Source organism: Chromatiales bacterium 21-64-14 (genome assembly GCA_002255365.1).
Classification (GTDB): Bacteria; Pseudomonadota; Gammaproteobacteria; order 21-64-14; family 21-64-14; genus 21-64-14.
The window spans coordinates 57,672-141,731 of record NCBI01000003.1; the positions used below are offsets into that span (position 1 = coordinate 57,672).

Annotated in this window: 79 protein-coding genes (1 of these 79 cut by a window edge); 50 read left to right on the forward strand and 29 right to left on the reverse strand. The window is 65.8% G+C overall.

The window, feature by feature from the left end; translation table 11 throughout:
- From B7Z66_03095 to B7Z66_03115, 5 genes are all read left to right on the forward strand, one after another.
- Positions 1-268 carry the final stretch of a rod shape-determining protein MreD gene (locus tag B7Z66_03095; GenBank protein ID OYV77713.1) on the forward strand. It extends 413 nt beyond the left edge of the window, so 268 of the gene's 681 nt are visible here — the last part of the coding sequence; its start codon lies off the left edge, out of view; it ends in the stop codon at positions 266-268.
- Positions 268-2,118 (forward strand): penicillin-binding protein 2, encoded by a 1,851-nt coding sequence (locus B7Z66_03100; protein OYV77714.1) that lies wholly within the window; start codon positions 268-270, stop codon positions 2,116-2,118. Before B7Z66_03095 ends, B7Z66_03100 begins: the two co-directional genes overlap by 1 nt.
- A gap of 105 nt (positions 2,119-2,223) precedes the next feature.
- Entirely contained in the window at positions 2,224-2,454 is a 231-nt protein-coding gene (locus B7Z66_03105) for a hypothetical protein (GenBank protein OYV77715.1), read from the forward strand.
- A gap of 202 nt (positions 2,455-2,656) precedes the next feature.
- Positions 2,657-4,000 carry a hypothetical protein gene (locus B7Z66_03110; protein OYV77716.1) on the forward strand — a complete coding sequence of 448 codons (1,344 nt, stop codon included), beginning with the start codon at positions 2,657-2,659 and terminating at the stop codon, positions 3,998-4,000.
- 2 nt (positions 4,001-4,002) lie between these two features.
- A complete protein-coding gene (locus B7Z66_03115) occupies positions 4,003-4,980 on the forward strand; it encodes a hypothetical protein (protein ID OYV77717.1) in 978 nt (325 codons plus the stop codon).
- Here the strand turns inward: B7Z66_03115 and B7Z66_03120 are convergent.
- From B7Z66_03120 to B7Z66_03130, 3 genes are all read right to left on the reverse strand, one after another.
- Entirely contained in the window at positions 4,958-7,105 is a 2,148-nt protein-coding gene (locus tag B7Z66_03120; protein OYV77718.1) for a 23S rRNA (guanine(2445)-N(2))/(guanine(2069)-N(7))-methyltransferase, read from the reverse strand. The genes B7Z66_03115 and B7Z66_03120 overlap by 23 nt on opposite strands.
- A gap of 65 nt (positions 7,106-7,170) precedes the next feature.
- Complete coding sequence (locus tag B7Z66_03125; GenBank protein ID OYV77719.1) at positions 7,171-8,667, reverse strand: glycerol kinase; 1,497 nt, start codon at positions 8,665-8,667, stop codon at positions 7,171-7,173.
- Between the two features lie 117 nt (positions 8,668-8,784).
- A complete protein-coding gene (locus B7Z66_03130) occupies positions 8,785-9,324 on the reverse strand; it encodes a hypothetical protein (protein ID OYV77720.1) in 540 nt (179 codons plus the stop codon).
- 177 nt (positions 9,325-9,501) lie between these two features.
- Between B7Z66_03130 and B7Z66_03135 the strand changes: the two genes are divergently transcribed.
- Positions 9,502-9,984 (forward strand): GNAT family N-acetyltransferase, encoded by a 483-nt coding sequence (locus B7Z66_03135; GenBank protein OYV77721.1) that lies wholly within the window; start codon positions 9,502-9,504, stop codon positions 9,982-9,984.
- A gap of 331 nt (positions 9,985-10,315) precedes the next feature.
- Here the strand turns inward: B7Z66_03135 and B7Z66_03140 are convergent, their stop codons facing one another.
- Positions 10,316-11,011 carry a hypothetical protein gene (locus B7Z66_03140; GenBank protein OYV77722.1) on the reverse strand — a complete coding sequence of 232 codons (696 nt, stop codon included), beginning with the start codon at positions 11,009-11,011 and terminating at the stop codon, positions 10,316-10,318.
- Between the two features lie 257 nt (positions 11,012-11,268).
- On the opposite strand from B7Z66_03140, the gene B7Z66_03145 reads away from it, so the two are divergent.
- Positions 11,269-11,634, forward strand: a complete 366-nt coding sequence (locus B7Z66_03145) for a hypothetical protein (GenBank protein ID OYV77723.1) — start codon at positions 11,269-11,271, stop codon at positions 11,632-11,634.
- Complete coding sequence (locus B7Z66_03150) at positions 11,631-12,149, forward strand: hypothetical protein (protein ID OYV77724.1); 519 nt, start codon at positions 11,631-11,633, stop codon at positions 12,147-12,149. Before B7Z66_03145 ends, B7Z66_03150 begins: the two co-directional genes overlap by 4 nt.
- Positions 12,150-12,733: 584 nt before the next feature.
- On the opposite strand, the gene B7Z66_03155 is transcribed toward B7Z66_03150, so the two are convergent.
- Both B7Z66_03155 and B7Z66_03160 read right to left on the reverse strand, forming a co-directional pair.
- A complete protein-coding gene (locus tag B7Z66_03155) occupies positions 12,734-13,024 on the reverse strand; it encodes a plasmid stabilization protein (protein ID OYV77725.1) in 291 nt (96 codons plus the stop codon).
- Positions 13,024-13,233: an addiction module protein gene (locus B7Z66_03160; GenBank protein OYV77726.1), complete on the reverse strand. Its 210-nt coding sequence runs from the start codon at positions 13,231-13,233 to the stop codon at positions 13,024-13,026. The genes B7Z66_03155 and B7Z66_03160 overlap by 1 nt, the downstream gene beginning before the upstream one ends.
- Before the next feature lie 1,027 nt (positions 13,234-14,260).
- On the opposite strand from B7Z66_03160, the gene B7Z66_03165 reads away from it, so the two are divergent.
- From B7Z66_03165 to B7Z66_03185, 5 genes are all read left to right on the forward strand, one after another.
- Positions 14,261-14,923, forward strand: coding sequence for a hypothetical protein (locus B7Z66_03165; protein OYV77727.1), 663 nt, complete (start codon positions 14,261-14,263; stop codon positions 14,921-14,923).
- A gap of 594 nt (positions 14,924-15,517) precedes the next feature.
- Positions 15,518-16,258 carry a hypothetical protein gene (locus B7Z66_03170; protein ID OYV77728.1) on the forward strand — a complete coding sequence of 247 codons (741 nt, stop codon included), beginning with the start codon at positions 15,518-15,520 and terminating at the stop codon, positions 16,256-16,258.
- A 31-nt stretch (positions 16,259-16,289) separates the two neighbouring features.
- Positions 16,290-16,598: a hypothetical protein gene (locus B7Z66_03175; protein OYV77729.1), complete on the forward strand. Its 309-nt coding sequence runs from the start codon at positions 16,290-16,292 to the stop codon at positions 16,596-16,598.
- Positions 16,599-16,961: 363 nt separating this feature from the next.
- Positions 16,962-17,645 carry a DNA-binding response regulator gene (locus tag B7Z66_03180; GenBank protein OYV77730.1) on the forward strand — a complete coding sequence of 228 codons (684 nt, stop codon included), beginning with the start codon at positions 16,962-16,964 and terminating at the stop codon, positions 17,643-17,645.
- Entirely contained in the window at positions 17,642-19,006 is a 1,365-nt protein-coding gene (locus tag B7Z66_03185) for a hypothetical protein (protein ID OYV77731.1), read from the forward strand. Before B7Z66_03180 ends, B7Z66_03185 begins: the two co-directional genes overlap by 4 nt.
- A 9-nt stretch (positions 19,007-19,015) precedes the next feature.
- Here B7Z66_03185 and B7Z66_03190 read toward each other — a convergent pair whose 3' ends face one another.
- The 3 genes from B7Z66_03190 to B7Z66_03200 form a co-directional block, all read right to left on the reverse strand.
- The gene (locus B7Z66_03190) at positions 19,016-19,642 is read right to left on the reverse strand and encodes a hypothetical protein (GenBank protein ID OYV77732.1); all 627 of its coding nucleotides are present in this window, start codon (positions 19,640-19,642) and stop codon (positions 19,016-19,018) included.
- A gap of 208 nt (positions 19,643-19,850) precedes the next feature.
- Positions 19,851-20,930 (reverse strand): radical SAM protein, encoded by a 1,080-nt coding sequence (locus B7Z66_03195; protein OYV77733.1) that lies wholly within the window; start codon positions 20,928-20,930, stop codon positions 19,851-19,853.
- A gap of 98 nt (positions 20,931-21,028) precedes the next feature.
- Positions 21,029-23,233 carry a GTP diphosphokinase gene (locus B7Z66_03200; GenBank protein ID OYV77734.1) on the reverse strand — a complete coding sequence of 735 codons (2,205 nt, stop codon included), beginning with the start codon at positions 23,231-23,233 and terminating at the stop codon, positions 21,029-21,031.
- Positions 23,234-23,348: 115 nt separating this feature from the next.
- Here B7Z66_03200 and B7Z66_03205 point away from each other — a divergent pair, with 115 nt between their 5' ends.
- Positions 23,349-24,008, forward strand: a complete 660-nt coding sequence (locus tag B7Z66_03205; protein OYV77735.1) for a tRNA (guanosine(18)-2'-O)-methyltransferase TrmH — start codon at positions 23,349-23,351, stop codon at positions 24,006-24,008.
- Positions 24,009-24,102: 94 nt separating this feature from the next.
- Positions 24,103-25,260, forward strand: coding sequence for a hypothetical protein (locus B7Z66_03210; GenBank protein ID OYV77736.1), 1,158 nt, complete (start codon positions 24,103-24,105; stop codon positions 25,258-25,260).
- A 53-nt stretch (positions 25,261-25,313) separates the two neighbouring features.
- Here B7Z66_03210 and B7Z66_03215 read toward each other — a convergent pair whose 3' ends face one another.
- Together B7Z66_03215 and B7Z66_03220 are read right to left on the reverse strand one after the other, a co-directional pair.
- Positions 25,314-27,263, reverse strand: a complete 1,950-nt coding sequence (locus B7Z66_03215; GenBank protein OYV77788.1) for a hypothetical protein — start codon at positions 27,261-27,263, stop codon at positions 25,314-25,316.
- Positions 27,264-27,402: 139 nt separating this feature from the next.
- Positions 27,403-28,059, reverse strand: a complete 657-nt coding sequence (locus B7Z66_03220; protein ID OYV77737.1) for a thiopurine S-methyltransferase — start codon at positions 28,057-28,059, stop codon at positions 27,403-27,405.
- Positions 28,060-28,587: 528 nt separating this feature from the next.
- On the opposite strand from B7Z66_03220, the gene B7Z66_03225 reads away from it, so the two are divergent.
- The 3 genes from B7Z66_03225 to B7Z66_03235 are packed head-to-tail and all read left to right on the forward strand — an operon-like array spanning position 28,588 to position 33,793.
- Positions 28,588-29,664 (forward strand): magnesium and cobalt transport protein CorA, encoded by a 1,077-nt coding sequence (locus tag B7Z66_03225; protein ID OYV77789.1) that lies wholly within the window; start codon positions 28,588-28,590, stop codon positions 29,662-29,664.
- A 15-nt stretch (positions 29,665-29,679) separates the two neighbouring features.
- Positions 29,680-32,343 (forward strand): hypothetical protein, encoded by a 2,664-nt coding sequence (locus B7Z66_03230; GenBank protein ID OYV77738.1) that lies wholly within the window; start codon positions 29,680-29,682, stop codon positions 32,341-32,343.
- Between the two features lie 10 nt (positions 32,344-32,353).
- A complete protein-coding gene (locus B7Z66_03235; GenBank protein OYV77739.1) occupies positions 32,354-33,793 on the forward strand; it encodes a hypothetical protein in 1,440 nt (479 codons plus the stop codon).
- Between the two features lie 22 nt (positions 33,794-33,815).
- Here B7Z66_03235 and B7Z66_03240 read toward each other — a convergent pair whose 3' ends face one another.
- The 3 genes from B7Z66_03240 to B7Z66_03250 all read right to left on the reverse strand — a co-directional run bounded on the left by B7Z66_03240 (position 33,816) and on the right by B7Z66_03250 (position 35,997).
- Positions 33,816-34,367: a hypothetical protein gene (locus B7Z66_03240; protein ID OYV77740.1), complete on the reverse strand. Its 552-nt coding sequence runs from the start codon at positions 34,365-34,367 to the stop codon at positions 33,816-33,818.
- 118 nt (positions 34,368-34,485) lie between these two features.
- Entirely contained in the window at positions 34,486-35,121 is a 636-nt protein-coding gene (locus B7Z66_03245; GenBank protein ID OYV77741.1) for a DNA-binding response regulator, read from the reverse strand.
- 24 nt (positions 35,122-35,145) lie between these two features.
- The gene (locus tag B7Z66_03250) at positions 35,146-35,997 is read right to left on the reverse strand and encodes a hypothetical protein (GenBank protein ID OYV77742.1); all 852 of its coding nucleotides are present in this window, start codon (positions 35,995-35,997) and stop codon (positions 35,146-35,148) included.
- A 441-nt stretch (positions 35,998-36,438) separates the two neighbouring features.
- Between B7Z66_03250 and B7Z66_03255 the strand changes: the two genes are divergently transcribed.
- The 4 genes from B7Z66_03255 to B7Z66_03270 all read left to right on the forward strand — a co-directional run bounded on the left by B7Z66_03255 (position 36,439) and on the right by B7Z66_03270 (position 41,973).
- Positions 36,439-37,038, forward strand: coding sequence for a hypothetical protein (locus B7Z66_03255; GenBank protein ID OYV77743.1), 600 nt, complete (start codon positions 36,439-36,441; stop codon positions 37,036-37,038).
- Between the two features lie 259 nt (positions 37,039-37,297).
- Positions 37,298-37,693, forward strand: a complete 396-nt coding sequence (locus B7Z66_03260; GenBank protein ID OYV77744.1) for a hypothetical protein — start codon at positions 37,298-37,300, stop codon at positions 37,691-37,693.
- Between the two features lie 639 nt (positions 37,694-38,332).
- Positions 38,333-41,002, forward strand: a complete 2,670-nt coding sequence (locus B7Z66_03265; protein OYV77790.1) for a peptidase M16 — start codon at positions 38,333-38,335, stop codon at positions 41,000-41,002.
- Positions 41,003-41,208: 206 nt separating this feature from the next.
- Positions 41,209-41,973: a hypothetical protein gene (locus tag B7Z66_03270; GenBank protein OYV77745.1), complete on the forward strand. Its 765-nt coding sequence runs from the start codon at positions 41,209-41,211 to the stop codon at positions 41,971-41,973.
- A gap of 41 nt (positions 41,974-42,014) precedes the next feature.
- Here the strand turns inward: B7Z66_03270 and B7Z66_03275 are convergent, their stop codons facing one another.
- On the reverse strand, positions 42,015-42,473 hold the full coding sequence (locus B7Z66_03275; GenBank protein ID OYV77746.1) for a hypothetical protein: 459 nt from the start codon (positions 42,471-42,473) through the stop codon (positions 42,015-42,017).
- 162 nt (positions 42,474-42,635) lie between these two features.
- Between B7Z66_03275 and B7Z66_03280 the strand changes: the two genes are divergently transcribed.
- Positions 42,636-42,944 (forward strand): antibiotic biosynthesis monooxygenase, encoded by a 309-nt coding sequence (locus B7Z66_03280; protein OYV77747.1) that lies wholly within the window; start codon positions 42,636-42,638, stop codon positions 42,942-42,944.
- 17 nt (positions 42,945-42,961) lie between these two features.
- Here B7Z66_03280 and B7Z66_03285 read toward each other — a convergent pair whose 3' ends face one another.
- Positions 42,962-43,165, reverse strand: a complete 204-nt coding sequence (locus B7Z66_03285) for a hypothetical protein (protein OYV77748.1) — start codon at positions 43,163-43,165, stop codon at positions 42,962-42,964.
- Positions 43,166-43,255: 90 nt separating this feature from the next.
- Between B7Z66_03285 and B7Z66_03290 the strand changes: the two genes are divergently transcribed.
- Complete coding sequence (locus B7Z66_03290; protein OYV77749.1) at positions 43,256-43,462, forward strand: hypothetical protein; 207 nt, start codon at positions 43,256-43,258, stop codon at positions 43,460-43,462.
- 157 nt (positions 43,463-43,619) lie between these two features.
- Here B7Z66_03290 and B7Z66_03295 read toward each other — a convergent pair whose 3' ends face one another.
- The gene (locus tag B7Z66_03295; GenBank protein ID OYV77791.1) at positions 43,620-44,042 is read right to left on the reverse strand and encodes an aminoacyl-tRNA hydrolase; all 423 of its coding nucleotides are present in this window, start codon (positions 44,040-44,042) and stop codon (positions 43,620-43,622) included.
- Between the two features lie 119 nt (positions 44,043-44,161).
- Between B7Z66_03295 and B7Z66_03300 the strand changes: the two genes are divergently transcribed.
- Positions 44,162-44,461, forward strand: a complete 300-nt coding sequence (locus B7Z66_03300) for a hypothetical protein (GenBank protein OYV77750.1) — start codon at positions 44,162-44,164, stop codon at positions 44,459-44,461.
- A gap of 12 nt (positions 44,462-44,473) precedes the next feature.
- On the opposite strand, the gene B7Z66_03305 is transcribed toward B7Z66_03300, so the two are convergent.
- The 3 genes from B7Z66_03305 to B7Z66_03315 all read right to left on the reverse strand — a co-directional run bounded on the left by B7Z66_03305 (position 44,474) and on the right by B7Z66_03315 (position 46,767).
- The gene (locus tag B7Z66_03305) at positions 44,474-45,097 is read right to left on the reverse strand and encodes a hypothetical protein (protein OYV77751.1); all 624 of its coding nucleotides are present in this window, start codon (positions 45,095-45,097) and stop codon (positions 44,474-44,476) included.
- 267 nt (positions 45,098-45,364) lie between these two features.
- On the reverse strand, positions 45,365-46,360 hold the full coding sequence (locus B7Z66_03310; GenBank protein ID OYV77752.1) for a stress response serine/threonine protein kinase YihE: 996 nt from the start codon (positions 46,358-46,360) through the stop codon (positions 45,365-45,367).
- Positions 46,357-46,767, reverse strand: coding sequence for a hypothetical protein (locus B7Z66_03315; protein OYV77753.1), 411 nt, complete (start codon positions 46,765-46,767; stop codon positions 46,357-46,359). Before B7Z66_03315 ends, B7Z66_03310 begins: the two co-directional genes overlap by 4 nt.
- A 246-nt stretch (positions 46,768-47,013) precedes the next feature.
- Between B7Z66_03315 and B7Z66_03320 the strand changes: the two genes are divergently transcribed.
- Entirely contained in the window at positions 47,014-47,727 is a 714-nt protein-coding gene (locus tag B7Z66_03320; protein ID OYV77754.1) for a single-stranded DNA-binding protein, read from the forward strand.
- Between the two features lie 32 nt (positions 47,728-47,759).
- On the opposite strand, the gene B7Z66_03325 is transcribed toward B7Z66_03320, so the two are convergent.
- Positions 47,760-48,347, reverse strand: coding sequence for a hypothetical protein (locus tag B7Z66_03325; GenBank protein ID OYV77755.1), 588 nt, complete (start codon positions 48,345-48,347; stop codon positions 47,760-47,762).
- Positions 48,348-48,500: 153 nt separating this feature from the next.
- Between B7Z66_03325 and B7Z66_03330 the strand changes: the two genes are divergently transcribed.
- On the forward strand, positions 48,501-49,331 hold the full coding sequence (locus tag B7Z66_03330; GenBank protein OYV77792.1) for an undecaprenyl-diphosphatase: 831 nt from the start codon (positions 48,501-48,503) through the stop codon (positions 49,329-49,331).
- 168 nt (positions 49,332-49,499) lie between these two features.
- Here the strand turns inward: B7Z66_03330 and B7Z66_03335 are convergent, their stop codons facing one another.
- Positions 49,500-49,898: a hypothetical protein gene (locus tag B7Z66_03335; protein ID OYV77756.1), complete on the reverse strand. Its 399-nt coding sequence runs from the start codon at positions 49,896-49,898 to the stop codon at positions 49,500-49,502.
- A 236-nt stretch (positions 49,899-50,134) separates the two neighbouring features.
- On the opposite strand from B7Z66_03335, the gene B7Z66_03340 reads away from it, so the two are divergent.
- The 7 genes from B7Z66_03340 to B7Z66_03370 all read left to right on the forward strand — a co-directional run bounded on the left by B7Z66_03340 (position 50,135) and on the right by B7Z66_03370 (position 58,170).
- A complete protein-coding gene (locus B7Z66_03340; protein OYV77757.1) occupies positions 50,135-53,029 on the forward strand; it encodes a formate dehydrogenase in 2,895 nt (964 codons plus the stop codon).
- Between the two features lie 16 nt (positions 53,030-53,045).
- Positions 53,046-53,777, forward strand: coding sequence for a ferredoxin (locus B7Z66_03345; protein ID OYV77758.1), 732 nt, complete (start codon positions 53,046-53,048; stop codon positions 53,775-53,777).
- A 139-nt stretch (positions 53,778-53,916) separates the two neighbouring features.
- Positions 53,917-54,894: a DMSO reductase gene (locus B7Z66_03350; protein OYV77759.1), complete on the forward strand. Its 978-nt coding sequence runs from the start codon at positions 53,917-53,919 to the stop codon at positions 54,892-54,894.
- Between the two features lie 287 nt (positions 54,895-55,181).
- Positions 55,182-55,886, forward strand: a complete 705-nt coding sequence (locus B7Z66_03355; GenBank protein ID OYV77760.1) for a short-chain dehydrogenase — start codon at positions 55,182-55,184, stop codon at positions 55,884-55,886.
- Positions 55,887-56,039: 153 nt separating this feature from the next.
- Positions 56,040-57,056 (forward strand): alcohol dehydrogenase, encoded by a 1,017-nt coding sequence (locus B7Z66_03360; protein ID OYV77761.1) that lies wholly within the window; start codon positions 56,040-56,042, stop codon positions 57,054-57,056.
- Between the two features lie 25 nt (positions 57,057-57,081).
- The gene (locus B7Z66_03365) at positions 57,082-57,813 is read left to right on the forward strand and encodes a carboxymethylenebutenolidase (protein ID OYV77762.1); all 732 of its coding nucleotides are present in this window, start codon (positions 57,082-57,084) and stop codon (positions 57,811-57,813) included.
- 9 nt (positions 57,814-57,822) lie between these two features.
- Positions 57,823-58,170 (forward strand): hypothetical protein, encoded by a 348-nt coding sequence (locus tag B7Z66_03370; protein ID OYV77763.1) that lies wholly within the window; start codon positions 57,823-57,825, stop codon positions 58,168-58,170.
- A 35-nt stretch (positions 58,171-58,205) separates the two neighbouring features.
- Here the strand turns inward: B7Z66_03370 and B7Z66_03375 are convergent, their stop codons facing one another.
- Positions 58,206-58,553, reverse strand: coding sequence for a hypothetical protein (locus tag B7Z66_03375; protein OYV77764.1), 348 nt, complete (start codon positions 58,551-58,553; stop codon positions 58,206-58,208).
- Between the two features lie 282 nt (positions 58,554-58,835).
- Between B7Z66_03375 and B7Z66_03380 the strand changes: the two genes are divergently transcribed.
- The 10 genes from B7Z66_03380 to B7Z66_03425 all read left to right on the forward strand — a co-directional run bounded on the left by B7Z66_03380 (position 58,836) and on the right by B7Z66_03425 (position 69,475).
- Positions 58,836-59,678, forward strand: a complete 843-nt coding sequence (locus B7Z66_03380) for a thiol:disulfide interchange protein DsbG (protein ID OYV77765.1) — start codon at positions 58,836-58,838, stop codon at positions 59,676-59,678.
- Between the two features lie 149 nt (positions 59,679-59,827).
- Positions 59,828-60,523 carry a hypothetical protein gene (locus B7Z66_03385; protein ID OYV77766.1) on the forward strand — a complete coding sequence of 232 codons (696 nt, stop codon included), beginning with the start codon at positions 59,828-59,830 and terminating at the stop codon, positions 60,521-60,523.
- On the forward strand, positions 60,517-61,569 hold the full coding sequence (locus tag B7Z66_03390) for a hemolysin D (protein OYV77767.1): 1,053 nt from the start codon (positions 60,517-60,519) through the stop codon (positions 61,567-61,569). Before B7Z66_03385 ends, B7Z66_03390 begins: the two co-directional genes overlap by 7 nt.
- Complete coding sequence (locus tag B7Z66_03395) at positions 61,566-63,368, forward strand: ABC transporter ATP-binding protein (GenBank protein ID OYV77768.1); 1,803 nt, start codon at positions 61,566-61,568, stop codon at positions 63,366-63,368. The genes B7Z66_03390 and B7Z66_03395 overlap by 4 nt, the downstream gene beginning before the upstream one ends.
- A complete protein-coding gene (locus tag B7Z66_03400) occupies positions 63,365-64,522 on the forward strand; it encodes a hypothetical protein (GenBank protein OYV77769.1) in 1,158 nt (385 codons plus the stop codon). The genes B7Z66_03395 and B7Z66_03400 overlap by 4 nt, the downstream gene beginning before the upstream one ends.
- 23 nt (positions 64,523-64,545) lie before the next feature.
- Positions 64,546-65,655 carry an antibiotic ABC transporter permease gene (locus B7Z66_03405; protein ID OYV77770.1) on the forward strand — a complete coding sequence of 370 codons (1,110 nt, stop codon included), beginning with the start codon at positions 64,546-64,548 and terminating at the stop codon, positions 65,653-65,655.
- A 68-nt stretch (positions 65,656-65,723) separates the two neighbouring features.
- Positions 65,724-66,167 (forward strand): hypothetical protein, encoded by a 444-nt coding sequence (locus B7Z66_03410; protein ID OYV77771.1) that lies wholly within the window; start codon positions 65,724-65,726, stop codon positions 66,165-66,167.
- Positions 66,168-66,227: 60 nt separating this feature from the next.
- Positions 66,228-67,232 (forward strand): hypothetical protein, encoded by a 1,005-nt coding sequence (locus B7Z66_03415; protein OYV77772.1) that lies wholly within the window; start codon positions 66,228-66,230, stop codon positions 67,230-67,232.
- 155 nt (positions 67,233-67,387) lie between these two features.
- Positions 67,388-68,905 carry an MFS transporter gene (locus B7Z66_03420; GenBank protein OYV77773.1) on the forward strand — a complete coding sequence of 506 codons (1,518 nt, stop codon included), beginning with the start codon at positions 67,388-67,390 and terminating at the stop codon, positions 68,903-68,905.
- 96 nt (positions 68,906-69,001) lie between these two features.
- Positions 69,002-69,475 carry a hypothetical protein gene (locus tag B7Z66_03425; GenBank protein ID OYV77774.1) on the forward strand — a complete coding sequence of 158 codons (474 nt, stop codon included), beginning with the start codon at positions 69,002-69,004 and terminating at the stop codon, positions 69,473-69,475.
- Between the two features lie 152 nt (positions 69,476-69,627).
- Here the strand turns inward: B7Z66_03425 and B7Z66_03430 are convergent, their stop codons facing one another.
- Positions 69,628-70,041 carry a hypothetical protein gene (locus B7Z66_03430; GenBank protein ID OYV77775.1) on the reverse strand — a complete coding sequence of 138 codons (414 nt, stop codon included), beginning with the start codon at positions 70,039-70,041 and terminating at the stop codon, positions 69,628-69,630.
- Between the two features lie 133 nt (positions 70,042-70,174).
- Here B7Z66_03430 and B7Z66_03435 point away from each other — a divergent pair, with 133 nt between their 5' ends.
- From B7Z66_03435 to B7Z66_03445, 3 genes are all read left to right on the forward strand, one after another.
- Complete coding sequence (locus B7Z66_03435; protein OYV77776.1) at positions 70,175-70,558, forward strand: hypothetical protein; 384 nt, start codon at positions 70,175-70,177, stop codon at positions 70,556-70,558.
- Between the two features lie 17 nt (positions 70,559-70,575).
- Complete coding sequence (locus tag B7Z66_03440) at positions 70,576-72,273, forward strand: potassium transporter TrkA (protein ID OYV77777.1); 1,698 nt, start codon at positions 70,576-70,578, stop codon at positions 72,271-72,273.
- A gap of 112 nt (positions 72,274-72,385) precedes the next feature.
- Positions 72,386-73,261, forward strand: coding sequence for a hypothetical protein (locus tag B7Z66_03445; GenBank protein ID OYV77778.1), 876 nt, complete (start codon positions 72,386-72,388; stop codon positions 73,259-73,261).
- A gap of 13 nt (positions 73,262-73,274) precedes the next feature.
- On the opposite strand, the gene B7Z66_03450 is transcribed toward B7Z66_03445, so the two are convergent.
- A complete protein-coding gene (locus B7Z66_03450; GenBank protein ID OYV77793.1) occupies positions 73,275-73,805 on the reverse strand; it encodes a hypothetical protein in 531 nt (176 codons plus the stop codon).
- Between the two features lie 130 nt (positions 73,806-73,935).
- The gene (locus B7Z66_03455; GenBank protein ID OYV77779.1) at positions 73,936-74,271 is read right to left on the reverse strand and encodes a hypothetical protein; all 336 of its coding nucleotides are present in this window, start codon (positions 74,269-74,271) and stop codon (positions 73,936-73,938) included.
- 431 nt (positions 74,272-74,702) lie between these two features.
- Here B7Z66_03455 and B7Z66_03460 point away from each other — a divergent pair, with 431 nt between their 5' ends.
- From B7Z66_03460 to B7Z66_03470, 3 genes are all read left to right on the forward strand, one after another.
- Positions 74,703-75,035: a hypothetical protein gene (locus tag B7Z66_03460; GenBank protein OYV77794.1), complete on the forward strand. Its 333-nt coding sequence runs from the start codon at positions 74,703-74,705 to the stop codon at positions 75,033-75,035.
- Complete coding sequence (locus B7Z66_03465; protein OYV77780.1) at positions 75,035-75,886, forward strand: hypothetical protein; 852 nt, start codon at positions 75,035-75,037, stop codon at positions 75,884-75,886. Before B7Z66_03460 ends, B7Z66_03465 begins: the two co-directional genes overlap by 1 nt.
- 166 nt (positions 75,887-76,052) lie before the next feature.
- Positions 76,053-76,844 carry a hypothetical protein gene (locus B7Z66_03470; protein ID OYV77781.1) on the forward strand — a complete coding sequence of 264 codons (792 nt, stop codon included), beginning with the start codon at positions 76,053-76,055 and terminating at the stop codon, positions 76,842-76,844.
- A 33-nt stretch (positions 76,845-76,877) separates the two neighbouring features.
- Here the strand turns inward: B7Z66_03470 and B7Z66_03475 are convergent, their stop codons facing one another.
- From B7Z66_03475 to B7Z66_03485, 3 genes are all read right to left on the reverse strand, one after another.
- Complete coding sequence (locus tag B7Z66_03475; GenBank protein OYV77795.1) at positions 76,878-78,572, reverse strand: gamma-glutamyltransferase; 1,695 nt, start codon at positions 78,570-78,572, stop codon at positions 76,878-76,880.
- A 372-nt stretch (positions 78,573-78,944) separates the two neighbouring features.
- Positions 78,945-81,680, reverse strand: coding sequence for a glucosidase (locus tag B7Z66_03480; GenBank protein OYV77782.1), 2,736 nt, complete (start codon positions 81,678-81,680; stop codon positions 78,945-78,947).
- Positions 81,677-83,719, reverse strand: a complete 2,043-nt coding sequence (locus tag B7Z66_03485) for a glycogen debranching protein (GenBank protein ID OYV77796.1) — start codon at positions 83,717-83,719, stop codon at positions 81,677-81,679. Before B7Z66_03485 ends, B7Z66_03480 begins: the two co-directional genes overlap by 4 nt.
- Between the last annotated feature and the right edge of the window lie 341 nt (positions 83,720-84,060).

Below are 84,060 nucleotides of genomic sequence, written 5' to 3' on the forward strand. Positions count from 1 at the left end.
GAAACTACGTCGGCGAATTCGGGTCTATCCGATGTGGCAGCAGGCTGCTGAGGGTCCTTCTGCCGCTCGCATTCTATCAGATGGTAACACTGTGGATAAACGACATCATCGGGCACCCAGCCCGCACGTGGTTGTATTGCGCGCCGTCGCTCACCGGCGTCATACCGTGGCCGCCGCCCTACGTCGCCCTGCGGGACCTGCGGCGCCGCGTCCGGGTCCGTTGAATCACCGCACGCCGCCCGAACCGGAGAAGGCCGGGTTCCGCTGATGGCCCATCGCCTGACACTCAAGGACTATCTGGCCGAGAGCCAGCTCACCATCGCCCGCGCCACCTGGGCGGTGATCCTGATCGGTCTGCTGACGAGCGGGCTGATAGCGCGCCTGGTCTACCTACAGGTGGTCTCCTACAAACACTACGCGATGCTGTCCAAAGAGAATTGGGTCAAGCTCCTGCCCGTTCCGCCCACGCGCGGACTGATCTATGACCGCAACGGCGTACTCCTCGCCGAGAACGTCCCCACCTACAATCTCGAGATCACCCCCGATCAGGTGCCGAACCTGAAGTCCACATTGGTACGGCTGCGGCGGCTGATCCCGATCAGCAACGACGACGTCGAAGCCTTCCAGCAGCTAATGGCGCAGAAACCGCGCTTCGAGAGCATCCCACTGCGCTTCCAGCTGACATCGAAGGAGGTTGCCCGTTTCGCCGTCAACCGCTGGCGATTTTCCGGGGTGGACGTCACCGCGCGGCTCAGACGTTACTACCCGCTCGGGCCACTCGCGGTACACGATATCGGCTACGTCGGGCGCATCGACGTGGCGGACCTGAAGCGGGTGAACACCAGCGAATACGCCAGCACCTCCTATATCGGAAAGACCGGTATCGAACGGTATTACGAGGCACTCCTGCACGGCAACGTCGGCGTCAAGCAGGTCGAGGTCAACGCCCAGGGCCGCACCCTGCGTGTACTCAAGCGCGACGCCCCGCAGCCCGGGGACAATCTCTACCTGACTCTGGATGCGCGGTTGCAGGCCACGGCCCAGAAGGCCCTGGGAAAATATGCCGGCGCGGTCGTGGCACTGGACCCGGTCAACGGGGACATCCTCGCGATGGTGAGCACCCCGACCTACAATCCGAATCCCTTCGTCGACGGCATCGATACCAAGGCCTACAACGCCCTCCGGGACAACCCCGGGCACCCGCTGTTCAATCGCGCGATCCGAGGCCGGTACTCACCGGGGTCAATGATCAAGCCGTTTGTGGCGCTTGCCGGTCTGCAGTACGGCGCAATCATTCCGTCGAGCACCGTCTATTGCCCCGGATACTATCAGCTGCCCGGCAGCAGTCGGAAATACTGGGGGTGGAAACGCGGGGGCCACGGGACCGTCGACTTAAAAGACGCTATTACGGAATCGTGCGACATCTATTTCTACGCGCTTGCGCATAAGCTCGGAATCGACCGGATACACGCCTTCCTCAGCCGGTTCGGCTTCCAAAAACGCACGGGAGTGGACCTACCCGGGGAGAGGGCTGGCCTGCTCCCATCCCCGCAGTGGAAAGAGGCGACCCGGCACGAGCCATGGTATCCCGGGGAGACCCTGATCAACGGTATTGGGCAGGGATACACGCTGGTGACCCCGTTGGGGCTTGCGGTTGCGACCGCGGCTCTCGCGATGCACGGCCAGCGGGTCATTCCTCATCTCCTCTATGCCACCCAGGACCCGAGCACCGGTGATCTCAAGATCGTTCCCACGCGGCGCCTGCCCACGATCACCCTCTCCAACCCGGCCTACTGGAAGGATGTCATCACTTCGATGACGGATGTCGTCAACAGCATTCACGGCACCGCGCATTCCATAGCCCGGGGACTGCGCTACACCATCGCCGGGAAGACCGGAACCGCCCAGCTGTTTGGAACGGGGAAGGGCGGCTATGCGCACGAGGCGGAAATCCCATTCAAACTAAGAGATAACGCCTTATTTATCGGGTTCGCTCCGGCGTACGATCCGAAAATCGTGGTAGCTGTGATCGTCGAGCACGGAGGTTACGGCGGGGTTACCGCTGCGCCTATAGCCCGGAAGGTGATGGACGAGTACCTGTTGAAGGAAAAGCAGTGAGTTCGGGGCTCATTCTCAAGAGCGCCGGACCGACGCGCCGCCACGACCCTGGTTAGCCCTGGCGCGGCCGGCGAGACCGCTGAATTTCGTCTCGGCATGAGCGCGATGGTACAGGACATGGACCGGCAGATCCCGCACATGCCGCACATGCCGGCGGGCACGCGTGAGCTCGGGATGGCGATGCACCAGCGCGCCGGCCGGTTCGCGGTCGCAGCCCAGGACGCCGCGGTCAGCGGCCAAGTCCACTCGGCCTACACCGCGTTGCACGCACTAGCCCAGGCAGGCGTGCGTGGCCTGTCACGCGACCTATCGCGTGCGCTGAGGCGGTCCGCCTAGCCGAGGGCGCGACTCAAACCGGCGTAGACGCCGAGCGTTTCATCCGCCTGTGCAAGAAGCTGCTGCTGGAGCGCGAACGCAACCGGTCAACCCATGCCATCGTCTGATCCACCCCGCCCCGGGGGGACGAAGCTGAACCGTTCCCCCTGTCACAAACCGCCTGGCTGCCTCGTCTTGATGGGCAGACCAGGAGGATCGACCGATGGGACCTGTTGAGGGACCGCAGAACGCCGACGTCGCGATCGTCGGTGGCGGGCTCGCCGGGCTGATCCTGGCGCGGGCCGGGCGACGCGTCGCGCTGTTCGAGCAGGGGGACACCCTGGGAGGACGCGCGCGCACGGAAGTGCGCGGCGCCTTTCACTTCAATCTGGGTCCGCACGCCCTGTATCTCGGCGGCGAGCATGCCCGGATGTTGCGCGAACTCGGGATCCGCTACCCCGGCGGCCCGCCGCGCGCGCCCGGTAGCGCCCTGCACGCCGGTACGCGCTTCCGGCTTCCGCGCACCCCGCGGCAGTTGCTCACCAGCCGGCTGCTGAGTTGGCGCGGCCGGCTGGAAATCGCGCGTCTGTTCCAGACCCTCCCGGCGATGGATACGGCCATCCTCGCCCGGGTCAGTCTGGGCGAGTGGCTGGACACGCGGTTTCATCATCCCACCACACGCCAGCTCGCCGCCGCGTATGCGCGGCTCTCCACCTACTCGAACGACCCCTGCGGACTCAGCGCCGGCGCGGCCCTGGACCAGATGCGGCTCAGCCAGGCGGCCGGCGTCCACTACGTCGATGGCGGTTGGCGCACGCTGGTGGCGTCCTTGGCCGCTGCGGCGCGCGCCGCGGGGGCGTCCATCATCACCGGCGCGCGGATCCTCCGGGTGGAACGCGATGAGCGGGGCGTGCGTGCCGTGCGCGGTGTGGAGGGGTGGCGTTGCGCAGCCCCCTCGGTCATCCTTGCCGCCGGCCCGCGGGCCGCCAGCGAATGGGTGGAAGACAGCGCCGCGACCCCGCTACCGGGCTGGGCCGATGCTGCGCGCCCGGTGTACGCGGCCTGCCTGGACGTGGGCCTGCGGCGCCTGCCCGCACCCACGAACACCTTCGCACTGGGCATCGATCAACCGCTATACTATTCCGTGAATTCCACCGCGGCGCGCCTCGCCCCGGACGGCGCCGCGCTCATCCATGTGGCGAAATACGGCTCGAGCGCCCCGGATGCCGGACTCGATGGGGCGGAGGCGGAACTTGAAGGCGTCCTGGATCTCCTGCAACCCGGCTGGCGGGAGCTGCTCGTGGACCGGCGTTACCGCCGGCGCATGACCGTAACCCACGCCCTGGTCACCGCCCACCAGGGCGGGCGGGGCGGCCGGCCCGGTCCCGCGGTCCCCGGGGTCGCCGGACTCTATGTCTGCGGTGACTGGGTCGGACCCCGCGGCATGCTCTCCGACGCCAGCGTCGCGAGCGCCCGGGACGCCGCTGCCCTGATCCTCGCCGGGCGGCGTCCAACCGATGCGGGCCGCACCGCCCGGCATCCTGATGCACGAGCGGGTTCACCATGACGATGGCCGGCGATCCCGATTCCTACCTCCAGCACCGGCGTCTGTTGTTCTCCCTCGCCTACCGCATGTTGGGCAGTGTGCAGGATGCCGAGGACATCGTGCAGGACGCATACCTGCGCTGGCAGACCGCGGCCCGGGATGCGGTGGAAACCCCCAGGGCCTATCTGTCCACCGTGGTCACGCGCCTGTGCATCGATCACCTGCGCGCGGCCCGGACCCGGCGCGAGCAGTACGTGGGCACGTGGCTGCCGGAACCACTCATCACACCGGACGACGGCGACGCGACCCCCGCATTCACGGAATCACTCTCCATGGCGTTCCTGCTGCTGCTCGAACGGCTCACCCCGGCGGAGCGGGCGGTGTATCTGCTGCGCGAGGTCTTCGAGCGCGACTACCGCGAGGTGGCGGCGATCGTGGGTAAGCGCGAGGCGGCGTGCCGGCAGATCGCGGCCCGTGCGCGGCGCCACATGACAAACCGTCCCGCGCGCTACCCGGTAACCACCGCGCAACGAGACGCGCTGATGGCGGGCTTCCTGGAGGCCTCCCGCACCGGGGACGCCAGCGGCCTGATCCGCCTGCTCCGCGCGGAGGTCACGCTCTGGTCCGACGGCGGCGGCAAGGTCGCCTCCGCCCGCAAACCGGTCCATGGCCTGCGCGCGGTCTCGCGCCTGCTCGCCGGGGTCGCCCGGCGCTATTTCGAACCGGCGTCGTTCCACGCCACCACCGTCAACGGCGCGCCCGGCTCTATCCGCCATGTGGCCGGGCGGATCCAACGCGTGTTCGTCGTGGAGATGGCGCCGGACGGCATCCACAGCATCTATATCGTGGCGAACCCGGACAAGTTGCGCGGACTCGGCGGGGACCTCGGCCCGGCGTGCGTGGACCCGCAGGTGATCCGTACCACCAGCCTGGCAGACGCCACGCGCGAGGGCGCGGACCGCGCGCGCGGCGTTCCGGTCAACCGCCCGGCGGCCGGGTGATCCGCCAGCACTGGTGGATGCGCGGGCTGCGCACGTAGTCGCGCGGCAGGGTATCCCGGCTGATGTCCTCGATCTCCAAGCCCGGCAAGGCCGCGGCATCCAGGCGGAACCGGCGGAAGTTGGTCGAGAACAGCAGCACGCCGCCGGGGGCCAGCCAGCGCAGCGCGTCCTGGATTAGCGCGGCATGGTCGCGCTGCACGTCGAAGGTTCCGCTCATGCGCTTGGAGGTGGAGAAGGTCGGCGGGTCCAGGAAGATCAGATCGAAGGCACCGGGCCGCGATGGCGCCCGCAGCCACTCCAGGCAATCCGCCTGCACCAGGGTATGGTCCGCGCCGGCAAGGCCATTCAGCGCCAGGTTGCGCTGCGCCCAATCGAGATAGGTGCGCGACAGATCCACGGTGGTGGTGGCGACCGCACCGCCTGCCGCCGCGCACACCGTCGCGCTGCCGGTGTACCCGAACAGATTGAGAAACCGCCGCCCCGGCGCCAACTGCCGGATCAGGGCACGGATCGGGCGGTGATCCAGGAACAAGCCGGTATCCAGGTAATCGGTGAAGTTCACCAGGAAGCGCAGCCCGCCCGCGCGCACTTCCCGGAAGCGCCCGGCGGCGGACAGCTTCCCATATTGGTCGCGGCCTTTCTGGCGGCGGCGCACCTTGAAGAACACGTGGTCGGTGGGCAGCTCCAGCACCTTCGGAATCACGCCCAGCGCGTCCTGCAAGCGGATGCCCGCCTTCGCCGGGTCCACCGAGGACGGCGCCTCGTATTCCTGCACGTGCGCCCAACGCTCGGCCCCGTCGCCATAGAGATCGATGGCCAGCGCATACTCCGGCAGGTCCGCGTCATACAACCGGTAGCAATCGATCCCCTCGCGCCGTGCCCAACGTCCGGTGGTATTGAGGTTCTTGCGCAAACGATTGGCGAACATCTCCGCGCCCGCGGACAACTCCGCCACCGGCGCGGGTTCGTCCAGAACGAAGTGGAGCAGACGGCACTCCATCGCGCCGTTGTACAGGGTATGGGTGCGCCGCGCCCGCAGTCCGATGCGCCGGCCCAGCTCCGGGTTCGCGGTAAACACCGCCGCCTTCCAGCCCGCAAAGCGGCGGCGCAGCAGCGCACCCAGCTCCGCATACAGGGACGCCAGCAGCGCGGGTGTTCCCAGGCGTTCTCCGTAGGGCGGGTTGGCGACCACCAGTCCCGGCGCCCGGACCTTGGGCGGGGGTTCGCAGTCGCCCAACGCGCGCCGCTCGATGTGCACCCGGCCGCGCAGCCCGGCCTGCGCCACGTTCGCCAGGGCCGCACGCACCGCCGCGGCGTCTGCGTCGTAACCGATCACCGGCGCCGGCCGCGCGCTCCCGGCCGCGCGCCGCGCCTGCGCCTCCGCGAGCAGGTCCGCCCACAGGGCGGGGTCATGGCCGCGCCAGCCGAGAAAACCGAAATAGTCGCGCAACAGCCCCGGTGCGATGTCTCCGGCGATCATGGCCGCCTCGATGGGCAGCGTGCCGGAACCGCACAGGGGATCCACCAGCGCCCCGCCCGCCTCGGCCACTTCCGCCCAGCCGGCGCGCAGCAGGATCGCTGCCGCGAGATTTTCCTTGAGGGGCGCCGCCACGCCGGCGGTGCGGTAACCGCGCAGATGCAGGCTCGCGCCGGACAGATCGACCGATACCGTGGCGCGCTCCCCGCGCACGTAGAGATTGATGCGCAGGTCGGGGCGTTGCACGTCGACCGACGGACGCGCGCCGCACGCGTCCCGGAACCGGTCCACCACCGCATCCTTCACGCGCAGCGCCGCGAACTGGCTGTGGGTGATGGCGGCACGGGCCAGGCTGCAATCCACCGCCAGGGTGCCGTCCACGCCCAGATGGTCCTCCCACGCGATCGCCTTCACGGCCTCATACAGGGCATCCGGGGTCGGCGCGGGAAACTCCGCCAGCGGCAACAGCACCCGGTTGGCGGTGCGCGACCACAGGCACGCGCGGTAGGCCAGCTCCAGGTCGCCCGTGAACGGCACTCCGGCCGCGCGCTCCGCCGCGTCGGGGGCCCCCATGGCGCTCAGTTCCTCCACCAGCAGGGGCGCAATCCCCTTGGGCGCAGTGGCGAAGAAGCGGTAGGAATCGGTCATCGGAAGATGGGGGCGAGTCGCGGGGCGGCGTACCGCAAGCCGGGCATTCTACCCTACGGGACGGATCACGGCGCGGGTGTCTCCCAGCCCTTGGCCCGCTCCAGGGCCCGGCGCCAGCCGGCGTGGCGCGCCGCGGCCTCGTCCCGGGACATGGCGGGCTCGAACACCCGCTGCGCCTGCCACTGGGCCTCGATCTCCCCGGTGTCCTTCCAGACGCCGGCGGCCAGACCCGCCAGGTAGGCGGCCCCGAGCGCCGTGGTCTCCGCGACGCGCGGGCGGACCACGGGCACCCCCAACAGGTCTGCCTGGAACTGCATCAACAGGTCGTTGGCGGTGGCGCCGCCGTCCACCCGCAGCTGCGCGAGCCGCGTACCCGCGTCCGCCTCCATGGCGTGCAACACATCCGCGGACTGGAACACGATGGACTCCAGCGCGGCACGGGCCAGGTGCGCCGCGCTCGTGCCGCGGGTGATACCGACCACGGCCCCGCGCGCGTAGGGATCCCAATGCGGCGCCCCCAGGCCGCTGAACGCGGGCACCAGGTACACGCCACCCGCGTCGGGCACCGACGCGGCCAGGGCCTCCACATCCGCGGAGCGCTCGATCAGCCCCAACCCGTCGCGCAGCCACTGCACCACCGCGCCGGCGTTGAACACGCTGCCCTCCAGGGCGTAGCGCGTATCCGCGCCGATACGCCACGCGAGCGTCGTCAACAGCCGATTGCCCGAGACCAGGGCCTCGGTGCCGGTGTTCATGACCATGAAACAGCCGGTCCCGTAGGTATTCTTCACCATGCCCGGTGTCAGGCACGCCTGGCCGAAGAGCGCGGCGTGCTGGTCGCCCGCCATGCCGGTGACCGGCATCTTGAGCCCCGCCGGTCCCGCGCCCGCTTCCACCAGCACCTCACTGCAACCGCGCACCTCGGGCAGCAGCGCGCGTGGGATCGCCAGCAGCTCCAGCAATCCGTCGTCCCAATCGCCGGTGTGCAGATCGTAGAGCAGCGTGCGCGATGCGTTGGTGCAGTCGGTGAGATGGCGCGCGCCGCCGGTGAAGTTCCAGATCAGCCACGCATCCACCGTGCCGAACGCGAGCTGGCCGCGCTCCGCCTGGTCGCGCGCGCCGGGGACATGATCCAGGATCCAGCGCAGCTTGGTCCCCGCGAAATACGGGTCGATCACCAGTCCGGTCTGGTCGCGGAACCGGTCCGCGAGTCCGCGCCGCGCGAGATCCGCGCACAGATCCGCGGTGCGCCGGTCCTGCCACACGATGGCGTTGTAGAGCGGGCGTCCCGTGGCCCGGTCCCAGACGATCGTGGTCTCGCGTTGATTCGCGATCCCGATGGCGGCGATGTCGCCGGCGCTGAGGCCCGCCCGGCGCACCGCCTCCACCGCCACCGCCGACTGCGACTCCCAGATCTCGCGCGGATCCTGCTCGACCCAGCCCGGGCGCGGGAACACCGGCGTCAGCTCCCGTTGCGCCACGGCCCGCACCGTCCCCGCCGCGTCGAAGACGATGGCGCGGGAACTGGTGGTTCCCTGATCGAGCGCGAGTATGTGACTCATCCCGGGCACCCCGCCGTTGATAGACCGATCTCCGCAGTGTCCCGTGGGCGCGCTGCGAACCCGTCGCAACTGGAATCCCAAACCTGCCGTGCGGTGCGCACGCCCCTGCGGGCCGCGCTAGAAACCGGCCGGCGTCGTGCGCGTCTCACCCGCGGCGTGCTGGATTCCGGGCATGCCGATCAGATCCGTCACGCCGATATCCACCCCCAGCTGGGAGATCAGGGTCGTGATCTGTCCGCGATGATGGACCTGATGCAGAAAGAAGTGCAGCAGGCAGTCCTGCAGGCGAAACGTCCGCCGCTGTGCGTCGACGACACTCGTGTACGTGATCGGCGCCATCAGCACAGCCTCGGACAAGGTACCGACATAGGCCTCGATCTCCGCGTCCGTCGCACGCCGTTCGGACTTCAGCGTCTCGTAGTCGCGATACAGTTCGTCATCCAGCGCCTGGACCGGAAACGGGCAGTCGAGAAAACGCCCGAGCCAGAGCCGGTCCGCCAGCAGGATATGATTCAGGGTGCCGTGTATCGAGCGGAAGAACGCCCCCCGGTCCTGCTTGCGGTCGTGGTCCGGGATGCCGTCGCACAGATCGAACAGGTGCTCGTTCATCCAGCGGTTGTAGCGGGCGTGAATCTGGAACGGATCGAGGCTGTCCATCTTGCCATGCCTGTAGTGATTCGCGGTCCACCCGGCGCGGCGGGCACGTTCCCGCCTCGATGGTGCGACCTGATCCAGGTAAACTACGCGACATCGCGTCCCGATGGCAAGGCGCGCCGGCACACGCAGCGCCGGGCGCCGGCGTACCCGTCGGACGCGCGGCAGGAGTAGCAAGAGATGACGTCGAAGATCGTGATCCGGGAAGCCCGGCCGGAGGATATGCCGACGATCGCGCAGATGGCGGGCGCGCTGATGACCGAGATCATGGACGCGATCGGGACCCGCGCCTTCCACTTCGACCTCGACGAGACCCGGGAACGGCTCACGGCATTGGTCGCACAGGGAAAGTATCAGGTGTTCGTGGCGCACCGGGCTGAGGGCGGCGGCGCGATCGGATTCGTGGCGCTATGCGAGACCTGGTCGCTATACGCGGAGGGCGCGTTCGGCATCATCCCGGAGTTCTATGTGCATCCGCAGCACCGCGGCCTGGGCGCGGGCTCGCGGCTTGCGGACGCGGCCCGCGCGTATGGCAGCGCGCGGGGTTGGACGCGTCTCGAGGTGACGACGCCGCCGCTGCCCCCGTTCGAGGCCACGCTGCGTTTCTATGAGCGGATGGGCTTTGCGATTACCGGCGGACGCAAGCTGAAGCTCGGGCTCTGAGCGCGCAGCAGTCGTCAAACACGCGGATCCACCCGCGGCAGAGGTGGTCCCGCAGTTGCCAGCAGCAATCCATGCAGTCTATGGTCGTAACGCGACTCCTCGTTGCGCGCGATCTCCTGCTGAATCGCGAGTCGCATCACTTCGGCATCCTCGATCTGCAGCTTGTGCATCGCCTTTCTCCCAAGAAAAGAACGAGGCAAGGGTATCGCACTGCTGTATTATTTATGGCGTCGTGTTTAGCGCTAAAGGCCGAAAACATGCACCGTAATGGTGCACATTGTGTCGAGCAGGCAGCGATTCATTGCCTGCCGACGTTAAGTCCGACAGGCTGCTAGGTCTTCCTCCCCCGCCGTACCGAGAACCCCATCAGTCCCAGGAGCCCGGAGCCGAACAGCCACGCCGCAGCGGGCAAAGGGACCACTGTGGCTGTGGCGTAACCCGTGACCGCTGCAGGGATGCCCGGGCTGCACGCGCCGGCGCTGGTATTGCAGACGAAGATATGCGCCGCCACGCTGTACCCGCTTGCATTCGGCGTGAGCACGCCCGCCGCGTCGGCCCAGGTGCCGCTCGTGTTCGTGAGCGTGAAGCCGACCGAGCTGGCGGCGTCATTGTAACCACCAGAGTTCTTGGTCGTCTGGTTAAACACGCCGAAGCCGTCGACGGTGCCGGAACCGGAATCGGCTGGAACCGCAGAGCCGAATCCAGCGGGATTCGTTTCGGTGAAGGAACCGATCGTCCACGAGCCGGCGTTCACGTTGGCGTCGGCCATGCCGCTGTCACCGAACAGATAAGTGTACTGACCGCTGCTGCCTCCCTTATAGGTGAGGTTCGCGGTCGTGGAACTCGTGAGGTCCACCGTCACGGTCCCGTAGGGGCTGGGATACCCTGTCAAAGCCGAATTGCCCGCGTTCAGGGTAAAGATGGTGGACGACGGAACGAACGAGGCCACTGCGGGGAACGCGGTCAGTCCCATCGCCAGCGCCGCGGTCCCGAGGATTACCGATCGTACTGCATTGAGCGTGCGCATTGCGTATCGACATCCTTCCGGACTCGACCGAGATCGCGGCAATATTCGGACCAGATCGCCTAACTCATTGATATACAATGAGTCCATGAAAAGCAGTAGCCGTTTGGCGCCGTCCCGGAAGCGAAGTTGTAAAATTCACCGACGCTTTTTTGCGTCCGGAAATCGGGTGAACCGTGATGCGAATCACCGAGTTGGCCTTGGAACTAATTTAATTTCAATCGGTTGAATCCGTCTCGCGACGACCCGGCCGTGTAAGAATTTCCGACAGCGGATCTTCGCGGAGGGCCATCGTCCCTTGCGGCTGTCGGGGATTCTCTGCCGGCCGGGTCTACGAGACCGACGCCGCCGTGGTCGGCGACGACGGTGCCAAGTGGCTCAAGGAGCAGAGCACCTGCACGCTGACCTGTGGAACCGACGCCCCGCTCAGGGTGACGCCCCCGAACTTCGTGGTCCTGCGCGTGACCGAGACCGACCGCGGCGTGCGCGGGGACACCTCCGGCGGCGGCAAGCCCGCCACGCTCGAGACCGGTACCGTGGCACGCGTGCCGCTGTTCATCGATGTCGGTGAGCTGATCAGGGTTGACACGCGCTCCGACGAATACGTCGCGCGCGCCAAGGAATGACCGTCGCGGTCCTGCGACTGCGCGCCGAACTGCTCGTGCGCATCCGCACTTGGCTCGCCGCGCGCGGGGTGCTGGAGGTGGAGTCCCCGCTGCTCTCCGCCGCCGGGACGACCGATCCGCAAATCGAGAGCTTCACCACGCGCTATCTCGGGCCGGGCACCCCGCAGGGACGGACCGGTTATCTGCACACCTCCCCCGAGTTCCCGATGAAGCGGCTGCTCGCCGCCGGTTCGGGGTCCACCTTCCAGATCTGCCGGGTGCTGCGGCAGGATGAACTCGGCCCGCGCCACAATCCGGAATTCACCCTGGTAGTGGTATCGGGTCGGCGCCGCCCACCACGCCCTGATGGACGAGGCGCAGAACCTGGTGTCCGCTGCGCTCGGCGGGCACCGCCCGCTCGCGGCCCCCGAACGGGTGAGCTATCGCGACGCCTTCGAGGAAAAAAGGGGTCGGTGACAAATGATTCTCATTTGTCACCGACCCCTTTTTTTTTGTTGCACACCCTCCACGCGTAGACAAGAACGCCGGCGGGTTACCGGTTACACAACGAAATCGTGGGTCGGATCCACGGCTTCCTAATGCTTTACCCAACCGAAAAGTCGTTCCGGGCAGTCCTTCCTGCGTTGAGCCAGTACGGGGCCGATCGTTTCTGTGCCGCCTATGAGCCCTATCTGTCAGTCGCCCAAGTTGAAATGTCACAAGCTCTTGTCTGGAGCGGCGTAAAAGCAGAATGGTCCGTCGAACAGCTAATTGAGGCCGGCGTTATTTCCTGAGCCAGCACCTTGTGGGCAAACGTCTACTCGCGGGCGGACCGGCGCGACCGGCGCGACCCGGCGGTAACGGCCCCGTATAGGTCGCGCCTACAGGAGTCCAAGGGCAGGTATTTGATGCGGAGCAGTCACTCGGCGACGTCTTTCTAGGTCCGCACCTCGGCCAAAGCAGCCGGTCGCATAGGTTCAGGAGAATGACCAGTGTCGCGTGGTTACCTGCCGTTCGAATTTCCTTGAAGTGGACGTTCATCGCCCACCATGCGGCGCGAGTCGCCCATGTCGTGTCCTCTCATACGAGATGACTCGTATCGACAAACCAACGAGCCCGTTTATCGGTTTTTCCAGCGGCGCGGATTTCGGCTTCCATGCATAATCGCGATCACGATTATCGACGGGCTGTCTGCGTGGAAATAGGCACTGAACGGAAACCGGTGGATAACAGCGCGCCTTGTGTTCCGATGCACACTTGGGAACATCAACGGGGTTTCTGCAATACTTGATAACGTCGCCTCGACTTCGTCCAGGAATTCATGACCCAGTCCGGGCCGCTGTTCTTCGTACCATGCGGCCGCATCGGCCAAGTCCTGCTCGGCTTCCGGCCGGAGCCGGATCTCAAGCATCACAGCTTGCGGCGAATATCAGAGATCGATTCGCCCGCCAAACGGCCCTGGTTACCGTCGGCCTCATAGGCATCGAGACGTCTGTCGAGCTCGGCTTTTTGTTCGTTCGTCAGGGGCAGTGCCTTCTGATCCGCGGCGATGCTATCCCATAATTCCTCCACGAGCTTGATACGCTCCTCGATCGGAAGTCTGCTTAGCCTCGTATTCATCGCGATGCCCTCGAATTTCTGTTCCCTTAGTTTAGCCGAGAGAGCTGAACTCTGTACACAACCGTGGACCGTGCACGGTTAACGGAACAAACCGAACCCACTGAGAAAATTGACCGAAGGCCCCGGCAAGCTTCTATGACCAAACCCCGCGGCTCCAAGACCTATTCCGACCCGATCCAGCCGCCGGTAACCTGTTTTCCAGAGTAGCCCTTTGAAAGGCCGCCTCATTCCGAAACCGGCCTCATGGCCTACGCGAGCAATTCGGCCGGAACGGCCATTGAGCGCTTGGCGCCTGAGTGGCCGGTCCATTTCGCATTGCTGCCGCTCGAGCAGTTCCAACGAAAAATCTGGGCTGGTGCATTCAAGCGGCAGCTTCTCGATAACCGCTACTCACCCTTCCGACCCATTCCCGACGGTGGCGAACGGCTGCTTTCGGGACGGCCAGTGTGTGTCTGAATCGGGATTCGCTGAAGCACCAAGCGCGTGGGTTACTGAGGCGGCAGCCAACAACAAGGCGCCGTTCGTGCTAGACCCTGCGACAAGCTCAAAACGGGCTGACCCAGCGTAGCGAACGAAGTCGAAATACGCGCTTCAGCTTCTCTGGCGCATCTTCTTGCTGGTTGAGATCGTCGTTGTGTTCGTCTGCGTACAGACTACGGGCGAGCCTCGGCGCATGGTGTGGCTGTCGTAATTGCAGAGGCGCAAGGGGCTTTCTCAACAGCCTGTTGACACCATCTCCCCCGCGGACAACAGCTCACCCATTCGCGGTCGCGCACTCCGTGCAGCATCGACTCCCAACACATACCGGCGGGACGACGACGGCCATGGCAGAAACCCCAAGCGTCCCCCAGTGGCAACCGCGCCGCTCGTTGTGGTGACGCGACTCCTGCACCTCGGTCTCGCGGTGTTCGGCGTCTGGGTGTGACTCATCGGCTCGGGCTGGATCGGGGTAGGTGCGGCCGAGACACAGATCGTGCTTAGCACCAAACCGATACGGCTTAACCATCAATAAAACGGGACGTGCAAGATGCTTAGAGACATCGCCATCGCCAATATCACCCTGTCCGTCGTGTTGGCCTTTTGGGCCTTAATCGACGTCAATCGGCGGCCCCCGCCGATGAAGGTCATGCGGTGGGTCTGGCCGCTGACTTTCCTGTGGGGCGGCGTGTTTGCCTTGGCGGTGTATCTAGGGTTCGGACGCGCACCGGTAGGCGGCTCCCATGAGCACGGTGAACATCCGTTCTGGCAAAGCGTGGCGCTCGGAGTTACCCATTGCGGTGCGGGTTGCTCGCTGGCGGACATGCTGGTGGAAGCAGGCATGTTCGTCTTCGGCCTGGGGTTTGTCGTGCTCGGGCATGAGGTGTTCGGCAACTGGATTGTCGACTACGGTTTCGCGCTCGCCTTCGGCGTGATTTTTCAATTTGCTGCCAAAGTGGCGATGTCCGACGATCCTAAACTCAAGATCTGGTGGCAGGCGTTCAAGTCCGACTTCTGGTCGCTTACGTCCTGGCAGATCGGTATGTACGGCTGGATGGCGATCAGTATCTTCGTCCTGTTCGACACCCAGAGCATGAAGCCCGATCACTGGGCCTTCTGGTTGATGATGCAAGTGGCCATGTTGGCCGGTTTTATTACCGCCTATCCTACCAACTGGGTGTTGATCAGAAAAGGCATCAAGGAACGGATGTAGATTGCCAGGAGTTCGTGTTCGTATGAGCGCGGCTCAGGCAGGACTAGGCAGCTCGTGATCCTACTGCTAGGTCGCGAAATTCCGCATCGACGCTGACCAGGTTTCCGCCCGTCGCGGGCGGGCGTTCTTATTACTGGATTCCCGCCATCGGCTCTGTACTCGCGGTGAGTGCTTCTAACCCATCGTGGTGTTCGATGCTTTTGAATGACTACCATGCAGCGTGCATTTGCAGTAACCGAACGGCTGCAGTTGGCCGGTAGCGGAAGCTAATTGTGATCGACGCATGAGCACGTACGCGCGCTGACCGGCGTTTCGTTCAGCGATCTCAAGGGTAATACTTGCCGCACGAATGCGGTCAGATCCCTCCATGGCTACAACACGACCTTAGCGAACAGCCAGCCCGACCAGTCAGCGCTCACCCGCCTAGCGCGCCCCCAAGCCATCGGAAACGCTGAACGCACGACGCCCGATTCCTGGCAATAAATAGGCCCAATCGGTCTGCTCGACCAAGCGCCGACGCGGATTCCGTGTGCAATTTATTGCACACGGATCCGTTTTGTGGCGGGTCGATTAACTATAACATTTTGTTTTATAATGGTTTACATGGGCGGAATCCAACCACCGACACGGGGATTTTCAGGCCCCTGTCGGACGCCCCACCATTCAGCCCGGGTTCAGTTAGGCCCCGCTATTCTGTGGGCGAAGGCTGGGAACCCAGGGGTGGAGCAAGGCAGCGCACGACCCCGGACCCGGCGGCTGAAAACGGAAATGAGGAGAATCGCCATGAAGACGCGTGTTGCAACTCTGAGCCTGGTGGCCGCCGCCCTGGTGGCGGTCCAAGCGTCGCCGGTCCACGCGGATGATGACGGCTACGGCGCTGCGGTCCGCTACGGGTATGCTAAAGTGATCCGGGTGGAGCCGCAGGTCCGCGTGGTGGATGTCGCCTACCCACAGCGGCGCTGCTGGAACGAGCAGGTCACCCGCTACGAATCCGGCCGCGGCTACGCGTCCGCCACGCCCACCATCCTGGGTGGTATTGTCGGTGGCGTGCTGGGGCACCAGGTGGGGCGCGGCAACGGACGCACCGTGGGGGCCATTGCCGGGACGCTGCTGGGCGCCTCGGTGGCGCGGGACATGTACCAGAATGACCGCGAGCCGGTGGCCTATACCGACACGGTACAACGTTGTCAGGTGCGCCAGGTCTACCGCCAGGAGCAGCAGGTGGACGGCTATCGCGTCATCTACCGCTTCCGGGGAGAAAACTACGTGACCCACATGGACCATGACCCGGGTGAGCGCATCCGCGTACAGGTCGCGATAAACCCGGCCGACTGAGCCGCGATTTTACGGAATCGATCCCGCAATCATGAACCGCTCTTTCCGCAACGCGTTGCTGGTGACCGCCGTCCTCGTGACGGCCCTCGCCAGCCCCGTCGCGAGCGCGCGTCCCGGCCTTCAATGGTACGCCGAGTCCGTCCCGCAACTGGCGGACGCCGGGGGCATCAGTCTGGGGCAGGCGGTGTCGCGGGTGCGGCGCGCGACCGGCGGGCGGGTGCTGTCCGCGGAGGTGCGCGAGCGCGACGGCAACGCGGTGTACCGGATCAAGATCCTCACCCCGCGCGGGCAGGTGCGGGTGGTGCTGGTGGACCCGCGCACCGGCGAGATCCTCAACTAGGCGCCGGTCCGGACCGTCATTGCGCGAGCGCGGCGATGCCAACCGGTGCTCGATTGTTCGCCCACCCCGCCGCGCGCAGCTGACCCGGAACGGCGCCTGGCGCGTCAACGGGATCGGCGGCCACGCGTTTCCAACCGAATCGGACCGGACGAAGGAGAATAGTCAGGTGGCGCCCAATGATCGACCGGCAAGCCCCCCGCTCACTCCTTGGATCGCGCCACGCAGGGTCGGCCGCGTTGCGCCGCGGTGGCGCGTGTGCCGCAGACCGATTCCGGAACCCACGGCGGGCGCGTCCGGGCGGGCGCCTAAGGCGCCTGCGCCGCCACCGTCCCGCCCCGATCGACGCACGCCAGGTACCGCGGCATGCGCCTGCTGGTAGTCGAAGACGAGACTGCACTGCGTACCCAACTCGTCAGCCGCCTCAAGGAGGAAGGCTACGCGGTGGACGCGGCCGCGGACGGTGAGGAGGGCCTGTATCTGGGCTCCGAGTATCCCGTCGACGCCGGTATCGTGGATCTCGGCCTGCCCGGGATCAGCGGCATGGAACTCATCCGCAAGCTGCGCACCGCGGAACGCACCTTTCCCATTTTGATCCTCACCGCCCGCGGGCGCTGGCAGGACAAGGTGGAAGGCCTGGAGGCCGGCGCCGACGACTACCTGGTCAAACCCTTCGAGATGGAGGAGTTGCTGGCACGGGTCAAGGCGCTGCTGCGGCGCGCCTCCGGTTGGAGTCAATCGGTGTTGCGCTGCGACCCGGTCACCCTGGACACCGCCTCCCATGAGGTGCGGGTCGCCGGTCAGGCGATCGAACTCACCGCGTTCGAATACCGCGTGTTGGAATACCTCATGCTCAACGCCGGGCGCGTGGTCTCCAAGACCGAGCTCACCGAGCATCTCTACGACCAGGACTTCGACCGCGACAGCAACGTGATCGAGGTGTTCGTGGGCCGGCTGCGCCGCAAACTGGACCCGGACAACACCCTGCACCCGATCGAGACCCAGCGCGGACGGGGCTACCGCCTGACCCTGGAGCGCACCGGGTCGTGACCCTCTCGTTGCACAGCCGCCTGCTGGTGGCCGCAAGCCTGGTACTGACCGCATTCCTGGGACTCACTGGGCTGACGCTGGACCGGGCGTTGCGCGCCAGCGCGGAGGCCGGCGTGCACGACCGGCTCCAGGGTTACGTCTATGCCCTGCTGGCGGCGGCGGACCTGGGCCCGAACGGCGTGCTGCACCTGCCCGACAGCCTGCCCGAGGCGCGCTTCTCGACCCCCGCCTCCGGCCTGTACGCGGAAGTCGGCGCGAACCGGGGCAACATGCGCTGGCGTTCACCCTCTGCCCTGGGGCTGGACGCATCGTTTCCGGCCGATCTGCCCGCCGGCGCGTGGCGCTTCCAACAGGTACGCACCCGCGACGGGACCCCGCTGTTCGCGCTGAGCTTCGGCGTGAGTTGGGAGGGCAGCAGCAACGCCGCGCGCAGTTACACCTTCACGGTCGCCGAGGACCTGGGCGGCTTCAACGCCCAGGTGAGCCGGTTCCGCCGCAGCCTGTGGGGCTGGCTCGCGGCGGCGGCGGCGGTCCTGCTGGCGGTCCAGGGCACCATCCTGCGCTGGAGCCTCAGTCCCCTGCGCCGCGTGGCGCTGGACCTGACCGCGATGGAGAGCGGCCTCCGGAACCGCCTGGAAGGGGACTATCCGCGCGAACTGCGCGGTCTCACCGAAAACCTCAACTCCCTGATCCACAGCGAGCGCGCGCAACGCGCGCGCTACCGGGACGCCCTCGCGGATCTGGCCCACAGCCTCAAGACGCCGCTCGCGGTGCTGCGCGGCAGCCTCGGCGCAAGCGCCACCGCGGAGGAGTTGCGCAACACGATGCAGGAGCAGCTCGGGCGCATGAATCAGATCGTGGACTATCAACTGCAACGCGCCTCCGCCTCCGGGCACAGCACCCTGGTGGCACCCGTATCGGTCGCGCAGGCGGCGGAACGGGTGGCGGCGACGCTCTCCAAGGTATACCGGGACAAGGGCGTGATCTGTTCCCTGAAGGTGGAGGACGGGGCCTGCTTCTACGGCGACGAGGGGGATCTTCTGGAGCTGCTGGGCAACCTGGCGGACAACGCCTTCAAGTGGAGCCGTGGCCGGGTGGAGATCCGCGCCACCGCGCTGCGCGAGCCGCCCGCGGCGCGCGCGGGCCTGCGCCTGGCGATCGACGACGACGGGCCCGGTATCCCCGAAGACCAGGCGGAACGGGTATTGGAACGCGGTGCCCGCGCCGGCGCCGGAACCGAGGGTCAGGGGATCGGCCTAGCGGTGGTGCGCGACATCGTGCAGGCCTATCGCGGCACCCTCACGATCCGGCGCGGTCCCCTCGGCGGCGCCCAGGTGGAGGTACGTCTGCCCGCGGCCTGACGCGCGCGATCAGTTCGGGCGTTCCGGCCCGGTGTCGTCGGCCGCCGCCCGTTGCTCCTGCATGCTCTCGAAGAACTCCAGGGCCTTGTTCACCGCGAACAGCGGCGCCTCCACCATGCTCACCGGCTCGGTGTGGGCACGCCCGTCGGTATAGTACTTGCGGAATGCCAGCACGTGCAGCGCCACTTCGCGGCGGAACAGCTTGTTCTTGAGGAAAAAGTATTCCGCCAGTGCGATCACGCTGTAGGCCTTGCGCTGCGCGGCGCCCGGCTCCGGACCCTGGGTATGGATCAGCGGCCATTCACCCTCCGGCCGTGCCACCTCGACGCGGTAGACCTCGCCATCCAGGGCGGGCGCGGTCGTCACCGTCAGGTCCGGGTGGAGACGATGCAAGCCCGCCTGCTCGATCTTGCGCATGGGCAGGAACGCCTTGCTGGCCATCTGCACCGCCCAACCGTCCAGGCTCTCGCGCAGATCCATCGCAACCGCGCTGTCTCCGAGTTCGTAGAGGGTCTTGGCATAGTAGAGATCCCAGACCCAGACCTGCTCGAATTCCGCGAGCTCGTCCTGCTCGGTGACCGACACGACTTCCGGCTCCTGAGCCTGCCGGGAAAACCCGATCGAGAACACCGTCACGGAGGACGCTCCCGTGCCATTGGAGAAGACGCCCGGTCGATGGCGTCGGGTGGATGCGGACGCCCAGCTTACCGCCGCGGCCGGCGGGCGGCAACCGTGCGCCGCAGGGTGCGCTTGCCGCGGGGATCGCGGCGCAGATGCCCAGCCCCGTGGGGCCGCGCCAGAGTGAGCAGCGGGCCCTGCGCGCTGCGGCGGGTTCGCCGTTCCTTCAGAACAGGGCCAGTTGATCCCCCGGGCCCACGGGGATCTGAAATTTCGAGGTATCCAGCACCGGCTCGCGGGCGTTGAGCCCGAGACGGGCACACGCAAGCTCGAAGCGGCGCCGGATCAATCCCGCGTACTCCCCCACCCCGCTCATCCGGATGCCGAAGCGCGGATCGTAGGTCCGCCCGCCCCGGGTGTCGCGCACCCGGCTCATTACGCGCTGCGCCTTCAGGGGTTCGTGCTGTTCCAGCCACTCCTCAAACAACGCCTTCACCTCCAGCGGCAGGCGCAGCAACACGTAGCCCGCACGGCGCGCGCCCGCCGCCGCGCACGCCTCCAGCACCGCTTCCAGTTCCGCGTCGGTGAGCATCGGGATCACCGGCGCCACCAGCACCCCGGCGGGGATACCGGCGGCATTCAACCGGCGCAGCGTCTCCACCCGGCGCTGGGGCGCGGCCGCGCGCGGTTCCAGGCGCCGCGCCAGGTTCCGGTCCAGGGTGGTCACCGACACCATCACCTCCGCCAGCCCGTCACGCGCCAAGTCCGCCAACAGGTCCAGATCGCGTTCCACCCGCGAGGACTTGGTGACGATACTCACCGGGTGACGGTGCTCGCGCAGCACCTCCAGGATCTGGCGTGTCACCTGCCAATGGCGCTCGATCGGCTGGTAGGGATCGGTATTGGTCCCCATGGCGATGGGGCGGCAGACATAGCCGGGCCGGCGCAGTTCCGCGCGCAGCAGCTCCGCGGCCTGCGGCTTGACCAGCAACCGGCTTTCGAAATCCAATCCCGGCGACAGGCCCAGATAGGCGTGGGTGGGGCGCGCGAAACAATACACGCAGCCATGCTCGCAACCCCGGTAGGGATTGATGGACTGCTCGAAGGGCACGTCCGGCGAATCGTTCCGGCTGAGGATGGTGCGGGTGGCATCCACCGCCACCCGGGTCACCAACGGGGGCGGCTCCGGATCCTGCGGCTCCCAGCCGTCGTCCACCGCCACGCTGCGCGTCGCATCGTAGCGGCAAGGCGGGTTGCCAATGGCGCCGCGGCCCTTGCGGGCGCGCGGGGAGCGGGCAAGATCCATGGCGGTTCCGGTTCCAGATTACGCCCATCACACCACGACCGTACGTACGCCGCAAGCCCCACCCGCGACCACCACGGGCGCGCGGTGTCAATCGCCGGTCACACCTTGCGGTGCACTTCCAGGACGTTGCGCAGCTGGCCGATACGGCCGAGGGCGCGGCTGAGTTGGGCCATATCGGAGATCTCCAGGGTCAGGTCCATGCGCGCGTGGCGATCCGCGGCGCTGGTGCGGGTATTGGCCGCGAGCACGTTGATGTTCTCACCGGCGAGAATCGTGGTGATATCGCGCAGCAACCCGGAACGGTCGTGGGCATCCAGCGCGACCTCCACCGTATAACGGGCACCCGCGCGCGCGCCCCAGTCCACCTCGATCAGCCGCTCGCGCTTCTCCTCGGGCATGCGCAGGATGTTGGGACAGTCGCGGCGGTGGATCGTGACACCGCGGCCGCGGGTGATGAAACCGATGATCTCGTCCCCGGGCACCGCCTGGCAGCAGCGTGCCATGTAGGTCAGCAGATTGCCCACGCCCTCGATGGTCACCGCGCCCGCCTCCTGAGGCGCGGGAGGCTTGCGGATCTCCGGGCCCGGCAGCGGCGGCGCGGGAGGCGCGAGCAGGCCGTGAGCGGCAGCGGCGATCTGCGCGGTGTTGAGATCGCCGCCTCCCACCGCGGCCAGGAAGTCCTCCGCCGCGCTGAACCGGAACTGCTGCGCGAGTTTCTCCAGACTGACATCGGACAGGCCGGTGCGGTGCAGTTCCCGGTCCACCAGGCTCCGGCCCGCGGTGATGTTCTTGTCGCGGTCCTGCTGTTTGAACCAGTGGCGCACCTTGGCGAGCGCGCGCGAGGTCTTGAGATAGCCCAGATGCGGGTTGAGCCAATCGCGGCTCGGGCCGCCCTGGCGGGTGGTGAGGACCTCCACCTGTTCACCGCTCTTCAGTTCGTAGGTCAGGGGCACGATGCGCCCGTTCACTTTGGCCCCGCGGCAGCGGTGGCCCACGTCGGTGTGGATGTGATAGGCGAAATCCAGGGGCGTGGCGCCGTTCGCCAGCGACACGACCTTGCCCTGAGGTGTCAGCACATAGACCCGGTCCTCAAAGATCTCCGACTTGAAGCGGTCGATGAAATCCCCCGCCTCCGGATTTTCCTCCTTCCATTCGAAGAGCTGGCGCAGCCAGGCAATACGCCGCGCCATGGCGTCGTCCGGCGCCACCCCCTCCTTGTAGGTCCAATGCGCCGCGATGCCGAGTTCGGACTGCTGATGCATCTCGTGGGTGCGGATCTGAACCTCCAGCACCTTGCCTTCCGGGCCCACCACCGCGGTGTGCAGGGAACGGTACTGGTTCTCCTTGGGGTTCGCGATGTAGTCGTCGAATTCCCGGGAGATGTGGTGCCACAGGCCGTGCACCACCCCCAAGGCCGCGTAGCAATCGGCCACCTCGTCCACCAGGACGCGGATCGCCCGCACGTCGAAGATCTGCTGGAAGTCGACGCGCTTGCGCTGCATCTTGCGCCAGATGCTGTAGATGTGTTTCGGTCGTCCGCTGACCTGCGCCGCAACCCCGGCCCGCGCAAGCGCCTTGCCGATGCGTTCTACCTGGCGCTCGATATAGCGCTCGCGGTCGGCGCGGCTCTCGTCCAGCAGGCGCGCGACCTCGCGGTAGGTATCCGGCTCCAGGTAGCGAAACGCCAGATCCTCCAATTCCCACTTGAGTTGCCAGATCCCGAGCCGGTTGGCAAGCGGTGCGTAGATGTCCAGGGTCTCGCGCGCGATGCGCTGCTGGCGCTCCGCAGACAGATGCTGCAGGGTGCGCATGTTGTGCAACCGGTCGGCGAGCTTGATGAGGACCACCCGCACATCCGCAGCCATGGCGAGCAGCATCTTGCGCAGGCTCTCGGCCTGATCGCGCTCGCGCCGGCCCTTCTCCCGTATACCGTGGACCTCCCGAATGACCGCCATCTTGGTGACCCCGTCCACCAGACGTGCCACGGACGGCCCGAACTCGTGCTCCAGCGTCTCCACGGTGAGAGGGGTGTCCTCCAGCACGTCGTGCAGGATCGCCGCCGCGATGGTATCCGGATCCATGTGCAGCGCGGCGAGGATCTCCGCTACCGCCATCGAATGGCGCACGTAGGGCTCGCCGGAGGCGCGCACCTGGCCGCCGTGGGCCGGCGCCGCGCGCGCCAGGGCGCGGCGGATCAGTTGTGCCTGATCCGCCGTCATTCCCGCTGTCACCGCGGCCAGCCAGGCCTCGGGGAGCGCGGGTTCCGGTGCCGGGGTGACCGGCGTGTCGGCGGCGTTCTCCATGTACGAATTAGCATACCCCGGCCCCTGTCCGGGCACCATGACGGACCCGGCTTGACGGGCATCCGCGCGGATCCTATCGTCAGGCCGGCCAATCACGCATCAAGGACCCGCAGTCATGACACCGGAACGCTATGAACGACTGCGCGCCGTGCTCGACCGGCGTCAGCCGGACCTGACGGTGCTGCTGGACCGGGTGCATAAACCCCACAACCTCTCGGCGGTGCTGCGCACCTGCGACGCGGTAGGGATCTGGGAGGCGCACGGTGTTCATGCCGGCGGCGGCATCACCGCCCACGACGCCACTTCGGCCAGCAGCGGCAAGTGGGTGCGGTTGCGGATCCATTCGAGCCTGGCGGATGCCTACGCGGTGTTGCGCACCCAGGGCGTCCAGGTGCTCGCCGCGCACCTCTCGGGGCGTGCGCGGGACTTCCGCACCGTGGACTACACGGCACCCACCGCGATCGTGCTCGGCGCCGAGAAATACGGCGTGAGTCCGGAGGGCGCGGAACACGCGGACGCGCACATCGTGATCCCGATGCTCGGCATGGTGCCGTCGCTGAACGTTTCGGTGGCGGCCGCCGTGATCCTGTTCGAGGCCCAGCGCCAACGGGCCGCAGCGGGTCTGTACGACACGCCACGACTGGACCCGGGGCTCTACGCCCGCACCCTGTTCGAATGGGGCTACCCCGAGATCGCCGAACACTGCCGGCAGCGCGGTGCCGAGTACCCACCGCTCGGCGCGGACGGCGCCATTCTCGGACCGCTGCCGCGCTGAAGCGCACCGGCCACTGTCGCCGCCACGCCGCACACGCGCTACACTCGCGCGCTCCGGGGCACCGCGTCCAACCTGCAGGGCACCCGCATCACCGATGAAACTCCCCGTCACCGTCCTGCTGCTCGGTACCGTCAGCTTCCTGAACGATGTCGCCAGCGACATGATCATGCCGCTGCTGCCGGTGTTCCTGTCCGTCACCCTGGGCGCCGGGCCCGCCGCCATCGGCCTGATCGAGGGTCTGTCCGAGGCCGCGGTCAGCCTGCTCAAGTTGTGGTCGGGGCGGCTCGGGGACCAGGGCGTGGGACACAAGCGCCTCGCGGTGCTGGGTTATTCCATCTCCAACGCGCTGCGCCCCCTGTTGGGCCTGGTGGCGAGTTGGGAAGCGGCGCTGTTGCTGCGCGTGGGGGACCGGGTCGGCAAGGGGATTCGCACCGCACCCCGCGATGCCCTGCTCTCCGCATCGGTCCCCGGCCCGCTGCGTGGCCGGGCCTTCGGGCTGCACCGCTCCATGGACCACGGCGGCGCGATGCTGGGTCCGTTGCTGGCGAGCGCGCTGCTGGCGCTGGGGCTCGGCATGCGCGACGTGTTCCTGGCCTCAGTGGTCCCCGGCGTCCTGGCGGTGCTGTTGCTGGCCTTCGGCCTGCGCGCGGATCAACCGGCGCCGCGCCGCGCGCTACCGGCACTGCGCTGGGCGCAGCTGCAACCGCGCCTGCGCGCCCTGGTCGTGGGCGCCGGGGCGCTGGCCCTGGTAGCGGTACCCGATGCGTTCCTGATCCTGTGGTTGAGCCACGCCGGCGTCACGCTGTTCTGGATCCCGCTGATGTGGTCCCTGGCCCATGGCGTGCGCGCCGCGGTGGCCCTGCCGGCAGGCCGCTGGTCGGACCGCGCGGGACGGATCCCGGTGTTGGTCACCGGCTGGAGCGCCCGCGCGCTGATCCTGTTCACGGTACCGTGGGTCACGCATCAGGCGGCGGTGCTGCTGCTGTTTCTGGCCTATGCCGGCGCCACCGCCGCCACCGAGGGCGCCGAGCGAGCGCTGATCGGCGATGAGGCGGACCCGCAGAGCAAGGGCAGCGCGTTCGGGCTCTATTACATGACCGTGGGGATCCTGGCGCTGCCCGGCGCGCTGTGGTTCGGCCTGCTCTGGCAGTACCGCGGGATGGGCGCCGCGTTCACCGTCTCCGGGGGGCTCACCCTGGTAGCGGCGGGGATCCTGGCGTACCTGGCGCGGCGGGTACGGACCCCGGACTGAGCGGGCGTTCGGAATCCGCGCAACGGGGGAATGGGCGGCCGGGGGAGCCCGGGTCAGGCGCCGCTGTCCCCCAGTGCGCGGGCGGCGCCGCGGCGCTGGTAGAGGAACACCCCGATCCCCAACGCCAACAGCAGCGCCTGGGCCGCCAGGGTCTGGGCGGTGGGATAGATCCCGAGCACGCTGATCCTGGGGAACGCCACCGGATACGCGGGCAGCTTGCCCGCCTCCTGCAAGGCGGCGATCCCATGGCCCACGAAGACCACCGCCAGGACGTAGAGCAGCACCGCGTTGACGTTGAAGAACAGGCGCAGCGGCAGACGCACGCTGTAGCGGAAGATCAGCCACCCGAGCACCGCCAGTGCCACGGCGCCGCTCGCCACGCCCGCCCACAGCGGACCGGCGGTACCAGGACCGGCCTGCAACCACAGCGCTTCGTAGAACAGCACCGTCTCGAACACCTCCCGGTAGACCGCAAGGAACGCGATGAACCCCAGGGCCCACAGGGTGCGCCCCCGCAGCGCGCTGTGGATGCGCTCCTCCACAAACTGGCGCCAGCGCTGGGCATGGGTCTTGCCGTGCAGCCAGAAGCCCACGTACAGCAACACCGCGGCGGCGATCAGGGCGGTCACCCCTTCGGTGAGTTCGCGGCTCGCGCCGCTGATACCGATCACATAGGACGACACCCCCCAAGTGGCGAAGCCCAGCGCCAGGGCCAGGATCCAGCCCAGATGGAAGTAACGCAACGCGTCGCGGCGCTCGGTGCGGATCAGGGTGGCGGCGATCGCCGCCAGCACCAGGATCGCCTCCAGGCCTTCCCGCAGCAGAATAATCAGGGCGCTCGCAAAGGCCATAGCCGGGGATAGCTCGGTGGATTGCATGCGCGCGCGGGCCTCGGAAAGCAGGCCGGTGAGACGCCGATACTGCGCCTCCACCTGCTCCAAGGGCGCCCGGGACTGCAGCAGATGGCGGTACGCCATCATCTGGCCCTCGATGCGGGTGACCAGGGCCGGATCCACCGCCCGCAGCCCCGATTCCACCAGTTCGAAGCCGTCCAGATAGGCGGACAACGCCCGGTCGTAGGCCCCCTGCGCATCCCCCGCCCGGTAGCGTGCCACGCTCTCGGCCAGGCGTTGACCGGCAAGGTCGAAGGGCGAGCCGCGCGTGGCCAGCACTTGGGGCGCGTTGCGCAGATAACTCAACAGGGCGCTCCCATCGGCCCCGTAGTGCTGGCGGGCCTGTGTCGGCGTGAGTTGGGTCACGGCCTTCAGTTCGGAGATCATCCGCGTCGCCGGGTCCTGCCACAGGACCGCGCCGCGCGCCCGCTCGGCGTCGCTGGCAAGGAAATCACTGACGTAGAACGCCAGGTCCCAGCGCTGCGCATCGGTCAAACGGTCGAAGCCGGTCATCGCGGTGCCGGTCACGCCCAGGCCGATAGTGCCATAGAGGCCATAGACGCTGCGCTGGTCCTGCCGGAGCGGATCATGAAAGTTCGTGGGCGGGGGCGTCAACCCGGCGGCGGCAGGCCCATCGCCACGGCCTTCGGCCCCGTGACAAGCCGCGCAGTTCGCGCGATAGAGCACCGCGCCGGCCGCCGGGTCCGGGGTACGCCGCGGGGCCACCACCACTGCGTAATGCTCGATGAGCGCCGCGCGCATCCGCACCGTCATGGCCTGTACCGCGCGGCCCGGGGCACGGGCCGCGATCAACCGCTGCAGGGCCTGGGCATCGCGCACCAGGGCGGCACGCGCCGGGCGTTCGGGCAGCAAGGCGGTCTGGCGCACCACCTGCTGGGCAAACTCCTGCTGCTCGGCGTACTCCGATGGATCGACCACCGCGCCATCGCGCACCGTGGCGCCGTAGTCGACGCCCAGATAATCCAGGGCATGGAGGATCGCCTCGGGCTCCTGCCCGCCCAGGGCCGGAAGCGCCCAGACCCACAGGCACAACAGCCCCAGCAGCGGCCCAGCCCCCCGCCGCGCGCCACACCCCCCGGTATTTTCCATCCCCATACGCCCCCTAAACGTAAATAATAATCATTCTCAATTATATACGGATCAGGGAGGGACTCAAGCAGTATTGATCCCCGCAAGGCCGCCGCCGGGCCGCGCCGCGGCCCAAACCGCGAGCCAGCCGGCGGCGGCCTCAGTCCTCCGACAGGAGGTAGACGCGTTCTTCCATGCGGCTCAGGCCACGCTCGCGGAACCGCGGGTTGTCCGCAAGAGCGTCCCGGGCATCCAGTTGCCGCACGGTGAACCGGTCCCGGTACAGCGCGTGCACCTCGGCGTCGCGGACCGGAAACGGCGGGCCGTCGAGTTCCGCGGGGTTGTAGTCCAGCGTGATCAACAGCCCCCGGGCGGGCGCGGGCAATAACCGGGTAAGGTGCGCGCCGTAGCGCTCGCGCATCGCCGGCGGCAGTGCGATCAGAGACGCCCGGTCGTAGAACGCCGATACGCCGTTCAGGTCGCCGGGCTCCAGATCGAAGAAGTCGCCGCACAGGATGCGGATCGGCGGGTGTTCCCACAGCTCGAAGCGGCCCTGTACCCGGCGCACCGGGCGCAACCCGCGCTCATCGAAGAACGTCTCCACCGCCAGCGGGCTCAGTTCCACGCCCAGTGCCGCATGGCCCTGCTGAGCGAACCATTGCACGTCCAGGCTCTTGCCGCACAGGGGCACGAACACCGTCGCGCCCGGTGCCAACGCGAGTTCCGGCGCGTAGCGCACCAATTGAGGATTCACCTGATCGAGGTGAAACCCGGTCTGCTGATCACGCCAACGCTGGCGCCAGAATTCCGGTTCCATGCCGTCTCCTTCCCAAACAGAAAACCCAACACGCAGACTACACTATGCGGATCTTACGTGGGTCAATTCTCTATTGCGCGATTGCACGACCCGTGCCCCAGTCCACCGCTCTTCCCAGCAGGGTGGCATGCGGCGTTGCAGACCCGGCTGCGGTGCTCATGATACTGCGTGTAAACCGCGCTCCTCGCGGGGTCCGCGCCGTGCCTGAACACCCGATTCGCGATCTTGAGATAGGTTCGCCGTAATTTTCTTATGCTGCGGTCCTTGGAGCAGGAAGCAAAAACCGAAGGCCCAGATCACGACCGCCCCCCGAGGCGCAGGTCTCAGTCCGTTACTGGAGAACACCGGTCCCAAGCATCCCGCTGCGCCACACCACACCAGCCCCGGCGCGTGTTGCGCACCGCCGAGGAAGCCAGTATCTTCGTTTCAGTTCCTTCCAGCATGGGCGTAACGCGTAGCGCAGTGCGGGCCGCAACCCGCACGCACCGCTCAACGGCCGGGCGCACCGGGATGTTTCGGGACCAGACCATGCCCTATTTCACCCAACGCTACCATCCCCCCGGCACGCCTCCGGGAACCTTGGGACCAGACACCCCCAGCGCGACCGCGCGGTGCGTGATACGGGTGGTCCACTACAACACATCAGAGCTCAGCGACGAATCCCTCACAACCGCGGACCAACGGATCCGCGAGCATCCGCAGGACATGATTACCTGGATCCACGTGCAAGGGCCGGCGGACACCACCACCCTGCAGCAATTGCGCGACGCCTACGACCTGCACCCACTGGCCATCGAGGATGTATTCAACTCCGAACAGCGCCCGAAACTGGATGCCTATGACCACCAGCTGTTCATCGTGATGAACCTACCCATGCTGCGCGAAGGCGTGGTGGTAACCGAGCAGGTCAGCCTGTTCCTCGGACGTGACTACGTCCTCAGCTTCAACAGCGGGGCCGAAGATCCGTTCGAACCGGTCCGCAAGCGGCTCCAGGGCGGCGCCAGCGCCCTGCGTACCCACCCGGCGGACTACCTGCTGTACGCACTGTTGGACACTACCATCGACCATGGGTTTCCGTCGTTGGAAGCACTCGGGGAGAAACTCGAGCGGGTGGAGGAGGAACTGCTGCTCAAGCCGGACCAGAGCACCCTGCGGGACATCCATCGGATCAAGCACGAGCTACTACTGCTGCGCCGGATGCTGTGGCCGCAACGCGAAGTCCTGAACACGCTGCTGCGCGATTCCCATCCGCTGATACGGACTGAGACCAAGCTGTACTTGCGTGACTGCTATGACCACACTATCCAGATCATGGACCTGCTCGAAACCTACCGTGACATGGCCAGCGGAATGATCGACGTATACCTCTCCACCGTGAGCAATCGCCTCAACGACGTCATGCGCGTACTGACGATCATTGCCACGATCTTCATACCACTGACATTCATTACGGGCGTATACGGCATGAATTTCGGTAACAATACCAAAAGTCCATGGGCGATGCCGGAACTCAATTGGTATTACGGGTATCCACTGATCTGGCTGGTGCTGATCACGGTCGCCGTATTGCTGCTGGTCATCTTCAAACGCAAGCGCTGGTTCTGAGCCGCCGGCATCCCCATGCAAAACCCACAGTCATCCACGCCGGCCGGGCAGAAGAGCGAAGAACCCGGACACGAATCGGTGCCCGGCACCCTCCAATGGGTACGGCGCATCCTGCCTGCCGTTTTTCTGCTGCTGATGGTGACCCTCAGCTGGCGGGAGCTGCGTACCATCAATATCCACGCGCTGCGCGCCAGCGTGCATGCGGTGCCGTTCTCGACCCTGCTGGCGCTCCAACTGTTCGGCATCGTCGGCGTACTGGCCATGACCCTCTACGACTGGCGGCTGTGCCATTGGATGGCGATCCCACTCCCGTTCCGCCGCCTGCTGCGCTACACATGGGTCGCCAACACCTTTAACAACCTGCTGGGGGTCTCCGGGCTCGCGGGATCGGGCATCCGCTTCCTGCTGCTGTCGCGCGAAGGCGTGGAACCGAAAATCGCGGCGGTCTATTCCGGGACCCTGCTGCTGTCGGTGGCGGTGGGCTTGTCGGTATTGGTATGGCCGGTCCTGCTCTTCGGAGGCAGCGCGGTGGCGGCGATCCCGGCACCGCAGTGGCTGATCCACCTGATCCTGCTGCTGATCGCCGCTTTTCTGCCCCTGTATCTGCTGCTCACGGGCAACAGCTTCCTGCACCAGCGCCTGTTCCGCATGCCGCCGACTCTGGGACCGGCGCGCCAAGCGCAGCTCATCGCCATTTCCACGGTCGATTGGCTGCTGGCCATGACCGTGGCCTGGAGTTGCCTGTGGGTAGGCGGCGCCCAGGTTGAGCTCCTAGCCTTCGTAGTACCATTCTGTCTGGCGGCGACCCTTGGCGTATTCAGCCTGATCCCGGGGGGCCTGGGGGTCTTTGACGCCACGTTGTTACTGACCCTGAGCAGCCTGCAACTCCCGAGCGAAGCGGTGCTGACCGGGATTTTACTGTTCCGGCTGGTGTATTACGTGGTGCCCTGGATCATCGCTCTCTATGTGGGAGCGGGCCTGCTGGTCACTCGCGACAATGCCCTGCTGGCCAGGCTCGCGCGCACCTGGCAGGAGAATATACTGCTCAGCCTTATCCGCCTGCCGCTCTCCCTGCTGTCCGCGCTGGGGGTGCGCGTCATGGGCTACCTGACCTTCGGCGCCGGCACTATCCTGCTGGTATCGGCCGCCTTCCCCACCCTTAAGGACCGGCTCGCCGTGCTGCACCGCTACGTGCCGCTGCCCGCCATCGAGGCCTCCCATCTCTTGTCGGTGGGCATGGGGGTACTACTGATCGCCCTCTCGCGCGGCATCGCCGATCAGGTGCGGGGCGCGTACCGGCTTGCGATGGTACTGCTGCTCGGCGGCGCGCTGCTCAGCCTGGCAAAGGGATTCGACTTCGAAGAGACCGTAGCGCTCGGCGTGATCGCCGGGTTGCTGTGGATACGCAGACGCGATTTCTACCGTACCAGCTACCCATTGCTCAGCGTGCACAGCATCTACTGGTTGGCTGCTCTTTTGGTCGCCATTACCGGCTACGCGCTGCTCGGTGCATGGGTCCACGGTGACCAGTTGTTCCACGAGTCCTTGTGGCTGCGTTTTGCACCTGGACTCGAAGCCCCGAGGTTTTTGCGCTCGGTTTTGTTCGCGGCATTGGTAGCACTGGCATTCATGGCCTGGACGCTGTTCCGGATGCCGGGCCCACGCCTGGCGCTGCCAGACCGCGAAGGCCTCCAACGGGCTCGGGAGTTTCTAGAGCGCCACGGCGGGAACAACTTTGCCCATCTTATATTCATGGGTGACAAATATCTGTTTCCCTCCAGCGATCAGCGCACGTTGATCCAATTCGGGCGTATCCGCGATCGCCTGGTAGCACTCGGTGATCCAAACGGCGATGCGGATTCGATGGACAAAGCGATCATGGAATTCCGTATCTTCGCCGACCGACATGATCTGGCACCGGTGTTCTATGAGGTCGGCGAGCAGCATATGCACCGCTACCACGACAACGGATTCTCCCTGTTCAAGATCGGGGAGATGGCCTACGTGGCCACGTCGACGTTCACGTTGACCGGAAAACGCGGCGAGAACCTGCGTCACAGCGTGAAGCGCGCACAGCGCGACGGCGCCACCTTCGAACTGCTCGAACACCCTCAAAGCGAGGAGACCTGGCAGGAACTGAAGGGCATCTCCGACGCGTGGCTGAATACCCGGGGAGCGGCGGAGAAGCACTTCTCCATCGGCAACTTCAGCCGCGACTATCTGTCCTGGACCCCACTGGCAGCAGTACGATGCGGTGAGCGCCTGGTTGCCTTCGCCAACCTCGCACCGAACTACGGGCCGCCCGAGGAGATCACCGTCGACCTGATGCGCCACCTTCCCGACGCACCACCGGGAACCATGGACCTGCTGTTCAGCAGCCTGATCGGTTACGCCCGGGATCGCGGCTACGGCTACTTCAACCTGGGCATCGCGCCCCTCAGCGGCGTCGGGCAAACCCGCTATGCGCGCCCCGATGAGAGGGTCGCCCGCCTCGCCTATGAGTACGGCAACCGCTACTACAACTATAAGGGGCTGCGCAGCTTCAAGGACAAGTTCAATCCGGAGTGGCGCAGCGTCTATATCGCGTACCCCGTGTTTAAACCCCTCCCGGGCCTGTTGGTGGACATCGCGGCCCTGATCGCGGGAGGATACCGGCGTATCCTTTTCAAGAGCATATGAGAGGCGCGATGTGAAATCCTATACCGCAGTCCTGCTCGCGCTTGTCCTTGCATCGGTCTCAACTGCAGGCCGGGCCGCGGGGCATCCCGCCATCGCGGTGTCAAGCCTGGAGTTCGGCCCGTTCGGGACCGTAACACTCTATCAGACCGCGCCGCATCCACGCCGCATCGTGCTCTTCGCATCCGGCGACGGTGGTTGGAAACTCGGCGTAGTGGACATGGCCCGCGCGTTGGCGACACAAGATGCCCTGGTGGCGGGATTCAACACGGTGCACTACCTGCACGCCCTGGAGCATGGTGCGGGACCGTGCGCCTACGCGGCGGCGGATCTCGAGAACCTCAGCCAATATCTTCAGAAACGCGCTGGGCGCGCCCACTATACACAACCGGTGCTGGCCGGCTACTCATCGGGAGCAACCCTGGTCTACGTGGCCCTCGCACAAGCACCGCCGAACACCTTCCGGGGTGGGCTCAGCCTCGGCTTCGGCCCGGAACTCCCAGTGACGAAGCCCTTCTGCCGGGGCGCCGGGCTGCGGTCGACACCGGGGTCGAAGCACAAGGGATACCGGTTCATCCCGGGCCGGGCTCTGGCGGCGCCATGGGCAGTGCTGCAGGGCACCATCGATAAAGTGGCGAGCCCCGCGGCGACCGAATCCTTCGTTGCCAAGGTCCCGGGCGCCCGGTTGATCGTGCTGCAGAAAGTGGGACACGGTTACTCCGTGCCACGGCATTGGATACCCCAGTTCTACGCGGCGTTCCAGTCCGTGGCGCAGGTCCCGGTCGCCCCGCGCACAGCCACAGACGCCGACCTCAAGGGTCTGCCTCTGGTGGAGGTCCCCGCGGCCAAGGACACCGGCGATACGCTCGGCGTGGTCATTTCGGGAGACGGGGGATGGGCCGGAATCGACCGCCAGCTGGCGGAACAACTCGCCGCGGAGGGAATCCCGGTGGTGGGCCTGGACTCACTTCAGTATTTCTGGAACCGGCGTACACCAGACGGCGCGGCGCTCGACCTGGCGCGCATCCTGAACCACTATCTGACCCGCTGGCATCGTCAAAAGGTGATTCTGATCGGCTATTCCCGCGGCGCGGATGTATTGCCCTTCATGACCGACCGCTTGCCGCCGGAGTTACTGCGCCGTATCACGGTGGTCGCTTTGCTGGGGCCGTCCCCCACCGTGGATTTCGAATTTCATCTCACGGACTGGCTGCACAACGGTTCCGACACGGCACACTATGCGGTGTTGCCTCAGGTCGAGAAGCTACACGGACCACGGGTACTGTGCTTCTATGGCGTGGCGGAACGTGACAGCCTCTGCCGGAAGCTCGACCCCGCCCGCTACGGTATCGTCGAGATGCCCGGCGGGCATCACTTCGACGGGCGCTACCGCGCAATCGCCGACCGCATACTCGCCACGGCCCAGGCAACGCCCGTGCGCAGTGCCGACTGAGCGGATACGCCGCGCCGTCGTGCTACAACTGATTGAGGATACGCTGGCGGACCGCCTGGTATTCCTTCTTGGTAATCAACCCCTGCCTGTAGAGTGCATCCACGCGCCGCAAGCGATCGGCCACCGATTCCGCAGGAACGGTATTCTCGGCGGCGGGTGACGACTGACCCGGAGCCGCTGGCACCGCTACGACTGCCGGTGCGGCCGGTACCGGCGTTTGGTTCTGGGCGACCGGGCTGCAATCCAGATGCACCGCGACATTCTTGGACAAGACCGCGTCGTTGACGTGTACACTATAAGGTTTGCAGCCCACCTTGCGCACCGTCAGCACACCCATGGCACGGTATTCCAGATTCTGCCAGTCCACCCCCGGCGGAAAAACCTTGTCGGGGACGATGGCCAGAGGCGTCACGCCGATTTCCTCGCCGTTGGCCAGTATCGTGGCTCCCGACGGCTCCGAACTGATCGTGATCCTGCGCAGGTCTGGGATCGACAGGGTGCTTGCGCAGCCGCCCAAGGCGAGCGTGGAACCCAACACCAACATGGTCAGGCCGCGTGCGTCGGTTCGTCTCATCGGAATCGGTCCTCCCCTAGGATATTTGGAATGGTCTGCCTGTCGGCCGCCGCAGTATAAACGGGTTTGACGTCACTCAGAAGGAAGGACGGGCAGCAGGGGCTAACTCGGAGCAGTCCTACTCAGCGCCGGCGAGGCCGTGCTGAACCGCATACTGCATCAGCTCGCCGTTGTGACGCAAGTTGAGCTTCTTCAGCACCCGAACCCGGTAGGTACTCACGGTATTCACGCTCAGCGACAACTTCGACGCGATATCCGAGACCCGGGAACCACCCGCGATCATCCGCAGGATCTGAAACTCCCGATCCGAGAGCATCTCGTGTGCCGGCTTGTCCGGGCGCGCCATGGCCGTAGCGAGGTGCTCCGCGACCGTAGGCCCAAGATATCGGCCGCCGGAGATAACCTTGCGCACCGCATCCACCAACTCACCCGCCGCGCTGCGCTTGTTGAGATACCCGGATGCCCCGGCTTTCAAAACGCGGACCGCGTACTGTTCTTCGGGATACATGGTCAAAATCAACACCGGCAGCTTGGGCCAATCCCTGCGGATCTCTTTGAGCAGTTCCACGCCGCTCCTGCCTGGCAAGGAAACGTCGAGTATCACGACGTCCGGATCCGCATCTGCGATCAGGCTCAGGCAGGCCTCAGCATCGCCCGCCTCTACGACGTCCATCCGGCTCTCCGCACCCTCTAGGATCTGCCGCAATCCCTGACGTACTACCGGATGATCATCGACAATCAATGCCCTGGTCATATCGCTGCATCCTCTGCGCAGAAATCACACCGTCGGGATGGTCACCCGCACCCGCGTACCACGACCCGGCGTGCCATGAATTTGGAAAGTTCCGTCCAACAACTCAATCCGCTCACGCATCCCAAGTATGCCGAAGGAAGTCGGACCGGCAATGGCCTCCGGGCTGATCCCACACCCGTCGTCCCTGATCTCCAACAACACCCGGTGATGTGTGTGCCGCAGGCTGAGCTCGACATGGGACGCCTGCGCGTGGCGCGCCACGTTGGTAAGGGACTCCTGGACGACACGGAACAAGGCGGTGATCCGCGGCGTATCCAAGACGATGTCGTCCTCGGGAACCTCCACTTGGCAGGCAACACCGGTGCGCTGCTGAAACTCCCGTGCGCCGCACTCGATCGCCGCCACCAACCCGATATCATCCAGGGCTTGGGGACGCAGGCCGCTGACCAGACGTGTCATGCTGTCCATGGCCTGATCGATCAGGCCGTTCATTTCCACCAGTCGCTCGCGCACCGTGGATTCGGACGCGGGCAGCGCCCCCAGGGCTTGTGTGCAATCGAGGCTGAGGGCGGTCAACACGCTGCCGAGCTCATCATGGAGCTCGCGCGCCAGCGCGGCACGTTCCTGCTCGGTCGAACACTGGACATGGACCGCGAGTCTGCGCAGACGGTCATCCTGAGTCCGGTCCGCGACGTCGCCGGCGCCCGCCGGGAGACCCGCCTGGGATGCGGTGAGAAACCATGCCATCGCAACCCGGAGCAACCTGCGGAAAGACATCGGCGCTATGACTTTTTCCTGCATTGGCAATTCAACCGGCATAGTTGGATCCCTACTGGGCGCTACCACGCCATGCCCCTGCGCTCCCGCGTTCGCCATTCCAGGGGCGCCCCTCTGCTGCGGGCTTAGGCCGCGCCATGGGCGTCACCATCAGGTATTGCGGAACTTTCGCGTAAAAGTCAACTCCCGGAATTATGGATGGGTTCCGGTTTTTCCGGTTGTTTTCACCCAATCCTGAAATTGGACCGTATTCTCCCCCAAGAGTTGCGTCGAAATTCACGACCGGCCACCCGCGGTAGCCCGGGGACCGGTCCTTGAGGTCATCCTACTCCCCTAAGCCGCGCCACGACAGTTGGTTACCTCAGACCTCGGAGGGGTACGCCGGCCCGGATCCGCCACAGCGGGTCGATACCGCGCGCACGACTGTGATATACAGGGGCAACTTCCCGAGGCGGGAGTGCCAGAGGGCGACGCCGGTCGCGCCCGACGCCCGCATACCACCACCCCGCCCGCTGGCGGCGCTCCTGGAGAATCATATCGATGCCCCCCTCGCGTTGGGCCCGATCCACCCGCCTGCTGCATTTTGGCCTCGCGATCACGGTCACGTTGCAGCTCCTTCTGAGCCTCGGCATGGAGGCGCCCCATAAAGGGCATACCGCCACTGGCCTGCCGGCGGGATTGTTCGAGGCCCACGAGTACATCGGGCTGATGGCGCTGACGATCGTCCTGATCCACTGGGCCTGGAGCCTGCGCGCCCGGGACGCCGGGGGGCTGCGCCACCTCTTCCCCTGGACCCGGACAGGGCGGGGGCAGGTCGCCGCGGAGCTCCGTGACCTCCTGCGTCGCCGTCTCCCGCCCGGGGGGCCGGACGGGGGCTTGGCGGGACTCGTCCACGGGCTTGGGTTCCTGGCGGTCACTGGGATGGCGCTCACCGGCGGGGCCCTGTTCGTCCTGCTGCCGGAACATGGCGATCCGGGGCCGCTGACCCACGACCTGATGGAAGTGCACTCCTTCGTCGCAACCTTTGTATGGGTGTACTGGTTTGGCCACTTGGGACTGGCCCTGGTCCATCACTACGCCGGCCACGACACCCTACGCGCCATGTTCCGGCTGTCCGACTCCCCGCCGGACCCAAACTAGGCGGCTTGACCCGGGGTCGGCCGGTCCGGCCCCAGGCCAAGCCGGGCAGATGGCACCGCGCACTTCCTGGTAGGCCATTCCGCCGTTGCCCGCCGTTGCCTTGGCCCAACGAAAGTCGTATATAGTGGCTGCGCGCAACCACTGTGGGCCTGGAACCGCGAAGGGATCGCTGGTCACCCGGCCCGCACGTCTGCCGTAATGCTTTACACTACAACGTATCCACGCGTACGCACCCCGTACGCAAGCGAGGAGCACACAGATGAAAAGGTTTACTCGTCAGGTTGCCATAGTTGGTGCCGCGGCATTGTTCGGTTTGGCGACCGTACTTCCGGCGATGGCCGCCGACACGACCACTGGCGCACCGGCGAACCCAAGCGCCGCGGCGGAAGCACCAGCAGTCAAACACACGCCGACGGCGGTACATCACAAGGCTTCCCACGTTCACGCCCATAAGGCGATGCACAAGCACCCGATGGTCAATGCGCGGGTAAAGGAAGCACAGGAAGCCCTCAACAAGGACGGCTACAAGATGAAGGCCGATGGCATCATGGGCAAGAAGACCCGTGCGGCACTGAAGGAGTTTCAGGCCAAGCACGGACTGAAGGCCACTGGGCAGTTGAACAGCGCGACTCTGAAGAAACTCCACGGGGGCTGATACCGTAAGCAACGCCACGCAACTGCATGGCGCGGCCATATACGTCGCCCGCGGGTATTTGCCCGCGGGCGACGGTTTTTATAGATTCGACCGACGACCGAAACCGCGCTTTCCAGCTCCGATATCATAATCAGCCATATCTAGTCCACGGACGTCTCGTCCGGACGCAGCAGACCGCGTTTGCTCCCCGCCCAGTGGCTCTAACGAAACGGCACGGGTCCACACGTCCGGCCCGCATTCACGCAAGATGCCCACGGCGCCGACGCGAGACGAGGACTGTCCCCTGCACGAATCCGTAAACAACGCTTCATCTTCGCACCACGTCCCCGTCGAAACAAAGGAAAACGTGGCCAAGACCAGGAACTCCAGGCTACCATCCAAGGTCGTAGAAGGACGCACGACGACTTGAGAACCTATGTGAAACACCCCCTAGCCTCCATCCCTGCCCAGTCTCCTGCGGTAGCCACCGATGCACTCGCCAGGCCCAGGCGTACTCCGTGCGCCCCATCGCGCTGGCGCTACGGGGCGGGTGCGGCGAACACCGTTGCGAGAGGCGGACTAATCCCGAAATCGCCTGGCCACTTCTACCACTGCGGCCAATCTGGCTCTGGCAGGCAGGGGCGGCGTACGGCGCGCCCGCTGACCGGATACCTCGTATTCGGCCTGCTTTGCGTAGCCCTCGCAGCGGGCCGCGCCGCCGGAGCGGCCACCAAACATCCGGACGGGGCCGTCCGCGCCACGCTCCGCAATGGACTGCAAGTAGTGGTTGTGCCCGACCCGCTGGCGCCGGTAGTCACCACGCAGTTGAATTATCTGGCCGGGTCCAATGAGGCACCGGCCGGCTTCCCGGGCATGGCGCACGCACAGGAACACATGATGTTCCGGGGCAGCCCGGGGCTGTCCGCGGACCAGCTCGCCTATATCGGCGCCGGCATGGGGGGCGATTTCGATGCCGACACCCAACAGACCGTCACCCAATACACGTTCACCGTGCCCGCGCAGGACCTGGACGTGGTCCTGCATATCGAGGCGGTCCGCATGCGCGGCGTATTGGACACCGAGGCCTTGTGGCGTCAGGAACGGGACGCCATCGAACAGGAGGTCGCGCAGGATCTCTCCAGCCCCGAGTACCGCCTCTACACCCACATGCTGGCAACCCTCTTCCGCGGCACGCCCTACGCCCACGATGCGCTGGGCACCCGCGCCTCCTTCCAACGCACCACCGGCGCGATGCTGCGAAAATTTCATCGCGCTTGGTACGCGCCCAACAACGCGATCCTGGTAATTGCCGGGGACGTGCAACCCCAGCATGCGATCGAGGCGGTACGCCGGCTGTTCGGGTCCATACCCCGACGTGCCCTGCCCCACCGGCCGGCGATCCGTCTCATGCCGATCCGGTCGGGGACACTGCACCTGCGCACCGACCAAGCATACGGGATGGACGTGATCGGCTTTCGCATGCCGGGGACCGACAGCCCGGACTATGCCGCCGCCCAGATCCTGGCGGACGTCCTCAACAGCCCCCGTGGCAGCCTGTATGCCCTGGTGCCGGCGGGCAAGGCCCTGATGGCCGGCTTCACGGCCGATGCCTGGCCAGGCGCCGGGATGAGTCTAGCGGTGGCGGCCTTCCCCCGGGGCGCCGATGCCAGCGCCCTGATGAAACAGTTGCGCCGGACACTGGAGCAGGTGGCAAGCCACGGCGTACCGCCGGAGTTGGTGGAGGCGGCGAAGCGCCGTGAAGAGGTGTCGGCCGCATTCTGGGGAAACTCGGTATCGGACCTGGCCAATGCCTGGTCCCAGGCGTTGGCCGTGGAAGGACGCCGCGCGCCGCAGGACGACGTTGAGGCCATCCGGCGTGTCACGCCTCAGGACGTGGCGCGTGTTGCGCGCCGTTACCTGGACCTGAACCACACCGTAACCGCTATCCTCACACCCGAGTCCTCGGGCAAGCCGGCCGCCTCCAAGGGTTTCGGCGGCAAGGAATCCTTTACCCCGCGCGAGACCCGGGCGGCCGCGCTGCCCGAATGGGCGCGTCAGGCCATGGGGCGTCTCACGGTACCGGTTTCTACGGTTCATCCGGTCACCACACTGCTGCCCAACGGCCTGCGTCTGATCGTGCAGCAGGAGACCGTCACCCGCACCGTCAGCGTCTATGGACGCGTGCGTACCAATTCGGATCTCGAGACACCCAAGGGACAAGACGGCGTCGCCGGTATCCTCGGAGACCTGTTCTCCTATGGCAGTACGCACCTCGACCGCCTTGCATTCCAGAAGGCCCTGGACGCGATCGGCGCCAGCGAGTCCGCAGGCTCGGATTTTTCCCTGGCGGTACTGGCCGGTGATTTCGACCGCGGCGTACAGCTCCTCGCGGACAATCTGCTGGACCCGGCGCTGCCGGCCCACGCCTTCGGCATCATCCGCCGGCAACAAGCCGCGACGACCGCCGGCAACCTGCGCAGCCCCGATTACCTGGCCGGGCGGGCCCTGGGCCGCGCCCTGTTCCCGGCCCGCGACCCCACCCAGCGCGAGGCCACTCCCGCCACCATCGACGCCTTGACCCTGAAAGATGTGGCGAACTACTACCGGGCGACGTTCCGGCCGGACCTGACCACGATCGTGGTCATCGGCGACGTGAGCCCGCGACAAGCCCGCTCGGTGATCATGAAATACTTCGGCGACTGGAAGGCATCGGGGCCCAAGCCCAACACTTGGCTGCCACCGGTCCCGCCCAGCGGACCTTCCATCACCCGCGTGCCCGACCAGAGCCGCGTGCAGGACCAAGTAACCCTGGCGGAGACCCTGGGCCTGACCCGGTCCAACCCCGATTACTACGCGCTGCAATTGGGCAACCACGTACTGGACGGCGGCTTCTATGCCACCCGCCTGTATCGCGACCTGCGTCAGGATCGCGGCTTGGTCTATTACGTGTCGTCGGGCTTCCAAGTGGGGCGGACCCGCGGGATATACATGGTCAACTACGGGTGCGATCCACCCAATGTCGCCCGCGCGCGCGCGATCATCGTGCGGGATCTGAGCAGCATGCAGACGACACCCGTGAGCCCGGCCGAACTGCACCAGGCGAAGGCCCTGGCGCTGCGTGAGATTCCGCTCGCGGAGGCCAGCGTCGGCCGGATTGCTGGGGGCCTGCTCGGCCGCGCGGTTGAGGGCCTGCCGTTGGACGAACCTACCCGCGCCGCTCAGCACTACATGAAGCTCACTGCTACCCAGGTCCAACAGGCCTTCGCCCACTGGATACGCCCCGACGAGCTGGCGGAAGTATCGCTGGGACCGGCGCCCCGAAGCCCTTGACCCGGGGATAGACTCGCCCCCTGTGACTCCGGCGCAATACCCTTGCACCGTGCCCCGGTTCTGATAGGCTGTGCGCGGTTCCGGTTCCCGGCGCCGGGTGTTCGCCGTCCGTTTGCGCCCGCGGTGTAATTGCGTCATGTCCGCCGCGGCCTAGACGTCGCTGCACGGACCCGGCCAGGATCCACCACCGCGGGTCAGGCCCATCTATGTCAACGCATCCGGCGCTCGACGCCGCGTTTCTCCTCGGCCATCCCCTCAGCTTTGCGGCCGCGCTCCTGGTGGTGTTCGCCGCCTTCTACGTGCGTGCAACCATCGGCTTCGGATCCGGTCTGATCTCGGTATCGCTGCTCACCCTGCTGTTCCCGATCAAGGCAGTGGTCCCGGTAGTTCTGCTGCTGGACCTGTTAGGCGCGCTGGCGCTGGGCGCCTACGACCTGCGTCAGATGCGACCCCGAGAGCTCGGCTGGCTGCTTCCGGGAAGTCTGCTCGGAGTCCTGGCCGGCGCCCAGGTGCTACGCGACAGCGCCGCCCAGCAGCTCACCCTGTTCCTGGGACTGTTCATCATCGCGTATGTCCTCTACGCGGTGCTGATCAAACCGGAACGACTGCCGCGGATTGGCCCGGCCTGGGCCCTGCCCCTCGGGTTGCTCGGTGGCGTGATCGGAAGCCTTTACGGCGGCGGTGGCCCCCCCATTGTGGCCTACCTGCAGATGCGTCACTTGGACAAGCGGGCCTTCCGCGCCACGTTTCAGGCCATCGCATTGGTCGACAACGGGGCCCGCGGCTTCGTGTATGCGGCCTTCGGACTGATGTACCTCCCGCAGGTCGAGGCATTCATGGTACTCGCCCCGGCAGTACTGGCAGGCCTGCTACTGGGCAACCGCCTCCACTTCCGGATCCGCCATGAAACCTTCCTGCGCGCCACCCTGGCAGTGCTGTTTGCGGTGGGGATGAAGTATCTGCTGTATTAACGGAGCGTCGGCGCAGCGCCGGTGGCCACCGCCCGTCGCGCTCAGCGGACCAGACGGGCCTGCCCGGGGCGCTGGCGTACCTCCATGGCCCGCGGTCCCTTGGCGGCCGCGCGGCGCACCATTGGATCCCCGTCTACCATCAGACGCTGGCGTTGGGCGTCGGTCAGGAGTGGATTGCGCGCGATGAAATAGCGGACGTTCGGATCCACGTCCTCCACACAGCACGCGACCTGCGCGGAAGTGAGGTCGTGACGCTTGGCAATGCACAGGCGGATTACATGGTCTGCATCCCCCAGCAGGGCCTCTACCTCCTGCGGACGCAGATCCACGCGGCGCGCGAAATAAACCCGCACGTGCATCCACTGCTCCTTGCGCAGGATCAACTCCCGGTAGCCATCGGGAAGATCTTCGCACAACGCGAGCCGCATACGTTCTTCTAGAGACAATGCCCGGTAGTGCCGCTCCAGTTCGGTTTTGGGTCGCTCGCGGGGATGGGTCATGTGGGAAAGTGGCCAGGGCGGATTCCAGGACTGGGAAGTCTGCCCCCACGCGGCGCCGAATTCAAACCACTAGCCCCGCCTCGCAGGGCGCGGGTTCATGGTAGTGTGGAAACGCATGCGGTCCCGGGCCGGGGACCGCTCCAATGATTCCGGAGACTGCCGATGTTCGTGGTAACCAATCGTGTGCCGGTGGCCAAGGAATGGTGGGAACGGTTCGAAGAGCGGTTTCGCAATCGCGCTGGACAGGTGGAAAAGCAGGTGGGATTCCTGAGCATGGAGATTCTCCGCCCGGTGAGCCCGGACACGCCCTATGTAGTACGCACTGTGTGGGAAGACCACGCGGCGTTCGAGGCCTGGATCCGCAGCGACGACTTCCAGGCCGCGCACCGCAACCCGCTGCCGAAGGAGGCCTACGCGGGCCAGGGCGGCCTGGAACAGCACGAGATCGTGATCCAGGCCAGGAGGCCTTGAGTCGCACCCGTACGCCCTCAGTAATGAGGTGGCGGCGGCTCCTCCGATGCAGGGGTCACTGGAGACGGCGCCAATTCCCGCACCAGCTCCATGAGCCGACCGTGTTGCGCCCGCAGCTGGTCGATCGCCTGCTGCTGCTCCACCACGACCCGGTTCAAAGTCTCCAGAACCGCCTCCTGGTGAGTCACACGGATCTCCAGGTCAATGACGCGTTTTTCCATACTGAACTCCCGGGCTGGCCCGCCACGCCGAAGGGCGCGGCAAACAGGGTGGTTATGGTATTCTGAACAGATCCCAGTCGGATTCCCTCCATGCTCGATGACGAGAACGAAGACCTGCGACGCAAGCTGAGCGAATTGCAGACAGAACACCGTGACCTGGACGACGCCATCGCCCGTCTTTCGGGCGATCCGCTGGTGGATCAGCTACAGATGCGCCGCCTGAAGAAGCGCAAGCTGCTACTGAAGGATCTGATCGCCAAACTGCAGAGCAAACTGATCCCGGACCTGGATGCCTAGCCCGCGTTTCTCACCGGTGTTCCTTGCGAGGGCGCCGCGGCGCCACCCAAATCGAACGCACCACGCGCCAAGCGCCGGCGGCGTAACCGGTACGCCCTCGCTGCGCATGGACCGGACGTGCTTCCCGGGACGCCGCTGGAAAATACCGGCCAGACCTCTACTCGTCCCGCGGTACGCCGGCGCGAAGCCGCTTAGCGACACCGCGCCGGCGCTTTTCGTCCAACTGGCGACGCTTCGACCCGAGACTCTGCCGGGTGGCGATACGTGGTGTCGGGCGCTCCGCGGCCCTGCGAATCCAGCTTACCAGCCGCTCCACGGCGTCCCGGCGGTTGCGCTCCTGGGTCCGGAACCGCCGCGCATCGATCACCAGGATTCCATCGTTATTGATGCGTTTGCCCGCAAGGCGGATGAGGCGTTCCCGCACCGGATCCGGCAGGGAGGCCGAGCGGGCCACGTCGAAACGCAGTTGGACGGCGGTGGCGACCTTGTTGACGTTCTGCCCCCCGGGACCCGAGGCGCGGATAAACCGCGCCCTGATCTCGCGCTCGTCCAACTGCAGGTCGTCGGTAACGAAGATCATGGCGGAAGGGTACGCGCCGTTCAGCATCACCTCAAGCCCAAACCCGCGCCGCGATACGCCGGGTACCGGAGCGGCGGCTGCGCCACCGCTAACCCACGGGCTGCCCGTCCAGGCTTGGCATGACCGGGCAGCCGGCCCCCTGGTACGTCTATATCGTGCAGTGCCGGGACGGTACCCTATACACGGGTATTACTACGGATGTGACGCGACGGGTGGCGGAACACAACCACGGCGCACTCGGCGCCCGATACACTCGGGCGCGGCGTCCGGTGCATCTGATCTACCAGGAGCGCAGCGCATCCCGCGCGATGGCGGCGCGCCGCGAACATGCCATCCGGCGCCTGCCGGCCGCAGCAAAGCGGGCCCTGGGCGGCGAACCCGGCACCGCGGCGGGCCCGCTCCGACCCGGCGAGTCCTGAAACCTTGCCCCATCAACAGGCGGCCGCGGCAACCTCTTGGGCGGCGCCGACAAGACGCTCCTTGGACACTGCGCCCGCCACGATCCGATCCCCGAACAGGTAGGTCGGTGTGTTCACGATGCCGAGCTGCAATGCCAGCCGACGGTTGCGTTGCAGCCGTTCCTCGTAGCGCGGGTCGGTCCAGGCGCGCCGCACCGTATCCGCCCCGACTTCGCAGGACGCCGCCAACTCCCGCAATTCCTCCTCGGCCCCGATATTGCGGCCCTCTGCGAAATAGGCCTCATAGAGCCGTCGATGTAACCGGTAGAAGACCGCACGGTCATCCTCCTTCGCCGCCTCCGACAGGAGCAGGGCCCGGTGGGAGTTGGTGGACACGGTCAGGTCCGCAAACCGCAGGCCCTCCTCCGCGGCCATGCGCGCGAGGCGCGTCATCTTGCGTTTCAGGAGTTCCGGCTCATAGGGCAAGGCCTCTGCCGGTATGGTAGCCGGGGAGTTCTCCGGGTGCACCTCCAGAAGACACCAGTTCACCCGCAGGTCGTAGGTCTCGCGCAGGGCGTCCAGACGGGTCACGCCTACATAGCAGAACGGACAGATGTAGTCCACGAACACCGTCACCAGCAACGTCGGTTTGTCCATGCCACGGCCCTTCCGCGAACGCCAGTCGCGCCCAAAGTATAGTCCGGATCGCCGACCACGGCCGCCACGCTCAGTAGCAGTCAGCAGGCCAGATAAAGAAGCGCGGAACTCCGGATCACGGCGGTGGCGGCGTGGAAACAGCGTTCCCCGGGCGGGACCGGCGCGGCTGCTTACTTGCCAGTCCAAGTCGCACGCCGTGATCTGTGGCCGCAAGCCATTCCCAGGCGCGGTGGTACGAGGGATCCCCGGGCAGCGGATCCGGCGCCGTCACGACCAGACCGGCGGTGGCTCGTCCATGAGCGCGGCCTGCTCACGCAGGGACAGGATGTGCTCTTCCCAGTAGCGGCCACCGGCGAACCACGGGAACGCGCGGGGAAACGCCGGATCGTCCCAGCGCCGTCCAATCCAGGCCGCATAGTGGAGCATCCGCAGGGTGCGCAGGGCCTCGATCAGGTGGAGTTCCCTGGGATCAAACGAATGAAATTCGGTGTAGCCCTCCATCAGGTCCGCGAGCCGCGCGGTCATGAACGCGCGATCCCCGGACAGGAACATCCACAGGTCCTGCACCGCGGGTCCGGTACGCGCGTCGTCGAAATCCACGATATGGGGGCCATCATCGGTCCACAGGATATTGCCCGGGTGGCAATCGCCATGCAGGCGGATCCGCGCCACCGCGCCGGCGCGCGCATAGCAGGCCCGGATCCGGACGATCAGGTCCTCCGCGAGGCTGCGGTAGGCCAACTCCAGGTCGTGCGGGATAAATCCACTCTCCAACAGGTATTGGTAGGACTCGACGCCGAAGTTCTCCACGTCCACCGACGGCCGGTGGCGATAGGGTTGCACGGCCCCAAGGCCGTGGATCCGGGCCACGAAGCGGCCGAGCTGCTCCAGCTGCCCCGGGTCTTCCAAGTCCGGGGCCCGGCCCCCGCGCCGCGGATAGAGGGCAAAGCGGAACGGCCCGTGACGGTGCAGCGTAACGCCCTCCGGATCCACGATGGGAGCGACTACCGGGATCTCCAACTCCGCCAGCTCCAGCGTAAAGCGGTGTTCCTCCAGGATCGCATCGTCGCTCCAGCGGCCGGGGCGGTAGAACTTCACCACCACCGGCACCGCGCCGTCGAGACCCACCTGGTAGACCCGGTTTTCGTAGCTGTTGAGGGCGAGGAGGTGTCCGTCACAGGGATAGCCAGCCCCCTCCACCGCATCCAGGATCTGGTCCGGGCCGAGCTGGGCGTAGGGGGTCTTCTCATCGTCCTCGGTCATGGCATTCCCGCGGCAGCCGTGGCGTAGCGCCCGGCCTCCCCCGCATTGTGGGCCATGGGCACCCGGTTAGCGATCCCCGCGGGCGCGGATGCCGGTCCCGCCGACGTTCCTCGACGCGCTCCCGTCGCGGCCGCTGACGCGCCGTCGTCGAGGAACGTCGGCGGAAAATTCGGGCCGGAGCCTGTCCAAGTAGCACGTGCGAACGCGACGCACGGCAGATCAAACCCGACTCCGATCCTTTGCGGCGCATAGGGGCACGGCGCGATACCGATCAGGGCACTGATCGGCGCCACGATCCGGTCCCCTTCCGTCGCCGCCAGCGCACCGCCGGGCATGAGATCGGGCTGGACCTCCACCAGGAGCAGCACCGCGCGATCACGGTCGACTCGCACGTTCTCCATACCCATGGTCCTGCCTCCCGGCCGCCACGGGCCACCGGTCCACGCTGCCGCAACCGCGGCCCGACCTGATCCTACCATCGTAACGCCACCCCGGCGCGGGTCTCAACCCGTGCCCACGGCAGGCCACCGGATTGCCCCCCGATCCGCGGCTCCGTACACTATCGTGGAAATTGCCGCGGGAACTTCACAGGGACACGGCCGGACACCGGCGGGATACGGCGGCCACCACCACCCCAACGCAGAGGCGCACGATTGGATCTGGTCATCGTTGCACGCCGGCTAGGCACCGAAGTGGCGAAACTGCGGTTCGCGGCACCGGTGACCCACGTATACAATCCGCTGGAATACGCTTGGCGTCCGCACCAGGAGTACCTGCGCCGCTACGGCAGCGGGAGCCGTGAGGTGGTGCTGGTCGGGATGAATCCGGGACCCTGGGGCATGGCCCAGACCGGTGTCCCGTTCGGGGACGTGGAACTGGTGCGCGGATGGCTCGGCATCGAGGCCCCGGTGACCCAGCCGCGCAAATCGCACCCCAAGCGCCCGGTGACCGGCTTTGCCTGTCCGCGCGGCGAGGTGAGCGGGCGGCGCCTGTGGGGTTGGGCGCGTGACACCTTCGATACACCACGCCGGTTCTTCGCGCGATTCCTGGTAATCAACTACTGCCCGCTGTGCTTCATGGAAGACACCGGTCGCAACCGCACCCCGGACAAGTTGTCGGCCGCGGAGCGCGAACGGCTGTTCGCGGCCTGCGACGCCGCGCTGGTGGCAACCGTGCGTTGCCTGCGGCCGCGCCACGTCCTGGGGATCGGCCGCTTCGCGGAGGGCCGGATCCGCGCCGCCTTGGCGGATGCGGACATCCGGATCGGTGCGGTCCCCCACCCCAGCCCGGCCAGTCCCAGCGCCAACCGGGGCTGGGCGCGCCAGATGGACGCCGCGCTGCAGCGGCTGGGCATCCAGCTGCCCTGACGGTCCCAGCACGCCCGGATGGGCGCTCCCCGTCAGTGCGCCACGGGCCCCGTGGGCAATGACACGAACGCGCCAGCGAGCAGCCCAATCAATAAGTAAACCACCACCACCGCCATCACCACCACCACGGTATAGCCCAACGCCCGCTCGCGGGGCGCCCCCATCACCACCGGCAGTCCTAGGTACAGCAGGTACAAGCCGTACAGGCCGGCGGCGAGGGCGAGCACCGTCAGCACCGGCACCAATACGAACACGCTGGCCAACCAGCCCGGGGTGCTGACGTAGGCAGCCACCTTCAGCGCCTGAATGGGATCTTTGCGGCCGCCGAAGGTGGGCGCAAGGACATCCACCACCAGGGCGACCACGAATACCGCCGCCATGTTGAGCGCGAATGCCAGGACCGCTTGACCCACAGCCGACGGCAGCGGATAGCGCCCGCCCGCGTGCAGGTCGATGCCGAACATGGCAAGGCGAATCAGCAATGCCACCGGACCAATGGCGGCCAGGGGAACGATATATTCCCGGTACAACCCCCGGATCGTGGCGGGTTCCTCCGCAATAACCTGCCACTCCTGGCGCGGTTGCAGCAGGATATTCCGGGCTCGGTCGGCGATCTTCATGCATACCCCCCTGTTGCGCAACGCACCGGCCGCGGCCGGACCGGTTCATCTCCCGGCCGGCTTAGAGTACCATCGAAGCGCGCCGCGGACACACCGCCGCCGCGTGCCGATCCGCGCGCTCCGATCCACCTCACTGCCAGGGTAATCTCCTTGATCGACTCCGCCCATATCCTGCTCTTCGCCGTCATGCAGGGCGTCACCGAACTCTTTCCCATCAGCAGCCTCGGACATGGCGTACTGCTCACCACCCTCCTGCACTGGAATCTGAACCGGCACAACCCGGACTTCCTGCCGTTCCTTGTAGTGCTGCATCTGGGGACCGCCGGCGCCTTGTTCCTGTTCTTCTGGCGCGACTGGATGCGGCTGTTCTCGGGGCTCGCGGACGCCCGGGGCCGGGCCACCAACCCCGAGGCGCGGCTGTTCTGGCTGCTGGTGGTAGCCACGATCCCCGCGGGCCTGTTGGGACTTGCGCTGGAAAAGAAGCTCCGGCTGTTGTTCTCCAACGTCACCGTGGTCGCGGTATTTCTCGCGCTGAATGGCTTGGTCCTGTTGGCCGGTGACCGACTCAAGCGCCGCGAGACCACCCAACGGCTGGACCACCTGTCCTGGGGCCAGGCACTGTTGATCGGCTGCGCCCAGTCCCTGGCGCTGATCCCGGGAATGTCGCGTTCCGGAGTCACCCTGGTGGCGGGGCTCGCCAATGGCCTGGACTACGGCGGATCCGCGCGCTTCTCGTTCCTGATGGCCACACCGATCATTGGGGCCGCGGGCCTGCTGGAGGTGCCGAAGCTGTTCGCGGCACGCGCCCATATGGACATCGGGCTGGTGTTCCTCGCCGGGCTGGTAGCCGGCGGGTTCGCCTACGCCAGCACCTGGGTACTGATGCGTTACTTCAACCGCAACGAGGTGCAGGCATTGCGCCCGTTCGCCTATTACTGCATGGCGGCGGGAGCCGGCGCGCTGTTCTGGCATCTGGGGCTCTGAATGGAAGTCACGCCAGCCGCGGACTACACAGACGCTGCGATACGGAATCTGGGGCAGGCCCTCCGATGCTCAGATTCCACTGCCCCAAAACGACATTGGCCCACCGCAAGGCCGCACTGCACAGGCCACCACACAGGTCGACCTGTGCAGGGACCCGGGGGAACACCGTCAGAACATATTGAACAGATCGCCGACCACATCGCTCGCCACGGCGAACCCGGCTCCCATGCCCAACCCACTGGTAACATTGCCCCAGAAACCGCCGCCGGACATCGGAGACTGGCTCGCCCAGCCGCGTGGCTGCACCGTGGGATTCGGGTGAGACTGGAGTTGGCCCTCCAGTGTGCGGATGTACTCGGCCATCTGGTTCACCATCGTCACCACCGCCTGGTTCTGCTGCTGAACCGACATGGCGATCTCCCGCAGATCCATGGCCCATTCGCGCCCGGTGGTCTCATCGGGGGCCGCGGCACGCAACTTCTGGGCAAGGGTCTGCATGTTCTGGAGCGCGGTCTGGGACTGCTGCTCCACCTGCACGATCTGATTCTCTGCACTGGCGTAATCCACGGGATCTCCTCCTCCATCCGGCCCGAACGCCGGTTTCGCACTACTGAGACCATGGTCCCGGCGCCGGGTTCCCGGCACGGTGCCGGGGCGATCCAGGGTACGCCGGGATCGAGCTTGCTTCGGCCTCTCGATTATTCTCGGATCGAATTTCTTAATTGGCCTTCGGCCCGGGGTCGGCTTAGAGTATTGTTTGTGCCCGTCCCCGCCACCGCGCCCCACCCCCCGGACCCGTGCCTATGAGCAAGCCATCCCCTGCTCCAAAGACCGAAGACAAGAACACCACCTGTTATATGTGCGCCTGCCGCTGCGGTATCCGGGTGACGCTGCGCGACGGCGAGATCCGCTATATCCAGGGCAATCCCGATCACCCAATCAATCAGGGCGTGATCTGCGCGAAGGGCGCCTCCGGCATCATGAAGCAATATTCGCCCGCGCGGCTGACCAAGCCCCTGCTGCGCAAACCCGGCGCGGCGCGCGGCGCGGGGGAATTCACCGAGATCTCCTGGGACCAGGCGTTCACACTCCTGGAAGAACGCCTGCGGCGCATTCGCGCCACCGACCCGAAGAAGTTCGCGCTGTTCACCGGCCGCGATCAGATGCAGGCCCTGACTGGTTTGTTCGCAAGGCAGTTCGGTACCCCCAACTATGCCGCCCACGGCGGTTTCTGTTCCGTCAATATGGCGGCCGGGATGATCTATACCATCGGCGGCTCGTTCTGGGAGTTCGGCGGGCCGGACCTGGAGCGCGCGCGGCTGTTCATCATGATCGGCACCGCCGAGGACCACCACTCCAACCCGCTCAAGATCGCGATCTCCAAATTCAAGCGCAACGGCGGGAAATTCATCTCCGTCAATCCGGTGCGCAGCGGCTATTCCGCCATCGCCGACGAGTGGGTCCCGATCCGCCCCGGCACCGACGCCGCCCTGCTGCTGGCCCTGATCCACGAGATCGTCCAGCAGGGGCTCTACGACCGGGACTTTCTCACCCGCTACACCAACGCCGCGGAACTGGTATCGCAAGACGAGGCCAGCGATGAGTACGGCCTGTTCGTGCGCACCGACAAACCGGTGGACGAGGGTTGCTTCGATCCCCAGAACAAGCTGTGGTGGGACCGGATACTCGACCGGCCGGTGGAACCTCATCAGGAGGACGCCGATCCGTTCCTGCTGGGCGCGTTCACGCTCCCCGACGGCAGCCCGGTCAAGCCGGCGTTCCAACTCCTGGTGGAGCGGGTAAAGGACTACACGCCGGAGTGGGCCGCGGGCATCACCGGGATCCCCGTGGAGACCATCCGGCGGCTGGCCCGCGAGATGGGCGTCACCGCGCGCGATCAGAAGATCGAACTGCCGATCGCCTGGACCGACACCTGGGGACGGGATCACGAGACGGTCACGGGAAACCCGGTGGCGTTCCATGCCATGCGCGGCTTGGCGGCGCACTCCAACGGTTTCCAAACCATCCGCGCCCTGTCGATCCTGATGACGGTGCTCGGCACCATCGACCGGCCCGGGGGCTTCCGGCACAAGGCCCCGTTCCCGCGCCCGATCCCCCCGTGCGCGAAGACTCCCCGTCACCCCGACGCGGTGCAACCCGACACACCGCTGGCCGGCATGCCGCTCGGCTGGCCCGCGAACCCCGATGATCTGTTCGTGGACGACGCGGGCAAGCCGGTGCGGATCGACAAGGCGTTCTCCTGGGAATACCCGCTGGCGGTGCACGGGCTCATGCACAACGTCATCACCAACGCTTGGCGGGGTGATCCCTATTCCATCGACACTCTGCTGATCTTCATGTCCAACATGGCATGGAACTCCACCATGAACACCGTGGAAGTCCGCCACATGCTCAACGACCGGGACACGGATGGGGAATTCAAGATCCCGTTCCTGGTGGTGTGCGACACATTCCAGTCGGAGATGGTCGCCTACGCCGACCTGGTGCTGCCGGACACCACCTATCTCGAACGCCACGACGTCATGTCGATGCTGGACCGGCCGATCTCCGAATTCGACGGCCCGGTGGACGCGGTGCGCATCCCGGTGGTCCCTCCCACCGGCGAATGCAAGCCGTTCCAGGAGGTATTGGTTGAACTGGCAGGCCGCCTGAAATTCCCGGCATTCGTCAACCCGGACGGCTCGCGCAAGTTCCGGGACTACCCGGATTTCATTATTCATCATGAAACCGAGCCCGGATCCGGCATCGGTTTCCTGGCCGGTTGGCGCGGCAAGGGTGGCGAGAAATTCATGAAGGGCGAGCCCAACCCCAATCAGTGGGAGATGTACGCCAAGAACAACTGCGTGTTCCAGTACAAGTTGCCGCCTTCCTATCAATACATGCGCAACTGGAACCAGGGCTATCTGGAATGGGCGCAGCGCCACCGTCTGACGCGCTATGCCGAACCCATCCTGATCCATCTCTATTCCGAGGTGTTGCAGAAATTCCGGCTCGCGGCCCAGGGCAAACGCCCCGGACGCCAACCGCCCGACCGGCTCCGTAAACGCATCGAGACCTACTTCGATCCGCTGCCGTTCTACTACGAACCGTTGGAGGCGCAAATCACGGATCGCACGCGCTACCCGCTCAACGCGGTCACCCAGCGGCCGATGGCCATGTACCACTCCTGGGACTCCCAGAACGCTTGGCTGCGCCAGATCCATGCGCACAACCATCTGTTCCTCCACCCAAGCGTGGCGCGCGCCAACGGATGCGCGGACGGCGATTGGGTCTGGGTGGAATCCCAATGGGGCCGGGTACGCGCCCTGTGCCGCTACTCGGAGGCGGTGGAACCCGGAACGGTGTGGACCTGGAACGCGATCGGCAAGGCCCCCGGGGCCTGGGGACTGGACCCTGCGGCCAACGAGGTCCGCAAGGGCTTCCTGCTGAACCATCTGATCACCGAGGAACTGCCGACCCTGACGGACGGGGAACACCTGTCCAACTCGGACCCGGTCACCGGGCAGGCCGGCTGGTACGACGTAAGGGTGCGTATCTACCCGGCCGGGCCCGACGAGCCGCAGCTGACATCCCCGGAGTTCGCCACGGTGCCGCGAGCACCCGGCACCGCACCGCAGAGCCCAAAGCGCCTCGCCTACCGGGCGGGCGCCGGCCTCATGAAAAAACTGTTTAGATAACGGACGCCAGACACCCATGACCCAGCTCGCCCTCATCATTGACCTGAACGTCTGTGTCGGGTGCAGCGCATGCGTGACCAGCTGCAAGGAATGGAACACCTCCGGCAGCGCCGGCCCCCTGGTAGACCTCAATCCCTACGGGCCGGACCCCAGCGGCACGTTTTTCAACCGGGTACAGACCTTCGAGGTGGGCACCTATCCCAATACCCAGACGGTCCACTTCCCCAAGTCCTGCTTGCACTGCGAGGATCCGCCCTGCGTGCCGGTGTGCCCCACTGGCGCCAGCTACAAGCGGCCCGAGGACGGCATCGTACTGGTGGATTACGACAAGTGCATCGGCTGCAAATATTGCTCATGGGCTTGCCCCTACGGCGTACGCGAGGTGGACGCGCAGCGTCGCGTGATGACAAAATGTACACTGTGCGTCGACCGGATCTACGACGAATCGCTTCCGGAGCGGGAGCGCAAGCCGGCGTGCGTGCTGGCCTGCCCCACCAACGCGCGTCTGTTCGGAGACGTGCACGACCCGGAGTCCGAGGTCTCGCTGATGATCCGCGAACAGGGCGGCTATCAACTTATGCCAGAATGGGGCACGCGGCCCGCGAACCACTACCTACCACTGCGCAAGACCTCGATCCGCATCCATGACGACCAGTTGGTGCGCGCAGACAACCCACTGAAAAAGGAATCACGGCTGCCAAAACCGGGTCTCGAAGAGCCGTCTCTGGACGATGTGACGAGCTGGTAGACCGTGCCTGAACGTGGATCGATGTCCGTCGGCCCTATTATGCGCCGCCGCGAACACCGGGACGGGACATTTCCAACATCATCTGTCGTGTAAAACCACACCCGAGCGACCACCAGTACTGACTCAGGAACCGCCACCCATGCGTCCCGCCTTTTCCGTAATCTATCTGACCACTCTGATCGGCGCCGGGCAGGGCCTGTTTCTCGCCCTCTACACCAGTGAACTCTACTCGGTCCTCGCGGTGCTTCCGGCCCAGAGCGGGCGCGCGTTCTACGCCCTGGGCAGCGCGCTGGCGCTGTTGCTATTGGTGGCGGGTCTGATCGCGTCGTTCTTCCACCTGGGGCGCCCGGAGCGGGCTTGGCGTTCCGCTGCGCGCTGGCGCACCTCCTGGTTGTCCCGGGAAGTCATCGCGCTACCCGTGTTCATGGCCGCGGTGTTTACCTACGGTGCCCTGCACTTCATGGGTTGGAACCCGGTGCTGCTCACGGTGGGTCCCGGCATCGCGTTGCGCGTTACGCTGGTGGCGGGAACGGTCGGGGTGGTCCTGTGCCTCACACTTTTTGTTTGCACCGGAATGATCTATGCGTGCCTGCGTTTCCTGCAGGAATGGGCCACTCCGCTCACGGTGGTGAACTTCACCCTGCTGGGGTGCGCCTCCGGATTTACCCTGGCCACGGCCTATGCGGCCTACGCCGGTCATGGCCTAGTCCACTTCTTCGGGGGATGGGCGTTGATCCTGACCGCATTGAGTTTCGCGGGCCGGTCCGCGGCCCTGATCCGCAACGCGCGCCTGCGTCACAAGTCCAGCCTGCAGACCGCCATCGGCGTACGGCATACCCACATCCGCCAGATCTCCCAGGGGGCCATGGGCGGCTCCTTCAATACCCGCGAATTCTTCCATGGGCGTTCCGCGGCCCTGCTGCGCACCATAAAGTGGGGCTCTACGATCCTCGTGTTCGCGGTCCCCGCCGCGTTGCTGGCCACCGCCATGAGCGGCCAGCGGCCAGCGCTCCTCGTCGCGGCCTTTGTTCTCCAATACCTGGGTTTACTCGGGGAACGTTGGCTCTTCTTCGCGCAGGCGGAACACCCCCAGAATCTTTATTACCAGGCGGCGTAGGAAACTGTCCAAGTAATCCGCGCGCAGCGAAGCGCGGGGGAATCGGGGCAGATTTCTGATCTCTCGAGGAACGTCATGGACGCTATACGACGAAAGAGATCAGAACTACGGACCGATTTGACACCGCCGCGCAACATCATGATAACTTGGACCGTCGGTCGGTCCCTTACCCCGCCAGTAGCCAGAGCCACCGGGCGGTCTCTGACCGGCGCGCGCGGGGTGTAGTACACTAATCGAACGGGTAACGGCACGACACAGGGACCCCGGAACCGGCAAGGAGCATCGGCATGCCAACCGTGTTCATCACCGGCGCAAACCGCGGCCTCGGACTGGAATTCGCCCGGCAGTTCGCCGTCGACGGCTGGCGCGTGCTCGCCACGTGCCGCGCACCGGAACGCGCGGCCGACCTCGCGCGGCTGGCCGCGCGACAATCTGAAATCACGGTCCACGGGCTGGACGTCGCGGACCACCGGGCCATCGACGCCCTCGCCCACCGGTTGAGCGACGTGTCCGTCGACCTGCTACTCAGCAACGCCGGGATTTCCGGCGATTCCGGCGACTCCGGCGACCGCGGATTGGGACACCTGGACTACGGGGAGTGGACCCGTACGTTTCAAATCAACACCATGGCCGCTGCGCGGCTCGCGGAGTCCTTCGGGGATCACCTGGCACGCAGCGAGCGCCGCCTCATGGTCGCGCTCACCAGCCTGATGGGTTCTATGGGCGACAATAGCAGCGGCGGCAGCTATTTGTACCGTTCCAGCAAGGCGGCGCTGAACGCGGTGATGAAGAGCCTGTCCATCGATCTGCGGCCGCGGGGAATCGGGGTACTGATCTTGCACCCGGGCTGGGTCAGAACCGATATGGGCGGGCCCGACGGACTGATCACGCCGCAGCAGAGTGTGGCCGGCATGCGCGCCATAATCGATCGCTATACCCCCGCGGACTCCGGCCGGTTCCTCAACTACGACGGGTCCGCGCTCCCGTGGTAATACCGATCCTCACCTGCCGCCGGAGACGTCGCAGGCGGCCTTTACCCCGGTTCGGGACGCCGTACGCAACCATTTGGGCATCCGCACCAGCGCGAGGATGTCACGTTGGGACCGTCCCGCAGCGTTCCCAACCACCATTCAAGGAGTGGAACCATGGCGATCATGAAAGCAGCGCAGATCTCGGGACCGGGCGCGGATTTCGAACTGGTGGAGCGGCCGGTACCGGAACCCGGCCCGGGGCAGGTACGGGTCAAGGTCGAGGCCTGCGGTATCTGCCATAGTGATATGTTTGTGAAGGACGGTCTGTTCCCGGGCATTGAATACCCGCGGATTCCGGGCCATGAGGTGGCTGGCACCATCGACGCGCTGGGCTCGGGCGTGCGGGGATGGACGACCGGACTCAGGGTCGGCGTGGGCTGGCACGGTGGTCACTGCTTCCATTGCGCCGCCTGCCGGGCGGGCGACTTCATCAACTGCGCCGACGCGCAAGTCACCGGAATCCATTTCGACGGTGGTTATGCCCAGTACCTGTGTGCGCCTGCCGAGGCCGTGGCCGCGATCCCGGACGAACTCAAGGCGGTGGACGCCGCGCCCCTGCTGTGTGCCGGCATCACCGTCTACAACGCCCTGCGCAGCAGCGGCGCGCGACCCGGGGATGTCGTGGCAATCCAGGGACTCGGCGGCCTCGGACACCTCGCGGTGCAATACGCGCAACGCATGGGCTTCCGTACCGTAGCTATATCACATGGCGACGCCAAACGCGCCCTCGCGCAACAACTCGGGGCCCATCACTATATCGACACCCGTGCCGAGGATCCCGCGCAAAGCTTGCTGGCGCTGGGCGGAGCGCGGGTGATCCTCGCCACGGCACCATCGAGTCCCGCGATCGGTACCGTGCTCGACGGACTGGCGCCCAACGGGTCCGTCATGGTCGTTGGTGCGGACGCCCAACCGATACCAGTCACGCCACTACAACTGATCCGGGGACGTCACCGCCTGCAGGGCTGGGCCTCCGGCTCGGCGCAGGATTCGGAAGACACCATGCGCTTCAGCACGCTGACCAAAGTAAGTCCGATGGTCGAGACGTATCCTTTGGCGCAGGTGAGCAAGGCCTACGAACGGATGATCACCAACCAAGCCCGCTTCCGGGTGGTCTTGACTATGGTTTGAACCATCAGCAGAAGGAACACCTACGGTGAACAATACGGTAGAGGCCGTAAGGCTGGACATCGGTGGCGGACTGCAGGGCGTCTACGCCCGTCCGGGATCCGCAGGACCACACCCCGCCCTGCTGATTTTCACGGAGGCATACGGACTCAACACCCACTTCGAGCAGCTCGTGCGACGCCTTGCCGCGGCCGGTTACTGCACGCTGGTGCCCGATCTCTACCGGGGCGACGTGTACGACTACAGCGACGTCGACAGCGCCCGTGCCCGGTTGCGCCTGCTCCGTGACGCTGCGGCCATGGAGGACACGGGCCGGGCCTTGGACTTCCTGGCGGCACGCAAGGAGGTGGACCAGGCGCGCATCGCAGTGCTCGGGTTCTGCATGGGCGGGCGGCTGGCGTTCCTCGCCCACGGCACCTATCCCACCCGGCTGCGGGCCGCGGCCTGCTTCTACGGCGGCGGCATCGCCCCGGAGCGGGATCCCCTGGATCGCCCCGCGCTGCTGGATCAAGCGCCACGGATGCAGGGCCCGCTGCTGCTGATCTATGGTGCCGAGGACGGATCGATCGCTCCAGAGGAGCACGGACGGGTCGCCACCGCCCTCAGTGCAGCGGGCAGACGCTATACCCTGGCGGTGTTCCCCGAGGCGGGGCACGGCTTTTTCTGCGATGCGCGGCCCAGTTACCGTCCGGCTCCGGCCGCCGAGGCGTGGACGCTTCTGCTCGAGTTCCTGTCCCACGCCCTCAACACCAGCCAGTGAGGATTCCCTATGGCCAAGCTCGCAATCGTGCTCCTGTCGGACATGAAGGACCCGGTCAAGGTGGAGATGGCCTTGCGCTTCGCCCTGGTGGCACACACCAAGGAACGCCTGGAGGACATCCAGTTCTTCTTCTTCGGTCCCGGAGTACAAGTGCCCGCCCAACTCCGCGGCCATGACCAACTGGGGCCGGTGTTGCGCGAACTGCTGGACTCCGGGCTCACAACGCTGGCTTGCATCTACAACGCGCGCCAGCTTGGGCAGATGGACGCACTGCGGGACGCGGAGATCCAGACCCAGGCCATCGGCGATGACCTAGTACAGGTCATCGATCAGGGCTATCAGATCATGACCTTCTGAACGGATCACGAGTGACGGCCAACAACTCCGCACGATCAGCGAGCCCCGTAGTAACCCACCGCCAACACCGCGATAGAGATCACCGCAACGGCTCCATGCAATAGGATGAATGGCCCCGGCAGGTTGCGGCGGCGCAGGTGAAAACTGAACAGCAGCAGACCACCGGCCGCGGTCAGGCCGAACAACAGTAAGACGTCGTTCAGCAGCATGGTATCCGCGGCACCGGATACCACCATGCCCAGAAGGACGAGTCCTGCGATCGCCACCGCCCCGTGGACCAGGGCGAGGCCGGTAGAGGGAAGCCGGTCGCGCAGGGCTTGGCCCGCCAGCACGCCCCCCAATAGCGCAGCGACGACGAACAAAAGCAGGGCTCCGGTGACCATTCTCCACTCCTTGCCGTACACACCAAGCCCCGCGGCCATGAAAGATGGACCCGGGGCCGATCCGCTCCGGCGTCCGCCGGAGTCCCGGTAACAGACCCGCCAGGGCCCTAAAGGTTCGCTCCACGGCCGGCCTGCTGTGGCAGCGTCTGCTCAGGACCGTGTACAATAACCGCCTATTGCCAACTCACCGCGTCCCAGACGGGCCATCGCAAAGCTCAGGGTCGCACGGCCATCGTTGCCGCGTCCACGCCCGGCCCCTCACTCTGACACAAGGAAAGCCCCATGTCCGGCTCACGCACTCTGGTCCTCCTGCCCGCCATCTGCCTCGCGCTGACGGCCTTGCTGTGGGGACAATCGGCCCCGGCGGCCTCGACCTTGAAACAGGCCCAGGAACGAGTGGGCCAGATCAGCCATGGCCATGCCACAGTACACCAGGTATTCAAGGGACCCGCGGGACTCACCGGCGTGGTATTGGAAATACAGGGGCGCAAGACCGTGGCTTGGCTGACGGCGGATGGCCAGCACCTGCTGCTGGGCAACCTGTTTGGACCGAACGGCACCAACGAGACCCGCGCCGCAATGGAACAAGTGGGCCTGATTCCCAAACCTCTGCCGGTGCCGGAACTGACGGAACGTAGCGCACGGGCGGATGGGTTCACCGTGGGCAAGAAAGGCCCACTGCTCACCGCCTATATCGACCCGAACTGCATCTACTGCCACAAGTTCTATGAACAGATCATGCCCCTGGTGAAGAAAGGTCGCATCCGGGTGCGGTTCATCCCGGTGGCATTTCTGAAACCCAGCAGCCCCGGCAAGGCCGCCGCGCTCCTGCACGCCAAGGATCCGGCAGCGGCCCTGGCCACGAATGAGGATAGTTTCGATACCACCCACGAAGAGGGGGGGCTCAGCCCCTTGGCCCATCCACCCGCGGCGCTGCTGGCAAGGATCAAATCCAACACGGAACTGTTGGGCAAAAGCGGTCAGCTCGCTACCCCGACACTGATCTACTGCAACCGGAAGGGTACGCCGGTGCTGCTCCAGGGGCTTCCGGACGGGGCCATCGAAACGATGATGAAGTCCATCGTGGACGTCAGGAACGGGCGCTGCGCCGCGGCGGCGGGCTGAGCCCTCCCGGTCCCCCTCTCGACCGGTTAACCCACCGCGTTGGGGTCGGCGCTGCCCCGCGGGCGCTACCAACCGCACTGGGACGTCCTTGACAGCGAATTAAACGAGTGATTAATTAGGGCGCGGGAACCGGCCGGAAGCCAGCGTCCATGGAAGCGATCCGACGGCGGGCGGGAAGACGGGTGGAACGGCAGGGCCCGGCGGTGCGCCGTGCCCTATTGGACTGCGCCCGGCGTTTGTTCGCGGAGCATGGTTACGCCGGGGTCTCGCTGCGCCAAGTGGGCCGGGCCGCCGGGGTCAACCCGGCCATGGTCCATTATTACTTTGGCGACAAGCGCGGCCTCTATCGCCAGATCTTCCATGAAGCAGCCGGGCCGGTGTTGGATCAGGTCCGCCGGCTCATCGACGACAACGGCACCACCGACACACATCCGATCCAGACCTTCCTCACCCTGCTCATGCGCACGCTGGCCCGTTCGCCTTGGCTGCCGGCATTCATCACCCGTGACGTGCTGGCACCGGACGGTGAATTCCGGGAAGAGTTCGTCCATACCTACGCCTCCCCAGGCGGGACCGGTGTGGCGACATTGATCACCCGCGAAATCGCCGCAGGCCGGCTACGCTCCGACCTGGATCCGGATCTGGCGGCACTGTCCCTTGTAAGCTTGGCCCTGTATCCCTTCATCGCGCTGCCGGTAGCGCGGCGGGTATTCGATGTGCCCATAGAACCGGACCGGATCCAACGGCTGGTCGAACACACCACCCGGTTGTTCTTCTCGGGCACCGGAGTATCACCGGCGCTTGGTACGCCTCCACCCCATCTCCAAGGAACGCGTCCATGGTGAAACCGACTGCCCGGATATTGGTGGTGATGGTGCTGCTGCTCCTCATCGCCGTCGGTGCGGGCGCCGCGTGGTGGCGCGGCGATGTTCACCACGGTACCGGCGATCCGGAGCTCGTCCTGTACGGGAACGTGGATATCCGTCAGGTGGAGCTGGCGTTCAACGGCAATGAGCGCATCGCCGCCATGGAAGTACAGGAAGGGGACCGGGTAAAGAAGGGGGAATTGCTGGCGCGCATGGATACCCGGAGATTGAAGAGCGCGGCGGATCAGGCCCGGGCGCGGGTCGCCGCCCAGCGCCAAGTGGTGGCACGCCTGCTGGCGGGCAGCCGGCCCGAGGAGGTCAGCAAGGCCCGCGCCGACGTGGCCGCCGCGCAAGCGGAGGCCTATAATGCGGTACGCAACGCCCAGCGCCAGCAGGCGTTGGTGCGCAAAAAACTCATTTCTTCGGCCCAGGCCGATGACGCCGCGGCCGCGGCGGACGCGGCCCGCGCGCGCCTTGATGCCGCCCGGCAGACCTTGAAATTGGTGTTGGCGGGACCGCGGCGGGAGGATATCGCGGCCGCGCAGGCCACCTTGCAGGCCGACCAGGCCGCCCTCGCCCTGGCACAAGTCGCACTCGCCGACGCCGACCTTTATGCCCCCGCCGATGGCGTAGTGCAGGACCGCATCCTGGAACCGGGCGACATGGCCTCCCCAGCCCGACCCGCCTTCACCCTGGCCCTCACCGATCCAATGTGGGTACGGGCCTACGTAGCGGAGCCGGATCTGGGCAAGATCCGTCTCGGCATGCGCGCGGAAATCACCACCGACAGCTACCCGGCAAAACGCTACCCGGGCTGGATCGGTTTCATCTCTCCCACTGCGGAATTCACACCGAAGTCGGTGGAAACCCCCCAGGTGCGCACCCGCCTCGTCTATCAGGTGCGGGTGTACGTCTGCAATCCCCAGGGGGAACTGCGCCTCGGGATGCCCACCACCGTGCACATCCCACTGCGTCAGACCGGCACCCCGCAACCCGATACCGCCCGACGCTGCGCCGGGCGATGAACGCCGGGACTCCGGCCACGGTGGTGCCCGTCCACAGCGGGGATGTGGCCGTGGAACTCACCGCGGTGGACAAGGCCTTCCAATCCGGCGGACGCCGGGTGCAGGCCCTGCACGGAGCCACACTGCAGGTGCGCCACGCAATGGTCACCGGCCTGATCGGACCGGACGGCGCCGGCAAGACCACTCTCATGCGTCTGGCGGCCGGGTTGCTGGTGGCGGATGCCGGCGGCATCCGGGTCCTGGGCCTGGACGCTGCGCGCGACTCCCTCGCAATACAGGGCTCCATCGGCTATATGCCCCAACGTTTCGGGCTGTACGAAGACCTCACGGTACAGGAGAACCTGGATCTCTATGCCCGGCTCCAGGGAGTCCCGGCGGTCGAACGCGGGGCGCGCTACCGGGAGCTGATGGCCATGACCGGGCTGGGCCCGTTCACCGGCCGTCTCGCTGGACGCCTGTCCGGCGGGATGAAACAGAAGCTGGGGCTTGCCTGCACCTTGGTACGACCCCCCCGGTTGCTGCTGTTGGACGAGCCGACGGTGGGCGTGGATCCTATCTCGCGGCGCGAGTTGTGGTCCATTGTCTACCGGCTGGTCCGGCAAGAGGGCATGAGCGTGCTGCTCAGTACCGCCTACCTGGATGAGGCGGAACGCTGCAACGAGGTGGTGCTGCTGCACGAAGGCAAGGTCCTGGGACACGGACCACCGGAACAGTTCAAGGCCCCCCTGCATGGGCACACCTACGCGGTCCGTGCCACGCAAGCGATGAAAAAGCGTGCCCTGCAGGAACGGCTCGCCAACGCGGCCGGTGTCCTGGACGCGGTGATCCAGGGCGACCACGTGCGTCTGGTAATGGACAGCGCGGTCCCTCCGGATCCAGAGGCGCTGCTGCCCGGTATCGCCGGCGTGTCCCTGGAGGCCGTCGAGCCGCGCTTCGAGGATAGCTTCATCGCCACCCTGCGCACCGGGTACGGGCGTCGGGATGGGGGATACGGCACGGTGTCCGCGCCAAACGGTGCGGCGATCGCGCTGGACCATGGCGCCCCGGTGATCCGGGTACACGAACTGGCGCGGCGCTTCGGGGAATTCTACGCCGTACGCAACATCAGCTTCGAGGTCAACCGGGGTGAGGTATTCGGGCTACTGGGCGCGAACGGCGCGGGCAAGTCCACCACCTTCCGCATGTTGTGCGGGCTGCTGCCTCCCAGTAGCGGCGAACTGCGGGTCGCGGGCGCGGACCTGCGCACCGCCGGCGCCGCGGCCCGCAGACGCATCGGCTATATGTCCCAGAAGTTCTCCCTCTATGGAAATCTGAGCGTGGCGGAAAACCTCCAATTCTTCGCCAGCGCCTATGGACTCTCCGGGCAGCGCCACCGGGAGCGCATCCGCCGGGCCCTGGTGGAGTTCTCGCTCGAGGAGAGCCGGGACGTGACCAGCGCGGACCTGTCCCTGGGTTTCAAACAACGCCTCGCCCTCGCTTGCGCCCTGATGCACGAGCCGCAGATTCTGTTCCTGGACGAGCCCACCTCGGGGGTCGACCCCCTGGCACGACGCGGATTCTGGCAACGCATCAACCACGTCGCGGAACAGGGGGTCACGGTACTGGTGACCACGCACTTTATGGAAGAAGCCGAGTACTGCGACCGGCTCGCCATCATGGCGGCCGGCGAGATCCTGGCCCTGGGCACGCCAGCGCAGATCAGGGAACAGGCCCGGGGCACGCAGCGCCCGGACCTCTCCATGGAGGACGCCTTCATCGCGTTGATCGAGGCCCACGCCGGGCCGCGGGAGGACCCATGAAGGGCACTGCCGTCACCCCCACAGGTCACGCCCGCGGCGGATCAGGAATGCGGCTGGGCGGCTTGATCCGCAAAGAATTCCTGCAGATCGTCCGGGATCCCAGTAGCATCGCCATCGCGTTCCTGATGCCCGTACTGCTGTTGCTCATCTTCGGCTATGGCGTTTCCCTGGATGCCAAGCACGTGCCCATCGCGCTGGTAGTGGACCAGCCCAGCGCCGACACGGCCAGTTTCACCGGCGCGTTCCAACACACCCCTTACTTCACTGCGGTCCAACTGCCGGACATGGGTGCAGCCACCGAGGCCCTGATGGCAGGCCGGGTGGATGCGATACTGCGACTGCGGGCGGACTTCGCACAGCAGCTGCGCCGTCCGCGCGGCGCGCCGATCCAGTTGCTCGTCAACGGCGTGGACGCCAATACCGCGCGCCTGGTGCAAGGCTATGTGGCTGGGATCTGGGTAGGCTGGCTGGAACAGCGGGCCCGGAGCCGGGGACTCGGGCCGGCCATCCCCGTGCAACTCGACCAGCGCGTGTGGTTCAACAGCGAACTGCGCAGCCGCAATTACTTGGTGCCGGGGCTCATCGCGGTGATCATGACCTTGATCGGTGCGCTGCTCACCGCCATGGTGATGGCGCGGGAGTGGGAACGTGGCACCATGGAGGCGCTGCTGGTAACGCCGGTGGCCATGCGCGAAGTACTGTTCGGCAAGCTCGTCCCCTACTTCATCCTCGGAATGGGGGGCATGGCGCTGTCGGTGGCGATGACGGTGTGGCTATTTCACGTACCCCTGCGTGGTTCCCTGGCGGTGTTGTTCGTCTGCGCGGCCCTGTTCCTGCTAACGGCGTTGGGTATGGGACTGCTGATCTCCATCACCGCCAGGAATCAGTTCGTCGCGGGACAAGCCGCCATTATCGCCACCTTCCTTCCGGCGTTCCTGCTCTCGGGGTTCGTGTTCGACATCGGCAGCATGCCGCAGGTGGTGCAGCTCATCACCCATCTGATCGCGGCCCGGTATTTCGTGTCGATCCTGCAGACGGTGTTCCTGGCCGGCGACCTGTGGGGCGTGATCCTGCCCAACGCCCTGGCGTTGATCGTGATGGCCGTGATCTTCCTGGGCCTCAGCCGGCACCGGGCACACAAACGGCTCGAATAAGGCACAGCGCGGGGACTCAAATCATGTTGAAACGGATTATCGCCCTGGTGAAGAAGGAATTACTCGCCCTGCTGAAGGACAAGCAGACCCGCTTCGTACTCATCGGTCCACCGATCATCCAGCTCCTGGTGTTCAGCTATGCCGCCACCTTCGACCTGAATCACGTACCGTTCGCCGTCTACAACGAAGACCCGGGGTCCGCCGCGCGCCAACTGGTGGCGCGCTTCCAGGGGTCGGAAAATTTCCAGGAAGTGGCACCGATCACCCGGGAAGGTGAGATCGCGCCGACCCTGGATGACAAGCGCGCGCTGCTGGTACTCCATATCGGCCCGCAGTTCAGCCGCAATCTGCAACTCGGCCGCCCCGCAGACCTGCAAGTGTTATTGGACGGGCGCAACTCCAACACCGCATTGATCGCCCTGAACTATGTGCGTGATATCGTTATCGCCTTCAACCAAAAATGGGTGACGGAACACGGCCTGCCCGCCGCCCCCGCGCACCTGGAGGTGCGCGCCTGGTTCAACCCGAACCTGGAAAGCCGGTGGTTCATCGTTCCGGGCATCGTGGGCCTGCTCACCCTGGTGGTCAGCATGATGGTGACCTCCCTCTCGGTGGCTCGGGAACGCGAGCATGGCACCTTCGATCAGCTCCTGGTAACCCCACTGCGCCCACTGGAAATCCTGATCGGGAAGGCGCTGCCCGGCTTCATCGTCGGACTCGTAGAGGCCTCGGCGATCATCGTGGTAGTGGTGTACTGGTTCCAGATCCCGCTGTTGGGCAGCCTCGCCACCCTCTACACCGGATTGATCTTGTTTCTGCTCTCGGCGATCGGCGTAGGGCTGATGATCTCATCCCTCTCCGCCACGCAACAGCAGGGGATGTTGGGGGCGTTTCTGTTCCTGGTGCCGGCCATCATCCTGTCGGGATTCGCCACCCCCATAGCCAACATGCCGGAGCTGGTCCAGACGATCACCCTGATCAATCCCATGCGCTACTTCATGGTGGTACTGCGCGGGGTATTCCTGGAAGGCACCCCGTTCCACATGTTGATCCCCCAATTCTGGCCCATGGCCCTGATCGGCTTGGTCACCCTGACCCTGGCGGGCTGGCTGTTCCGCCACCGGATGCACTGACTCTCCGGGGCCTTGCGCATTACGCAAATAGATTGTAAGCTACTAATTCGTTCCCTTATTATCAATGCATGGAAATGACCAGACCCAAAGTGTCCGATAATTTTGGTGCCCACCTCGGGGAAACCGCCCGGGCTTGGCGCAACCGTCTGAATCAGCGCCTCAAGCCCCTCGGGCTGAGCCAGGCTAAATGGTTGGTACTCCTGAAGTTGTCGCATGGCGGCGACGGCATGGTCCAGAAGGAGCTGGCCGAACGTATCGGCGTCGAGGGTCCCACCTTGGTAGGACTGTTGGACCGCATGACCCGGGACGGCTGGATCGTGCGCCGCGATTCCCGCGCCGACCGGCGCAGCAAGACCGTCCATCTCACCGAGCAGGCGAACGCGGTCACCAGGGAGATCGAGGCGGTAGCGGCCAAGCTGCGCCGCGAGTTGCTGGCAGATATACCGGCGGAACAACTGCAATGCTGCCAGGACGTCCTGCAACGGATCCGGAACAAGGCGGAACGCGTCTAGCCCTTCCCCGGCCGACGCACGCCATATTCCCGCCCCAGGGTACAATCAGGAGATCCGTTCGTGCGTGTCATCTCATGGAGCCTCGCCGCGGTAGCAACCCTGGCCGTTGCCGCGGGAAGCTATTGGTATTGGGAACATGTCCAGCGCTACCCGAGCACCGACGACGCCTACGTGGGCGCCCACGTCGTACGCATCGCGGCACAGGTTGAAGGGCGCGTGACAGGCGTCCACGTCCGCGATCAGCAACAGGTCGAGCGCGGTACGCCCCTGTTCGATATCGATCCCCAACCCTTTGAACTGGCAGTACAACGGGCACGCGCCCATTTGGCGGTTGTGCGCCAGACGGTAGCGGCGGAAAGCGCCGCGATACGCGCCGCCGCGGCCGAAGTAAATGACCGCCAGGTATTGCTGGACAACGCCCGGGAAAGCGCCGGCAGGATACGCCACTTGGTGGCACGGCATTTCGCCTCGCAACAGGCCGTGGATGACGCCAACGCCGCGGTGAACAGCGCCCGCGCCCAGCTTGCGCTGGCGCAGGCCAGCCTCCACGAGGCGCGCGTGACCTTGGGAACCGGCGGCCAAGGCAATCAGCAGCTCCGCGAAGCGCAAGTGGAGCTGGCGCAAAACGAGGTGAACCTCAGCTACACCCACCCGGCCGCGCCCTGTGACGGACAGATCGCGCAACTCTCCCTGCGGCCTGGTGACGTGGTATCACCCGCGGTGCCCCTGTTCGCGCTGATCTGCAACCACGAGTGGTGGGTGGACGCGAACTTCAAGGAGACCCGGCTGGAACGCATCCATGCAGGGCAACCGGCAACGGTCGACGTGGATATGTACCCAGGGCATCCGTTCCACGGCCGCGTGGAACAAGTGGGAGGCGCGAGCGGCGTGGCCTTCTCACTGCTGCCGCCGCAGAACGCCACCGGGAACTGGGTCAAGGTGACTCAGCGGGTGCCGGTTCGGGTCCTGATCGCGGATCCGAACCCACATTTCCCCCTGCGTGTGGGGACCAGCGCCGAGGTGACCATCGACACCGGCGCCACGCCCCGACACCGCGGCAGATAGCACCCCTTACCGGACCAACTTAAACGCCACGGGTTCCTCCTATGGGTGACGCCACTAGCCCGCATTTCTCACCGGTCTCCTGCTATGGCCGCCGCCGCGACAGTGCGTACCTCCTGCGCCCACCCCGACGCCCGCGCAACGAACTCCGGTGAACAATGCGGGCTAACCACCGGTTCCTGATCACCATCGCAGTGATGTCCGCCACCGTGATGCAGGTGTTGGACACCACCATCGTCAACGTCGCGCTCCCCCACATGGAGGGACAGCTTTCCGCAACCCCCGACGAGATCAGCTGGGTACTGACCAGTTATCTGGTAGCCTCCGGCATCTTCATGCCTATGACCGGTTATTTCACGGACCGCCTGGGCCAAAAAAAATATCTGCTGCTCAGTATCTTCGGATTCGTTGTGGCCTCGGTCCTCAGCGGACTGTCTGTGAATCTTACCCAGATCGTCTTCTTCCGGCTCCTGCAGGGCGTATTCGGCGCCGCACTGGTGCCCCTGTCCCAGTCGATCCTGGTCAACACCTATCCGCCGGAGGAACGCGGCAAAGCGATGGCGATCTGGGGGATCGGGGTGATGGTGGGCCCGATCCTCGGTCCGACGCTGGGTGGCTATCTCACCCAGGTGCTGAGTTGGCGCTGGACCTTCTTCATCAACGTGCCGGTAGGCATCTTCTCGCTGCTTGCTGCTTGGCGTGTCGTGCCCGACACGGAACGACGCCAGCGCTCCATGGATTGGACCGGTTTGGTGCTGCTCTCCATGGCAATCGGCGGCCTGCAGTTCGTTCTGGACCGCGGCAACCAGGACGACTGGTTCGACGCCCATACCATACAGATCGCCACGCTCCTGAGCGTGGTCGGCTTCCTCGGATTCGCCTGGCACGGTCTCCTGCACCGGGAGAAGGCGCTCTTCGACCTGCGCATCTTCAAGGATCGAAACTTCTCGACCTCCAGCCTTCTGTTGGCGGTATTCGGACTCGGACTGTACGGGATGCTGGTACTCCAGCCCATGCTGCTGGAGTCGCTATTGAACTATCCGACGTTCACCACCGGACTGGTGATGGCCCCGCGTGGCGTGGCCAGCATGTTCAGCATGTTCCTGGTGGGCCGGCTGATCAATCGTATCGGCCCGCGGCCACTGATTACTACGGGCATCCTGCTAAGCATTGTTGGAACCTTCGCCACTACTCACTATAGCCTGTATATCGACCCGTTTTGGGTGATATGGCCGGTTATGGTGCAGGGACTAGGGCTGGGCATGATTTTCGTCCCGCTCGCCGCGGTAGCCTTCACGACCCTGAACCCCCGGCAATCCGCAGAGGCCGCCGGGATCTTCAGCCTGGTGCGTACCATCGGCTCCTCCATCGGGATCTCCATCGTCACCACGGTGATGACACGGCATGCCCAGATCGCCTGGAACCAGATCGGCGGACACCTGCAGCCCTTCAATCCCGCGCTCTACCTCTACCTGGACCGTTTGCAGCTCAGCCCGGGGGACCCGCGCGCCGCAGCGGTGCTAGGCTATGAACTCGGCCGTCAGGCCCAGATGGTGGCTCTGGTGGACGCCTTCACCCTCATCGCCTGGAGTTTCGTATGCATGCTGCCTCTGGTACTGTTGCTGCGAAGTTCAGGCCGCGCGCGGACCGCAAACCCAACCCCTGCGCTGGAATGACACACGACAGGCCGCGAAACCCATGGCCCCGCGGCCATAGCCGGCCTACAATCTGTCGACAGTTGTGCGGACCGGCACGCGAGCGGAGCACACGCCATGTACCAGACGATACTACTCGCCTATAACGGAACCCGCGAAGGCCGCTTGGCGCTGCGCGAAGGCGCCGAGATCGCCAAGGCCTGCCGCACGGCTACCCATCTGCTGGCGGTGGTCAGCGCGACATCGGTGGTATCCCTTGGTGAAGGCTTCGATACTGGGCATCTGGTAAGCGAGGAAGTTGCCCGCTACCAGGAAATCCTGGACGAAGGTGTCGCATTGCTGCGCGGGCACGGACTCACCGCCGAGGGACATCTCGCCCAGGGCGAACCCTCCGAGCGCATCGCCGCGATGGCACGCGCGCTCAAGGCGGATCTGATCGTGGTGGGTCACCGCAACCGCAGCCGCTTTGCCCGCTGGTGGCAAGGAACGTCATTGAGTGCGTCCCTGTTGGAACAGTCCCCATGCAGCATCCTGGTGACCATCGCCGGAGAAGATATTGCGCGGGCACCGGACGCACCCGCGGCCTCCTAGCCTGCATCTATGGCGTAGCGTTGCGTTCCTGATGCCGCCGACAATCGGCGTGAGGCCCACATGGATGCTGGGTTCAAGATGTTCCCGGCAGCGTGAGACACTACATCAGTCCGTCTCCTCGTTGGCGTGGCCCAAACCCGAAGACATACTGGTCAGGGCGAAAAAGTCATATGGATATGACTATGGAACGGCGCGAACGGTGGTCTTTGAAAATGCTCATGCAACAGCCGTTCCCGCAAGCAGCTGGCCACACCGGTAACCGGCCACACCAGCACCTGAGTCACCGCGCCGTCGCGACCGATCACCAACGCCACGTCGAAGGCGGAAAGATCTGCCGCCGGCTGCGATTTGATACAGGCATGCAATGTCGCGGGATAGGTCGCCTGATATTGGCGGATCACTGTGTTCTCATAGCGCTGGCCGACGGCATCCGCGACATCGGATTGGTTGCGCCGGATGGCATCCTCAAGCCGGCGCTCGTGAACGCCAGCCGGGGCAGCCTGTACCGCGCCAGCCGCTACCCACGGCAGCAACACGAGAAAAAACAGACGAAGAAGGTTCGGCATCGATGCTCAGCCCGCCCGGGAGCACCAGTATAAGAAGCGCTCATGGCGAACACAAACGGGCCGGGCCAGGGACGACGGGCCAGCCGGGCAACGGCTATACTACGGCAAGGCCTCCAGGGGACCCAAAAATACAATGAATATCGAAAAAGTGGTCTTCAGCTTCTTTATCGTACTGGCCCTGACCCTCAACTTCGGATTCTTCCTGGGGGTCTTCGACAATCCGCTGCACCATGATGTCTACGAGCTGTTTGCCGCCATCGTGGTCAATCTGATCGCCACTGTGCTCAAATTCGGCGATCGCACCCACGTGGGGGCCGTGCTCCTGGCGGCGAGCCTGGTGGCGGACCTTCAACTCCTGACGGCGGCGCTCGTATGGGCGGTCGCCGCGCACGTATCCGCAACCGGCGTCACGGCGACGGTCACCGCAAGCATCGTATCCTTGTCCGGGGGCGCGTTGCTGGCGAATGTCGTGTCCGTGGTGCTGCTGATCATCGAAATCGCAACACTGCGGCGCTGACGCCCCAGGGGGCTGTGATGCAGGATCGCGTACTGTTCCTGGTCCTGCGGCGCATGCGGCTACCGCTGCTGGTGCTGATCGGCGCCTATTCCGTTGCGGTACTCGGCTTGACGCTGGTCCCGGGACTGGACGGCGCGGGGCACGCCCATCACCTCGATTTTTTCCACGCATTCTACGTGATCAGCTACACAGTGACCACCATCGGCTTCGGAGAACTGCCTTACCCGTTTACCGATGCGCAGCGGCTGTGGATCCTGCTCTCCATCTACACCGGTGTGATCGCCTGGTTCTACGCGATCGGAACCCTGCTCGCCCTGCTCCAGGACCCGGCCTTCAAACAATTGATCCGGGCAGCCCGGTTTGGCGCAAAGGTGCGCCGGTTGACGGAGCCCTTCCACATCATCTGCGGCTATGGCGACACCGGAAACCTGATCGTGCAGTCCATGACCCGGCGCGGCATGGCCGTAGTCGTACTCGACCGCGATCAGGAGCGGATCAACGAACTGTCGCTGGAGAACCTCGGCCTTCCGGTCCCCGCGCTGTGTGCCGACGCCAGCCAGCCGGCATCGTTGCTGCTGGCCGGCCTGAAACACCCCTGGTGCACAGGGGCCGTGGCCGTGACTCCGGACGATCAGGTAAACCTCAGGATCGCGATCGCCGGAAAACTGCTCAACCCGTCACTCAAGGTGATCTCCCGCGCGCAGTCGCATGATACCCAGGCCAATATGGTCTCCTTCGGAACCGACGCGGTCACAAACCCATTCGATACCTTCGCCGACCGCCTGGCGAGCGCCCTCCATTCTCCAGACCTGCACCTGCTATTCCAATGGCTCACCGCGAGACCCGGGGGACCTCTGCCCCGCCGGCTCGATCCACCGCGGGGCACCTGGATACTCTGCGGCTACGGCCGATTCGGAAAATCGGTGAACCGCTACCTGCAATACGAGGGGGTGCCGACGATAATCATTGAGAAGGAGCCGGACAAGACCGATGCGCCGGAAGGTACGGTGATCGGCCGTGGGACGGAAGCCGTCACCCTGCGCGAGGCCCACATCGAGAGCGTCGTGGGAATCGTGGCGGGTACCGACGACGACGCCAACAACCTGTCGATCATCGTCACCGCCCGCGCACTGAACCCGGCGCTCTTCACGGTGGCGCGCCAGAATGAACGCGACAACGCCCCCCTGTTCGAGGCCGCGTCCCTGGATCTGGTCATGGAACGCGCGTCGATGCTGGCGGGACGGATCCTGACCCTGATCCGTACCCCGATGCTGGCCGAATTTCTGCGCCTCGCCCGGCACCAGAACAACGAATGGGCCGGCATGCTCGTCGAACGGCTGCGGCACGTCGTGCGCGGCCGCACTCCGGACGTGTGGGCGGTCGAGATCAAGGCCCCGCGCGCAGCGGCTGTGGCCGCTGCGCTATCCGAGGGCCAGGAGGTGCACATTGCACATCTGCTGGCGGATCCCGGGGACCGGAATCGAAGCCTGCCGTGCCTCGCGCTCCTGCTCCTGCGCGGCGAGGAGGAAACGCTGCTGCCCGGCGAACCGTTGCCACTCCAAGAGAACGACCGCCTGTTGTTCTGCGGGCATCCCGAAGCCCGCTCCCGGATGTTCAGGATTCTTCGCGACCAGAACGTGTTAGGCTATGTCCAGTCCGGGGTGCTGCACCCCGACGGCTATGTGTGGCGCCGATGGGCCCGCCGCAACGACTAGCACCCGCTGCCGGCTTCCAAGCCGGCAGGCGCCCCGCATGGCCTCCTCCGACTACCCTGCACCCAGTTTCCGGTACCCCGGATGCCGTGGGTAACCGAGCCACAGAGCGGCCATGACAGAACCTCCTGATGATCGATCGGACACCGTGTTATGCCCCACGCGAGGGCCGGCGGCATGGAAACACGGAGCCGCCGCGCTGCTTACCGCCCTCATCCTGTGCGGCCCATGCATCAGCGCCGCCGCGGTACCCGGCACACTGGACGTTGGGGATTTCTCCGCCGCGCGACCCGGCGGACAGCTTCCGCCAGGCTGGCGCCCGTTGCGCTTTCCGGGGATCGGAAAGCATACGAGATATACCCTGGTACAAAACGGCGGACAGGTGGTGATACGAGCGCAGGCGGATGCGTCAGCCTCCGGACTGGTACGGGAAGTCCACATCGATCCGCGTGTCTACCCGGTACTGCGCTGGCGATGGAAAATCACTGGGGTCCTTGCCGGCACCAGTCTGTCGCGCAAGGACGGCGACGACGCCATGGCGCGCCTGTACATCACCTTTGCCTATGATCCGGCGCGTCTTGGGCCCATCGATCGGCTGCGCTATGAGGCCGCGCGATTGGTCTATGGGAGCGCACCGCCGTTGCGGGCCCTCACTTACCTATGGACCGGCGCCGGCCGCATCGGCGCCTGGGCGCCGAATCCCAGCACCGATCGGGTCATGATGCAGGTACTTGAGACCGGCGGGTCACGGGTCGGTCAGTGGGTAACGGAGGAACGCAACCTCTACCAGGACTACCGGCGCGCGTTCGGGGAGGATCCGCCCATGATCTCCGGGGTAGCAATCATGACCGATACCGACAACACCGGCGGTAGAACGGTCAGCTATTACGGCGACATCCGTTTCGAAAAACCGGATGCGGTAAGACCCACTCAGACCCGATCAAATGCGCCGGCAACCATGATCGAGGCAGGAGACCAGCGTACCCCCTGACGTCTCCCGGACATCAGCTGCGCAGACGCCAAGTGGGAATCCCGTCCCGCATCAGACCATGGCGTTCCAGCCACGCTCCGGCGTCCTCGGCATCCTCGGTAAACCAAGCGCGGGCCGAACCCAATCGGAAGCTGTAACCCCACGTATCCATGTCCGCCATCAGGCGGACACGGCCGAGATCCGGCAAGTAATCCGCCAACAGAATCTGCAGGTAGCACACCGCGCCCTCCTCCAGATAATCTCCGCCAGCGTCCGTATGCACGCCGGCGCGCCGCTCCGGCGCCATGCATACGTAGTGACACGCCTCGTGCAGCACCGAATGAACCGGCGTATCGGCGCCCGCATAGAGCGTGGCTCCGATCAGTCCCGCCTCCGGCGCCCCCCAATAGCTGCCTGGGATCGGCCCGGTGTCTGGAGCCGCGTGCAGGCACAGCCGGTAACGTGCCAGCAGATCGTGCAGCGCGCGCTGATCGGCGCCCGCGTAGCACAGCACCCCGGTGGCGAAAGAACCCGATGCACCGGGAACATCCAGCGGTGCGCGCATGTCCCGCCGTGACTCGGCATTCATAGACACCTGCCTCTGCGCCTCTGGAGGACAACCGCCTCATCCCCCGGTACGGATGCTACCCACGGGTCACCGCGCCGTCCATGGCAAGGACCGTTCGCCCTCGTACTCAATCATCACTCTGGTAGCGGTGGTGCTCGCGCCATTCGTGGCGCCGCCACGCCCGTTCCCGCCATTCGTGCGACCGCCAGCCCGCACTCCGATCCGGGTACTGGTAGCCATAGGGGGTATAGCCATAGTCTCGGTAACGATAAGAATAGGGGCGCGGAACCACCACCACCGGCGGGGACGGGGTGTAGTAGTGATACACGGGGGCGGGCGCTAACACGCTACCCAACAATACGCCCAGGGCGAAATTGCCTCCGCCGTCACCATCGGCGAAGGTCGGTGTGGATACGGCGGTCAGAGCCAGTCCGGCCACCGCGGCGATCATGAGCTTTTTCATTGCGCACTCCTTGAGCATCAGTTGAGCCAGGGGGGGCGGGATCCGTAGCCGGTCGATCCGCGAGCGCTACGGGCCGATCCCCATGGTGCATAGCTTGCACCCACGCGACTGAACGGAGGCTGAACGGCTGTCCCCCGATCCCGATGCACCTGAACCAGGGATGTAAGACCGGCTGCGGATCCCGTCTCGGCCCTCGGACCATTCCTTTATCACGCTGGTTTTAGTAATAAAAATTACTAAAAACAGCATTTTAATAGATCAGCCAAGGGATGGGCAAGGGTTCCCCGAAGTTGACGCGGGCTATTGTATTCATCAATACGAATGTTTATCATTAACGTTAAGTTCTAGATCCCCATAGACGAAGCCCGGAAACAAGCACCATGGCTGATCCCTATCGTTCGCAATCGCGTGGTCCCCGCTTGGCGGGGACCCTGCTGGGTAGCGTTCTCGCCCTCGCCTGGGCGGTGGTACCGGCGCACGCCGACACACTGAGAGTCATCAACTTGTCTATCAAGCAGGGGCATTTCCACCCGCAGACCGTGCAGGTCCCCGCCGGCGAGAAATTCAAGCTCCGCGTGACCAATCACGGTCCGGCGGTGGAGGAGTTCGAGAGCACCGACCTGAACCGCGAGCAGATCGTGACGCCGGGGCACAGCATCGAAGTGTATCTCGGGCCACTCAAACCGGGACGCTATAAATTTTTCGGCGACTTCCACCCGGATACCGCAAAGGGCGAGATCGTCGCCGAGCAGGAGAAGCCCTGATGGCCACGGTACTGTTCATTGTATGGCGCGAAAGCCTGGAGGCGGTGCTGGTAGTGGGCATCCTGTATGCCTACCTCACCCGCCTCGGCACCGGGCGACGCGGCATGCGTTACCTGTTCACCGGCGTAGCGGGCGGTATCGGGCTCAGCGCGCTGCTGGCCCTGGTAACGATGCGCATCGAGACCGACCTGCAGGGCCAAGCCCTGCAGTATTTCCAAGTCGCCATGATGGCCACCGCCGCCACGCTGCTCACCCAGATGGTGCTGTGGATGCATCGTCACGGCCGGCGCCTGAAGCACGACCTGGAAGCGAACCTGGACCGCGCACTGAGCACCGGGAATCTCGCCGGGATCGGGGTGGTCGCCCTGTTGGCGGTGGCGCGCGAAGGTGCGGAGACGGTGCTGTATCTCTATGGACTGGGCATGGAAACCCATAGCGCTGGTCCCGCGGCTATGACCGGCGCCGCCGTCACCGGATTCGCGCTGGCCCTGGCCACCGCGTGGCTGGTGTCCCGGGGCGTGCGGTTTTTGAACTACCGGACCTTCTTCAGAATCACCGGCGTGGTGCTGCTGTTCACCGCTGCCGGCATGCTGGTAAGCGCCATCTCCCAGCTGATCGGCATGGGCGTGCTGCCGAGCCTTGTGGATCCGGTGTGGAACACCTCCTGGATCCTTGACGCCAACACCCGGTTCGGCGGTGTAGTCGCGGCCCTCACCGGCTACCGGCCACACCCATCGCTGATGTTGGTACTGCTCTACACCGCCTACTGGGGGTTCGTGGTGTACCGGCTGCGGAGTACCAACGCAATACCCAGCCCCAGCGCGCCGGATACCGCGACCCTTGGGGCCTGAACCGGCCCATAAGGACAAACGTAGAGACGGCAGCACAACCGATACCGGACTGCCCTGGTCTCTGGCGGCCCGGCTGTAACGATACGGCCCGCGTCGGCGCGGGACTAGGCGCCGGCCGCGGGACACTCCAACCGAGCGTGCCCAGTCCCCTGAACGGAGAACCTTCATGCCCCTGAAGCACCCAACACGCCGGCGCAGCACCCTGGCCCGCGCCGCCGCCCTGCTCTGTACCCTGCTGGTATCGGCCCCCGCCTATGCCTTCAACTATTTCGAGATGGAGGTCTACCCATACCGCACCGCCGCAAAGGGAGAGCTGGAACTGGAGAGCGGATCGGCCTATACGGTGCAAGGCACCCGCGTGCCCCAGGGCGGTAATCAGAACCTGGCGCGGACCAGTATGGAGGCCACCTACGGTCTCACCAATCACCTGGAAGTCGCCGCCTACGCCGATGCCGTACACCAGCCGGGCCGCGGCAACGCACTCACCTTTGCCGGCCAGCGCTATCACCTGCGGGCGAGCTTCTTCCAGAAGGGTGAACTGCCCGTGGACCTGGGGGCGTATGTGGAGTACGAACTACCGAAGATGGATGAGGACAAGCGTGAGGTGGAACTGCGCGGCATCATGGAGAAGGACTTCGGGATGTGGACGCTGGATATCAACCCGATCTTCGAAAAAGTGATTCAGGGCGCGAATACCGCCGCCGGCTGGAAGTTGATGTATGCCTCGGCCCTCATCTACCGCCTCAACGAGACCTTCCAACCGCGCGTGGAATGGTACGGTGACGTGGGAGCACTCAACCACCCGGCGCCCTGGGATCAGCAGGTCCAGCTGATCTCACCGGCCCTCACCTACAGCCCGACGCCGACCTTCCACATCCTCGCCGGCTGGGCCTTCGGCCTCACCAAGGCGAGCGAGCAACAAGTGGCACGGCTGCGCATGGAGTGGGAATTCTACTGAGCCGCAGATAGGCCGGCGGAACCGGGCGACGGCTCAATAGCCCACAGCCAGTCCGGCGGGCCGCCGCGGGTCGTTCGCGCCTTCCCGCAGACCGTTGTGTGGATCCACCAGGATCGCCTCCGCCGCGCCCCACGGCGGCTGCACCACCACCGAGTATCCCATCTGCTCCAGGGCCTTCAGGACCGGAGGAGAAATGGCATCCGGCTCCGCGTAGACCACGTCGGGCAGCCACTGCTGATGGATGCGTGGCGCGGCCACCGCCGCCTCGATATTCATGCCGTAGTCGATCACGTTCAGGATCGTCTCCAGGGTGATGGTGATGATCCGCGACCCCCCGGGACTGCCGGTTACCATGAAAAGCCGTCCGTTGTGCAGGACGATGGTGGGGGACATGGAACTCAGCGGCCGCTTTCCCGGGGCCACCGCGTTGCGCGGCCCCTGCACGAGCCCATAGCTATTGGGAACCCCGGGCTTGGACGTGAAATCATCCATTTCATTGTTGAGGAAAAAGCCCGTGTTGCCCGCGATCAGGCCGGAACCGAAGAAATAGTTCAACGTATAGGTCACCGCCACGGCGTTGCCATGGGCGTCCACAATGGAATAATGAGTGGTGTCATCGCCCTCCGGCGGCCCCAGCCCGCCGTGCACCTGTGCGGACGGCGTGGCGTGGAATGCCCGGATTCCCTTGCGCAACTGCGCCGCGTAGGCGGGCGCGAGCAACCGCGCGATGGGGTTCGTTACGAAGTCGGGGTCCCCCAGATAGGTGTTGCGATCGGCATACGCACGGCGCATGGCCTCCACCAGGTAATGAATCGAACGCGCCGAATGGAAACCGAGTTTCGCCATGGGATATCCCGCCACCACGTTCAGGATCTCGCACAGAGTGGTGCCGCCGGAACTGGGAGGCGGTGCGGAGAGGATCTGGTAACCGCGATAGGTACAACCCACCGGATGCTCCTCCTCCACCGTGTAGTGCGCGAAGTCGGCGCGGCTCAGCAAGCCCCCGTTGCGCCGGCTGGCCGCCACCACGGCGGCCGCAATGGCGCCGCGGTAGAAGGCGTCGGGTCCGAGCTTCTCAATCTGCTCCAGGGTATGGGCAAGTTGCGGCTGCACCAGCCGCTCGCCCGCACGGTAGGGCTTTCCGGCCTTGAGAAAAATTGACGCCACGTTGGGCTGGCGCGCGAAGTCCGCGGCGCGCTGATTCAGCAGCTGGACATCGCCGGCCTGCAGCACGAAACCGGCGCGGGCCAGGCGGATCGCGGGGGCCATCACCTGCGCGCGGGTCATGGTCCCGTAGCGCCGCAGCGCGGTGTCCAGACCCAATACCGTCCCAGGCACGCCGACGCTGAGGTAGGTACCAGTACTCAGACCCGGGATCACATTTCCGTTGCGGTCCAGGAACAGATCCCGGCGCGCCGCCGCAGGGGCTTTTTCCCGGAAGTTGATAAACACGTCGCCACCATCGGCCCGGTGGATCAGCATGAACCCGCCGCCACCGAGGTTGCCGCAACACGGGTGCACCACTGCCAGGGCATAACCCACCGCCACCGCGGCATCCACCGCGTTGCCGCCGGCGCGCAGGATGTCTACTCCCACTTCGCTGGCCAAATGCTGGGCGGTGACCACCATGCCGTGTTGCGCGCGCACCGGCTGGGGCGGGCCAGCCCGCGCCAGCGGCGTTCCCAACGCCAAAACCACGGTCAGCGCCGTTAGCAGGCTGCGAAGCATCATTGGTCCCACGGGCGATCCTCCCAGCAGGATTCTGATCCTGCGTTTCTGACCGGCCTTGTGCCGCGACCGCCGCCGCACCTCCGGGGATCGGGCCAACTCGCTGCACCCGCCTCCAACGGGATCGGTTACCGCGTCGGTAGCGCGGCGCCGCATCACCGATGCGCAATCCTGGCCCGCCACCGGTCCGGGCGTGTCAAAAATGATACCCGAACGCCACATCGGCCCACGCATTCGCTCCCCGTGACCGCGGCGCCGATGCCTCGGCAGGGCGCGTAGGTCCTGGGACGGCAACCGAAGTGAACTCGACCGGTATCGCGCGTCGCGGACGCCAGGGCAGCGGACAGACGCGACCTCGCGGGGAACCGGGCCTCACGCGCCGACCGGCCGGTGCAGCGGCACCACCGTTTCCGAGGCCGGATTGTGACTGCGCCAGAACGACGGGATATCGCGCCGGTAGTGACGCATCACCAAGTTGGCCAGCAGTCCGGTCCAGCCGGTCTGGTGGGAGGCGCCCAACCCGCGGCCGGTATCTGCGTGGAAGTACTCGTTGAACAGCAGCAAATCACGCCAGTGTGGATCGGACTCGAACGGGCTGTCGGGCGGCAGGGCGGGTATGGTCCCGTCCGCCCCACGCCGCAGCAGCCCCGCCAGACGGTCGGCGATCAGCTTGGCGATCTCCTCCAGCGTCAGCTCCTCGTTTCCCTTACAGGGCACCGGAACCCGGAACCCGTCTCCCAAGAAGCGATGGAACTTCTCCAGGGCCTGGATCAGCGAATAGTTGGTGGGCAACCAGACCGGACCGCGCCAGTTCGAATTCCCGCCGAACATTCCGGAGACGGATTCTCCCGGGACATACTCGATCACCGCCTCACCGATGCCGGGAAGCATCCCGAGATCGCGGCGCTCGGCATGGATGCGGCTCAGGCTGCGCACGCCGTAGGGGGACAGGAACTCCTGCTCGTTCATCAGGCGCTTGAGGATGTGAGGCAGCATGGTGTGGTCCACCAGGGACAGCAGGTGCTCGCCCCGCTCGTTCTCCCACTGGGGACAGGCGCAGATGTAGTGCCCATCGAAGAGGCCACCTTTGTGCTCGTCGAGCAGCGCACGGAATCGCGGGGCCTTGTCCAACAACCGCCGGTCGATAACCTCGCAGGCGAACAGCGGGATGAGGCCCACCCACGAGAACACGTCGATGCGCCGACATGCGCCGTCGGGGCCCACGACCAGATCCTTGAAGAACCGGTCGTCGGGATCCCACAGTGAAATGCACTGTTCCGAGTGCCCCGAGATCACATTGGCGATGGCCAGGAACTGGGAATAACACTGGATCGCCACGTCCTCATAGTCCGGATTTTCGGTGGCCAACTCCAGCGCGATAACCGTCATATTCAGCGCGAACATCGCCATCCACCCGGTGGCGTCCGCCTGCTTGAGGCTGTACCCAGGGGGGAGCGGCCGCGAGCGGTCGTACACCGAGATGTTGTCCAGCCCCATGAACCCGCCTTCGAAGAGATTGTGCCCATCCGCGTCCTTGCGGTTGAGCCACCACGTGTAGTTCATGAGGAGTTTGTGCATCACGCGGTGCAGGAAATGCAGATCACCAACGCCGCGCTGTACGCGTTCGGCGCGAAACACCTTGAGGGCAGCCATCGCGTGCACCGGCGGATTGACGTCGCCGAATGCCCATTCGTAAGCGGGGAGCTGGCCGTTGGGATGCAGGTAGTTCTCCTTGATCAGGAGTTCGATCTGCTGCTTGGCGAAGTCCACGTCGATCAGCGCCAGGGTCGCGCAGTGATAGGCCAGATCCCAGGCGGCAAACCAGGGGTATTCCCAGGTGTCCGGCATGGACAGCACGTCATGTGCCACGAAGTGACGCCAGTAACGGTTGCGGCCGTGGCGCCGGCCCTCGGGCGGCCGGACTTGGTCGCCATCCAGCCAGCGCGCCACGTCGTAGTGAAAAAACTGCTTATTCCAGATCATGCCCGCCAGGGCCTGGCGCAGGATACGCCGGTCCTCATCGCCGGCATCGGGCAGCAGCGCCTGGTAGTACGCATCCGCCTCCTGCGCGCGGCGCGCGAACACCACCTCGCTTTGCTGAAACGGCCGCGTCAGGGCCTTGGCCGACAACACCATCTCCAGGCACTGGGATTGTCCGCCCTCGAGCGTCACGACGTACCACGCCGCGGCGCGGGTCCCGGCGTGCGCTGGATTCACCGCCTGCGCGTCGTCGGCGATCACCCGCCGGTGGAAGGCATCCTTCACATAGGGAGAGCGGTTCGGGACGCCCCACAGCCGCTCATAATTGGTCTCGTTCTCCGTGAACAGCAACTCGGCAGGCTGTCGGCCATACAGATGGCAGTGGCCCAGAGTGACATGCCGGGTATCCACCGCCCATGCGGCCCCTTCGGGGTGCTCCGCCGCGGTGAGTTCCGGCCGGGCATCCCCGTCCGCGTCGCCCCAGGACCAGGTATTGCGGAACCACAGCTGGGGCAGCACATGCAGGGTCGCCGGCGCGTCGCCGCGGTTGCTGACGAGCGCCTGGACATGGATCTCGTCGGGACCGGCCTTGGCGTAGCGGATCTCCACGTCCCAGTAGCGGCCATCACGGAACACCCCGGTGTCTATCAGACTGAACGGGGAATCGGTGCGGCCGCGGCGCGCGTTTTCCTCCACTAACCACTGATAGGGATACGCCGTTTGGGGGTATTTGTACAGATAACGCAAGTAGCTGTGGCTGGGGGTCGCGTCCAGATAAAAATAATGCTCCTTGACGTCCTCGCCATGGTTGCCCTGGTTGCCGGTCAACCCGAAGGCGCGCTCCTTGAGGATCGGATCACGGCCGTTCCACAGGGCAAACGCCAGACACAGGCGTTGCTGCGCGTCGCAGATACCGCCCATGCCGTCCTCGTTCCAGCGGTAGGCACGCGAGCGGGCTTGATCATGATCGAAATCCTCCCACGCTGTACCCCCCGCGCTGTAGTCCTCGCGCACCGTGCCCCACGCGCGCTCCGCCAGGTACGGGCCCCACCGGTGCCAGTCCTCCCGGCCCACGCGCTGGGCCTCCATCCGTTGTTGCTCTGCACCGGACTCGTCCTTGCGTTTCATGCCGTCTCCTCTCCTGTTTCCGGTCCAACGCCAGCGCGGCGCGATTGTTCCAAGCGCCACCATGCATCCAAGACGCAGGCCACTGACCACGCCTGGGCCGGACAACCACGCGCTGCGTGGGGGGGCGCGCCATCGAAAATCTCGCTGATCGTGCCGAGGCCCGCGTCCAACAGATGGTCGCGTACCGGCTCCAACCGGGTGAGCGCCGCCGCGGCGTCGCCGGTCACACGGAATTCCGCCACGGCGTAGTGGCCCAGCAGCCAAGCCCACACGGTCCCCTGGTGATAGGCGCCATCGCGCTGCACGACGCCGCCTTCGTAGCGCTCGCGGTAACCCGGCTCCCCAGGCGCCAGGGAGCGCAGACCGTAGGAGCACAGCAGATGCCGGCCGCACAGGTCCACCACGTCACGCGCGGTCTCCTCGTCCAACGGGCTGTGGTGCAGGCTCACCGCAAAGATCTGGTTGGGTCGCAAGGCGGCGTCATGGCCACCTGGACCATCCAGCACGTCGTACAGGCCCGCACCCGGCGTGCGCCGGAACCGCTGAAACCCCGCGCGGATCCGCGCCACCAGTCCCAGCCACGGGTCGGGTGCGCGGCCGATGGCTTGCGCCAGATCCGCCACGGATTGGTGGGCGTTGTACCATAACGCGTTGACCTCCACCGGTTTGCCGTGGCGCGGAGTCACCACCCAGTCCCCCACCTTCGCGTCCATCCAGGTGAGTTGCATCCCCGGCTCCCCCGCCCACAGCAGGGCGTCGGCGGGATCCATCCGGATCCCATAGCGGGTGCCGGCGCGGTAGTGCTCGAGGATCGACTCCAACACCGGGAACAGGCGCCGCACGGTATCCAGGTCGCCGGTGCACGCCGCGTAGGCGCGGCATGCCTCCACGTACCAGAGCGCGGCGTCCACGGTATTGTATTCCGGCGCGATGCCGTCCCCCGGGAAACGGTTCGGGACCATGCCCTGGTCCACAAACGCCGCGACCGACAGCAGGAGCTGCCGCGCGCTCCCGGTATGCCCGGTGGCGAGGGTCAACCCGGGCAGGGCGATCATGGCGTCCCGGCCCCATTCCCCGAACCAGGGGTAGCCGGCAATCACTCCCTCCCCATCCGGCGCACCGGACACCGGCCGAGTGAACAAAAAATCCGCGGCGGCCAGCACCAGTTGGTCGATCCACGCGGGCGCGCCGGCCAATACGGAGTTGGCATGTTTGGCGTGTTCCAGCCAAGCGGACTGCCGAGCGCGCGCCTGCTGCAGCGCGCTGCCGATGTCCGATGCGTCATTCGGGGCCAGGCCTATGGCGATGCCGACCCATTCCCCGGGTGTCAGCACCAGGGCGGCGTGCGCCACGCACAGATTGCTGTCATCGTCGGACAACCCGCGCGCGCGCTCCACCGGCAGGTCGAAGTGCTCGACCCAATAGTCCGCGCGACGCAGCGCACCACCGAAGGCGCGCACATGGAGCGTGAACCCGTCCGGATGGACCACACCCATGCGCGTCTCGTCCTCCACGACCCATTGCGGCGCAAAACCCTGAGGCGGCATCACCCCGTGGTGATCGCGGGCATTCATCAGGACCCGCGCTTCGAGACGCAATGGCGCGGCGTCGCGGCGCGCGGGCGGGGCCAGACGCCAAGCCACGTAGGTGGTGTCCGCCCCCGGCGCCATCCACACCCGGGCCTCCACGGCCACGGGTCCCAGGGCGTAACGCCAAACCGGCAGCCGCCCGTCCAGATGAAAGGATTCGAGGGATAGAAAGCCGGCGGGATCCACCGCACCGCCGCGCCACCGGTTGGCGTGCAGCGGCCAGTAGCCAGCGCCGTCGCTCAGGGTTGCATCCGCCTTCGCACAAACCAGCATTCGGCCCAGCGGCGGGTGTACCGGCGCGATCAGCAACCCATGATAGCGCCGCGTCAGGGTGCCGCTGATGGTCCCCGCGGCATAGGCACCCGTGCCGTTCGCGAGCCACCACTCGCGACGCTCGCCCTGTGCCAAATCGCCGCAGACCTCACGACCGAAGCGGATCCCCCCGGGCAGCGGCGCAACCCCATCTGAGTTCCTGGCACGTGCGGCCGGGCTCGCCGGTTCCGGGGACACCGGGTTTCAACCCCCGTCCCGGACAGTGATCATGGCGACGCGGCGCAGTGTCAACCACGCCCAGCCCTGCAGGGAGTGTTCCTGCTCCTGGGAGATCATCTGCCGGGTCATTTTGCGGCAACTCTGCATCATCGACCTGTGTCCTGCGCCGCGGCGCCGCCCATCCAGCGCCCGAGGAGCCAGTCCACGGACAGCGCCCCGGTCCCGCGCAGGGTGAGCACCAGCAGCATCAGGCCCCACATCTCATGATGCTCCAGTCCCCCGGCTGACAGCCCCGGGTA

Bases quoted from the DNA above. Each gene is read 5' to 3' on its own strand.
- B7Z66_03100 (OYV77714.1), top strand. From the start codon at position 268: ATGGCCCATCGCCTGACACTCAAGGACTATCTGGCCGAGAGCCAGCTC.
- B7Z66_03105 (OYV77715.1), top strand. From the start codon at position 2,224: ATGGTACAGGACATGGACCGGCAGATCCCGCACATGCCGCACATGCCG.
- B7Z66_03110 (OYV77716.1), top strand. From the start codon at position 2,657: ATGGGACCTGTTGAGGGACCGCAGAACGCCGACGTCGCGATCGTCGGT.
- B7Z66_03115 (OYV77717.1), top strand. From the start codon at position 4,003: ATGGCCGGCGATCCCGATTCCTACCTCCAGCACCGGCGTCTGTTGTTC.
- B7Z66_03120 (OYV77718.1), bottom strand. From the start codon at position 7,105: ATGACCGATTCCTACCGCTTCTTCGCCACTGCGCCCAAGGGGATTGCG.
- B7Z66_03125 (OYV77719.1), bottom strand. From the start codon at position 8,667: ATGAGTCACATACTCGCGCTCGATCAGGGAACCACCAGTTCCCGCGCC.
- B7Z66_03130 (OYV77720.1), bottom strand. From the start codon at position 9,324: ATGGACAGCCTCGATCCGTTCCAGATTCACGCCCGCTACAACCGCTGG.
- B7Z66_03135 (OYV77721.1), top strand. From the start codon at position 9,502: ATGACGTCGAAGATCGTGATCCGGGAAGCCCGGCCGGAGGATATGCCG.
- B7Z66_03140 (OYV77722.1), bottom strand. From the start codon at position 11,011: ATGCGCACGCTCAATGCAGTACGATCGGTAATCCTCGGGACCGCGGCG.
- B7Z66_03150 (OYV77724.1), top strand. From the start codon at position 11,631: ATGACCGTCGCGGTCCTGCGACTGCGCGCCGAACTGCTCGTGCGCATC.
- B7Z66_03155 (OYV77725.1), bottom strand. From the start codon at position 13,024: ATGCTTGAGATCCGGCTCCGGCCGGAAGCCGAGCAGGACTTGGCCGAT.
- B7Z66_03160 (OYV77726.1), bottom strand. From the start codon at position 13,233: ATGAATACGAGGCTAAGCAGACTTCCGATCGAGGAGCGTATCAAGCTC.
- B7Z66_03165 (OYV77727.1), top strand. From the start codon at position 14,261: ATGCTTAGAGACATCGCCATCGCCAATATCACCCTGTCCGTCGTGTTG.
- B7Z66_03170 (OYV77728.1), top strand. From the start codon at position 15,518: ATGGTTTACATGGGCGGAATCCAACCACCGACACGGGGATTTTCAGGC.
- B7Z66_03175 (OYV77729.1), top strand. From the start codon at position 16,290: ATGAACCGCTCTTTCCGCAACGCGTTGCTGGTGACCGCCGTCCTCGTG.
- B7Z66_03180 (OYV77730.1), top strand. From the start codon at position 16,962: ATGCGCCTGCTGGTAGTCGAAGACGAGACTGCACTGCGTACCCAACTC.
- B7Z66_03195 (OYV77733.1), bottom strand. From the start codon at position 20,930: ATGGATCTTGCCCGCTCCCCGCGCGCCCGCAAGGGCCGCGGCGCCATT.
- B7Z66_03200 (OYV77734.1), bottom strand. From the start codon at position 23,233: ATGGAGAACGCCGCCGACACGCCGGTCACCCCGGCACCGGAACCCGCG.
- B7Z66_03205 (OYV77735.1), top strand. From the start codon at position 23,349: ATGACACCGGAACGCTATGAACGACTGCGCGCCGTGCTCGACCGGCGT.
- B7Z66_03210 (OYV77736.1), top strand. From the start codon at position 24,103: ATGAAACTCCCCGTCACCGTCCTGCTGCTCGGTACCGTCAGCTTCCTG.
- B7Z66_03215 (OYV77788.1), bottom strand. From the start codon at position 27,263: ATGGAAAATACCGGGGGGTGTGGCGCGCGGCGGGGGGCTGGGCCGCTG.
- B7Z66_03220 (OYV77737.1), bottom strand. From the start codon at position 28,059: ATGGAACCGGAATTCTGGCGCCAGCGTTGGCGTGATCAGCAGACCGGG.
- B7Z66_03225 (OYV77789.1), top strand. From the start codon at position 28,588: ATGCCCTATTTCACCCAACGCTACCATCCCCCCGGCACGCCTCCGGGA.
- B7Z66_03230 (OYV77738.1), top strand. From the start codon at position 29,680: ATGCAAAACCCACAGTCATCCACGCCGGCCGGGCAGAAGAGCGAAGAA.
- B7Z66_03240 (OYV77740.1), bottom strand. From the start codon at position 34,367: ATGAGACGAACCGACGCACGCGGCCTGACCATGTTGGTGTTGGGTTCC.
- B7Z66_03245 (OYV77741.1), bottom strand. From the start codon at position 35,121: ATGACCAGGGCATTGATTGTCGATGATCATCCGGTAGTACGTCAGGGA.
- B7Z66_03250 (OYV77742.1), bottom strand. From the start codon at position 35,997: ATGGCGAACGCGGGAGCGCAGGGGCATGGCGTGGTAGCGCCCAGTAGG.
- B7Z66_03255 (OYV77743.1), top strand. From the start codon at position 36,439: ATGCCCCCCTCGCGTTGGGCCCGATCCACCCGCCTGCTGCATTTTGGC.
- B7Z66_03260 (OYV77744.1), top strand. From the start codon at position 37,298: ATGAAAAGGTTTACTCGTCAGGTTGCCATAGTTGGTGCCGCGGCATTG.
- B7Z66_03270 (OYV77745.1), top strand. From the start codon at position 41,209: ATGTCAACGCATCCGGCGCTCGACGCCGCGTTTCTCCTCGGCCATCCC.
- B7Z66_03275 (OYV77746.1), bottom strand. From the start codon at position 42,473: ATGACCCATCCCCGCGAGCGACCCAAAACCGAACTGGAGCGGCACTAC.
- B7Z66_03280 (OYV77747.1), top strand. From the start codon at position 42,636: ATGTTCGTGGTAACCAATCGTGTGCCGGTGGCCAAGGAATGGTGGGAA.
- B7Z66_03285 (OYV77748.1), bottom strand. From the start codon at position 43,165: ATGGAAAAACGCGTCATTGACCTGGAGATCCGTGTGACTCACCAGGAG.
- B7Z66_03290 (OYV77749.1), top strand. From the start codon at position 43,256: ATGCTCGATGACGAGAACGAAGACCTGCGACGCAAGCTGAGCGAATTG.
- B7Z66_03295 (OYV77791.1), bottom strand. From the start codon at position 44,042: ATGATCTTCGTTACCGACGACCTGCAGTTGGACGAGCGCGAGATCAGG.
- B7Z66_03300 (OYV77750.1), top strand. From the start codon at position 44,162: ATGACCGGGCAGCCGGCCCCCTGGTACGTCTATATCGTGCAGTGCCGG.
- B7Z66_03305 (OYV77751.1), bottom strand. From the start codon at position 45,097: ATGGACAAACCGACGTTGCTGGTGACGGTGTTCGTGGACTACATCTGT.
- B7Z66_03310 (OYV77752.1), bottom strand. From the start codon at position 46,360: ATGACCGAGGACGATGAGAAGACCCCCTACGCCCAGCTCGGCCCGGAC.
- B7Z66_03315 (OYV77753.1), bottom strand. From the start codon at position 46,767: ATGGGTATGGAGAACGTGCGAGTCGACCGTGATCGCGCGGTGCTGCTC.
- B7Z66_03325 (OYV77755.1), bottom strand. From the start codon at position 48,347: ATGAAGATCGCCGACCGAGCCCGGAATATCCTGCTGCAACCGCGCCAG.
- B7Z66_03340 (OYV77757.1), top strand. From the start codon at position 50,135: ATGAGCAAGCCATCCCCTGCTCCAAAGACCGAAGACAAGAACACCACC.
- B7Z66_03345 (OYV77758.1), top strand. From the start codon at position 53,046: ATGACCCAGCTCGCCCTCATCATTGACCTGAACGTCTGTGTCGGGTGC.
- B7Z66_03350 (OYV77759.1), top strand. From the start codon at position 53,917: ATGCGTCCCGCCTTTTCCGTAATCTATCTGACCACTCTGATCGGCGCC.
- B7Z66_03355 (OYV77760.1), top strand. From the start codon at position 55,182: ATGCCAACCGTGTTCATCACCGGCGCAAACCGCGGCCTCGGACTGGAA.
- B7Z66_03360 (OYV77761.1), top strand. From the start codon at position 56,040: ATGGCGATCATGAAAGCAGCGCAGATCTCGGGACCGGGCGCGGATTTC.
- B7Z66_03370 (OYV77763.1), top strand. From the start codon at position 57,823: ATGGCCAAGCTCGCAATCGTGCTCCTGTCGGACATGAAGGACCCGGTC.
- B7Z66_03375 (OYV77764.1), bottom strand. From the start codon at position 58,553: ATGGTCACCGGAGCCCTGCTTTTGTTCGTCGTCGCTGCGCTATTGGGG.
- B7Z66_03380 (OYV77765.1), top strand. From the start codon at position 58,836: ATGTCCGGCTCACGCACTCTGGTCCTCCTGCCCGCCATCTGCCTCGCG.
- B7Z66_03385 (OYV77766.1), top strand. From the start codon at position 59,828: ATGGAAGCGATCCGACGGCGGGCGGGAAGACGGGTGGAACGGCAGGGC.
- B7Z66_03390 (OYV77767.1), top strand. From the start codon at position 60,517: ATGGTGAAACCGACTGCCCGGATATTGGTGGTGATGGTGCTGCTGCTC.
- B7Z66_03395 (OYV77768.1), top strand. From the start codon at position 61,566: ATGAACGCCGGGACTCCGGCCACGGTGGTGCCCGTCCACAGCGGGGAT.
- B7Z66_03400 (OYV77769.1), top strand. From the start codon at position 63,365: ATGAAGGGCACTGCCGTCACCCCCACAGGTCACGCCCGCGGCGGATCA.
- B7Z66_03405 (OYV77770.1), top strand. From the start codon at position 64,546: ATGTTGAAACGGATTATCGCCCTGGTGAAGAAGGAATTACTCGCCCTG.
- B7Z66_03410 (OYV77771.1), top strand. From the start codon at position 65,724: ATGGAAATGACCAGACCCAAAGTGTCCGATAATTTTGGTGCCCACCTC.
- B7Z66_03420 (OYV77773.1), top strand. From the start codon at position 67,388: ATGCGGGCTAACCACCGGTTCCTGATCACCATCGCAGTGATGTCCGCC.
- B7Z66_03425 (OYV77774.1), top strand. From the start codon at position 69,002: ATGTACCAGACGATACTACTCGCCTATAACGGAACCCGCGAAGGCCGC.
- B7Z66_03430 (OYV77775.1), bottom strand. From the start codon at position 70,041: ATGCCGAACCTTCTTCGTCTGTTTTTTCTCGTGTTGCTGCCGTGGGTA.
- B7Z66_03435 (OYV77776.1), top strand. From the start codon at position 70,175: ATGAATATCGAAAAAGTGGTCTTCAGCTTCTTTATCGTACTGGCCCTG.
- B7Z66_03440 (OYV77777.1), top strand. From the start codon at position 70,576: ATGCAGGATCGCGTACTGTTCCTGGTCCTGCGGCGCATGCGGCTACCG.
- B7Z66_03445 (OYV77778.1), top strand. From the start codon at position 72,386: ATGACAGAACCTCCTGATGATCGATCGGACACCGTGTTATGCCCCACG.
- B7Z66_03450 (OYV77793.1), bottom strand. From the start codon at position 73,805: ATGCGCGCACCGCTGGATGTTCCCGGTGCATCGGGTTCTTTCGCCACC.
- B7Z66_03455 (OYV77779.1), bottom strand. From the start codon at position 74,271: ATGAAAAAGCTCATGATCGCCGCGGTGGCCGGACTGGCTCTGACCGCC.
- B7Z66_03465 (OYV77780.1), top strand. From the start codon at position 75,035: ATGGCCACGGTACTGTTCATTGTATGGCGCGAAAGCCTGGAGGCGGTG.
- B7Z66_03470 (OYV77781.1), top strand. From the start codon at position 76,053: ATGCCCCTGAAGCACCCAACACGCCGGCGCAGCACCCTGGCCCGCGCC.
- B7Z66_03475 (OYV77795.1), bottom strand. From the start codon at position 78,572: ATGCTTCGCAGCCTGCTAACGGCGCTGACCGTGGTTTTGGCGTTGGGA.
- B7Z66_03480 (OYV77782.1), bottom strand. From the start codon at position 81,680: ATGAAACGCAAGGACGAGTCCGGTGCAGAGCAACAACGGATGGAGGCC.